This window comes from Rhodococcus sp. GB-02 (assembly GCF_053470465.1).
This window is the reverse complement of record NZ_JBPUKE010000004.1, coordinates 576404-690578: the sequence shown is the minus strand read 5'-3', so window position 1 is coordinate 690578 and position 114175 is coordinate 576404. Positions and strand designations below refer to the sequence as shown.

The following is a 114175-nucleotide window of genomic DNA, read 5'->3' as shown; positions in this document are numbered from 1 at the left end:
GAACTTTGGGCGAGCCGCTCCCGTGGAAGAACTCGACCTTGTTGAAAGGTGATGCTGCCGATGCCGTAGCCGCGCTCAAGGAAAGCGAGGGTCCGGATCTGGTGATTCTGGGCAGCGGCGAGTTGATCACGTCATTGGCCGAACGGCGTCTCGTCGACACCTACACTCTGCTCATTCATCCGCTGGTTCTCGGAACCGGGCGCAGATTGTTCCCCGACGGAGCTGCGCTCGCTCAGTTCACCCTCACCGACAGCGTCCCTACGACAACAGGCGTCATCATCGCGACGTATCAGGTGAGTTGAACCGCAGGTGAGCTGAGTACATCAGGGAACTCGCCGAAATGCCGGATCTGCCAGCGCTGAGTTCTGACTGCTTGCACACTGGTCGGCGTAACCCAGGGCGCATAGACCCGGATAGCGCGCTTACCGCCTGAGAAGTTCGTCGACACGATGTCGTGTTCGACGAGGGTCTCGATGGGAAAGACGAAGTGCCCCACATGCTCTTCGTCGTATACCTTCACCACGAACAGCATCATTCCGTCGCTGGTGTCGAAGGGGCGGATGGGCCCGGCGTCGGAACGGCGCCACAGCGTGACGAACTGGCCCAGTTTGGTAGGCGTCGTCTTGGCGGTTCGATAGACGGTGGGAAGGCCGTTGACGGTCAGCGTGTGAGCATCGTACTCGGCGCCCTCAGCCTCGGGAATCGGTGTGGACCAGGTAAATCCGTCGGCGTTCATCGGCACCGATGATGCCACGGACCACCGACAGCCTTCGTGGCGAACGCTGTCGGTGGTAGTCCCGATTCAGGCCGTAGGTACCTTGTCGAGAAACCCGAGGACAAGCGTCACCCGGCCGTCGTCGTCGCGTTCGAGTACGTCGAACCCGTCGATCAGTGACTCGGCCCCCGCCGGGCCGAGAGCCCAACCGAATCGAGCCTGTCGGTGGTGCGCGTCCACGGGCCCGATGAGGGTGAAGTGCATGCCCGGAAACTGTTGCTGCACAGCGTTGATCATCGCGTCGATCTGACCGTGTCCGGTGACGTCTGCGAGCGGATCGGTGTAGCGGCCGCCGGGTGCGAACAATTGCTCGATCCGTGCTCTACGGGCGGTGGTATCTGTTTCGTTCCACATGTCGATATAGGCGTCGGCGATTGCGTCGAAGTCGCTCATGGTAGCTCCCTTGATCAGTACCCGGCGTTCTCGCCGGCTGATATCACTGTTGTGCCGAATCTGCTCCGGGTCGATTACCTGTGAGGTCATGGCCTCGGCTACCTCAGGTCGCTACCTTGGGGGAATGACCTTCGAGACGATGGACGTGGGCACCGAACTCAAACGGTGGCGGGAGCGGCGAAGGCTCACTCAGTTGGGTCTCTCGGTAGCGGCAGGAGTGTCGACCAGGCACCTGAGCTTCATCGAAACCGGCCGCTCCAAGCCCAGCCGGGACATGATTCTTCACCTGTCCGGATTCCTGGATGTTCCTCTGCGGCAACAGAACACGCTTCTGCTGGCAAGTGGTCACGCGCCGGAGTACTCGCAGAAGTCGTTGGCGGAAGCGCCGATGTCAGCAGTGAGTGAGGCCATCGATCGCATCATCGACGCGCATGACCCGTATCCGGCCGTGGTCGTCGATCAGCAGTGGGAGATGGTCGCCGGGAACCAAGCCGTGGGAAATTTGACCGAGGGCGCCGCTGCGTTCCTTCTGGAACCACCGGTGAACGTCTTGCGGTTGAGTTTGCATCCCGAGGGCATGGCGCCTCGGATCGTCAACCTCGCGCAGTGGCGGGCCCACCTGCTTGCCAGGCTGGCTCGGGAAGTGGAGGTCAGTGCGGATGCGCAGTTGTCGTCGTTGCTCGACGAGCTGCGCGCCTATCCGAGCGGCGGAGACTGGCACGACGACGACCACGCAAATTCCCTGCTGGTTCCGTTGCGTGTACGCGCCGGCGATACCGAACTGGCGATGTTCAGCACCACCACAGTGTTCGGTACGCCGCGCGACGTCACGCTCGCAGAGATCGCGATTGAGTCGTTCTACCCGTCGGACACGCAGACGGCCGACTACTTTCGATCGGCCGCCAAGGTCACAGAGACTTCTTGCCGAACTTGAGCTTCCACGGCACCAGAGCAGACTCCAACTGAACCGAGAGACTCATCTTGGAGACGCCTTCGGTGCGCTCCTCGAAGCGGATGGGTGTTTCGGCGATCTTCATGCCGCGCTGAACAACTCGGTAGTTCATCTCGACCTGGAATGCGTAGCCGTTGCTCTGCACCGATTCGACGTCGATGTCGCGCAAGGTCTTTGCATGCCACGCCTTGAAGCCGGCGGTCGCATCCTTGACGTGCAGTCGCAGAATGGCGTTGACGTAGAAGTTCGCCCAGGCGGACAAAGCCTTGCGGTGCCACGGCCAGTCGCCGGCAACTGCGCCGCCTTCGACGTAGCGGGAGCCGAGAACGACTGCCGCATCGGTAGTGGTGAGGATCTCGATCATGGCGGGGATCGCTTCGGACGGGTGCGAGAGGTCTGCGTCCATCTGAATGACGATGTCTGCGTTCTCCGCCAGTGCCCGGCTCATGCCCGCGACGTAAGCACGGCCGAGACCGTCCTTGACCGTGCGGTGAAGTACTCCGACCGGGATGGGGCCGTCGATACCCAACTTGTCGGCAACCTCGCCCGTACCGTCGGGGGAGTTGTCGTCCACCACGAGGACGTGCAGGTTCGGGATCTTCAACGCGGCGAGGCGATCGACGAGCTTTGGCAGGTTCTCACGCTCGTTGTATGTAGGTACAACGACGGTTATCTGCGGGGCGACGCTTTCCATAACACCTTCGTATGATCTGTGATCCCGACTTGCCGGATGAAGCGTACGACGAGTGCGGTCGTGAACAAAGTACGGATTTTACTACCTCGACGGGATCCGTCAGAACCGGCCGCCGCCGCCTCGACTGGTGCGGCCTCCGCCGCCACCGCCGAAACCACCGCCACCGCCGCCGCGTCCGGAGCGCCCACTGCTGCTCGGTCCGCCGTACGAGCGGGGCCCTCCGCCGCCCCGCAGAATGCTGTTGATCAGGATCCCACCGAGGATCGCTCCTGTCGCATCGCCGCTGCCACCGCGGGGTCGTTGGTTTGCTTCCCAGGTGTTGACGTCGTTCTGCGCGGCGCGAAGTGAGTGCGTCGCCAAGGTGGTCGCGGCCTGGGCGTGTTGGAGTGCTTTCGACGGATCCGAAGCCTGCAATTGTTGGGCGGCCTGCAAGTGCCGCTGAGCCTCCGCGTAGCGAGTGCGGGCCTCGGCCCCGATCGCGCCGCGCCTGGTGCCGAGGAAGTCACCGGCAGCGGTCACCTGAGCCTGTGCAGCCAGAATGTCCTGGGCGAGACGCTGCTGCGCCCGTTCGAGCTGCTGCTTCTGCTCCTGAGCGTCGGCAAGCAGCGCGTCGAGTTGGGCGTCTGCTGCGACGATCTGGTTGAACGCTGTCAGCGGATCGCTGTCCTTGGACGTCTGAGCATTGGCCAACGCCGACTGGGCCGCGGCCTTCGCGTCCGCCAATTTCTGCCCGCCCTGCGCTAGGTAAGCGTCCGCAGCGGTGATGCCCTGCTGAACGTCCTCCATCGCGGACGGAAGTGTCGCGATGGCGTTTCGGATGTCGTCGGCGGCGTGATCGACGCCGTCGAGTAGCTTGCGGGCCTGATCGAGAGCTGCTTCGGCCGTCCGAATTGCGGTGACGGCGGCGCCTTGCTTGCCGGCCGGGAGCGCGGTGGCGTCTCGACCTTCTTCGATGGACTTCTCGGCGAGCGTCAAGCGTTCGCTCGCCATCGTGACGTTGTTCACCACCGACGCCAGCGTCGGCGTGGGGAACTGATCCTTGAGTTTGGTCAGAATCGCCTCGGATTCAGGCAGGCGCACGCTGAGAGCAACAACACTCTGCGTCAGAGCATCGAGGCGTGCCGGGGCGTTGATGAGAAGGTCGCGAAGCCCGTCGAACTCGTCGACGCGAGCTTCGAGTTCTTGGTCGGCTCGACCGCACGAGGAGATGATGTCGATCAGCATCTGACGGCGTTGGTCGGGAGTTTCCGGGATGGCGTCGTCGAGTCGCTGTCTGATCGCGAAGGCTTCGGCGAGGGTGGCCTTGGCCTTGTCGAATGCCGCGGAGAAGGGTGCAACAGCGGAATCTCCGAACTCGCTGCGGGCCAGATCCAGCTCTTCCTGGCTGCCGGCGATCGCGTTGTCCGTCTCGACGAGGATCTCCTTCGCGCGTTCGTCGAGTGTGGGCAGCGGGAGTGCATTGAGGCTGGCGAAGTCGTCGGGGGCGATGTTCTTCGCGGCCTCCACGCTTGCCTTGTTCTTGTCGTTCTTGCGCTTGCGTGAGTACAGGACCACGCCGCCCGTTCCGACCACCACAGCGCCGCCCGCGATCAGGAGCGTTCCGACTCCCATCCCGCCGCCCGTGTTGTTCGCGTCGCCGAGTGCGCCGGCTGCTGCAATTGCCGCGCCGGTCCAATCGTCTTCGGCGAGAGCCGGTTCCACCGCGTCCGAGTTGATCGTCTCGATGTCGGAATCGGTGATGTTGCTGAGTTCAGCCGGAACATCGAGGTAGTACGCGCGCTCTGCTGTGGCAACTGCAAGCAGGACGGACTTGGTGCTGAGCGTCGACTTGGTGGCCGTCTGTTGTGCCCACGCCTGGCCACCGAGGTTGTTGAAGTCGGGGACGAATGCGACCCACAGATCGATCTGGTGGTCCTCGCTGAGTTGATCGATCGCAGCTTGGATGTCGCTGCGTTGGCCGGCGTCCAGAACCCCGGACGTGTCTGTGATGTGATTCGGCAACACCATCGGGGCGTCCGCCGAGGCGAGCGCAGGGCTGAAGACGAGCGCCAACAAAGCGAAAATCGCGGCGACGACGGCGGCGCTTCCAAAGCGCCGAACGGGTCGGGTGGTTGTCCGACTCTGCTCTACAGAGGACAACTGCGCGAAGTGTGGTGCGAGGGCCATGACGCAAATCTATCCGTTGTGGCGCGTCGGCATCGGAGGAGATCGCTGCGAACTGGCAGAATTGCGGGAGTGAAACCTGCTTTCGGTAACCGCCCCCACGATCCATCACCCTCACGGGCGGGCGGCTTCGGTGCAGGATTGGCTCGTTGGACGCGGCGATTGATCGCCGGCGCCGTGTTGATGGCAGTGGTCCTGGTCGGCGGTACCGCATTCCGGGTGTGGCAGGTGGCCCGCATCGACGACACGCGGCCGGCCGACGCCATAGTCGTCCTGGGCGCGGCTCAGTATTCCGGCACTCCGTCGTCGGTCTTCGAAGCCAGACTCGAACAGGCGTACAAGCTGTACAAGCGCGGAGTGGCTCCGCAGATCATCACCGTCGGCGGTAAACAAGAAGGTGACGAGTACACCGAAGCGGCGTCGGGAAAGATGTATCTGACCGATCGAGGGATTCCGTCGAGTGCGATCACCGCTGTGGAGACCGGTTCGGACACTCTGCTCAGCATCGATGCGGTGAGTGCCGAGATGTCCTCGCAGGGCATCAATTCCGCCGTCCTGGTCAGTGACCCGTGGCACTCGTTGCGCACCCGGACGATGGCCCGCGACACGGGACTTCAGGCGTGGACCGCACCGACTCGTCAGGGCCCGGCCGTGTTCACCCGCGAATCCCAGTTGCACGGAATCGCTCGCGAAACCGGCGCGCTGCTCTGGTATCAGCTCACACACTTCTCGGCAGACTTCCCCTACACGGCAGGGCAATAGAAACCATGACAGCTCACACCACTTACGGAGGCGGCACATACTCCGAACACGATCTCGAACGTCGTGTCGTCGAGGCGCCGAAGCGAGCGGGGTTGCCGGGTTCGCAGATCGCAGCGGCGCAGCATCGTTCGGACTTCTCGCGAGACCGAGCCAGGGTCCAGCACTCCGCGGCTTTGCGACGCTTGGCCGACAAGACCCAAGTTGTCGGTCCGCGCGACGGCGACACACCTCGCACGCGGCTGACACACTCGATGGAAGTTGCACAGATCGGGCGAGGGATCGCCGACGGGCTCGGTTGCGACCCGGACCTGGTGGACCTTGCGGGTCTCGCACACGACATCGGGCACCCGCCGTACGGGCACAACGGCGAGAAGGCTCTGGACGAAGTCGCCAAGGACTGCGGCGGTTTCGAAGGTAATGCGCAGAATCTGCGGATCCTGACCAGCCTCGAACCGAAGATCCTGCGCCCCGACGGTTTGAGCGCCGGCCTCAATCTCACCAGGGCATCACTCGACGCGGCCATCAAGTACCCGTGGACCCGGCCTGAGCCCGGGGCAAAGTTCGGGGCATACGACGACGATGCAGAGGTGCTCGTCTGGGTTCGCGAGGGTGCGCCCGAGCGTCGGCAATGCCTGGAAGCTCAGGTCATGGACTGGGCCGACGACATCGCCTACTCCGTGCACGACGTGGAGGACGGGGTGATCGCAGGCCGTATCGACCTTCGCTCGCTTGCTGATCCGTCCGAGCAGCGCGCACTGGCAGAACTGGGGGCCTCCGAGTTCCGCGGACTGGTAGTCGACGATCTGATCGAAGCCGCTCAACGGTTGTCCGAACTCCCCGTCGTGCGAGGAGTCGGAAGTTTCGACGGGACGCTGGGAAGCTCCGTCGCGTTGAAGAACCTCACAAGTGAATTGGTGGGACGCTTCGCCACGGCCGCGATTGCCAGCACACGGCAGATAAATGGCAACCGACCCCTCTCGCGCTATCAAGCCGACCTCGACATACCCGAGGCCGTCGCGTCCGAGGTGGCGTTGCTCAAGACCGTGGCGCTCTACTACGTGATGTCCGACGCCGGGCACAAGGCGCGTCAGGATCGGCAACGTGATCGTGTTCATCGCGTGGCGGAATGGTTGTTGGCCACGGCGCCCGCCGGGCTCGATCCGATCCTGCTGCCCGCGTGGGAGCGTGCCGCGGACGACGGCGCTCGGGTCCGTGTGGTGGTGGATCAGATCGCGTCGTACACGGAAAGTCGGCTGGAGCGGGTGGACAAGGCGAGCTTGGGCGCGCAGGCCAGCTGGGGCTGAGCCGCTTGCACTCTCAGCAGGTCATTCGCGTCGACGGGTCGGTAGTGGTGTCGAGCCACTTGCCGTAAGCGTCGCCGCCTGCTGCGCGGACGTCCTTGCAGATCTTCGACTCGCTGTTTCCGGATTCGCGATACACGGTATAGATCGCAGTCCCGGAATCCGAGACTTGACGCAGTGACGGGCAGGACTGGTCTGTGCGTAGGTATTTCGAGCCGGGGAACGCGTCAAGATAATTCTGAATCTCGCTGGCATACGTGGCCGGATCGGTGGCATTGGCCAACACTACGATTCCGGTCCCCTTGCACGAGGGGACGGTGATCGGCTTGCTCACCCCGAGATCGCCGTTCTTCGTGGACGGGGCGGACGCCCGCGTGGTCGTGGTTGCCTGCTGTCCGGCGGTGGGCAACGGCTCCAGGTTTGGCGTGCTGACCGGCTCCTGGATGGGTGCTGGTTCCGCCGTGGCGGTGGAAGCTGCTACAGCGGTTGGTGATTCGGGGCCCGAGCTTCCCAGTATCACCCAAGCCGCCGTGCCTCCTGCGGCCAGAACGAGTGCAACTCCAGCCGCCCCGATCGCGATCGGGGCTCGGTTTCGCTTGGTCTTTGTCGCGATGTGCGTGTAGTTCCCGTAAGCGGGATTCACCGTGGTGTAGGTGGGCGGCCCGACGACTGTGGATTGCAATCCGCCGGCCGCGCTGGTGGCACTGTCGGCCGAGAGGGCTTGCCGCGCTTCGAGTGCGAGCGCTCCGGTGGTGGGATAGCGGTGTGCGGGGTCCTTTGCCATGCCGCGAGCCACGACAGTGTCAAAACGTTGCGGGAGCGACGGAACCGTCAGCGTGGGGCGCGGCGGCGGAGCGTTCAGGTGCGAATTGACGAGATGTCCGATGCTTGTGGTGTTGAAAGGCGTCGTTCCGGTGAGGGACTGGTAGAGAACACAAGCAAGGGAGTACACATCCGCTGCGGCCGTCGGTGTTTCGATACCGAATCGCTCCGGCGCCATGTACGCATACGAACCGACCGCGCTTCCCTCGGTGGTGATTTTTGTGTCTGTCTGTGAATATGCGATTCCGAAGTCCACGAGGTATGCAAATCCGGTGTTCGTGAGAATGATGTTGTCTGGTTTGACGTCGCGATGGATGAGACCGCGCGCGTGCGCTGCGTCCAGCGCTGACGCTATCTGCGAGACGATGTCGACGGCTCGGGCCGGTGGCAGTCGGCCGAACTCGGCTAACTCGGCTCGCAATGTGTGGCCTTCGACCAATCGCATGTCGATGAAGAGAACTCCGTCGATCTCGCCCCAGTCGTGCACCGGGATCACGTGCGGTTCGTTCAGGGCGGCGGTGGCGCGAGATTCTCGGCGGAAGCGAGCTTGGAATGACGGGTCGGCCGCAAGTTCGCGATGGAGCAACTTGAGAGCGACCAGGCGATCCTTCGAGGTGTCGTACGCCTCGTACACTTCGCCCATTCCGCCCCGGCCGAGCAGACGACGCAGTTCGTACACACCGAATCGAGTTCCCGATCGCCCTTCGGGCGAGCTCGCGGCGTTTTCAGTCATCGTCGGTCCCATCGCTGCGGTGCAGAGTCGGCCATCAACATATCGTTGTCAGGAGGTGTCGGGGGACCGCCTAGACTGATGTACGTGGCGGGCCGAATTTCTGACAGAGACATCGCGGCCATTCGCGAACGCACTCGCATCGAGGACATCGTCGGTGAATACGTTTCACTCAAGCGTGCCGGTGGCGATTCGATCAAGGGTTTGTGCCCCTTCCACGACGAGAAGTCACCGTCGTTTCACGTACGGCCCAACCATGGCCTCTATCACTGCTTCGGCTGCGGTGAAGGTGGTGACGTCTACTCGTTCCTGCAGAAGATGGACCACATCAGCTTCGTCGAGGCCGTCGAGCAGTTGGCGGATCGACTCAGCTACACGATTTCGTACGAGGGCGGCGGACCGTCCGTTCAGCGCGATCGCGGCACCCGTGCACGCTTGATTGCGGCGAATGCGGCGGCTCAGGAGTTCTATGCAGCCCGATTGCGCGAACCCGATGCCCAGGCGGCTCGCGACTACCTCACCGAGAGAAATTTCGACGGGGCAGCAGCCCTGCAATTCGGCTGTGGATACGCGCCCGAAGGTTGGGATACTCTCACAAAACACTTGATGTCCAAGGGATTCGAGTTCAAGGAGCTTGAAGCAGCAGGGCTGTCCAAAGAAGGGCGGCGCGGTCCGATCGACCGGTTCCATCGCCGCCTGCTCTGGCCGATCCGCAGCGTTGCCGGTGACGTCATCGGCTTCGGCGCCCGCAAGCTCTTCGACGACGACACCATGCCGGGCAAGTACGTCAACACGCCGGAAACGATCCTCTACAAGAAGTCTCAGGTCCTGTTCGGCTTGGACCTCGCCAAGCGCGACATCGCCAAGGGACACCAGGCGGTAGTCGTCGAGGGGTACACCGACGTCATGGCGATGCACTTGGCCGGCGTCAAGACCGCCGTCGCTTCGTGCGGAACCGCCTTCGGCGAGGAGCACCTTGCGATGCTCCGCCGACTCCTGATGGACGACAGTTACTTTCGCGGTGAGATCATCTATACATTCGACGGTGATGCCGCAGGGCAAGCTGCCGCGATGAAGGCATTCGAGGGCGATCAGAAGATGGCCGGGCAGACCTTCGTGGCCGTCGCTCCTGACGGAATGGACCCGTGCGATCTTCGCCTCGAGTCCGGTGACGCCGCCGTGCGCGACCTCGTTGCGAGGCGTACGCCGATGTTCGAGTTCGTGGTGAAGTCGATACTCACCGAGCACGATCTCGAGACGGCTGAAGGGCGCGTCGAAGCACTGCGTCGTACCGTCCCCGTCGTTGCGCAGATCAAGGAATCAACTCTGCGCGACAGCTACGCGAATCTCCTCTGCGGATGGGTCGGTTGGGACGATCTTCCGTCCGTCCGACGACGCGTGCGTGACGAAGCTCGCAAACGGGCGTCGACGCGTGGATCTTCACCGGCGCCCAAGCGTCGTCAGGTTGTCGACTCACCCGCCGCCGATGCGCTTGCGCTGCCGATCGGAATCTCCAGGCCACGGCCCAACGACCCGGGGCTTTCGACTCAGCGAGCTGTCCTCAAGGCCGCGTTGCAGCACCCTGGCGTCGCCGGCACTGTCTTCGACTCGTTGCCACCCGAGACGTTCACCCACCCCGCCTACGTTGTGATCAGGCAGGCAATGGCTGACGCCGGCGGAACGAGCAAGGGGCTCGGCGGCGCCGAGTGGATCGAAGTCGTCACCAAGGGCGTCGAAGACATGACAGTGGCCTCGGTTGTATCGGAGCTGGCCGTCGAACCCATGCCCTGTGACGAAGACACGGTTCCGCGCTATATCAACGGAGTGCTCGCTCGTCTGCAGGAAGCGTGGGTGGGAGAACAGGTTGCCGACCTCAAATCCAAGCTTCAGCGCGTCTCACCTGCTGCGGCCCCGGAGGAGTACAACTCGCTGTTCGGTGACCTCGTGGCATTGGAGCAGTATCGCCGACAGCTGCGTGAGCAGGCTGTCGGCGACCAAAGCGTCTGACCTAGCGGTTCTTCTTCAACTGGTCGTGGGGGACCAGAATTGTGGTCTCCTCGTTGAGCGGCCTCATCGGCTCGAGCTTGGGCTGAGTACTCAGAGAGTCGGCCAGCTTCTGCCGTGACGCATCCAACACCTTCTTGGTGGCCGGACTAGTGGCCACCGCCTTTGCGGCCCGGCTGATCTGCTCGTATCGTGCGCGGCCTGCTTTGGTTCCCAGGACGTACCCAGCTGCAACACCGATCAACAAACGCATCATTCCTGCTTCCCTCCAGCACCGATCGTCCTGACTCCATCCTGCCTGATGACTCGCTGGGCAGGCGATTTGGTACTTCGGTGGAGGATTCGCTACAGTTTCTCAGGCAACGCCGGAACGGGCGAAGCGAGCAAGACAATCCCCTGTAGCTCAATTGGCAGAGCTTCCGACTGTTAATCGGACGGTTGCTGGTTCGAGTCCAGCCGGGGGAGCAGCAAAGCCCCTCACCTGAGAAATCGGGTGGGGGGCTTTCTTGTTTTGGTCTGACCTTGTTTTTGTCTGACCTAGCGCGCTCGCAGCAGACCCACCGATCGAAGTGCCGATTCGACGTCTGCCGCCTTGTTTGCTTGTTCGCCGCGAATTCCCAGCCGTCGACCGCTGAGGACGTTCACCGGGTTGTCGTCGACGAGGAAGGTCTGCTGTGGACGCGCATCGAGAAACTCCAGCGCAGCCAGGAAGGCCGCAGGGTCGGGTTTGGTAGCTCCGAGCATGCAGGAGAAAACATGCTCGTCGATTGCCACTGGAGTTACAACACTTTCGATGGCGGCCAACAGGACAGGTCCATTGTCGGAGAGTGTGGCGACCACGACCCCCTCGCTTCGAAGTGCGATTGCGAGATCGATGACTGCGCGGTCCGGGATGAAGGCCTTGGCCCAGGATCGGCGTAGGTCGTCGCGGTTACCAGGAAACCCGAACGCTCGAAAGCGTTCCAGAATCGCGTCTTCGGAGTGAAGGCCGAGATCGCATTCTTGGTCGAACCCGGACTCGAACACGAGGGCATGGATTTCTCCTTCAGTGACGCCGATGGCCGTTGCCAGTTCTTCGGCGCGAAGATCAGGTTCGAACCGACACAGCACACCGCCCAGGTCGAACAAAACGAGTTCAGGTCGTGCGCTGTCATTCGCCATATCAGCAGAGGATAGGCGCCACCAGCACCCGTGAACGCGACTCGAAGAGGTTGGCGAAAAATACGCCGAAAGCCCGACGCAAGACTCTGCGTCGGGCTTTCGGTGGAACTGTCGAACTGTTCGGCCGGTGCGCTTACTTCGCTGCGCGATCCGACGGCTCGAACAGTCGGATGATGTGGCTGGGGTTGATGTAGTAGACACCGTTCGGAGAATTGAGAACGAGAGTGTCTTCGGTGAAATCGGTGACGGTGCCGTTCAGCTTGGCGCCGTCGGACATGATGATCCGGATCGTAGCCTTCGAGTTCTTGAATTCGGTCAGTGCAAGCTTCATGTGGTGATCCTGTTCCGTGGGGTGTGCACTCCCACGGTATCGGCTCAGTGCACCTGTGCCGACCAACCGCGGAAGACTCGACTCGAAAGAGTGCAACGCGTCACCGCCTGCCCGATTGTGATCCGCGTCGGATGTGCCGGTAACATTCGGATTCGCCGCGATGCCACGCATCACGGATGGGGCGGTAGCTCAGTCGGTTAGAGCCGTGGACTCATAATCCATTGGTCGCGGGTTCGAGCCCCGCCCGCCCCACCAAATCAATGCAGCTCAGACGCCCTTTCGGAGCAATCCGGGAGGGCGTCTTTTTGCGTCTGCCCACATTTTGCCCACATTTGAAGTCAGGCACGCTTCCGATTGCCACTGGATGCCTTGCTTTGCGCAAGCACCGCCGCATCGATTTTCGACGCCACATCGTCCAGATGATCGTCAAATAAGTGGCCGTACAAGTCCAAGGTCATGATGGCTGTCTTGTGACCGAGCATGGTTTGCGGCCTTTGAGGTTCGCGCCGGCAGCGATCGCGATGGAGGCTGCGGAGTGGCGAAGATCGTGGGGGTGATGGCCGGCACCTGGGATGCTTGGACGGTGGTATCGAACCAGTCACGGCGGGCATTCTTGTTGCGCATGACGCCTTCACCGCTCGCGGGACACAGGAGGTCGCTTGAGGATCTTCCAGCGATTGCAGCATCTATTTCATCGGCTACGAAACGGGGCACTGACACGGATCGGGCCTGGTGATTCTTCACGGGCCCCCACGTTAGTTTCCCGTCGACGACTGTGCGAGCCAGTGGGTTCCGTCGTCAAGTACAAAGCTCAGGACGTCGCCCCTGCATGTCGTGGGGGGCGTCTGTTGTCACTAATGAGGGGACCCGGCCTGGCCATTTTGAGCCGGGTCCCCGTCGAACGCCACCCGCGTTGAGCACACAACACGCATGACCAACCACATGTCGGATTCAACCCCTCGATTGAAATCGACACTTCGAACGTATTCGGCAAGCATCAGGCAAACATGCTGAACGGTCGGAAATCCGCCCTTCGGACGAAGGTGGCCCCCAACCTCGGGGGGAGATCGGCGGCCACAACTCAATCCTATAGCGATACTGGTTCGCCCTCGGCAATCCGATTGGTTGGTGAAGCAGTCATAGCGTCCTTCGCGTGTTGGGGCCGATCGCGCATCATGGGCGACTAGCTAGGCGTGTCGCGTCTACCAAAGACGGCTGCTGCCAACTAACTTCCAAAGGGCAGTGAGCCGAGCGATCCCGTGCCTCCATTGTCCACATACGGGTTAACGATGACCGTAAACGTAGCGGCCCCAACCGTCTGCACTCCCGTCGACTGGTTGCGCACCTGGCACGAGACAATGGAGCCGCGTTCCCCAAAGAATGATCCAGACGCGGGGTTGCAGTTGCTAACGGTCAATCCGGCAATGCCAGCCGGCATCGTCCACGACACATTTGCACCGGCTATCTGCGCCCCACTGCTAGGGCGGTCAGCTGGAACTACGATGTTGTTCGGGGTGATTTCGGAGCCGTAAAAGTACGCTTTGGTGATTCGAGCGTCAGCGAAATTGGCTCCCGAAATCTTTGTGCTTGTGAGGACAGCATTCTCGAGATTCGCGAAGCTCAGATTTGCGTCACGTAAGTTCACTTTGTCAAGGTTGGTGCCGCTGAGGTCGGCATCGGTCAGTGCCACGCCTGCCATAGACGAGCGGTCCAGCTTTGACCCTCTGATGGTAGCTCGCGTGAGGTCGGCTCCGTCGAAATCTGCATCGTTGATGGTGGCGTACGTCATCGACGCTGAGATCAGTTTCGTATTCTTGAATACCGCGCCATTGAGGTTTGCACTATCAAGCCCTGATTTAGACATGTCGGTGTCGGCGAAATCTGCGCCACTAAGGTTCGCGCCGAATGCATGCAGCCCCCGTCCAACTCCGAAATTTGCACCCGAGAACTTGGCGTCTGGCACGTTCGCGTACATCAAGTTGACTTGCGACAAGTCAGCGCCTGTGAAGTCTGCACCCGGGCAGTTCGTGTATCGCGTTTTCGTTGGAGAGTCCACGATGGTGCACCCGTTGATGACGCTATCCGCAGTTGCCGTGCCACTTCCAACAGTCATAGCTGTGCCGATTGCGACTGCAAGCGCACCAACTGCGCTTGTGATCTTCGAGTTCACTGTTTTGCCCTTTGCTTGCTGAGTTGATTGCTCAATCAAACCAGACGAACTGGACGGTTGGTAGTTTTTCCAGCATGAAGTGGAACTGTATTTCGCAGTTCGCATTGGCGGGCTGTTGTATCTAGCGGGCTTGTGTCGCCGTTTCGTTGGTCGTGCGCGGGTGGACCTAAGCGTGTCGGGTCCGCCATGACATCGCTGCGGTTCCGGCAGCCGCAACGCCGGCGACTGCCCAGTACTGCCACGGCTGGTGGGTGACTGCGAGGGTGGCCGCGATCAGCGCGAAGATCGTCAGGCTGGTCTTGTCTTGGTTCGTCATCGTTCGGTCCGTCCGTGTGTGGGAAATTGCAGGGGCCTGCGCTACACATTCGGAGGCGTAGGCATTTCTCGTCTAGCAATCACCTACAGCCGAGCAAGGAGCTCCGCCTTTTTAGCGTTGAACTCAGCGTCACTGAGGATCCCGAGCTCTCGCATCTCCGCAAGTTTGCGTATTTGATCCAGCACGTCAGCTGACGTGGAATCGGTAGTGAAGGCCTCAGCGCTCCGGCTCGCGCTGGCGCCGGCATGCTGTGCTTTCACGTCCTTGAATGCACGAATGAAGACATCGGAGCGACCGTGTGCGACCTGTTTTATCTCCGCAGTTCTTCCGGAAATGGAGATGTTGATGGTCTCGCCGCCAAGCTTTTTCGACTGTCCGAGCGATCCGATGGCCAGCAAATCGAATTCCTCGAGATTTGATCCCATCAACCTTTTGTCGAAGAAGAACAGTCTGGATGATGTGAGGACAAGCATCCCCTGGTTGCCGTTGTAGACACCTTGTGCAAGTTCGATCACTCGCTCGTCAATGTGAACGACCTGCGTTAGTGCGCCTGATTCGCGGGCGCCGAAAAATCGCCCCATCTTTCCTAGCCGTTCCAATGCATCTCGAACGCCGAGGTCGTCGACATCGACCTTCGCCGCTCCCAGGATGTCGGCAATCACGTCGAAGTGTTTATCGCCGAGCATGTCAACTGACCAGTCAACGACTGTCGTGGATGGACTTTCCTGTCGAATGCCGGCCGACACCTCGGCAGCCCATCTGTTTTGTCGGATTGATCTACGCGCAGATCCGACGATCGGGTTCTGCCGGTTCGTGACGTCCATGCCAAGCGATTGCATAGCGGCTGAGATTGCATTGAAGGAATGGTCGAAAGGCGCAAGAAGTCGGTTGGTGGCGGTCTGGATGATTCCCATGCGCGTATCAAACCAGACGGACTGGTCCTGGCGTATTACTGTTTGAGTTTGCGGAGCCCGACTGGTCTTCCCTTACCCTCCGGACCCCTACCACCCATCGAACAGGTGTGCGAATATCGGGATGCGCCGTCGACTGAACGATCTCCGCAACGCTGCCCGAACGGGCACCTGTTGGTGGCGAACACATGCCTCGTCGGGTGGGAAGTCTGCGGCCGCGGCACTGCACACAATGGCGGGCATCGGACGCATTATTGCCGGCGGTGTAGTGAGTCGATCCGGACGCCTGAATGTGTAGGCGAGGAGCCGCAGAAGTCTCGGTGGAGCTAGCTCAAGTTCATAACATCGCTGACTACAGTCCCGTCATCCATGACAATGCCTTTGCAGTCAAAGGTAGAGCGAATCAAGGCGCCAAACCCGTTCTGGGAATCCACCCATCCGCTGGCGATGTGACTGTAGTGATCGCCCTCGGGTGTCGTCACGAAGTCGAAGTCTCCGAACTCGGCAGACCCCGACGACTTGAGTCGGTTGGTCACCTTCTCGCGGCACTGGTCGGTCATCTGTTGAGTCTTGCAGCTCCTCTTTCGAGGGACCCTCCGCCTCGTTGTAGCAACCGACGAGGGTGAGGGTTACGGACATTGCGAGCGAGAAGACAAAAGCCATCCCGTCGTAGGCGTAATTTATCGTCTACGGAGTGACTACATCTATCGCTATCTGCTTCACCGTATACGACCTGCCTACCAGTGACGCTGAAGTGATTTCTCAGTTGTTCGAGGAGGTGCTGAAGGAGACGCAACTGGACCGCGACACGATCATCGTCAGGCGAGACAGCGAAGACGGGACCCGACGTGATGTGCGCGTGTTCTCCGAGGATTGGGTAGGTTTCAGCGGATTTTACAGGTGGCGCCCGCCCTTCGAGAAGTCGTTACAGCGTCGAGTGACCGAGGCGGTGCCGCATGCGAAGGTGTCCTTCGAATGGGACTACCGCGACGAAGACCTATAACCGCGGGCCTGACGCACTACTTCCTTATGTGCTGCGTCGCCGACCGGGTGAAACTAAACCCGGGCGCCCTTCGCCAGATTGCATGCCCGGCACAACAGCTGAACATTGCCTTCAGTGCTCGCGCCTCCTCTTGAGAACGGAATGATGTGATCGTATTCGAGGTAGGTACTCGCGCCGCATTCCACGCAAGCACCACGATCTCGCTGATAGACCGCAGACTTGACGTGTGCCGGTATGTGCCGCGACGGACGGTCCCCGTTGTCCGATAGAAGGATTCGGCGATCGATCCGCAGGGCGGCGTCCACCAGGATGGATGCGTATTCAGCATCAGGAACCGAGAAACGCCCGCTGAGTGTCCGGGCTGTCGACTCGATAAGAACGGTGGTGCGGTCCAGGTATGGCACCCGCTGCACCTTGCTCAGTGGGATTTCGCCGCCATGCTGCTGAGCGATGAACCGGATCTTGCGGTTGGTAATCGCTGGTTGTCCCTGGGACGGAGTGGGGCCAGCTTGGAGGTCGCGCCAGCGACCATGTAGCAGTATTCGTCAGTGGGCAGATGGAGTCCTGGGATTTGAACAGTTGGTAGGCGACCTTGGCGGATCTCGCCGAGCATCTGCTCTCTGAGTAGTTGAGATTCGATGTGGGTGACCGCGGCGGGTTCCGATTCAAAAGCGCGTGCTGCTTGTCGGAAGGTGGCGAGCTCGTCCTCGGTGACGATGCCGTCACTGAGCGCGTATGTGGCGTACCTGTAGCCAAGTGAGTGCGTCGGCACGAATCGTGTCAAGTGCATGTTTCCGAGGGATACGCGCCCCGTACAGCCATTCGTGCAATGTGATCCATTCAGGTGCGAGTGGACCCGAGTGTGCCAACAGGTTCCTCGCAGCTGCCGAGTACTGCGTGAGGGTCGAATTCACAAACGCCTTGCACTCAGGGCAATAGCTCTGGAGTAATCGGGTCTTGGTGCCGCATCGTGCGCAGCCATCGCCAGCCGATCGAAAAGCTCTAAGCCACTTGTCTGCCATGCGAGATGCATACCAGACAGTCCGAACTGTGGGCAGTTTGCCTGCGAACTTGGGAACCGGCTTTCGGGATTGATCAGCGCGTGACTAACTAGGAAGCCCGCGGCTGTAGAACCAACTGCATACGGCGGCGGGTGCCAGGAGTCACTACTGCCGGCAGTGTGGTGAGACGATCCGGACGCCTGATTGTCTGGGGGCTGATCCACAGACAGGCCGCTGGAACTAGGGAGGCCTAGGCGTAACCGGGTTGAACTAAGCTAGAGCTTCCACTCCCATCCGCCATCCATGAAGTGCGGAGTAAACATCAAGGCAGTCGCATCAGCTGGAATGTCCAGAACGACGAATCCTTCGTATTTGGATGCGGGCGCGAGCGTGTCCGGAAATGAACTATCAGACTCGTCGCAACCGTACGTCGCCGCCGAGGTCACTCTCGGCAATGTGGTTCCTGATGATTTCAGGGCCGAAAATGAGTTCGGGTTCCACATGCCAGAAAAGTAACTCATATCTGCCCCGAGTTTCGTTGTGACTGTCACCGGTAGGGCGATCAGCTTTCCGTTCTCAGGTTTGTATTGGCTGTCGCAATTTGATGGCGTTATGGGCGTTCCCACGATGAATTCGATCTCGCAGGGTTCCGATGCCGGTTCTGTGCATCCGATGCCGGAGTTGGCGTCGAATTGCTTTTCGATGAAGCCTCGGGCGTTTGTGGCGGGCTTTGTTGCGGGTGCCGGGGTGGTTGTTGTGGCTGAGGCAGTTTCAGTGACTGTCTGGACCGCGACTGGGTCGTTTGAGGAGCATCCGCCGGCGAGGAGTGCGAGGCTGATTGCCGCCGTGGCGGCGAATGTCTTGTTCATGTGTGTTTACTACCAGATGGCTCAGACATTGCGAACCGACCGGTCGGCGATAGTTTGGGATTTGTTCGAACATCATTCGAACACTTCGGGGGGTTTTGCCCACATTTTGCCCACAAATAGCGGCCAACTCGAAGATATGTTCGAACATTGTCGAATATCGAAAACGCGCTGATCTGCTCGTTTGACAGAAATGCCCAGCATATGACGGGGGTTGAGAACGAACTCATAATCCATTGGTCGCGGGTTCGAGCCCCGCCCGCCCCACGTTCAGGTGCCGTGAGCCCGCGGCTCAGCCCCAATGACTTTTGTCGAAGATCATGCTGCCGACGATCGCCCAGGCGACAAGTGCGCAGAGCCTCGTGCATCGAGGGGTAATTCGGCGCCCCATCTCGCCTCGCGCGGTACGACTCGCACAACCGATCGATGTAGTCGCGCAGGAACAACAGAGTTTCCGCACGGGCACTCATAGATCAACCCTTGTCGTTTCGCACGGGTCAGTTGACGCAACGGTTCCGTCGGTGCTGTCTATAATTGTTTTGCGCCAGCAGAACTCGATACTGTCCGGGATGGCACCACTTCCGACTTCGACGCTGCGGTTTCGGAGCCATTCGACCAATTCAGGGTCCGCTGTTCGGGCGTTGCGGTCGCCTGCCCTGCTGGGGCGGAACGCATAATCGAGTGATGCTCTCGCGGGTGAGTAGCGAATATCGCCGGCGAGATCTACCGGGTTGGGACTCATCGTGGTTCCGTCGGTGTAATGGAGAGTGATATCCAAGCCACTTCCACTGAACTCGCCGTCTGCATTGGGCACGCCGCCGAAGCTGGGCATGCGAATTGTCGGGTACGGCTCGGGGCGGACCCCGAACGAGTAGGCGCCTTGCGCGAGAAGTACGACCGCGAGTGCTGCGATCGCGATCAGTCGCCGATTGCTGCGCTTTGCTTCTGTTTCTGGAATGTCGGCGTTCTTCCTGGCACCTGGTGCCAGCTTCTTCGAATGAGAAGAATAGAGGGGATTGCCGAGCGGGGGAGACTGGGTCTTGTAGCGCGGCCGTGCAGATGTACCGCAAGTAGTTGAAGTGTCGACGAAATATAGCTGCGCGATTGCCGCTTGCCGGAGTGGTGAATTGGAAATGGACTTTGGTCCGTCGATTGGGGGACAGTGTGCCCTGAATGCTTTGCCGCGCCTTAACTTCCAGCGAGCTTGGCCTGATTCTGCTGTGAGAGCGGGATTTCGCTCCTTCATCGAAGTTCGATTCAAGCGGAACGACAGATGCTTGACACTCGCTCAGAGGCAACATGATTCGACCCCGTATGTTTACGGGGTGACCAAACCCAACAAGCGAACTGTCGCCGTCATCGGTGCCATGGTTTTCACCGTCGTAGCGGTGATCGTAGGATTTGCGTACGAGCAATCCCGAGACAGTCGGGCAACTGCCTCTGTATCGCAGCCCGACAGTTCGGCGCCGGCGCTGAATTCCCCTACCGACGACTTCGACACGGTCGCAATCTTGGGGGACTCTTACTCGATTCCGAACACGACGGGAGATCACTGGCCGGCACTGCTTGCCTTCGATCGTCGCTGGTATCTGGCAGATTTTGCGAGCGGTGGTACCGGCTACGTCCAAGGAAACGCGGAAAAAGGCAAGCTACCGTTCGGTGCGAAAATTGATCAGGTCGTTGCGGTGAATCCCGAGGTCGTCATCATCGCCGGCGGTCGGAACGATGTTTCGTACCCGCTCGAAGTGCGAGATGCGACTCGGGAGTTGTATGCGCAGCTACGAGATCGGCTTCCTGACGCCAAGGTTGTAGTCATCGGCCCCATCATGGACGACCGGCCTCCATCGGAAACTGCTGTCAACGTGAACGATCGAATCCGTTCCGCCGCTGAGCAGTACAAGCTACCTTTCATCGACGCGCTCACCGAGAACTGGTTGTCGGACCCGACGCTACTCAAGGAAGACGGCATGCATCCCACACCGGCTGGTCAGAGGCTCATGTTCGAGAAGATCAGCGAGCACCTTCACTCGCTCGGTCTCTAGCTCCGAAGGAAAGCGAAGAGGATCCCGCACAGACGGGATCCTCTTTTTCGTGAAAAGTGCTGTAGGACTTAGGTCATCAGTAATGAAGACTTTGGACGCAGCCTTCGCTGACCAGTTGTCTGACGCGGTGATGAAAAATTTCGGGTCCGAAAGCCATCGAACGGCTGTGTCGCCGCCCCTTATTCGCGTTGCGTCTTTAGTGCATCGCAGTTGACCGCAAGTGATGGACGCGCGGCGATACCTACGCCGGGAGTTCGTCGGCGGAAGGTCGTTCTTTTGCCTTGCCGGAGGCGCACACACCTAGGGCGAAGATGGCAGGGACGACGCAAATCGTGTGGGCCACCCCTGCTGTTCTGCGTCACCGAGATCAAACCGGGCAATCGGAACAAAGTAGTTGCTGACGAGTTACAGTTGATTTAGAAGTGTAACGATGAGAGCTGTAAACGAACAGCAACTTCGAGGTCGCGCTACCTGAAGTCGGTGGGCGCCGGGGATTGCTTTGCTGTCGATGGACACGACGTCGTTGGGCGGCGGAGACAAGGGCTCGGCGAATTGTGCCGGGTCGCACTTCTGATCAACCTGACAGGTCAACGTAACGGACGGCGTTGTTTGTAATTCCGTTGTACGAGGGACGAACCAGACGTCCAGCGTTGCTCAACCGCAGGACCCTGATTCTGCCTTCTCGAATGCCTCTTGGACGCGTTGGCGCCCCTCGGGGTCGATGCCCCTCCAATCGTTGTTCGGGCCAAGCATGTGATTGCGGACTCGGTTCAATGGTGGAGTGGAATCGTTCGGCGCGTATCCCAAGTCGTCGGCCAGTTCGAGTATCGACTGACAAATATCGTGAATCGAATCGGGCACATCGAGCCTTCGGACCCACGTTCCGCCCGTTTCGGCTGTTGTCGTTACGGTGTCGGGTTGCTGAACCGCCGGCGCCGCGCAACCCCCAATCAACAAACCTGCAGCGAGAGTGGCCGAGGCGAGCGAAGAGCGCATGTTTCGAATCAAACCAGATGCCACAAACGATGACGGAAATACGGATCAACATTGGCCTCGGGTAGCCGAATGAAGTGAGTTGACGACCACCGTCTGCTGTTGCGGTCGCGCGGCTCGGGGGCGCCCACTTCCGCGCCACACGCGGGGAGCGTCAGCACGAAGGTAATCGCAATACCGAGCACGATTCGCTTCATCGGCCAATCGAAGCAGACTGACTCCGCTCCGGCGGACTATTCTCGATCCATGCCGATCACCCCGGATACAAAGAATTGGACCTGGGTCCTCGAACGCCCCTGCGCCGAGTGTGGGTTCGATTCATCCACCGTCGCATTCACGGACGTTCCCGATCTGGTGCGTGCCAACGCCGCCTCCTGGGCTGCAGTGCTCGAACGCGAGAACGTGACGGTGCGGCCAGACAGCGAAACATGGTCAGCGTTGGAGTATTCCGCCCATGTGCGCGACGTGTTCAGGATCTTCAAGGTGCGGTTGGAACAGATGCTCGAATTCGACGATCCGAGATTCGAGAACTGGGATCAGGACGCAACAGCTGAGGCCGAGCGATACAACGACCAAGATCCGGCAACGGTGGCATCGGAATTGTCGGACGCTGCCGCGGAGGTCGCGAACGCTTTCGAAACCGTGCCAGAGGGTAGCCGCCAACGACGGGGTCTCCGCAGTGACGGATCGGCGTTCACCGTCGAATCGTTGGCGGCATACTTCATTCACGATCCGATCCATCACCTCCACGACGTATCGGCGTAGTCAGAGCGCACGTACCTCCTCGAGAGTTTTTCTGGCTCCGACGGAGTGCAATGAGTCGAGAGTCTTTCGGAAGCTTGCGACAAATCGGCGGTCGTCCACGAGATCTCCGAAGACTTGGCGGTTTCCGATGAAGGCCAGTGGATCGCTCGACTGTTTCTGCGCGAGCGGTACCAGAGTGTCCGCCATCTGATCGACGACGTTGATGGGGTCTCCATTCTCGTCTGAACCCTCGGCGTAGCGGGCCCAGCTGGCGACAATGGCGGTGGATAGGTTGATCGACCCGCCGGCGTCGAGTTGGTTCCGGATGACGGGCAACAGCCACTTGGGAATTCGATCGGACGACTCGGCACACAGGCGCGCAATCGTGTCGCGGACGTGAGGATTCGAGAATCGTTCGATGAGGGTCTTCTTGTACTGATCGAGATCGACGCCGGGTACCGGGTCAAGCGTCGGCGTCGCTTCGAGATTCATGTAGTCGAGCAGGAACCCTGACAAGAGTTCGTCCTGGCATGCCTCGTGGACCAGGCGGTATCCGGCAAGGTAGCCGAAGTACGCGATGCCTTGATGGCTGGCGTTGAGAAGGCGCAGTTTCATGAGTTCGTACGGGCGAACGTCCGGCACCAGATTCACGCCGGCATTCTCCAAAGGGGGTCTGCCCATGGTGAACTCGTCCTCGAGGAACCACGCGGTGAAGGGTTCCGCTGCAATCGGCCACTGATCTTCGACGCCAAACGTCTCGGCGATCTCTGCTGTCACCTCGGCTGTCGTGACGGGTGTGATCCGGTCGACCATGGAGTTGGGGAAGGCGCCGTACTTTTCGGTCCACTCCGCAAGTTCGGGATCCTTCAGGGCGGCAAAGGCTCCGAAAGCGTTCCTCGCGACTGATCCGTTGCCTTCGATGTTGTCGCAACTCATGATCGTGAACGGTGCCAGACCCCGGTCTCGACGGAGTGCGAGTGCAGCGCAGATCAGACCGAAGGTGGTGCGGGGGAGTGTTCCGGGTTCGAGGTCGTGCACCACATCGGGATTGGACGAGTCGAATTCGCCCGTGCTGTCCGAGATGTTGTATCCGCCCTCGGTGATGGTGAGGGAGACGATCTTCGTCGATTCGGATGCCATTTTTTCGATCACTGCCTGCGGATCGTCTGGAGCGAACAGGTACTCGACGATCGACCCGATGACCCGGCCCTCGAGCGTTCCGTCTGCATGCTTGAGTGCCAGGGTGTAGAGGCCGTCCTGCGCTCGGAGTGCGTCTCTCATTCGCTTGTCCGACGGCATCACTCCCACACCGCAGATTCCCCAGTCGAAGCCCTCGCCACGTCGCAGGAGAGTGTCGATGTACATGGCCTGGTGTGCACGGTGAAAGCCGCCGACACCGAAATGCACTATGCCGGTAGTGACTTTGCTCCGGTCGTAGTTTGGCACTTGGAGTGAAGTGTCGAAGTCGTGCACGGTCTTCGTATTGAGTTCCATGAAAGTTCTAGTCTCCTTCGGCGACGATGACTACGGCTTTGATGCTGCCGGGAATGCGATCGGCCACCAGGGCCTCTTGCGACTGTTCGAGTGAAAAGCGGGCAGTGACCATCGAATCCAGGTCGACGCGCCCGGCAGCGACCAGTGCGGCGGCGATCGGCCACGTGTTGGCGTATCGGAACACCCCGGTCAGGATCAGTTCCCGGTTCTGGATGATCGGGACCGGCAACGGAATCTCGTCGGCGCCCATTCCGACCAGAACGACTGTCCCAGCCGGCCGAACTGCGTGAATCCCGTCGATCACCGCGGCCGTGGCACCCGACGCGTCGATGAATGCGTCGACGGCCAGCGAGCGTACGTCGCTTTCACGGGGATCAACGACGGTTGTTGCGCCGAATTTCAGTGCCACATCACGCCGGGCCGCATCGATGTCCGAGACGATGACTTCCGTCGCGCCGAATGCCTTGGCCACCTGCGTCGTCACGATTCCTACCGGGCCGGCGCCGGCGATCAACACCCGAGAGCCGGCAGTGATCCCCGCCTTCTGGGCTGAGGCGATCCCTACCGAGAGTGGCTCGAACAGCGCAGCTGCCTCGTAGGACACGGAATCTGCGATGGGATGGGCGAAGTCGGCACCGATCGTGACGTAGTCGGTCAGCGCACCGTCGATCGGCGGCGTCGCGAAGAACTTCATATGAGGGCAGAGGTTGTATCTGCCTGCCTTGGATTCGGGACTTGTCGGATCGGGCTTCTGAGGCTCGATGGAGACACGCTGCCCGATGCGTCTTGGGTCGACGCCGTCACCGACTGCGGCGATGCGTCCCGATGCTTCGTGTCCGAGAACGAGCGGTGAGTTGACTACGTAAGGGCCGATGCGACCTTCGTGAAAGTAGTGCGCGTCCGACCCGCACACGCCCACGGCATGGATCCGAACGAGGACTTCCCCGGCTTTCGGGGACGGTCGTGGTCTCTCGACCATTTGCATCTTTCCGGTCTCGACGAGGACGTTTGCCCGAATTGTCGCAGGTAGATCGACGGGTTCTTCGGAAACTGTTGTGTGGGTCACAATGTAGATGTTAGCTTAATGAGCATAAGAACATCTAGTGAGCATTTGCTCACGATCGAGAAACTTTGAACCTGATGCACAAGGAGACCGCGTGAACCAGTCGGCTCAGCCCACAGGACTCAAGTCGTCGAAGTTGCCCGCTTCCGAGGATGTGCGGCTCGCCTTGCGGGCAGCGACCATGTATCACCTCGAAGGCGCCACTCAGGCGGAGATTGCAGCGAAGTTGGGCGTCTCGCGGCCGACAGCCGGGCGACTGTTGGCCAGGGCGCGGACGCAAGGTTTGGTCAGGGTCGAGATTTTGGTTCCGCCGGAGCTCGAAGGTTCGGTGAACACGGAGTTGGAATCGAAGCTGGAGAAGCACTTCGCGTTGGCCGAAGTGTTGATCGTCCCCGAAGCGATTTCGGATTCGGACGATCCGGACTTCGACGCACTCGGCCGACGAGCAGCGGAAGTTCTGGTTCGTCGTCTGCAGCCCTCGAGCGTTCTCGGGTTTACCTGGGGTCCGGAAACCGTTGCGGTAGCAGGATCTTTGCCAGACAAGGCGGCGAAGTGCTCGGCTGTGGTACAACTTGACGGCTCCATGACGGTGACCGACTACCAAACCGGTGTCGACTTCACCATCGGCCGATGTGCACAACAGTTGCAGGCCAATCCTATTCGTCTCAATGCTCCGCTGTATGCCGACCCGGCGACTGTGGAGTCGATGCGAAACGACTCGGTGATCTCGAAGGCGCTGCAAGCCGGAACTGATTCCGACATCATGGTTTTCGGAGTCGGTGCCGTCTCGACTGCCACGACCTTGTTTGCCGGTAGCTTCGTCGACTCGACCATGCTGGACGAGTTGGAAAGTCGAGGCGCTGTTGGTGAAATCGGCGGCCGTTTCTACACGATCGACGGCAATCCAGTGGAGGGGCCACTGCCTGAGCGAACGGTCTCCGTATCGCTCGACGCAGTGAAATCCTGCGATCAGACGATTCTGATTTCGGGGGGAACACACAAACGCCAGGCCGTTCTGGGCGCATTGCGCGGAGGTTTGGCAAACGTACTCGTCACCGACGTCGAGTGCGCCCAGTGGCTGCTCGAAGGCTAGCGATCTCACGAGTTTCGCTGTCCGAGCGCGCGACTGACACGCAAGTGTGAAGGAAGGTAATCCGTGAAAACAGGAAGACGAGTGTGGGGCGCTGCCGCGGCGGCGCTCTGCCTCCTGGTGTCGGGATGTGCGGGTGCTGGTGCACTCGGTGGTTCCGGCGAACGAACAGTCACCATTGCGATGGTGTCGAACTCGCAGATGCAGGACGCCATCAAATTGGCTCCGGCTTTCGAAGCCGAGAACCCCGGCATCGACCTCAAATTCGTCAGCCTTTCCGAGAACCAGGCCCGCGCCAAGATCACAGCGTCGACGGCAACCGGCGGCGGTGAGTTCGACGTCGTGATGATCAGCAACTACGAGACACCTCAGTGGGCCGCCAACGGTTGGCTCACGAACTTGTCCGAGTACGCGGACAAGACGCCTGGTTATGACGAGGATGACTTCATACCGTCGATCAAGTCTTCTCTGTCGTACGAGGACAGTATGTACGCGGTCCCGTTCTACGGGGAGTCGTCGTTCCTGATGTACCGCAAGGATCTGTTCGATCAGGCGGGGATAACAGTTCCCGAAGACCCGACGTGGCAAGAAGTTGCGGGTTGGGCAGCGCAGTTCGACAACCCAGACGCCAAGATGGCGGGAATCTGCTTGCGTGGAAAGCCTGGCTGGGGTGAGGTACTCGCACCGCTGAACACCGTGATCAATACCTTCGGTGGACGCTGGTACGACGAGAATTGGAATGCGCAGTTGACCAGTCCGCAGGTCGAGGATGCGGTTCAGTTCTACGTGGACACCGTCAAGGAGCACGGCCAGCCGGGTCCCGCCACAAGCGGATTCGGTGAATGTGCAACACAATTCGCGCAAGGCAACACGGCGATGTGGTACGACGCGACGTCGGCTGTTTCGGTTCTCGAAGACCCTGCATCGTCGAAGGTGGTCGGCAACATCGGATATGTGAAGGCCCCGAAGGTCGAGAAGTCCGATCCCGGTTGGCTCTACACCTGGGCGCTCGGAATCCCGGAGTCGGCACAGAACAAAGATGATGCCTGGAAGTTCATTTCCTGGATGACGAACAAGGATTACATCCAGAAGGTCGGCACTGAACTCGGCTGGTCGAGAGTCCCCCCGGGAAGTCGCCTTTCGACCTACGAGATTCCGGAATATCAAGAGGCTGCTCAGGCATTCGGTCCGATCACCCTCGAATCGATCAACAATGCAGATCCGAAAAACCCGACAGTGCAACCGGTTCCGTACACCGGCGTCCAGTTCCTCACCATCCCTGAGTTTCAAGACCTGGGCACTCGCGTCAGCCAGCAAATCAGTGCTGCCGTCGCGGGTCAGAAGAGCGTGAAAGAAGCACTCGAACAATCCCAGCAGTATGCCGAGGTGGTCGGCAAGACCTATCAGGAGAACCGATGACTACGGTTGCCGAGCCCAGAACTACGGTGGACGACGCACCACCGATGCGTATAGACAAGAAGATCTCCCGCGCCGAGGGTTGGCGTCGTAGAGGTCCCCTGTTGCCGGCGTTGATCTTCTCGATCGTCGTCACCCAGATTCCATTTCTGTTCACCCTCTACTACTCGACGCAGTCGTGGAACCTTGTCCGGCCGGGGTCGCGGCACTTCAACGGGTTCGACAACTACATCGATGTATTCAAGGACAGTCAGTTTCGGGAAGTCGCGGTCAACACGGTCATCATGATCGTGGGTACGGTCATCGTTTCCGTGATCCTCGGACTCGCGCTGGCGCTGCTACTCGACCGCGCATTCCTTGGTCGGGGTATCGTCCGAACACTGCTGATCACGCCGTTTCTCATCACCCCCGTAGCCGGCGCATTGCTGTGGAAGACAACAATGTTCGACCCGGTGTTCGGTATCGTGAACTTCGTCCTCCAGCCTTTCGGTGTAGGCCAGGTCGACTGGGTCAGCAAATTTCCGCTCGCCGCCGTCATGATCAATCTGATCTGGCAGTGGACGCCCTTCATGATGCTGCTCATTCTGGCCGGTTTGCAGTCCATGCCCCGAGACATCCTCGAAGCCGCACGAGTGGACGGAGCCAAGCCGTTGGCGATGTTCCGCGAACTGACGTTGCCGCACCTGCGCCGCTTCATCGAACTCGGTGCAGTTCTCGGTGCGATCTACCTCGTGAACACCTTTGACGCGGTGTACATGATGACGTCGGGCGGGCCCGGCGTGGCCAGCTCGAACCTGCCGTTCTACATCTACCAGCGCGCGTTCCTCGGCTTCGATGTGGGTCAAGCTGCGGCGATGGGTGTCGTGACAGTGATCGCGACGATCATCGTGTCGACACTTGCGCTTCGACTGATCTTCAAGAGCTTCACCGGCAACGAGGAGGCGGCGTGATGACTGCCGTAGAGACGACAAGCGCGACGGCCGACAAGCCCGTCGTCAAGAAAAAGAAGAGCAGCAAGTTCAGTCCATGGTCGGTTGTGGCGTGGATCGCCGCTCTCGGGTTCTTCTTCCCGGTCTTCTGGATGGTCCTGACCGCGTTCAAGACCGAGGCAGACGCCTACACGGATCCGCCGAAGCTGTTCTTCACTCCCACCCTCGAACAGTTCCGTGCCGTCCTCGACTCCGGTCTCGGCACGACGCTGGCAAACTCTGCATTTGCAACGGCCATGTCGACGATTCTTGTTCTGCTTCTTGGTATTCCGGCTGCGTTTGCATTGTCGCTTCGCCCGGTCGCCAAGACGCAGGATGTTCTGTTCTTCTTCATCAGTACCAAGATGCTCCCCGTCGTCGCCGCAATCGTGCCGCTGTACGTGATCGTCAACGACATCGGATTGCTCGACAACATCTGGGCGCTGGTCATCTTGTACACATCGATGAATCTGCCGATCGCAGTGTGGATGATGCGTTCGTTCTTTCTCGAAGTCCCCGGAGAACTTCTCGAAGCCGCCAGCATGGACGGCGCGAGTTTGTGGACTTCGGTTCGCGAGGTGATCCTCCCGCTGATCTCGCCCGGAATTGCTGCAACTGCGCTGATCTGCGTGATCTTCTCGTGGAACGAATTCTTCTTCGCCGTCAACCTGACAGCTGTTCAAGCGCAGACGATTCCGGTCTTCCTGGTCGGGTTTATCACCGGCGAGGGCCTGTACTGGGCTCGGCTCTCCGCGGCAGCGACCATGGCGGCATTGCCCGTCATCCTGGCCGGTTGGTTCGCCCAGAACAAACTGGTGCGCGGCCTGTCCTTCGGTGCAATCAAGTAATTCTCCTCACCCTTCTCAGGAGTTCGTCATGGCTGAAATCTCGTACCAGAAAGCGTCTTGCATCTACGAAGGTGCCGGGACTCTCGCTGTCGATTCACTCGATCTCGACATCAACGACGGTGAGTTCATCGTGCTCGTCGGTCCGTCAGGTTCCGGAAAGTCCACAGCACTACGCATGTTGGCGGGGCTCGAGGACATCGATTCGGGCGCGATCACCATCAACGGCAAGGACATGACCGATGTCCCGTCGAAGGACCGTGACATCGCGATGGTCTTCCAGAACTATGCGCTTTACCCCAACAAAACCGTCGGTGAGAACATGGGGTTCGCGCTGAAGATGCGCGGTGTACCCCTCGAGGAGCGAAAGAAGAAAGTTGCCGAAGCGGCCAAACTTCTGGACTTGACGGAGTATCTCGACCGCAAGCCGGCCAAGCTTTCCGGTGGTCAGCGGCAGCGAGTTGCGATGGGCCGCGCCATCGTTCGTGAACCGCAAGTGTTTTGCATGGACGAGCCGCTTTCCAACCTCGACGCCAAGCTGCGCGTCCAGACTCGCACGCAGATCGCGGCATTGCAGCGACGACTCGGAACCACCACCGTCTACGTCACGCACGATCAGGTGGAAGCGATGACGATGGGCGATCGCGTGGCAGTGCTCAAGGGCGGTAAGTTGCAGCAGTTCGCTTCTCCGACCGAACTTTACGATCGGCCGGCCAATGTGTTTGTTGCCGGATTCATCGGATCTCCTGGAATGAACTTGGTAACCGCGCCGGTCAGTTCGGGTGGCGTCCGCTTCGGTGCCGTCGAAGTTCCGCTGGACCGCGAGCAGATGACGGCAATCGCCGCAGCCGGTCTGAGTTCGGTCACCGTGGGAATTCGGCCTGAACAATTCCAGGTGGTTGCGGCCGGAGACGGAATCGCAGCTCAGATCGATCTGGTAGAGGAACTGGGCAACGAGTCGTACATCTACGCGCACGTACCCGGCACGGAAGCCGATCCGATTTCGCTCGTCGCACGCACCGGCGGGCGATCGAAGTTGCAGTACGGCCAGACGCTCGGTTTCGAGCGGGTGGACGGTCCGGTGCACCTCTTCGACCCCACGACAGGCGAGCGCGTGGGTAGCTGAACCCCCTCCACAATCGTGGCCTGCTCGGCACCCTAATTCGTTCGTGCCGAGCAGGTCACATCCATCTTCGATTGGCAGGAAGGTTAGGGTCTACCGATGAGTGATACACGCGAACGATCCGTCGTGGTGTGTGGTGAGGGACTGGTCGATCTGGTACCGGTGGGGGACAACTTCTCTCCTAAATTGGGCGGTGGTCCGTTCAACGTTGCTATCGCATTGGGTCGACTCGGCTCTGACGTGGGATTCGTCTCTCGCTTGTCCACCGACGCGTTCGGAGATCGGATGATCGACTCGCTGGCCGCGTCGAACGTCGACACAACCGGAGTCGAACGCGGGCCCGAGCCGACAACTCTGGCCGTCGTGAATCTTGCTGCGGACGGGGGAGCGCGGTACTCCTTCTACCTCGAGGGAACGGCGGATCGACAGTTTGCGCTGCCGAAACTTCCCTCTGCTCGGGCGTTCTCGTTCGGAACGCTGTCGCTGGTGCTCGAGCCCGGTGCCTCTGCCTACGAAGCTCTGCTGCACGAAGCACACGCCTGCGGTCGACTCACCATGGTGGATCCCAACATTCGTCCGGCGGTGATCGCCGACCCGGAAGCATATCGACGACGGTTTCGTTCGTGGTTACCCGCCATCGATATTCTCAAAGTGAGCGACGACGACGCCACATGGTTGGGTTCGGTCGACTGCGCCGAGTGGCTGGACGAAGGCGTCGGCGCCGTCCTGCTCACCAGTGGCGGTGATGGGTTGCGGTTGATTACCAGCGAATTGGACGTCTCGGTGGCGGCGCCCGCGGTCGACGTCGCGGACACGATTGGTGCAGGCGACACGGTACACGGAGCCCTGTTGGCTTTCCTCGATCGTCACAACGCACTCGACGCCGCCGTTGTGCGTGCGTTTTCCGAGGCAGATTGGACGGCTGCGTTGGCTTTTGCCGCACGCGCGGCAGCCGTTACGGTGTCACGTCCCGGGGCGGATCCTCCGTGGTCAGAGGAGTTAGGCATGCTCGGCTAGCACTGAGGGCCACCGCACGTACTGCGAGCGCAGTACGTCGAACTGCCTACCTGTGCACGATGTGCGGCGGGGCCGTGTATCGGCACAGTGATACGCATGTCGATATTCCTGTACAAACTCTCGCGACTCGCGTTTCGGCGCCGTTGGGCAATGGTGGGCTTCTGGGTCGTCCTGCTGGTGGCGGGCGGCGTAGGCGCAGCAACGCTGTCCGGTCCGACCGTCAATACGTTGTCGATTCCGGGCACCGAATCGCAAGCGGCACAGGACCTTCTGGCCGAACGGTTCCCGGAATCGTCCACCGGTGGAGCCAGTGCTCGCATAGTCTTCGAATCTCCCGCGGGCACGACGCTCGCCGATCCGGCCATTCGACAATCCATCAGTGAATTGGTCTCTGCGCTCGGGAAGGACCCCGAGGTTGCGGCGGTATCGGATCCGTATGCCTCCGGTGGAGTGTCGCCGACTGGGGCGATCGGATACATGCAGGTCTCCTATACCGCCGACTCGATGGATTTGCCGGACAGTTCAAAAGAACTGCTCGAGTCTGCCGTCCACGACGCCTCGGATTCAGGACTTGCAGTCGATGTTGCCGGCAACGTACTGATGGAAAGCCGCGCCGAATCGATGGGAGAAGTGATCGGCGTCGCGATCGCCGCGGTGGTGCTGACGGTCACCTTCGGTTCGTTGGTGGCGGCAGGGCTTCCGTTGATCAGCGCGTTGATCGGCATCGGCATTGCGATCTGCACGATCACTATCGCAACTGGTTTCATCGAATTGGGTTCGAGCACAACCGTCCTGGCAATGATGCTAGGGCTCGCCGTGGCGATCGACTATTCGCTGTTCATCGTCTCGCGCTACCGCTCCGAACTACGTGACGGACATGATCCGGAAATTGCCGCTGGCCGCGCAGCGGGGACGGCAGGTTCGGCCGTAGTGTTCGCGGGGTTGACCGTGCTCATCGCATTGGCAGGACTGTTCGTCGTGAACATCCCGTTCCTGACGAGTATGGGCCTGGCTGCGGCGTTCGCAGTTGCTGTTGCAGTGGTGATTTCACTGACTCTGCTGCCCGCCACGCTGGGATTTGCTGGATCGCGCGTTCTGAGCCGATCCGATCGTCGCCTGCTTGCGTCCGGTGGTCAGTTGACGCATCGCAAGACGAAGGAAGGCGCAGGCTCGCGATGGGCCAAGTTCGTGATCCGGCGTCGAGTTCCGGTTTTGCTCGCGTCTGTCCTCGGGCTGGGATTGCTGGCGATCCCCACCTTCGGAATCAACCTGAGTTTGGCGAGCCCACCAGTGCCCGACACCACTGCCGCCAGGGCTACCGACCGACTCTCCGAGGGGTTCGGTGCCGGGTTCAGCGGTCCGCTCATGGTGGTCGTCGACGTTGCCGACGCCACAGATCCGGCCGCGGCATTGAGCGGCGCCCAGGAAAAGCTCGGTGCTCTGCCTGACATAGCGGCAGTGACGCCGCCAGCACTCAATCAGGCCGGGGACACAGCAGTCATCACGGTGGTTCCCTCGAGCGGCCCGGAAACCGAGGCAACAAAGGCACTCGTTGCAGATATACGTGAGGTCGCCGGATCACTGACGGATGAGGCCGGAGCCACGATGTCGGTCACCGGTCAAACAGCGTTGACGATCGACGTCTCGGACCGCCTGGCCGATGCCCTGGTTCCCTACCTCGCATTGGTCGTCGGCCTCGCCTTCATCCTCCTGATGTTGGTGTTCCGCTCGATCTTGGTACCGCTCAAGGCAACTCTCGGATTTCTGCTCTCGATCGGTGCGACGTTCGGTGTGCTTGTCGCGATCTTCCAGTGGGGTTGGTTCGCAGGCATTCTCGGAATCGAAGGCCAAACCGGATCAATTGTGGCGATGTTGCCCATCTTCATGATCGGCATCGTCTTCGGGTTGGCGATGGACTACCAGGTGTTCCTGGTGACCAGAATGCGTGAAGCGTTCGTCCACGGTGACGGACCGGACGAAGCAGTCGTGAAGGGCTTTGACCAGGGCGCCCGAGTTGTCACGGCCGCGGCGCTGATCATGATCGCCGTTTTCGCGGGCTTCATCTTCGGTGGCGACGCCTTCATCATGCAGATCGGACTCGGACTCTCGTTCGCGGTTCTGTTCGACGCCTTCGTGATTCGTATGACCGTCGTGCCGGCCGTCATGTCCCTGTTGGGTTCGAAGGCATGGTGGTTCCCCTCATGGCTGGACCGGTTGGTTCCGAACGTGGATGTCGAGGGGGAGCAGTTGACAGCGCTACTCGCAGATTCGAAGGAATCCAGTGAACCGACGAGCGACAAGTTGTCGGTGTGACCCGGATACGGTAGATCGATGACTTCGACATCGACGTGGGGTCGATGGTGTGCGGAACACCCGCGCACCATCGACCTGGCACTTACGATCCTCGTGCTCCTTGCCACGTGGACGGCGCACCGCATCGCGCTCGATGGCAATGACACCCGCGAAGTAACAGTGGTGGGAGTCCTTGTAACAGCGATCGCAGCGGCAACCATCGTGTTCCGAAGGCGCTATCCGTTCTCCGCACTGGCGGTGGCAGTACTTCTCGGCGTATTGATGATTGCACTGTCTGCGCCGCCGAATGCCGGCACAGGTTCCGCCGCGATGGTGTGCCTCTATTACGTTGCCAGCACGAGTGACCGCCGGAGGACCTTCTTCGCAGCGGCGAGCACAGTCAGCTCGCTGATGCTTGTCACGATCTTCCTTGGAGTGGGGAACAATCTCCTGCAGGAGGCACTGGGGTTGTTGGCTTGGTTGCTGATGGCAAGTTTCGCCGGCGCCGAGGTCCGTTCTCGCCGCGCCTATCTGGAGTCCGTCGAGGCGCGCGCGGTGCAAGCGGAAAGAATGCGCGAGGACGAGGCCCGACACCGGGTCGTCGAAGAAAGGATGCGGATTGCGCGAGACCTGCACGACGTTGTCGCGCACCACATTGCCTTGGTCAACCTGCAAGTCGGGGTCGCATCGCACTTGATCGGGAAAGACCCGGAGAAGGCGACGACTGCACTACGCGGAGTGGAGGAAACGTCCAAGGCGGCGCTCGATGAAATTCGGGCCACGGTCGGAGTTCTCCGTGATGCTCAGGACGGTGATCGCTCGATGAAGCCGGCTCCGGGGCTTTCGGATCTACCGGCACTTGTGGATCAATTCGTCAGTGCAGGAATGGAAATCGAGGTGCGCGCTGTGGGTTCTGTGCGCCCGCTCGGGCCCGCAGTAGATCTCACGGCGTACCGAATTATCCAGGAAGCACTCGTGAATGCGAGCAAGCATGCACTGCCAGGAGCCGTCACCGTGTCGTTGTCGTACGAAGCTGAGATTCTGGTGCTGACAGTCGAAAACTCCGGAACAGCAGTGCCTTCGACCTCGCCACCCGGGTACGGACTGCTGGGAATGAAGGAGAGGGCTCAGGCAATGGGAGGCGAAGTGTCAGCAGGATTCCGCGCGGACGGGAGATTTCGTGTGGACGCCCAACTACCGCTTGTCTCGGTGTCCAGCGGTTCGGAGCGTGAGGAGTCGTGAGTATTCGGGTGGTAGTGGCAGACGATCAGGCGCTCTTCCGTCAAACGCTTGCGCTGCTGATCGGTTCGGAAGACGACATGGAGGTGGTCGCCGAGGCGGCAGACGGAGAGCAGGCATTCCAGGCGGCGCGCGAGCACCGTCCCGACGTTGTACTGATGGACATTCGCATGCCGGGCACCAGCGGAGTCGAAGCGACCGCCATGATCGCCGATCATCCGGATTTGACCAACGTACACGTCTTGATCTTGACGACCTTCGAAGTGGATGAGCATGTGGCACAGGCGATCCGGGCGGGAGCGAGCGGCTTCATCGGCAAAGGAATCCGAGCTGAGGATCTACTCGATGCTGTTCGGACTGTCGCCGGTGGGAACTCATTGTTGTCGCCGATTGCGACCAGTGCGTTGATTTCTCGATTCCTTTCCACTCCGTCGCGGGCTGACTCGACTTCTGGGATTTTCGGTCAATTGACCCCACGCGAACTCGAAGTGGTAGCCCTCGTTGCCCTCGGGATGTCCAATGACGAAATCGCCGCGGAATTGGTGATCAGCGCGGTCACGGCAAAAACACATGTGAACCGGGCGATGACGAAACTGGATGTCCGTGACCGCGCGCAACTGGTGGTTCTCGCCTATCAATGCGGTGTGGTGGTTCCGGGACGCTCGGTGGATTGACTCGAGAAACTCTTGACTCGAACGCATGTTCGATTATGCTTTGGGGTGGGGATCGGGGGATTCAATGAGTGTCTTGTTGTCGGACGTGGTGTCGGGTTCTGCGGTGGGGTTACGCGGACGTCTGTGGCGGTTGTCTGCTGCTGAGTTGCGAGAGGCTGCGGTGTCGGCGAGTGCGGAGATTCTGCGGCTGGAAGCCGTGCGGGTGGCGGTCGTGGACGAACTCTCGTTGCGTTCCGATGATCAGGTGATTGCCAGTCGCGGTGTCGGTTCGTGGTTGGCGGCCAACACGATGCTGCAGGTACGGGACGGGAAGAAGATCGCCGCCCTGGGCGCAGCGTTGCGGCCGTTCCCGGCTGTGGCTGCTCGGTTCGATGACGGGGATTGCTCGTTCGATCATGCCGCCTTGATCGTGGCGTTCTGTGAGTCCCCACCGAAGGGGATGCCGGAGGAAGCGCTATCGAAGTGCATCGATTTGTTGTTGGCGGCTTCGTCGGGTGTGGAGGCGACGACGACAAAGGTGCGGAATGTTATCGCGACGTTGGAGCGGTTGTTCGAATCCGATGAGATTCCGCCCGCCGAAGATGTCGACCGGAACGAGTTGCGGATCGCCTCGACGTTGAACGGTCGGGTGGTGGTCCGCGGAGATTTCGACGCCCTCACCGGCGAAATGCTGCTGTCGGCGTTGTCGAATTTGACGATGCCCACCCCGGCGCCGGACGGCACCCCCGATGCCCGGTCGGCGGCGAAGCGGACCGCGGACGGGTTCACCGAACTGATCCGCCGCTACCTCGACTGCGCCAAGACCGGTACCGATGGTGGGCAGCGTCCGCATGTGAACGTGCACATCAATGCTCGTGATTTGGCTGAGCACCGGGACTGCGCCGCACAGTCTTCGGATTCGGGTGATGACGGCTCTCTGGACCCCGCCGATCTTGATGTCGGGCACATGCCATGGCTCGGGCCGCTGTCGGTCTCGCAGACGAGGTTGTTGGGGTGTGATTGTTTCCTGTCGACGGTGTTGCTGGACGATCATGGCGCACCGCTCGATGCGAAACCCGGAAAGCGGTTGGTCACCGCCGAACAACGGGTCGCGTTGATCGCCCGAGACAGAGGCTGCGCGTTCCCGGGCTGTTCATGCGTACCGGCCTGGACTGATGCGCACCACATTAGGCACTGGGCCAACGGTGGGCCGACGGTGATGAACAACCTTGTCCTGCTGTGCCGCTCGCATCACCGGCTGATGCACCGGAAATCCGGGTTCGTCGGCAAGTGGGAGATTCGGATCGGCGTCGACAACAAACCCTGGTTCATCCCGCCACCCTCGATCGACCCCGGGCAGCACCCCAGGCCCGCGAACACCACATTCAAAACTTGACGACGGGCCTCAGGCACAACAGAACACGCCCAGGCTCCGTATTCGACTTGACTGTCGGAGGTGGAGTCCAAGGTGCGTGTTCTCGTGATGGCCGTGCTTTCGGCGCGGCCGTGCTTTCGGTGCGACCGTGATTTCGCTGAGACAGGGCGACGTGTCCCACTCAGTGGGTCATCTTTTCGTCGTTGCCACGGCGGTTGTGCCAGGTCATTTGGACGTCTGACCTGCAGCGCAAAATCATTTGTTAGAACACGTTCCAATTTCTCAGATTTGTGGCTATGGTCACAGAGATAGATGCGGGTGTGCGAATGAAAGGGTGAAGTGACGTGAAGACCAAGGGTGCAATCCTGTGGGGCCTGGGCGAGAAGTGGTCCGTCGAGGAGATCGAGATCGGCGAGCCGGTAGCCGGCGAAGTTCAGATTCGCATGGAAGCGGCCGGAATGTGCCACTCCGATCACCACATCGTCACCGGCGCGACCCCGATGCCGTCGTTCCCCGTCATGGGTGGGCACGAGGGTTCGGGCGTCATCACCAAGCTCGGCCCAGAGGTCAAGGGGTTGGAGGTCGGCGACCATGTCGTTCTGTCCTTCATTCCGGCTTGTGGAACCTGTCCGGCGTGTTCGGCTGGCCATCAGAATCTGTGTGACCTCGGGATGGGCCTGCTCAGTGGCCAGGCCATCAGCGACGGCACCTACCGAATCCAGGCTCGCGGCGAAAACGTGATCCCGATGTGCCTGCTAGGGACGTTCTCGCCCTACATGGTCGTGAACCAGTCGTCGGTTGTGAAGATCGAAAAGGACATTCCGTTCGAGGTTGCCGCACTCGTCGGTTGCGGCGTTCCCACCGGTTGGGGATCGGCAACACACATCGCTGATGTGAAGCCGGGCGAAGACATTGTGATCATGGGTGTTGGCGGCGTCGGTATCAGTGCCCTGCAGGGTGCTGTTGCGTCGGGTGCCCGGTACATCTTTGCTATTGATCCTGTGCCGTGGAAGCGTGAGCAGGCTCTGAAGTTCGGCGCAACACATGCGTTCGAAAGCGCCGCCGCTGCCATTCAGCCGATCATCGACGCTACGTATGGACGTATGGCGCAGAAGACGATCATCACCGTCGGCGAAATGAAGGGTGAGTACGTCGAAGAGGCGATGATCCTGACGGCCAAGGCCGGTCGTTGTGTTGTCACCGCAATGGGGCATCTGACGGACATGGACGTAAAGCTGAACCTGTTCCTGATGGCGATGCTTCAGAAGGATCTTCAGGGCAACATCTTCGGCGGTGGCAACGCTCGCCAGGACGTGCCGAACCTCCTTGCGATGTACAAGGCAGGCAGGCTGAATCTCGACGACATGGTCACGCGGACGTACACGCTCGAAGGTGTGAACGACGGCTACCAGGACATGTTGGATGGCAAGAACATCCGCGGCGTCATCCGCTACACCGAAGCTGACTGGTGATCGGAAGCGCAAGTGTTGTGCCAGTAGTCTGATCGGGTGCCCAGTACTCACAGTCTTGACGTAATTCAGCAGTGGCCGGTCGACAATGCGGCAGCGGTCGTCCTCTCCGGGAAGAACTCGGGTGAGGGCGACCGCGTTCGTGGTTTCAGCGGCGATCAGTCGCGCGTTTTCCCTCTGGCTTCGGTGACAAAACTGTTGTGCGCCTACGCGATTCTCGTCGCGGTGGAGGAAGGGGCGGTCGAGTTGGATGGGCCGGCGGGGCCTGAGGGGGCGACGGTTCGTCATCTCCTTGCACATGCGTCGGGGTTGGCATTCGCCGAACGTGTTGTCCAGGCGCCGGTGGCGTCGAAGCGGATCTATTCGAGCGCGGGATTCGAGGTTCTTGCCGAGTTGGTTTCCCGGGAGACCGAGATCGAATTTGCCGACTATCTGGCCGAGGCCGTGTTCGCGCCGTTGGGTATGTCCGGTGCGGCTCTCGTCGGTCCGGCCGGTCACGGCGCGCAGGCATCGGCGGACGACTTGGCCAAGTTCGCGGCTGAACTGCTCTCGCCGACGCTGATCTCGACGCAGACGTTCGTAGAGGCGACAACTGTTCAGTTCCCGGGGCTCAACGGTATTCTTCCGGGTTACGGCTCCCAGCGCCCCAACGACTGGGGACTCGGATTCGAAATTCGCGGCGACAAGCGTCCGCATTGGACTGGTCTCGAGAACTCGGCCACAACCTTCGGTCATTTCGGTCAATCGGGGACTTTCCTGTGGGTTGATCCCGCGATCGATACCGCGTGCGTCGTGCTTACCGATCGCGACTTCGGTGACTGGGCCAAACCTTTGTGGACTGAATTGTCCGATGGCGTGATCGGCGAAGTTTCTCGATAGAGCACAAATTTCTCTCCTTCCACTGGCGCAACACGGGTAACACAAGGCACACTGTTCAATCGAGCGTGCTGCATGAACTCGACAGAGGTCGTTGGGGAAGACGTCCCTCGTCGAAGCAGGAGGCTCGAGTGCGCGAAATGAATCAATTCGCGGACGTGACGACTGGTGTGGTTTACATCCACTCGTCGCCCGCGGCGCTGTGCCCGCACGTGGATTGGGCTTTGTCCGCCACGTTGGACAGCCCTGCCAAGCTCAGATGGACCTCACAGCCTGCCTACGACGGTCTTCTCCGTGCAACGACGGATTGGACGGGTCCCGTCGGAACCTGTGCCCGCCTGGTCGATTCGCTACGCGCGTGGCCGATGTTGCGGTTCGAGGTCACCGAGGACCCGAGTCATGGCGTCGACGGCGAACGGTACAGCCATGTACCCGGTCTGGGCCTGTGGCGCGGATCCACCAGTGCGAACGGTGATGTCGTCGTAGGGGAGATGAAGCTGCGGTCCATCATGAATTCCGGTGGAGACATCGCAGCGGAAATCGATCGGGCGATAGGCGCACCGTGGGACGAGGAACTCGAACCCTTCCGGAGTTCAGGCGAAGGTGCCGAGGTGACATGGCTGCGAAGGCGTGTCAGCTGACCGAGGTCCATCCTGAATCCTGAGTGCTCTCGCGGCTTGAACGACAAAGACTTGAATGACAAAGGTGGGCCCCGCCGTATCGGCGAGGCCCACCTTGCTGTCTAGAGTTGTCAGAGCGGAATGTTCTTGTGCCGCGCGCGGACAGATGGTGCAGACGCGAGCGCAGCGGTCACGATGCTGCGAGTCTTCGCCGGGTCGATTTCCTGGTCGACGACGCCGATTTCGACAGCGCGGTCGACGCCGCCCGCGATCGCCTCGTGTTCGGCAGCAAGACGGTCGTGCAATGCTTCACGCTCGTCGTCCGGTGCAGCAGCGAGAGCCCGCTTGTGCAGGATGCCGACCGCGGCCTTCGCGCCCATCACGGCTACTTCGGAGTTGGGCCAAGCGAATACGGCTGTGGCACCGAGTGCTCGCGAGTTCATCGCGATGTAAGCACCGCCGTAGATCTTTCGAGTGACGACGGTGACACGGGGGACAGTTGCCTCGGCGAAGGCGTGAAGCAACTTCGCTCCGCGCCGGACCACACCTTCCCACTCCATAGAAACGCCCGGCAGATACCCGGGAACATCGACGACGACCACGAGCGGCACGCCGAATGCGTTGCACAGTCGAACGAATCGAGCGGCCTTCTCTGCACTTTCGGAGTTCAAGCACCCCCCGAGTCGAAGTGGATTGTTCGCGATGACGCCAACGGTGCGTCCGGCCATCCGACCGAATCCGGTGACGATGCTCCGCGCGTAATTGCCTTGCAGTTCTTCGAAACTCGACTCGCCTTCGACGTTGTCGAGCATTTCGTGAACGATCGGACGGACGTCGTACGCGCGTTTTGCGGACGCGGGCATCATGGCGCGCAGATCGCTGTCGCCGAGCTCGGCCGCACGCTGATCGAATTCGCCCTGCTCGCACATCATCGAAACCAGGCGGCGTGCGCGGTGCAATGCGTCGGCCTCGTCGTGTGCGGCGATGTGTGCGACACCGGACTTCTTGGTGTGTGTGTCCGGGCCGCCGAGTGAAACCATGTCGACCTGTTCACCGGTGACACTGCGAACTACGTCTGGGCCGGTGACGAACACTCGGCCTTCCGGGGCCATGATCACGACATCGGTGAGGGCTGGACCGTACGCGGCTCCGCCGGCAGCGAAGCCGAGAACGACGGAAATTTGAGGTATGAGACCCGACGCGCGGACCATGGCCTCGAAGACCAGTCCGACTGCGTGGAGTGCTTCGACGCCTTCAGCCAGACGCGCGCCACCGGAGTGCCAGAGGCCCACGATGGGGGACTCTTCCTCGATGGCGGTATCGATGGCTTTGACGAGGTGTTTGCAGCCGTCGACACCCATCGCGCCACCCATGACGGTGGCGTCGGAGCAGTATGCGATGGTGCGGACGCCGTCGATGTTTCCGGACGCAGCAAGCACACCGGACTTGTCACGGGCATGGAGCGGCACTGTGGTGCCGGGGTCGAACAGATTTTCCAGGCGCGCAAGAGGATCGCGCGGGTCTGTCGATGATTCGGACTTTGTCACGGGGGCCAGGATGGTCATCGCGTCCTCCTTCAGTACGAGCCTTGGGTGGAACGAAAGGTCGGTGTTGTCCGCAGGTGACGTTGTGTTGCAACGACACCCGCGGACAGGTGCAAACCGCGGTTCGGGCTAGGCCCGACCGAAGGCGAGCGCGACATTGTGCCCACCGAAACCGAACGAGTTGTTCAGTGCGAAATCGAAAGAGCCGGTTCGGGGTTCACCCTTGACGACATCGAGATCGATCTCTGGATCCTGGCTGTCAACATTGAGCGTGGGCGGGATGATCCCGTCACGCACTGCCAGAACCGTGAGGACTGATTCGAGGGCGCCGACAGCGCCGATCGAGTGTCCCAGCGCGGATTTCGGGCCGTACACCGCAGCGTGATTGCCGACCGCTGCGTTGATTGCCTTTGCCTCTGCGATGTCACCGATCGGCGTCGCAGTGGCGTGGGCGTTGATGTGCTTGATGTCGGACTTCGTCAGTCCGGCCATCTCGATTGCTCGGGTCATGGCTCGCGCCGCGCCCAGGCCTTCCGGATGCGGCGCCACGATGTGGTACCCGTCCGAAGTGATTCCGGACCCAAGCAGGCGGGCGTGAATCGTTGCCCCGCGTGCCTTGGCATGCTCCTCGGTTTCGAGGATCATCAGTGCGCCGGCTTCGCCGAAGACAAATCCGTCACGGTCCTTGTCGAAAGGACGTGAAGCTGCGGCGGGGTTGTCGTTGTTGGTGCTCATCGCACGCATCATTGCGAAGCTCGCGATCGGAACCGCGTCGATGAAGCTCTCGACTCCACCGGCCACAACCATGTCCGCGTCACCCATGACAAGCATGCGATGAGCGTGAGCAATCGCCTCGGAACCTGACGAACATGCCGATACGGGGGTGATGACGCCACCACGGGCCCCGAGTTCGAGACCGACCGTTGCGGCCGGTCCGTTGGGCATGACCATCTGCACCGAGAACGGGGACACCTTGCGGTATCCGCCGCCGCGGAGCTTGTCGACGGCGTCGATGAGCGTGTCGCCGCCGCCGAGTCCGGTGCCGATGACAACGGCCAGGCGATCCTGATCAACTTCAGGGCTGCCGGCGTTGCTCCAGACCGTACGACTCAACGTGAGGGCAAGGCGTTCCACCCAGCTCATCCGTCGAATTTCGACGCGGGACAAGCCCTCGTCCGGTGAAACCTTCAGGTGCCCGCCGATGCGAATGGGAAGGTCGAACTCGTCGATGAACGGGTCATCGAGGATTCCGATGCCGCTTTCGCCGGCGAGCAGCGCCTTCCACGTGCCATCCACATCACCAGCCACCGACGTCGACGTCGCGAGGCTCGTGACGACGATGTCGGGGAATTTCCCTTTGCGGGTAGAAGCGGAAGTCACGGTCGGCTCACTCTGCGTTCTTGGCTTCGGCGCCTTCGGCTTCGAGCTTCTGGATGTACGCGACGATGTCGCCGACGGTGCGCAGGCCTGCAAGATCCTCGTCGGGGACCTTCACGCCGTACTTGTCTTCGGTCTGCACAGCGATCTCGACCATGGACAGGGAGTCGATATCGAGGTCGTCCACGAAGGACTTGTCAACGGTGACCTCGGAAGGCTCGATACCGGTGACCTCCTCCACGATCTGGCCGAGTTCCGCGATGATTTCTTCCTGAGTGTGGGCCACTGGTGTGGCTCCCTTCTTGATCGATTGAGGTGGGGTGAAACGTCCGGCCGCCGTTCGGGCTGATCGGCCGGGTGGGCGTCCGAGCTAGGTCAGCTCGGACAGTGCGGAGATATCCTCCGGGTTCTTGAGGGCCACCGTCGGCGTGCCACGCATTTCGCGCTTGGCAATTCCGACGAGGGTTCCGGCCGGCGGGAGTTCCACGATCGCGCTGACTTCTGCTGTCCGCAACGAAGCGGAGCAGAGGTCCCAGCGAACGGGGCGGGTTACCTGCGCGGCAAGTTTGGTGAGAGCGTCGGCTCCCGAAGAGACCGGTGCGCCATCCGAGTTGGAAAGCAGCGTGCGCGTCGGATCGGACGGGGTGATCTTGGCGGCAGCAGCTGCGACGGCATCCTGTGCAGGTGCCATGAAGCGGGTGTGGAACGCGCCGGCGACTGGCAGCGCGCGCACTCGTGCCTTTTCGGGCGCATTCGCCGCGAGTTCTTCGAGTGCGGTGAGCAGGCCGGCGGCCACGATCTGGCCGGCCGCATTGCGGTTGGCTGCTTCCAGTCCGAGTTCTTCGAGTCGTGCGAGTACTTCGGCTTCGTCTCCACCGAGAACCGCCGACATGCCGGTGGGCTCGAGCGCGCAAGCCTTGGCCATCTCGGCGCCGCGAATTGCGGCAAGCGCAACTGCGTCGTCAGCGGAGATGACACCGGCTACCGCAGCGGCGGCAAGTTCGCCCACCGAATGGCCGGCAGCGATGACGTCGGCGCCGAGCAGTCCACGTGCTTCGATTTCCTCGTATGCCAGCAGAGCAGCGGCAACGACGAGCGGCTGGGTTACCGAGGTGTCGGTGATTTCTTCGGCAGTCGCGGTCGTGCCGAGTCGGACCAAGTCCAGGCCGGCTGCCTTCGACCACACTTCGAGGCGGTCCTGTGCTCCGGGCAATGCCAGCCAGGGGCTGAGCATGCCGGGTGTCTGAGAGCCCTGTCCCGGGGCGAGCAACGAAATCACTTACTAAGAGAACACCGCCGCGAGTGACCTGCGAGATGTCGGTCGCGATGAACTCTGGCGAAGTGTTTTGTAGGGTTCCCACAAAATCCCACGTCGCGCTCGGCCATCGAAATTGGACGCTCGGGGGTTACAGGTTTGGTTGGCCGGATGTTAAAGATGTGACTGAAGTAACCGAATTGTTCGATTTGAGATCGATTTGTGTCAATCGGCCCACGGTAGCGGCGATCCGTAGTACATATGCGTCGCGTGGATTCGTGGGATCCCGGCCGGTAACTTCCGCAATTCGCTTCAAGCGGTACCGAACGGTATTTGGATGAACAAACAGAAGACGTGCACAAGTCTCAACCGCACCTCCACAGTCGAGATAACTGTCTAAAGTATCGGTCAAGACTGTGCCGGATTCAGCTAAAGGCGCGACCAGGAAATCGCGAAGAGCCTTTACGGCAGCAGCGTCTCCCAGTAGTGCCCGTTCCGGGAGCAGTTCAGTCGCGAAAACGGGACGAGGTGCGCCGCGCCACCCGGCAACGGCCTTGATTCCCGCGAGAGCTTCGGACGCACTGAAGTGCGCTGCGCTCAATGAGGGCGTTGTCGGGCCGATCACCACCGGCTCGTCGGCGAAACTCATGAGCAGGTCTTGAAGGAACTGGCTGCCTTCCGTCTTACTGCTCAGCTCACCGCTGACGATCATCACCAGCCGCGGACCCTGGACCACGGCGAGAACAGCGCGCCCGTGCGCGGCGGCAGTCGCGTGGACGGTGCCGGCAACCGAGACCCGCTCGTCCGGCGGGGGAGACCCGACGATGACGGTGGCCGGAGCAGTGGCGTCCCAGTTCAAGGTGGCGGCGCGGGAAAGCATGTCCGACCCGGTGTCTCCCTGCACGACGGCGTCGACGACGAGCGCTTCCAGTCGCGTGTCCAGGGCTCCACGAGATTCGGCAGCGCTTGCGTACACCGTCGCCGCTGCGAAGCCGAGTTCACGTCCGTACCGCAGGACGGCTTCTGTCAGCGCGATCAGCTGCTGATCGTTGCGGGCGAGAGCCGGTAGCCATTTCTCGAAGAACTCCATCGCCACTCGGACCATGTCGACCGTCTGGCGCAGCGTGAGCTGTCGAGCGAGGTCCTGAGGGATGACCGGAAAAGACTCATATCCGAAGCTGATCTCCGAGTCGAGTTGCCGCAGCCATTCCAGGAAGTTCACCACCGACGTCTGCACCAGGAGTTGAACGTCGGCGCGTTGCGAAGCGTCGAGACTGTCGAAGAACGGAAGCTGCTCCTCCATCACGGTCACGGCCTCGGTGGAGAGCCGACCGGAGAACTGTTTGACGCGGCGGAGCAAGGCCTCGGGGAGCGGATCGCGAACCTGACGACGGCGGGCGAGAACAGCCTGCAACCCGGACGACTGTGGTCGGGTGCGGCGTACACCCTCTTCGGGTTTCTCGGGATCAGGTTCGGGCATGAGAAAAACCTACGCCCATCGCCGCACCCGATGTCGAGATGACACCCGCGGCGATGGGCGTAGGTCTGTTTTCGATCGCCCGAACTGTTGCGCTACGACTTACGCGCTACCGGTGTCCCCGGTCTGCTCGGGGGCAGCGTTAACGTCGTCGATACGGTACCGGCTCGCTGCTTCGACGGCCTTGGACCGCTCGATCGATCCTTCCTTCGCCAAACCGATCAGCACGGCAACGACGATGGACTCGGCATCGACGTTGAAGTAACGACGTGCCGCAGTGCGCGTGTCGGAGAAACCGAACCCGTCCGTGCCGAGCGTCGTGTAGTCGCCGGGAACCCACTGACGGATCTGATCCGAGACCGCCCGCATCCAGTCCGAAGCCGCGACAACAGGGCCCTGAGCCGAGGACAACGCCGTGGTGACGAAGGGAACCGGAGCATCCTCGGACGGATTGAGCAGCGCCTGACGTTCGCATTCGACGCCTTCGCGGCGCAGCTCACCCCAGGACGTGACCGACCAGACGTCTGCCGAGACGCCCCACTCGTCGGCGAGCAACTTCTGCGCCCGCAGCCCCTCGGGCATCGCGACACCGGATACCAGTATCTGTGCCTTCGGGCCGGCGGCCTCGGACGTCTTGTAGAGGTAGATGCCCTTGAGCAAGCCCTCGACGTCGAGACCTTCGGGCTCGGCCGGCTGAACGTACGGCTCGTTGTAGATGGTGAGGTAGTAGAAGATGTTCTCGCCGCCGAAACCGTCGACGCCCTCGGTGCCGCCGTACATACGGCGCAAGCCGTCCTTGACGATGTGCGCCAACTCGTACGAGAACGCGGCGTCGTAGGTGACAGCGGCGGGGTTGGTGGATGCCAGGAGCAGGGAGTGTCCGTCGGCGTGCTGGAGACCTTCGCCGGTCAGGGTGGTACGCCCGGCGGTCGCGCCGAGAACGAATCCGCGAGCCATCTGGTCGGCGGCCGCCCACAGACCGTCGCCGGTGCGCTGGAAACCGAACATCGAGTAGAAGATGTACAGCGGAATCATCGGTTCGCCGTGTGTGGCGTACGACGTGCCGACTGCGGTGAACGAAGCCGTCGAACCGGCCTCGTTGATGCCCTCGTGCAGGATCTGGCCGATCGGGCTCTCCTTGTAGGCGAGCATGAGTTCGGCGTCGACGGACGTGTAGAGCTGACCGTTGCGGTTGTAGATCTTCAGCGACGGGAACCACGAGTCCATACCGAACGTGCGAGCCTCGTCCGGGATGATCGGCACGATGCGCTTGCCGATTTCCTTGTCGCGCAACAGTTCCTTGAGGATGCGCACGATCGCCATGGTGGTGGCGACTTCCTGCTTGCCCGAACCCTTGCGGATGACGTCGTACGTCTTGTCCTCGGGGAGCTTGAGCGGCGCCGCGTCGGTGTTGCGCGAAGGCAGGAACCCGCCCAGTGCTTTACGACGGTCGAGCATGTACTTGATCTCGGGTGCGTCGGCGCCCGGGTGGTAGTACGGAGGCAGGTACGGATCCTTCTCGAGCTCGGCATCCGAGATCGGGATGTGCTGCATGTCGCGGAACGCCTTGAGGTCGTCCAGCGTGAGCTTCTTCATCTGGTGCGTGGCGTTGCGGCCCTCGAAGTGCTTACCCAGGGTGTAGCCCTTGATGGTGTGCGCGAGGATGACCGTCGGCTGGCCCTTGTGTGCCATGGCGGCTGCATATGCGGCGTGGACCTTGCGGTAGTCGTGGCCACCGCGCTTGAGATTCCAGATCTCCTGGTCGGTCAGGTCCTTGACCAGTTCCTTGGTGCGGGGGTCGCGGCCGAAGAAGTGATCGCGCACGAACGCGCCGTCGTTGGCCTTGTACGTCTGGTAATCGCCGTCCGGCGTCACGTTCATCAGGTTGACGAGTGCCCCGTCGCGGTCGGCGTGCAGCAGCGCATCCCACTCGCGACCCCAGACGACCTTGATGACGTTCCAGCCGGCACCGCGGAAGAACGATTCCAGTTCCTGGATGATCTTTCCGTTACCGCGGACCGGGCCGTCGAGGCGTTGGAGGTTGCAGTTCACGACGAACGTCAGGTTGTCGAGGCCTTCGGTTGCCGCGACGTGAGCCAAGCCGCGTGATTCCGGCTCGTCCATTTCGCCGTCGCCGAGGAACGCCCACACATGCTGATCGGTGGTGTCCTTGATGCCGCGGTCGTTGAGGTAATGGTTGAAGCGGGCCTGGTAGATGGCGTTCATCGGGCCGAGGCCCATCGAGACCGTCGGGAACTCCCAGAAGTCGGGAAGCAGTCGCGGGTGCGGGTAGGACGGCAGTGCGCCGCCGAAGTCTGCGTGCGACTTCTCCTGGCGGAATCCGTCTAGCTGTTCCGCGGGGATGCGGCCCTCGAGGAAGGCGCGCGCGTAGATGCCTGGGGAGGCGTGACCCTGGATGAAGATATGGTCGCCGCCGCCGGGGTGGTCCTTGCCGCGGAAGAAGTGGTTGAAGCCGACTTCGTACAACGCTGCCGACGATGCGTAGGTCGAGATGTGTCCGCCGACGCCGACGCCCGGTCGCTGAGCGCGGTGGACCATGATCGCGGCGTTCCAACGAATCCAGGCGCGATAGCGGCGCTCGACCTCTTCGTCGCCGGGGAACCATGGCTCGTTTTCGGTCGGAATCGTGTTGACGTAGTCGGTCGAGGTGAGCGCGGGGAGTGCGACGTGCTTCTCACCGGCGCGTTCGAGCATGCGGAGCATGAGGTAGCGGGCACGCGTGGGTCCGGATCGATCCAGAAGTCCGTCGAATGATTCGAGCCATTCGGTGGTCTCGTCCGGATCGATGTCCGGAAGGTACGACGCAACACCTTCGCGAATGACGCGAACGCGACCGTCGGTTCCCCCCGGCGTATTCGATGCGGGCGGACCCGACTCGCCGGCGGCGCCGGAATCGGCGTTCTGCCCGGACGCGGGACCCTGGATCAGGTCAGACAACGTGTGCTCCTCATTGGTTTGGGGACGCGTGGTGGGGCGTCCTTACATAGGTGATCGAGGCCTTGTTAGGTCCGACGCACTTCCATCGTGAATATGGCGCGTACCTCATCTTTCACCATCCCGGTCGGTCCGGCACACCTCGCCTCTGGTTACTCTCGGGTAGCGTTTTTCGGCGTGACGCAGGGGCGTGATGGTTCCCCGTAGTCACAGGCTTGGGGGATGGATCGGAACGTATGAAGGGGTGGGAAAAAATAAACAAAGAAATCAATTACGGCAGGGTCGGGGCGTGGGTCTCGATCGGATCGATCGCAGTGGGGCTGTCGGTGATCGTGGGGTGCTCCGCGGCGGTGACCGGTTCAGCAGTTCCGAACGAATCGCAAGCCGATGCATATCAATCCGAGGTGAGCATTTCGGTGGCCGCGGCGTCTTCGTCGAAAGCAGCAGCAGATGCTGCCGAAGCAGCCTTCGAGATCTGTGAGGAAGCGGTCTCTCGATCGAAAAACGACGTGGTCGCGTTCAACGCTTACGTCGACGCCGGAAATCAAGGCGCGACGGACCTGAGGGTCGAAGCAAGCACTGCTGCCTCGTCTGCGCGGGATACGGCATCGTGGTTCGACTCGGTCTCGAGTGAACTTCCAGCGGCGCTTTCCGGACTGTTCGACGAATTGGCCACGAATCTACGTTCGTCTGCTGCCGTGATCGAGAGCGATCATTCGGCGGATGAAATCAATTCGATCAGCGATGCGAGCAATTCGATTCGCAAGTCGATCTCCGAAGAATGTGCATCCCTGTGACCTGCGGTAATCCGCAGGCGTATGGTTCGGCGTGTGTCAGAAGACGATCTTTGACGAAAGTTTTCGGCGTGGTCGGCTTGCGCTAACGCCTCAGACCATGTTCGCTTTCCCTAATTGATCGTCAAACGGTAGGTGTGCGGGGTCGCCACACACCATCAACAAAAGGAGGACCCCACCGTGGTCGCCGCGGCGGATGCCCAGAACTACGCTCAGAAACTCGGGATTACCACTGACATGGTGGTGCAGGAACTGGGCTGGGATGAGGATACCGACGACGGCATTCGTGCCGCGGTTGAGGAAACCATCGGCGGGGAAATGCTCGACGAGGATTCCGACGAGGTCATCGACGTCGTGCTGCTGTGGTGGCGCGACGGGGACGGTGACCTGGTGGATGCTTTGATGGATGCCATCGGGCCGCTCGCCGACGAAGGTTTTGTGTGGGTCCTCACCCCGAAGACCGGTTTCGACGGTCACGTCGAGCCCAGCGAGATCGCCGAATCGGCGCCGACTGCCGGCCTGACCCAGACATCGGCAGCCAACCTCGGTGAATGGTCGGGAAGTCGGTTGGTTCAGCCGAAGGCCCGTCCGGCCAACAAGCGCTGACCCGGTCCTTTTCCGTACTTTCCCAAGGAATCGCACATGCCTCTCGATGTTGGTGCCCAGGCACCGGATTTCACTTTGAAGGATCAGAACAACCAGGAAGTTTCGCTCGCAGATTTCCGCGGTAACAAGAATGTTCTGCTGGTCTTCTATCCTTTGGCCTTCACTGGGACTTGTCAGGGTGAACTCTGCAAGGTCCGTGACGAGCTTCCGAAGTTCGAGAACGACGAGACTGCCATTCTCGCGATTTCCGTCGGTGCATCGCCGACCCACAAGATCTGGTCGGCTGAGCAGGGGTACACCTTTCCCTTGCTGTCGGACTTCTGGCCGCACGGTGAAGTCGCTCAGAAGTACGGGGTGTTCAACGACAAGTTGGGCTTCGCGAATCGCGGCACTTTTGTCATCGACAAAGACGGAATCATTCGCTTTGCCGAGATGAACGGCCCCGGTGAAGCCCGTGACCACGGACTTTGGGCAAACGCGCTTGCCGCGCTAGAGTCTTAGAGCACTCCCGGTGAGGGTCTCACCGGGAGATCGGGCGTGTAGCTCAGTGGTAGAGCTCTGGTTTTACACACCAGCGGTCGGGGGTTCGAAACCCTCCGCGCCCACCCAGGATCGAGGCTCCGATCAGCATTCCAATGCAGGTCGGGGCCTTCTCTTTGCTCAGGCGGTTCCCTCACTTTCCGTTTCTGCCCACACCTGATTTCGTACGGGCTTCGCTGAGTGCCAAGCCGACGGCGTCCAGGTCGTCGTCGAAGAGATCGGTGTAGACATCGAGCGTCATCGCTGCCGACGCGTGACCGAGCATCTTCTGTAGCGCCTTCACGTTCGCGCCGGCCGACACCGCCAGGGATGCCGCGGTGTCCCGCAGATCGTGCGGAGTGACCCGCGGAACGCCAGCGGCACTGACAGCCTTGTCGAACCAACCCGACTCGGTATGCGAGCGCTGAAGGTATGTGCCGTCCTCGTTGGAGTCATTCGAGCAACCGCCGGCGACCACAACGATGGCGACCGCGACCGCGGCTTTGATCATCTTCACCCGCGCATCAAACCAGACGAACTGGACATGCGGTATAGGTCGAATGAATGGATCGACGAGTACCACCTAGGCCACAGCTCACCCGAAGCTCACCCGAGCTCCGTTCGAGAACATCGAGTCGTGCACTTCCAGCGCGACTGGCACAGCGCCGATCGGAATGTCGAAGACCACCCTTGTCGAGCGCGTGATCCCGGGATTGAGGTCACCGTCGCCTTCATCGTCGCCGTCAAGACTGAACTCAGCCGAGCTGTCGTTGGTGAACTCGCGTCCCTGGTCGTCGACCAATACCTGATTCAGGCTGGAGTAGTACTGGGGCTGCTTCGAGATATTCGTGACGTCCACGTGCACGACCACGAACTGGCCCTCGGCCTTCTCACTGAACATCGACGATTCACGTCCGATGGTGGACAGCCCAGATTCCATGTCGGTCAACACAAATGCGAACTTGCCATCCCGGACTTCGGTTCCGAACCCGTGCGCGGCCGTATCCGTCGACGTCGCTGCCCCCGTGGTCGGCCGGATGGCATCCGTACCAGCTGGCTGGACTTGAGTGGTGGTTGATGTGCGCGCCGAATTGGGCGAGGGTTCATCCCCTCCTGTGAGGGCTGTGCCGATGATGACAACACCGACCAGAGCCCCCGACACACCAAGCACTGCGTTTCTGAATGAATTGGGGTTCTTGGGAGGCGTAGCAGCGAAGGGCTGCGCTTGTATGCGCGGTGGAGCAGGCTGCGTAGCCCCTGTCCAGCGGAATCCATCCCAGTACCGAAGGGTCGCTGGATTCGAGGGATCCGGGTACCAGCCTGGGGGAGTCGGAGTCGTCACCCGCGCATCAAACCAGACGGACTGGACGTGCGGTATAGGTTGAGTGAATGAACCGGCCCTGCCGTCCGGTGCAATGCCGGGTCACCGGGGCTGCCGGCCAGGCCCTTTCACCCAATGGTTAAGCCCCTTCGATTCGAGGACTTCGCGCATGGAGATCATCGTGAAATGGTCTCCGTTCCTGAGGGTGCTCCAGCCGCTATCGATCTCGCCACGGTCGTACGCCGCGACTAAGTCCATCGCGTCGCTAGCAAGGTGTTCGTGATTGCAGCGAGAGCGTCGGTCAACGTAGAGCTTTGGGCGCCGACGTCGACTGCAAACCAGGATTGCGCAGGCGGCATCACGATGATCAACCTCGGGCGGCTTCTTGGCCCATGGCAGAACGGCTCCCTCGAAGTCTGCGAGCGCGAGATTGCGTTCGGGCCGACGCTTCAATCCGCTGTACTCGGTTGATACCCGAACATCGTCGGGTCTGCGATGGACGATCCATCCGAAAGGCTCGCGTTCGGTTATCACACTTGGCGCGGACCACCCGAGTGACGATGTTTCCTGGCTTTCCTTTAGGGCGTCGAACGTGCGTGGATCGAAGCCGGTCTCAAGAACCACGAGGGCCACGTGGCCACCATTCCCTCTGTTTAGCATTGCTGCAACATTCGTTCCGGGCGGAAGCGTGGCATCGGGCCCGGACGTCATCACAATCATGTGGAGGGACCGACCATCGCCCGGGGCGGGAATCCGGATGGCCTTGGGAGGGACGCTGTCTAGATATTCAAGTTCGCTCTCTGGGAATTGCAGAACGTACAGTGCCTTCCATCCGGGGACAATTTCGACATCTGCCATTTCCCATCGCAGAAGTGCTTTCTTGTCGCCTGGCCTCAGTTGGTCACGGACTGCCTTGGATAGTCCGATTTGAGCCATGCCATCCCTGTGCAGACTGATCTTCGAATCGTTGATCATCAACTGAGGGGATAGGTAAACATCGTCCTTCGGGCGCCGTCCCTCGGCCGCGGTCCAGATCCGCCACTCAGCGGATCTCCGTCCGTCCTCCGTTGCCACGAAGAATCGAAAAACAGTTTCATCGGTCGCCTGGGATTCATCGGTCACGGGCGCATCAAACCAGACAAACTGGACGGGCGGTATAGACCGGTCGAATGATGCGTGACTGCGGGGTCTGTGGTGGAACCGAACCCGCGAAGGCGGGGCTTCGAAGACTACTGGGCTACTTGGAGCTTGGAGAAGCCCGCGACATGATCGAAAGTCTCCACGATCGTGCCGTCCTGATCCTTGATGATCAATCGGCTGCTGTAGAGGTCAGCCTCCGCGAACGCGCCGCGAATCTTCCTGGTCGTACCGTCCTCGAATGCAATTGTGATCCACATGCGCTAAGACGCTACCGAGTTCGCGGACTCAGTTGCAGTCATTCGGGGAATCGACAGTATGAGTCGGTGTTCCTGCCATTCCGCAGACGAAGCTGTTCAAAGTCCGCGGAGGGCGATCTCTTCCCGGCACTTCTGTATGTCGCCGTCTACTCCGCGAAAGAATGCTGGATCGAGGCCCTCGTCGGCCGCTGTGCTTCGGGATTCCAACAGCCTGTGCAGATGCGGATGCAACTCGTCATCGTCCATTGATTCGGGTGATCTCATACAGGGAGCCTGCACGATCTAACGTCTCGGCTCAAGCATTACTCTCGCAGCATCTCGCTCGGGTGAAAATGCTTGACAGTTGATGCCCTACTTGTTCGCGTCGACGAGATGTAGACCCCAGTTCGGCTTCCCTCCGCGCCGGGGCGAACGCAACGGTATCAGGACTCGAACGTACGTGCGATTCTTTTGTATGGCATCGACCGAGCCTGCGCCGCGCCGTTGCCCGAACGGGCACGCCACCCGTGCACTCGACCCAACCGGCAGGGGAAGAGCACGATGGATGACGAAGTGGAAACCAGCCCTCAACGCGTTTGCTATCACCTTCGAAGGCCGAATCACCCCAACCGGGACCTAAATCTATGTACCAGATTCAGATCCACCGAATATCTGATAGTCCCGATCGCAACCGACGGCTGGCCTCTTCTCGGCGCACGTCGCGGTAGGAGATCACTCCGCCAGGCACCAGCACATGCAGGACATGGAACATATCCGTTGGATCGGCCCGCCACCGACGTGGTGGCGGGCCGAGCAGGTGGCAGCATCGCGGCTTTAGGGCTTGGCGTCCACGTCCGAGGTGAGGTCGGTCCAGGTTGCGCCTTCGATCTTATTCACCGCGAAGTTGATCGCTGCCGCGGTGTTCTCGGCCTTGCCGTCCGCGACCGTCTTGGTGATCACCTTGCCGTCGCTGTCGGTGCCGACCTTGATCACGCGCGTCTTGGGCTTGCCATCGCTCGCGACCTTTCGGCCGGTCAGGTCGATCCAGTGCTTGCGGTAGCGCAGCCAGTCGATCTTGTCGATCCGCTCCTCGAACTCCGCCGGGGTCAACTTGCGATCTTGGGGGTTGGCGTCCTCGACCGCCTTGAGGAACGCCTGCTCGGCCTCTTCTGCGGTCTGGTGGCTATCCGCGCTGCCGATAGTGTTGATCGCATTCGCGAGAGGGCCGAGTTCGTCGCGGCGACTGTCGTGGAACACGATCGCGAGGGCCTTGAGCGCGAACGCCCAGCCGTGGATGTAGAGCCGACGGTAGGGCTCGGAGTCCTTCGGGGTGTCGTCGAGCCACTTGTCACCGAACTTGTCCTCGAGCAGCTTGACGAACTCCTTACAGTACGGCAGGAAATGTTCGACGTGGTAGATCTTGATCTGCTCGTCCTTCTTTGTGCCACGACTGATCACGTTGAGCAGCATCTGATCCAGGGTGGACAGATCCACGATGTTCTTGGTGGCGGTCTCGGTGGCGCCCACCGTGCGACCGTCGGCGAACCGGTGCTCGAAGATGGTGCCCGCGATCGTTTTGGTGCGGAGTTGCGACAGCGCGGACGAGCTGTCCATACGGGCGACGAGGTTCTTGTTCTTCTTGGAGCCGCGGCCGTTGCGATCGGCGAAGCTTTGCCCCGCGGCCACCGGGTTCACGTTGAGTTCGATCTCTAGGGTCGTGCCGAACTTGTCGAGAGCCTCCGCCTTCTCGGCCAACCCCGTGGCTGCGGCCTGAAACAGCGCCGCGGTTTGAGTCTGACCGTCGGACTGCATGACCGGCTTCTTGGGCAGGTACAGCACCCCGTACAACGCCATCGGGTTGGACTCGTCGACGGCCACGAAGATGGTATCGCCGAATACCTCCGACGACTGCCACCCGCTTACGGTCGGTAGATACGCCGTGCGGTCCCCGCGGATCGACTCGATGAGGTACTGCTTGAAGTGACCGAGGTTCTCCTTCTTGGTGCCCTTGAAGTCGCTCTGTGTCTGCTCATGCGCTTCTTTCATCCCGACAGCCTCCCAATTCTCAAGGGGCGGCGCCGACGGGTCGTAGCGGACGATGTCTGTGAACTGGCGCAGTGTCGGGTGGATGGTTGCAGTGATGCGGTAGCGGCCTGGCGAGCCCTTCAGGCTCAACGTGACACCGTTGATGATGTGGCGCTTGGCTGCTTCGTGTTGGAACTCGTACTCGTTGTTGATGTACGCCTTCTGGGCGTCACCGTCGGTTTGGTAGCGGACGATCTTCAGTCCGCCGAAATCCGGATCCGGCTTGATGTCCGTGTTCTGGATCATCCTTCTCTGGGGGATGGTAGGCAGGCTCATCTTGGTCTCCTAGTTGGTGGTCGGCGGGATGAGGACGGTCGGGATGTCGGGCAGATCGGGGGCGCGCTCGGTGCTCATCGGAATGCCGCCGGCTAGGCGCAGATGCACCGGGATCTCCACAAGTTCGAGGCCGAGGTTGAGCACCTCATTGGCAGTGCGGATCTCGGGCCTGATGATGAATGCCGCGAGCACCCCCTTGACGGGCACCTCGAACTTCTTCTCGAGACGGGTCAGCGCGAGGTAGGTGAGGGCCTGCCCCAGTCCGCTGTAGTCGGCCACGATCTTGAACTCCCAGATGCGGAGGACGTCGGAGCGGTCGATCGTGCGCATGTCGGCTCGCGCTCGGGCGTTGGCGAACGTCCACTCGGTCTTGAGCAGCTTCTCGTGTGGCCGGAAATCGGCCAGGCGCTTGGCGTACTCGTTGCGGATGGCGCATTCATGGGCAAGTGTCTCTTGGGTTAGCCAAGTCGCATCTGTCATATCGTTGCCTTTCTCTTGAAGAGAATTTAGCACATCATGACGATGGTAATAAAGCTCTCTAAGGTTTCAGATGTCACCACGGTATGGAGTGAAGCTTCTCTTGGCTACACCGGATGAACTGGGCACTTGCGTTGTTGTGCTGTCACTACCGTGTGATGAGCGACCTTGCGCGCCCACAGAGTGAACGTGGGAGCCACGTGGCGCCCGCTCACACCGGGCATCTCCGACCGACTGACCGGGCCGAACCCGGTCGATCGGGGCAAGAAGGGATCGAAGATCCACGTTCTGTCCGACTCGAACGGGATCCCGCTGGTCGTCGATGTTTCCGAACCGAACATCCACGACAGCGCCCTGCTGCAACCGATGGTCAGCGCGATTCCGGCGGTGAAATCCAGGCGTGGTCCGCGCCGCTGCAAACCCGGCAAACTCCGGGCCGACAAGGGCTACGACTACGACAAGCACCGCCGGTGGCTGGCGAGCAGGACATCGTTCCGCGCGACCTCGGGCCGAACGCGTGCATCGTCGGCTGGGAGGTCTGTGGCTGCGACTCTGCGGGCTCGGGCGGGCACCGGACGCATTACTGCCGCAGGTGTGGTGTCACGATCCGGACGCCACCGTGTGCTGGTGCGGATCCGCAGACTGACCGTTGGCGTGGGCGGGATTGATGTCTGCGGCGAGGTTGTGACCGGCAACATTGGCGGTTCTCGGGCGCGCGCCTGCTGCTCGCGCGCGGACATGCGCCGCGGGCCCCCGACCGAATGGGTTGGGGGCGAAGTGGCAGCGCGCTGGGTTTGCCGGCCGGGCGAATTCAAGCGGCGGCGAGCAAATCCTCTCCGGCATCCGTGGTTTCCGGGCTCATTTCGAGCGTCGCCCGATCGTGTCGAGATTCGCCGTGTGCGAGCGTGATGGCGAGGTGGATGCTCGCGAGCTGTACGAGCGGCGGGATAACAGAGATGGCGACGGCGATCGGGCCGCCCCTGTTGGTGACGGCGTGTGCCGAGTTTCCGGCAACGGAAACTGCGGTGCCGAGGATCAGCACATCCATGCGTAGGCCCGCGGCCAACCCCTCCTGAGGGTCGCGGCGGCGATGGTCGACACGATCGTCAGGCCGTCGACGATCAACGGAAACGCCGCACTCTGGTCGTCCGAGATCCCGTTGTGCGCGGCGAGGTCGGACAGCGCGGTGAAACTCATCCATGACGCGAGGGCGGTGACCGCCACAGCGCCGACGGCGGTAGCCCGAGCGGGCGTGGGGTCGACATCGGGCAGACGTGAAAGAATTCTCATGGCCGAGGTGATCTCCTGGTCCTCGTTGGTCTGACCACCTACGGGGGGATTTCTGTGTGCGGGAACTGGTCACTCCGCGCCGGGCGGCGTGCCCACGCTTTGCCCACTTTCTGCCCACAATCGCCCGTGAAGTATGGGGGAATTGGGGTGAAGGCGGTTGACGTTATCCCAGTTCAGGACGGGTCGACCTGGGAAAGGGCAGGTACGAAGGATGCGGAAAGAGGGTTCGAAACCCTCCGCGCCCACCGAAATTCAACCCCGATCTGCATGTCGATGCAGGTCGGGGTTTTCGTTTCCGGCAACGAACGGTCCGAAATAGGTCATTCTGGACGCATGTCCAGTTCTCTCATCGAAGTAGCCGTCGACCCGAAGCGTGTGCATCCCACCCGTCCGCACATACATATCGCCGAGATGCCCAGTCTGAGTGTTGCGTTGTTCCCGGGGCAGACGATCCGAGTTCGCTCCCAAGGTGACGCACCGGCGACCGGGGTTGCCCGTGTCTGGGAAATCAATCGAATGCACCGCTTGATCTATCTGACGATCGACTGGGACGGGTAGAGATCGGCTCTGGCAGACACGTGACGGTTGGCCAGGGAACGAGCGTCGCTGCTACAACTACGCTCGTGCACATTTCGGTTCGTTCGTCTCAATCTCGATTCAGTGCGCGAGCCGCCGGCCTTCTCCTCGGCTTCGCTGCTGATCGGGTGTTCGCCGATCCGGGGCGGTTCCATCCGGTCGCCGGCTTCGGTACCGCAGCTATCGCGCTGCAGAAGATTTCCTACCGAGACTCGCGGACGGCCGGAACATTTCATGTCGCCGTGCTCGTCGCAGGCACCGCGGGACTCGGCCTCGCAGGCGAAGCAGCGTCGCGCCGGGCAGGTTGGGTGGCCGTGACGGGTACGACGGCGGTAGCCACCTGGGCCGTGCTCGGCGGGACGTCGCTTGCACGCACCGGCATTGACATGGCCGCGCGGTTGGAGGCCTCACGCGTCGACGGCGACCTGATGGATGCGCGGGAGCTTCTTCCTTCACTGTGTGGACGCGACCCCTCAGTGCTTGGCGAAGAGGGCCTCACGCGAGCTGCACTGGAGTCGGTCGCCGAGAACACATCCGATGCAAGCGTCGGCGCATTGTTCTGGGGCGCAGTTGCGGGCGTGCCAGGTCTGTTCGCCTACCGCGCCGCCAACACACTCGACGCGATGATCGGTTACCGCTCCGAGAAGTACCTCAGATTCGGGTGGGCCGCGGCGAGGTTCGACGACTTGGTCAACATCTTCCCGGCTCGGCTCACGGGCGCGCTGACGGCTGCGTGTGCACCGGTGGTGGGCGGTTCGGTGCTGGAATCACTGACAGCGTGGAAACGCGACGCAGCGGCTCATCCAAGCCCCAATGCGGGCGTCGCGGAAGCGTCGGCGGCGGGGGCATTGGGCATTTCGTTGGGAGGCCGGACCGAGTACGCGCACGGTGTGGAGATGCGGCCCGTCCTCGGCGGTGGGCCTGCGCCGACGCCGAACGATCTGCGCCGCGCGTCGAGGCTTTCGTCGGCGGTGCAGATCAGTGCAGCAGTGGTGGCAGCGGGTATTTCAGCGGGTATTGCCGTATCGATCGGCAAGTTTGGCTTCCTGCGCCGTCAGCGGCACTGACTCCGCTTCCGGCTTCTTACGGCGGCTGAAGGTACGAGCCGGTTCAGCGGGGGGCGCGGCAGGCGCGGACGCCGTTGCCTCTGGGGTCTTCTCGGTAGCGGCGTCGTCGGCCGCAAAGCCCTCGACAGCTGCTTGAGCTGCCTTTTCCTTGCGACGTTCGCGCCACTCCGCGCGAATGAAGTAGGCCAGCCCGAGCGGCGCCATGATGCCGAAAGCCAACCATTGGAACCCGTACGAGAGGTAGGGACCCGCGTCGAGTTGAGGGAGCGGAATCGTGCCGAGACCGCCGGGCTGGTCGGGTTCGAGCTGGATGTACGCGTCGATCAGGTCCGTTCCGATGAACTCGCCGATGGGTTGTGCGTCGATGGAGTAGACCTGCTTCGCGCCGTCCTCGAACATCGGAACTCTGCCGGGTGCAGTGCCTTCCGACAGGCGCACGCGGCCGTTGAGCGTCACCTGATCTGACGGCGGCGCAGCGATGGGCGGTGCCTCGGCGCCGTTGATCGGCCGAACGTATCCGCGATTGACGAGGATCGTGCGACCGTCGTCCAGGCGGAAAGGCGTCAGGATCTCGTACGACGGCGCGCCCTCGATGGACTGCAGTCGGACGAGGATGTCGGCGTCCGGCAGATAGGTACCGGCCGCGGTGATGTTTCGCCATTCGTCGTCCGGTGCGATCGTCGAATCGGAGATGACATCACCGATCGGCACGGTCTCCGCGTTGATCGAGTTCGAGATCAGATCATTGCGATGCTCGGTCTTCGTGTTCTTGCCGAGCTGCCACGGAGCGAGCACGGTGAAGCACAGGTAGGCGAAGAGCCCGACCACAGCTGCCAGTACCAACCAACCGGGCCGCAACAGGAATTTCAGTCTTCGCACACGTCCACGGTATCCGTTGCCCGAATGGGAGTGAATTCTGCTACTGGTTCAGGCCCGCTCACGGATCCAGTCGAGTATGTCGGGAATGGCCGCTTCGATCTGGTCTCGAACCAGTTCGAAGTCCTCCTGATCCCCGTAGTACGGGTCTGGGACAGATTCGCCGTCGGCCTCGGGGTCGAACGATCGCAGTAACCGTCGCCGCTCCGTGGGCACGCCGAGATGAGCAAGCTCACGTTCGTGGCCGGTGTCGAGGGCGACAACCAGATCGGCCGCGAGATGATCTGCATTGACCTGCGCGGCGCTATGGCCCGTCGGATATCCGGCCGCTCGAAGCACGATGTTGGTCCGCTCGTCGGCCTCGCTACCGGTGTGAAACCCCTCGGTACCGGCGCTGCTGACACGGACGCGGTCGGCGAGGCCTTCGCTGTCCAGATGCGCGAGCAAGATCTTTTCGGCCATCGGGGACCGGCAGATATTGCCGGTGCACACAAACGTCACATGGAGTGGTTCAGAGGCGGCCATCGAGAAGTCCTCCCAGTTCGGATGCCGACGATACGGAGCGAAACGCTTGCCGCGCTTCCGCGGCGGAACCGTAGCCCCATTCGACGACGACGGTGGGGATGCCGTACTTCGCGGCGCCGAGGACGTCGTGATCACGATCGCCGATCATGAGCACGTCGGGGGTTCCGCCGTCGGCGGCGAGGACGGGAGTGATTCCGAGTGAGGCCAGCGAATGCGCGATCACATCGGGTTTCGCCCGACGAGTTCCGTCGTCACTCGCGCCGCCGATGAACTCGAAGTGCTCGGCCAGGCCGAAATGCTCGAGGATACGAATGGCGAATCGCTCCGACTTCGAGGTGGCGACGGCCAGCCGGGTCCCGTTCGCGCGAGCCTTGCCCAGGACGACGTCCATGCCCTCGTACACCGAGTTCTCCTGCCACCCGGTCGCGTCGTATCGCTCGATGTACGCGGCGATCGCCCGGTCGACGTCTGTCGGGGTCATGCCGAGTGATCTGAAGGTGTCGACCATCGGTGGGCCGATGACCGATGCCAGCATCTCCTCCGTCGGCTCCGGCTGGCCGACGGCGGCCAATGCATGTCGGAAGCCGCCGTGAATGCCGGGCGCGGAATCGGTGATGGTTCCGTCCAGGTCGAACAGAACTACGGGAAAACGGTCGAGCGGTGGTGTCGTCACGGGTCTCATTGTCCCGGACGGCGGGGGCGATGTCCGCGCACAGTGCCCGACCGTAGGCTGGCCGGGTGAGTACCGGAACGGTTGACCTGGAGAGCTTGCGACATCACGGAGATGTCGAAGCCGAGCCCGGGTTACTCGATTTTGCCGTCAACGTTCAAGGTGCCGGCCCACCGCAGTGGCTGCGGAATCGGCTGGCAGCGCGGTTGTCGACGCTCGGTTCGTATCCGTCGGCTGCTGCGGAACTAAAGGCGCGCGAAACCGTCGCGCAGCGGCATGGGCGTCGACCCGAAGAGGTCTTGCTGCTCTCTGGCGGTGCCGAGGGTTTTGCGATGTTGCCGCGCCTGGATTCTCGCTCGGCAGCACTGATCCATCCGTCCTTCACCGAGCCTGAATTGGCGCTGCGAGAGGCCGGTGTACCGGTGACACAGGTGATTCTGGAGCCGCCGTTCGAGCTTCGGACCGCACAAGTACCCGAATCCGCGGACCTTGTCGTTCTGGGCAATCCGACCAACCCGACGTCCGTGCTTCACCCCAAGGCCGATGTGTTGGCATTGCGTCGGCCGGGCCGGATCCTGGTGGTGGACGAGGCCTTCGGCGACGCGGTCCCCGGCGAAGCGGAGAGCGTCGCCGGTGTCGAGTCGACGGATGTACTGGTGCTTCGGAGCCTGACCAAGACGTGGGCGCTCGCCGGATTGCGGTGTGGGTACGCGATCGGCTCTCCGGATCTTCTGGCTCGACTCACCCACGGCCGAGCCCACTGGCCATTGGGCAGTCTGCAGATCGAAGCCATCACGGCATGCTGCGAACCGTTCGCGGTCGAGCAGTCGAGGATCAAAGCCGAAGTGATTGCCGCGGACCGCCAAGACATGTCCCGGCGACTGACCGAGATCGGGATTGCCGTGCACGAACCCGCAGCGGGGCCGTTCGTGCTCATCGACGTCCGTGACGGCGCCACGATGCGAGAGCACCTGCGTGCCCGCGGTATCGCCGTCCGCCGGTGCGACACCTTTCCCGGACTCGGCCCGGATCAGTTGCGTGTGGCCGTCCGGCCAGCCGAGCAGGTTTCGGTACTGATCGAAGCGATGAAGGAGATCTTGTGAGCTGCCCAACTCTTGCGGACGTCATAGCCGTGCTGGAATCCGCGTATCCGCCGGCCCTGGCGGAATCGTGGGATTCGGTCGGTCTGGTCTGCGGCGATCCGGCCGACGCCGTGACGCGAGTGGTTTTCGCGGTGGATCCGACCGAGGCAGTGGTCGACGACGCCATCGCCACCGGTGCCGACCTTCTGGTCGTTCACCATCCGCTGCTGCTGCGTGGGGTGGACACCGTCGGTGCTCACACGCCCAAGGGTGCGCTGGTCCACAAACTCATCAAGGCTGGGTGTGCGCTGTTCTCGGCGCACACCAATGCGGACTCCGCCGACCCCGGAGTGTCCGACGCGTTGGCGCAGGCTCTGGGCCTGACCGTGTTGCGTCCGATCGAACCCAAGCCGACGCAGCCGCTCGACAAGTGGGTCGTCATGGTTCCGGAGGAGAATGCATCGCCCGTGCGGGATGCACTTTTCGAGGCCGGCGCTGGGCGGATCGGTGACTACAGCCAGTGCAGTTGGACCGTCACCGGTACGGGGCAGTTCCTGCCCGCCGACGGAGCGAATCCGACGATCGGAACTGTCGGCGCTGTGGAGCAGGTTCGCGAGGATCGTGTGGAAGTGATTGCCCCGCGCGGAAAGCGAAGCGCGGTGCTGGGCGCATTGCGTACGGCCCACCCGTACGAGGAACCGGCCTTCGACGTCTTCGAACTCGCAGCGTTCCCCAGTTCACTCGGACTTGGGCGGTTGGGTGAGCTCGACCACCCCGAAACCTTGCGGGAGTTCACTGCGCGAGTGGCGCGCTCACTGCCATCGACCGAGTGGGGCGTTCGCGCCGCTGGAGATCCAGACGCGACCGTTCATACCGCGGCGGTCTGCGGCGGTTCCGGCGACTCGTATCTGGACGTGGTGGCGGCACTCGGCGCCGACGTCTACGTCACTGCGGACCTGCGGCATCATCCCGCGGACGAGCATCTTCGCGCCGGTGGCCCGGCACTGGTCGACGTCGCACACTGGGCGAGCGAGTACCCGTGGTGCGCACAGGCGAAATCTGTGCTCGATGCCGCGTTTGCCGACAATCCGGGGTGGGAAAGCCGGGTTTCGACAATTCGCACCGATCCGTGGTGTTTGAGTGCGCATTAGCGCAGCGCTCTGCAAGGTACGGTTGCACGAACAATTCAAGAGCAGTTCTTCGAGAGCCGTCCTTCGCGAGCACTGCCGACATCGGACTTACAGCAGGAGTTATACAGCGTGAACGTCGAACCACAGGTGCAGTCCAAGCTTCTCGACCTCGCCGGGGTGGATGCTGAGCTCACTCGGATCACCCACCGACGCGGAGCGCTTCCCGAGCAGCAGGAAGTCGAACGTCTCGAGGCCGAGCGAATCAGCCGTAAAGATGCGTCCGTCGCCGTCGAAATCCAGATCGACGACATCGATCGCGACATCCGCAAGCTCGAGGGCGAGGTCGACGCTGTTCGTCAGCGCGAAGATCGTGACCGCACGCTGTTGCAGAGTGGGTCGGTCGGCGCGAAGCAGCTCACCGAACTCGAACACGAACTCGGCAGCCTGGTTCGGCGCCAAGGACTCCTCGAAGACGAGTTGCTCGAAGTGATGGAGCAGCGTGAGGCGTTGCAGGCCGATCACGATCACGCCGGTGCCCAGCTCTCCCAGGCCGAAGAAGAACTGATCGACGCCAAGCGTCGCCGCGACGATGCCGTCGCTGATCTGGACAAGGCGCAGGAGCGTTGCGCCGCCGATCGTGAACGACTCGTCGGCGAATTCCCCGCCGATTTCCTCGCGGTGTACGAGAAGCAGCGCAGCCTGGGCGGACCGGGCGCAGCGCTACTGCAGGCCCGCCGATGTGGCGCTTGCCGGATCGAGATCGACCGCGGTGAGATCTCCCGAATCGCCGCGACACCGGCCGACGTCGTCGTTCGTTGCCCTGAATGCAGTGCAATCATGGTGCGTACCAAGGAGTCCGGTCTGTGAGTCTCTCGCAGGTCATCGTCGAGGCCGACGGTGGATCGCGGGGCAATCCCGGTCCGGCCGGCTACGGAGCTGTGGTGTTCGACGCCTCTCGCTCGGTGTTGGCCGAACGTAAGGAAAGCATCGGAATCGCGACCAACAACGTCGCCGAGTACCGCGGACTGATCGCCGGGTTGACCGCTGCCGGTGAACTCGGCGCGTCGACGGTCGACGTCCGCATGGACTCCAAATTGGTCGTCGAGCAGATGTCCGGGCGCTGGAAGGTCAAGCACCCGGACATGATTCCGCTGCAGCGACGTGCGGCCGAGTTGGCGACGCAGTTCTCACGAGTGACCTACACGTGGATTCCGCGCGCGGAGAATTCTCATGCCGATCGTCTTGCCAACGAGGCGATGGACGCTGCTGCCGGCATCGAAACCGCGGCCCCCGCACCAGGTGTACCCGCAGCGCCGTCCGAAGAGACGTCGGAGCCTCAGATCGCCGGCTCTCCAGGATGGATCGCCACCACCGGTAAGCCGACGCGAATGTTGTTGCTACGTCACGGACAGACAGCGATGTCGGTCGATCGCCGGTACTCCGGACGAGGGAATCCGGAGCTCACGGAACTGGGCCGCGCGCAGGCTTCCGGCGCGGCCGGACGCTTCGGTAACCGAGGCGGTATCGACGCCATCGTCTGCTCACCCCTCGGCAGAACCCGTGAGACGGCAGAGGCATCGGCCCGCGTGCTCGGTCTTCCCGTCGTCGAGCACAAGGGTTTGATCGAAACCGATTTCGGCGACTGGGACGGACTCACGTTCCGCGAGGCAGCCGAGCGCGACCCGGACCTGCATCGCGAATGGCTCTCGGACACTTCGGTGCGGCCACCCGGCGGCGAGAGTTTCGACGAGGTGCGAGAACGAGTCGTCGCCGCGCGCGACGACCTGATCTCGACCTACCGCGGCGCAACTCTGTTGGTCGTCTCTCACGTCACCCCGATCAAGACTTTGGTGCAGTTGGCGCTCGATGCCGGGCCGTCGTTGCTGTACCGCTTGCATCTGGATCTGGCGTCGCTGAGCATCACCGAGTTCTATCCCGACGGGGGAGCCTCGGTCCGGTTGGTCAACGACACGTCACATCTTCGCTGAAGGAGCCCCGACGGCTGATCAGCCTCTGATCAGATCACCAACCACAAGGCACTCACGGCGGCGAGCAGCGTCAGTGGCGTCGTGATGATCCCGAGCAGAGTGAAGGTCGCCAGCGCGGGCGGTGCGCCCGCGCTGGTGGCAACTCGTCGCCAGAGCATTGTCGCGAGAGAGCCCACGTAGGTGAGGTTGGGGCCGAGGTTGACGCCGATCAACATCGCAAGCACCAGAGTTGGAGGTGCCGCCGTTCCGAGCGCTGAGATCATCAGCAAGGTTGCCGGCAAGTTGTTGACGAGATTGGACGCAACCGCCGCTACAGCGGCGACAAAGAGCAGTGAGCCGTAGCTGGTGTCGCCTGGCAGGATCTGCGCAATCCATTCGCCCACCGGCCCGTTCGCGACTCCGGCGACGATGATCCCGAGAACCAGGACGAATGCGCAGAACCAGAGGTCGGCAGCGTAGAGCATCTTGGCGGCGGTCGTACGGTGCCGAGCCAGCGCGATCGCTCCCAGAACACTCGCACCCACCACAGCGATCCAGGCGGGTTCGATCCCGAAGAAACCCGAAACCGCGAAACCGAGCAGCGTCAGTCCGATCACCGTCAGCGGCAGAATCGGCGCAGGCGCAGATCTGGCTGCCTCAGGCGGATCTGCGCTGTCGTCCCGCACGAGTTCGGATCGGAAGAACAGTCGGAAGATCAGATATTCGACAGCGATCGTCACGACCCACGGCAACGCCATCAACGCGGTGAAGTGCAAGAACGTCAAACCTGTTGCGGCAAAAGCGATGAGGTTTGTCAGGTTGGACACCGGCAGCAGGGTCGACGCCGAATTCGACAGGTGTGCGCTGGCATACGAATGCGGCCGGGGACTTGCCCCGATGGATCGTGCGGCCGCGATCACCGCGGGTGTCAGCAGCACGACGGTGGCGTCGAGGCTCAGGACCGCCGTGGTCAGGGCAGCGGCGCCGAACACATAGATCAGCAGCCGGTGCGGATCGGCGAGGGATCTTTGCTGCAGGACCTGGCTGACCCAGCGGAAGACACCGAGAGCGTCAGCGGCGTGAGCGAGAACCAGCACGGCCACCAGGAACACGACGGTAGGCGCCATACTCGTCAGTTCTTCGCGGGCTTCGTCGAGAGTGACGACGCCGGTCAGGAGAACGACGACGGCTGCCGGCCCGGCGATGACGATCTCGGGAAGCCCGCGTGGACGCACTATCGCGAAGACGAGGACGAGGGCGACGAGCAGGATCGGTAGAAGAGTCACGCGTTGGTGCTCCGTGTCGGGGCGACCGTCATTTGAGCAGTTTGTAAAGCGTGTTCAGGTTTCGGGTTGTCGTGAACGCCTTGAACTTCGGTTTGCCGGTGTTCTTGCCGAACGCGCTCTTGACAGTCTGGCCCTTCTCGACCTCCCAATACACGACCCCGTCGCCGGCCGCGACCCGTTCGACCGATGCATCGAGTTGCGCTGCCGCAGCGCTCAATTCCTCGAGCACGGCCGGCTCGGAGGCAACCATCGCGTACGCGTGCCAACCTTCACGTTGGCGGTCGAACGGATAGTTGTCCACGATCGCCTGCAGTGCCGGGACGTCGAGGACGAATACCCAAGCCTCGTAGCCGAACTCGCGGGCCAGGGCGGATTCGATCTTCTTCTTCAGAGAAGGTATGTCGGTGCTCGGACTGTCGAACAGCACGTTTCCGGAGGCCAGGACGGTTTTCACGCCTTCGAACCCGAGGTCGGTGAAGACTCCCACGAGGTCCACCATCTTGATGTTGATGCCGCCCACGTTGATACCGCGTAGCAGGGCCACGTACCGAGTCATAAGGTGACCATAGTGCCGGCCACCGACAGGCGCCCGGTAGCATACGGGGGCGGACGAGTTGGCCGGGCGGCCGCGGCTTCTGGAACCAGCGCGTACCGCGCACAGGCCTGGGGCCGAGGAAAGTCCGGACTCCACAGAGCAGGGCGGTTGTTAACGGCAACCCGAGGCAACTCGCGGGACAGTGCCACAGAAAACAGACCGCCTGCCTTTCGAGGCAGGTAAGGGTGAAACGGTGCGGTAAGAGCGCACCAGCACCTCGGGTGACCGGGGTGGCTAGGTAAACCCCGCCCGGAGCAAGGTTGAAGGTCGCATCGCTCGCGGTGCGGCTGCGCAGGTGTTCGAGGGCTGCTCGCCCGAGCCTGCGGGTGAACCGCTCGAGGCACCCGGCGACGGTGTGCCCAGATGGATGGTCGCCACTCGGCACTTCGGTGCCGCAGGACAGGATCCGGCTTACACGCCGACTCGTCCGCCCGCGATCTGCACAGTGAGAAAAAGAAGACCCCCACCGGATCAGTGGGGGTCTTCTTTTGTTCGAGAAGCTGTCAGACAGGCTTGATGACCAGCAGCGTAGCCCAGTACGTTGCCGCGTCATGGCCCATGAGCGGGAGGAGGTAATCGTAAAGAATTGCGGACATGCGCACTCCATTTTCTGTTCGTAGCTTGTGTTGGGCATTCAAGCAGAACTCACCGTTCGAATGTCCGGTTCTCACCTGCCAGGCCAAGTAGAAAGAATATCAGTCTCACAGCGATCTACAAGCTTCTATCTCACTCTGATGTCACACTGTGGATATGACTGATGAAGATCGACTCTGGTACTTCGACGTGTCCGACGGTTCCGTCACGCAGGGAAAGGGTGCGTCCTCGCTGACGAGGATGGGGCCGTACCCTGATCGGGACTCTGCCGAGCATGCATTGAAGATCGCTGCCGAACGCAACAAAGCCGCCGATCGGGCAGACGAAGACTGGAACAACTGAGACTGGAACAACTGGAACAACTGGAACAACTGGAACAACTGGAACCGGTACAGCTGCTACACCGGCCCGAACCGATCATGGAGGATGCGTGCCCGCAAGTCGAATGATGGTGCAGGGAATCGACTTCGGAGTGGTTCGGGCGGAGTTCGACTTGCCAGGAGCATTCTCGGCCGCGGCGCAGGCCGAGGCCGAGAATGCCGTGGATCGTTTCAGTGCCGGGCGTGTCGACGAAACGGGTATCGCCTTCGCGACCATCGACCCTCCCGGATCGATGGACCTCGACCAGGCAGTGCACATCGAGAAGACCTCGACCGGGTACGTCGTGCACTACGCGATCGCCGACGTCGCGGCGGTGGTGACGCCAGGTGGTGCGCTCGACATCGAAACCCGCAAGCGTGGCCAAACCTTCTATCTCCCGGATGGTTCCGTTCCGCTGCATCCTCGAGCGTTGTCGGAGGGATCGGCGAGTCTGCTGCCGGACGTGGTTCGCCCCGCCGTGCTGTGGCGTATCGAGTTGGATGCCCAAGCCGAGCCCACGTCGTGGCAGGTGAGACGCGCTCTGGTGAAATCGGTGGCGCGTCTGGACTATTCGACCGTGCAGTGCGACGCGGATTCGGGCACCTTGCACCCGTCGATAGCCGCACTACCGGAGTTCGGACGATTGCGCAGTGCCTCGGCGGTTGCCAGGGGCGCCATCGAGCTGAAACTGCCCGAGCAGTCAGTGGTTCGAGAGCAGCCAGAGGACGAGTCCCCGGTTCGCTGGCGGATCGAGTTGGAGCCACGCACCGAAGCTGACGACTGGAACGCAGAAGTCTCGCTGCTCACGGGGATGTGCGCCGGGCGCATGATGATCGACGCAGGTATCGGGTTGCTTCGCACTCTTCCTCCAGCCGAGACGTCTGCCGTGCAGACCCTGCGGAGAACTGCAGTGGCGCTGGGTATCACGTGGCCGGAGGGGCAAAGCGTCGGGCAGATTCTTGCCGGCCTCGACTCCAACGAGCCGTCGACGATGGCACTGATGTCGGTTGCGCCGTCGTTGCTGCGCGGCGCAGACTACGCGGCCTTCGACGGCCGACTACCGGAGTTGACGGTGCATGCGGGGATCGGAGCGCCCTACGCTCACGTGACGGCTCCGCTGCGGCGCTTGTCCGATCGCTTCAGCACCGAGGTGTGTCTGGCGATCACAGCTGGTACGCCGGTACCGGAATGGGCGCGCACCGCCCTTCCCGAGTTGCCCGACATCATGAGTGGATCCGACTCACTGGCGAACAAGGTCGACCGCGCGTGCATCGATCTCACCGAGTCCACCTTGCTCGACGGCCGGGTCGGCGAGGTTTTCGACGCGGTAGTGATGCGCGCCAAAGATGGAAAGCGCTCGGCGGAAGTATTTGTCCCGTCGGTCGCGGTGATCGCGAAATGCGTCGGAACGCCCGACGACGGTGAGCGCGCGAAGGTGCGGCTCACCGCCGTCGACACCGTCAAACGGACGGTGGAATTCACATTCCCGGCGTAGGGAGTTACCGGTAAGAATCGGTGGCTTCCACCAGGTGATGCACGATGCCGGGCTCCATGGCGGAGTGTCCGGCGTCGTCGACGATCACGAGCTTGGATTCGGGCCACGCCTTGTGCAGCGCCCAGGCGCTGGTGGCCGGGCAGACGACGTCGTAGCGGCCCTGGACGATCGTCCCCGGAATGCCCTGCAGTGCGGAGCTTTTGCGTAGGAGTTGGTTCTCGTCGAAGAACCCGCCGTTGACGAAGTAGTGGTTCTCGATGCGGGCGAAGGCCAAGGCGAACCTGGTCTCGGAGTTCTGTTCGATCTTGTCGGCCTGTGGGTACAGGTAGCTTGTCGATCCTTCCCAGGCAGACCAGGCGATGGCTGCGCGGGCCGCGACGTCGGGGTCTTCGGAATGGAGCAGTTGGTGATAGACGGCGACGAGGTCTTCGCCGCGCTGCGCCTCGGGTACCGGTTCGAGGAATTTGTCCCAGCGCTCCGGGAAGATGTTTCCCGCGCCGCCGTTGTAATACCAGTCGATTTCGCTGCGACGCAGGAGGAAGATCCCGCGCAGGACCAGTTCCGTGACACGCGTGGGAAACGCCTCGGCGTAGGCGATGGACAGTGTGGAACCCCAGGACCCGCCGAAGACCATCCACTTGTCGATCGAAAGATGTTCACGCAGGGCTTCGATGTCGCCCAGCAGCTTGTCCGTCGTGTTCACCGACAGATCTGCGCCGTCGGCTACGTGCGGGGTGGATCGACCGCAGCCGCGCTGGTCGAGTAGAACGATGCGGTAGGCAGCCGGATCGAAGAACTGCCGCACCGCCGGTTGCGCGCCGCCGCCGGGACCGCCGTGCAGGAACACCACCGGCTTGCCGTCCGGATTTCCGCTCACTTCCCAGTACATGCTCTGGCCGTCACCGACGTCGAGGAAACCGGTCACAAACGGCTCGATCGGAGGATAGAGATTCCGACGAGCAGACGGCTGTGCTGATGTTTCGGTCATCAGAAGCCCACCAGGCCGGAGGCGAGATCGGGGATTTCGAGTGCGGAAATTGCACCGGTGCGGACGTCGGGGCACGCGGCCGAGGTTGCCGCGTCGATACTTTCGCGGTTCTGGGCGAGATCGAGCAGGTTGATGCCGTTCTGCGTCGCCCACGTGATGACGATCGTGTTCAGTCCGCCCTTGCCGAGCGTCGGGGTGACAGTACGCCAGTTCTGCAGCTGCCCTTCCATATCCGAGCACAACTGCTGGACCTGCGCGTCGGTGAAGGTCGTGCCGGACGCGGACGTTGTTGCCGGCGCCGTCGTGGTGGAACTCGCGGGCGTAGTGCTGCTGGGCGCGGGAGAGTTGGTGGACCCTCCCGCGCATCCGCTCAGCACCGTGACGAGAGCTGCCGCGCCGACTACAGCTGCGGCAGTGAAACTTCGACGGTTACCGATCATTGAACGCACCCCTGGCTGGTTGAGAGACAGGCGGCGTTCGCCGGTCTCGGATCAGAAACTGTGTTCTGCGGCCGGGAAAGCGCCAGTGCGAACTTCTGATGCATAGGCTGCGGCTGCGGAACGCAGTTCGTCACCGACGTTACCGAAACGCTTGACGAACTTGGCCGTCTTACCGCTCGTGTAACCCGCCATGTCCTGCCAGACGAGTACCTGAGCGTCGCATTCGGAACCGGCCCCGATGCCGACGGTGGGGATGGTGAGTTTGCGGCTGACCTGGCCCGCGATCTCGGCCGGGACCATTTCCATGACGACGGAGAAAGCCCCGGCTTCCTGAACTGCAATGGCGTCCGCCACAAGCTGCTCGGCCGCGTCGCCACGACCCTGGACGCGGAAACCGCCGAGCGAGTTCACACTCTGCGGGGTGAATCCGACGTGAGCCATGACGGGGATGCCGGCTGAGGTGATAGCCGCGATCTGCTTGCTCATCCGCTCGCCGCCCTCGAGTTTGACGGCGTGCGCGAGGCCTTCCTTCATGAACCGTGTCGCAGTCGCAAGGGCCTGCTCGGCGGAACCCTCGTAGGTGCCGAATGGGAGGTCGGCGACGACGAGTGCGTGCGGGGCACCGCGAACCACGCCACGCACGAGCGGGAGCAGTTCGTCGACGGTGATCGGCACGGTGGTGTCGTAGCCGTAGACGACGTTGGCGGCAGAGTCGCCGACGAGCAGCACCGGGATGCCTGCGTCTTCGAAAATGCGTGCCGTCGAGTAGTCGTAGGCGGTGAGCATCGACCAGCGTTCGCCGTTCTGCTTCATCTCGGCGAGGTGGTGAATGCGCGTCTTCCGCTTCGGTGCGTCGGTAGAACTTGCAGTGGGTACAGAACCATAGAGAGGTGTTTCGGACATCGTTGTCCCTTTCTGGCCTCGAGGCCCTGAGCGTTGATCGCCTTCGGGTCCCCGGGTGTGGGTGATGACGTGTTCAGTCTGCCACCGGACATCGCCGACACGAATAGTTGACGGGGTGCAATGGGTCACATCACCGCGCGCGTACCAGTTAGGTGCCGAACCGAGGCGAACCGCTGGCTACGGAGGTTTCCTGGCACCATCGATGGCATGTCGAAGTTCGTTCGCCTCTCCGGTGCCCTCGTCGGAAGCGCAGCAGTGCTCGTGTTGGTTGTCGGTTGCACCAGTTCGGAAGGCACTCCCGAATCAGTGGAACCTGCTGGTTCTGCCGCGTCCGCGGTGCCGTCCGGCCTGGAGAAATTCTACGAGCAGACGCTCGACTGGGGTTCGTGCGACCAATTTGTCGAAGAAGGAACTGCGCCGCTGGGGCGAGGGGTCGACTGCGCGAAGGTGAGCGTTCCCGTCGACTATGCGAAGCCGAGCGGCGACACCGCGCAGGTGGTGATCTCGCGTTCGAAGGCCACCGGTGACCGCATCGGTTCGCTGTTGCTGAACCCGGGCGGACCGGGTGGGTCCGGGCTGTCGATGGCGACGTCGGGTTCGGGCACCGAATTGCAGGAACGCTTCGACATGATCGGTTTCGATCCGCGGGGAATCGGTGCGTCGACCCCGCAGGTGCGGTGTCTGACGCCGGAGGAGATCGATGCGGAGCGCGCAGAGGTCAACGTCGACATGACGCCGGAAGGTATCGCCCTCGCCGAGGCTGACAGCAAGGACTACGCCGCCAAGTGTGCCGAGCGGACGGGTACGGAGTTCCTCGCCCACGTCGGTACCTACGAGGTAGTGCGGGACATGGACGTCATTCGGGGAGTTCTCGGCGATCCGAAGATGAACTACCTCGGGTTCTCGTACGGCACCCGGCTCGGATCCACTTACGCCGAGACCTTTCCGCAGAACGTTCGAGCGATGGTCCTCGACGGAGCCCTCGACCCCGAGCAGGATCCCGTCGACGAGGTGGTCTTGCAGGGGCAGGGTTTCCAAGGCGCTTTCGACGCTTTTGTCGCCGACTGTGTCTCGCGAACCGACTGCCCGCTGGGTGATGATCCGGCTCAGGCGCAGACACGCTTCCAGGCTCTCGTCGATCCGTTGATCGAGAAGCCGGCGGAGACCACCGACCCACGCGGGCTGAGCTATTCCGACGCGATCACCGGCGTCCAGCAGGCTCTGTATTCGCCGCAGTTGTGGACTCCGTTGCGCGGGGGCCTGTCGAGTCTGGCCGACGGACGCGGCGACTCGCTGCTCAATCTCGCCGACATGTACGAAGGCCGTGAGGACGACGGCAGCTACTCCAACATCAACGACGCGTTCAACGCCATTCGCTGCGTGGACGATCCGGCAACCACCGACCGCGCCGAGGCCGGCGAATCCGACACTCGGTACCGCGAGGCGGCGCCGTTCCTCGACGACGGACGGGGGACCGGTCAAGCGCCACTCGACCTGTGCGCGTTCTGGCCCGTTCCGGCAACCGGCAGCCCCCACGCGCTCGACCCCCAGGCGCTCGCCGATGCCGGTCTGCCGCAGCTGGTCGTCGTATCCACGACGCAGGATCCGGCGACGCCGTATCAGGCCGGATTGGATCTCGCGAAGCAGTTGGGCGCCGCCCTCATCACGTTCGACGGAACCCAGCACACGGTGGTTCTGGACGGAAACTCCTGCGTCGACGATGCCGTTGTCGACTACTTCGTTTACTTGAAGGCCCCGGAAGAAGGTCTCACATGTTAGCCGGCGCGACGCCGTACGCTGCGCCTATTCGATGGTGACCAATCACTCTGTTGACCGGGACCACTGATGTAACACAGATTTAACGTGGCTTGCTTAGTCTCGCGTGCATGGATCGCCAAAAAGAATTCGTGCTTCGTACCCTGGAAGAGCGCGACATTCGGTTTGTCCGCTTGTGGTTCACCGATGTTCTCGGGTACCTCAAATCGGTGGCGATCGCCCCCGCCGAACTCGAAGGTGCCTTCGAGGAAGGAATCGGATTCGACGGTTCTGCCATCGAGGGATTCTCGCGAGTCTCCGAAGCCGACACCGTCGCCCGGCCCGACGCTTCGACATTCCAGATCCTGCCGTGGGCCCACAAGGACGGTGCGCAGCACTCCGCGCGCATGTTCTGTGACATCACGATGCCCGACGGTTCGCCGTCGTGGGCAGATCCACGCCACGTCCTGCGTCGCCAGTTGAGCAAGGCCAGCGATTTGGGCTTCAGCTGCTACGTTCACCCGGAAATCGAGTTCTTCCTGCTGGAGAACGGTCCGATCGACGGTACTCCGCCGATCCCGGCCGACTCGGGTGGATACTTCGACCAGGCCGTCCACGATTCGGCTCCGAACTTCCGCCGCCATGCCATCGACGCACTCGAGTCGATGGGCATCTCGGTCGAGTTCAGTCACCACGAGGCCGCGCCGGGTCAGCAGGAGATCGATCTGCGCTACGCCGACGCACTCTCGATGGCCGACAACGTCATGACGTTCCGGTACGTCGTGAAGGAGGTCGCGATCGGTGAAGGCGTTCGGGCGAGCTTCATGCCCAAGCCGTTCAGCGATCAGGCCGGCTCCGCGATGCACACCCACATGAGCCTGTTCGAAGGCGATACCAACGCCTTCCACAATCCTGACGATCCGATGCAGCTCTCCGAGACCGGCAAGGCATTCATCGCCGGCATCCTCGAGCACGCCAACGAGATCAGTGCGGTCACGAATCAGTGGGTCAACTCGTACAAGCGGCTCGTTCACGGGGGAGAGGCTCCCACCGCCGCGTCGTGGGGCCCGTCCAACCGATCGGCTCTCATCCGCGTCCCGATGTACACGCCCAACAAGGCGTCATCGCGCCGCGTCGAGATCCGCAGCCCAGACTCGGCCTGCAACCCGTACCTGACCTTCGCGGTCCTGCTTGCTGCCGGTCTGCGTGGCATCGAGAAGGGCTACACCTTGCCACCCGAGGCAGAAGACGACGTGTGGTCGTTGACCTCCGCCGAGCGTCGCGCCATGGGTTACAAGGAACTACCGAGCAACTTGGACAGCGCTCTGCGGGAGATGGAGAAGTCGGAACTGGTGGCCGAAGCACTCGGCGAGCACGTCTTCGATTTCTTCCTGCGCAACAAGCGTCGTGAGTGGGAGGAATACCGCAGCCACGTGACGCCGTTCGAGCTCAAGACCTACCTCGGTCTGTGACGGTGAAACCCCCCGCTGCGAGATCAGCAGTTCCAGGACCGGGTCGTCTCGGGCTGGTCGAGCCCACCGCCGCCGACGAGTTGCGTCAGCTCGGCTGGGTCGACGCCGAGAGCATCGAACTCTTGTGGTCGCTTTCGCGTGCCGCGAACGCCGATCTAGCTCTGCGCACCCTTGTGCGGATCAAGGACGGGCTCGGCGACGGGTGGCGCGAACTCGATCAGGCATTGCGCAAGGACAAGAGTCTGCGCGGCCGTTTGTTCGCGCTGGTGGGTGCGTCGTCGGCATTCGGCGATCACCTGGCCGCAGATCCGATCGGCTGGAAACTGCTCGACGGCACCGCTCTGCCGACCAAGGACGAGGCGACTGCGGCCTTGCTCGAGGCCGTGGGTGCAACCCTCGACGAGGGCGCCACCGAAGGCTCACTGACCTACCGCGCCACCGTGACCGGACCGGAAGCTGTTGTTGCTCTGCGTAAGAGCTACAAGGATCAGCTGATGCTCCTGGCCGCGGCTGATCTCGCGGCGACCGTCGAGAACGAACCGGTGGTGCCGTATCAGACTGTGGGGCATCAGCTTTCCGACCTGGCTGACGCTGCACTGACCGCTGCGCTCGCGGTAGCCATCGCAACGGTGTGCCCTGAGGGCAGTTGTCCGATCCGGCTCGCAGTGATCGCCATGGGCAAATGTGGTGCGCGCGAGCTGAACTACGTCTCCGACGTCGACGTCGTGTTCGTCGCCGAACCGGCCGACGCGACGGCAAGCCGCGTTGCCGGTGAGATGATGCGTATCGGAACCTCCGCATTCTTCGAGGTCGATGCTGCGCTGCGTCCCGAAGGTAAGCGCGGAGAACTGGTTCGCTCGCTCGAATCCCACATCACGTACTACAAGCGTTGGGCCAAGACCTGGGAGTTCCAGGCGCTGCTCAAGGCTCGTCCGATGACGGGCGACATGGAGCTGGGTCGCCAGTACTTCGAGGCGATGAGCCCGATGGTGTGGATCGCCTCCGAGCGCGAGGATTTCGTACCCGAAGTTCAAGCCATGCGTCGACGCGTCGAGGAAATGGTTCCCCCCGAACTACGTGAGCGTGAACTCAAACTCGGCCGCGGAAGCCTGCGCGACGTCGAATTCGCCGTCCAGCTTCTGCAATTGGTGCACGGACGGGCCGACAGGTCGTTGCACGTGCAGAGCACTGTCGATGCACTGACCGCATTGGCCGCGGGAGGGTACGTCGGCCGCGACGACGCCGCGAACCTGACCGCGTCGTACGAATTCCTGCGTCTGCTCGAGCATCGTCTGCAGTTGCAGAAGCTCAAGCGCACGCACACTCTGCCACCGCCGGACGACGAGGAGGCGTTGCGCTGGTTGGCGCGCGCCGCACACATGCGACCCGACGGTCGTCTGGATTCGCTCGGAGTCCTGCGCGCCGAGATCAAGCGGAATTCGCATCGTATTCGCCGCCTGCACGCCAAATTGTTCTACCGCCCGCTTCTCGAATCGGTGGCGCGGATGGACAAGGAAGCGCTGGTCCTGGGGCCCGAAGCCGCGGTGCGGCAGTTGGCCGCTCTCGGTTACACGGCGCCCGAACATGCACTCGGACATTTGACTGCACTGACCAGTGGCGCTTCGCGTAAGGGTCGTATTCAAGCGCTCCTGCTGCCGACTCTGCTCGAATCCCTCGCGGACACACCGGATCCCGACGCCGGTCTGCTCGCATACCGCAGGCTCTCGGATGCGCTCGTCGATCAGACGTGGTTCCTGCGCCTGCTCCGTGACGAGGCTGCGGTCGCCGAGCGTCTGATGACCGTGCTGGGCTCGTCGGCGTACCTGCCCGACCTGCTCATCAAGGCTCCCGACGTGATCCGTTTGTTCGCGGATTCACCGAGCGGACCGCGCCTGGTCGAGCCCAAGCCCGAGGATGTCGCTCGCGGGATCCTCACCGCCTCCGGCCGACACAGTGATCCGAATCGCGCTGTTGCCGCGGCCCGCTCGCTGCGCCGACACGAACTTGCACGCATCGCTTCGGCCGACATCCTCGGCATGCTTGATGTTCCAGAGGTCTGCAAGGCACTGTCGTCGGTCTGGGCTGCGGTGCTCAACGCGTCGCTCTCCGCGGTGATCAAGGCCAGCGTTACCGAACTCGGGACCGAGGCTCCGGCCAGTTTCTCCGTCATCGGCATGGGCCGATTGGGCGGCGGGGAACTCGGCTACGGATCCGATGCGGACGTGCTGTTCGTGTGCGAACCTCGTGAGGGCGCCGACGAGACCGTTGCGGTCAAGTGGGCCAACAGCATTGCCGACAAGGTGCGCAAGCTGCTCGGGGCACCGAGTACGGATCCACCGCTCGAGGTCGACACCGGACTGCGCCCGGAAGGCCGGAACGGACCGATGGTACGCACTCTCGAGTCTTACGACGCGTACTACGCGAAGTGGGCTCAGGCGTGGGAGATTCAAGCACTCCTTCGTGCGCACCCGGTGGCCGGTGATCCTGAATTGGGACTGCGGTTCCTGCACATGATCGACAAGACCCGCTACCCCGAAGGCGGCGTCAGTGACGCGGCGGTGCGCGAGATCCGACGCATCAAGGCGCGCGTTGATTCCGAAAGGCTCCCGCGCGGAGCCGATCCGGCAACGCACACCAAACTGGGTCGCGGTGGTCTGGCCGACATCGAGTGGACTGTGCAATTGCTGCAGCTGCGCCACGCCGACAGGATCGAGTCGCTGCACAACACGTCGACGCTGGAGACTCTCGACGCCATCGGCGCCGCGGAACTGCTCAGCGAAGGTGACGTCGAACTGCTACGTGACGCCTGGATCACAGCAACGAAGGCACGCAACTGCCTCGTTCTGGTCCGCGGTAAGCCAACCGATCAGCTTCCCGGCCCCGGACGCGTCCTCGCGGCCGTGGCGCAGGTCGCCGGATACGGCGACGACGCAGGGGAGTTCCTCGACAACTACCTGCGCATCACTCGACGGGCAAAAGCTGTGGTGGAGAGGGTCTTCGGCGGCGAGTAGGTCTTTCGCTCAGTCCTGCCGAATCGCCGCGTTCGCGGCGAACTTGCGGACTTCGGTGTCCTGCCACACATGGGCGGGAACGCCGCCGCCGAGTAGCTCGCGCGCGAGCGCGGGTTGCCCGCCGATCGGTACGTCGCTGCCCGCGATGATCATGTTGCCGTAGCGGCGACCCTTGAGCATTGCGGGATCAGCAATGATCGCCATGTGTTCGAACTGTGCGCCGATGGTCGCGGCCTCGCTCCGAGCGCCCTGCAGATCCGGGGTGTCGCCGCAGTTGACGATGTAGATACCGCCCGGGGCAAGTACGCCTCGTACGTGGGTGGTGAATTGTGCCGTCGTCAACGGTGCCGGAGTTGTGCTGCCGGCGAAGACATCTCGAATCACGATGTCCCGGGTGGACTCGGTGAGAGTTTCCGTGACGGCGCGGGCCTCGCCGACACGAATGCGCAGAAGTGGTGCGCGCGGAAGGTCGAACCAATCGCGCACGAGTTCTGCCAGAGCTCCGTCGATTTCGACCACCACCTGACGTGCCTCGGGGTAAGTCGCGGCGAAGTATCTGGCCATGGAGCAGGCACCGCCGCCGAGATGCAGGACCCGCAGACGCTCGGCCTTGTCACGTTCGGAATCGACCAGATGCGCGATCCACCGCATGTATTCGAAATCGAGCACCGTGGGATCTGCGACGTTCACGTGGGAACTGGGCACTCCGTTGATCTGGATGATCCAACTGTCGTCGGAGTACTGGTCGCGGACAAGTTCGCACGTCCCGGTATCGATGGGGAAAGTGCCGGCGACGGGACCGGATTCGCCTCGCTCGGGAGTGCTGCTGCGAGTTCTGGTCTTGCGAGTTCCCTTGGCCACTGTGTCTATGTTAGCCGTGCGCCTTTTTGGTAGCGCCCACTACCAAAAAGGCGCACAGACCGGCAGTATTCTCGCGCTACTTCAGGCACACTCGTACCTGGAGTGTGATCGGTGACACAAATGCCGGCGCGTTCTTTCGTCGTCCATGCATCACGAAGAATTTCGAGGAGTGCAGGTGAAGGTCAAGGCAGCGGTAGTCAAGGCGCCAGGTCAGGCATGGGAGATCGAAGAGGTCGAGTTGGGCGACCCGGTCTCGGGTGAGGTACAGGTCCGACTCGCCGCATCGGGACTGTGCCATTCGGACGAACATTTGCGTACGGGCGCCAGCCCGCTGCCCTTCTTCCCGGCCTTGGGCGGGCACGAAGGCGCCGGAGTGGTGACGAAGGTCGGCCCGGGCGTCACGAGCGTCGAAGAAGGCGACCACGTGGTTCTCGCGTTCATCCCGGCGTGTGGACGTTGTCCGTCTTGCGCGAAGGGGCTACAGAACATCTGCGACGAGGGAGCCGGCCTGTTGACCGGGCAGGCGATCTCCGACAAGACATACCGCGTCACCCTCAACGACGAGCCGGTCATCCAGATGTGCCTGCTCGGAACATTCTCGCCGTACGTGACTGTCAACGAGGCGTCGGTGATCAAAATCGAGAAGGACATCCCGCTCGACAAGGCGGCCTTGCTCGGCTGCGGTGTTGCTACCGGCTGGGGATCGGCCACCGCGATCGGTGGAGCCAAGGTCGGCGACACGGTGGTGGTCGTCGGCGTCGGCGGTGTCGGAATCAACTCGGTACAGGGTGCGGCGTCGGCCGGAGCGCGATTTGTGATCGCGATCGATCCTGTCGAGTTCAAACGCGACAAGGCAAAGGAATTCGGCGCCACACATACGTTCGCCTCACTCGAGGAAGCGCTACCGGTGATCGGCGAGATCACCTGGGGCAAGATGGCCGACGTCACCGTGATCACCGTGGGCGAGATCCACGGCGACATCATTCAGCCCGCGCTCAGTGCGACGGGCAAGGGTGGCCAGGTAGTGGTCGTCGGAATGGGGCATTACGCGGATTCGCAGGTGACGCTCAGCCTCTTCGAGCTGACCCTTCTGCAGAAGCGTTTGCAGGGAGCCATCTTCGGCGGGGTCGGGCCACGCTCCCAGATTCCCAAGTTGCTCGATCACTACCGAAGCGGCGCACTCAAACTCGACGAGTTGGTGACCAAGACTTACAAGCTCGAGGAGATCAACGAGGGTTACGCCGACATGCTGGAGGGAAAGAACCTGCGCGGGATGATCGTCTACACGGAGGACGATTACTGATCGTTTCCCTTTGACTGAAGGTCCGGCCCGACATCACACTCCGTGGTGCCGGGCCTGAGTCTTCTGCCCCACGCAGATTTCTGTCGATCGATGACTCGACTGCCCCCGTAGTGGGCACTCGCAGAGTGAGGAAACCGGGCACCGTGTCCGGACCTCAGTCCACGACTCGACAGAGAAGAGCGGAACATGCCCTACATCACCACCTCCGACGGAACCGAGATCTACTACACCGAGCACGGCATCGGCCGACCGATCGTCCTGAGCCACGGGTGGCCGCTGAGTTCCGACGCATGGCAGGTCGAGATGAAGCTGTTCGCCGACGCAGGTTACCGGACAATCGCGCACGATCGACGAGGTCATGGCCGCTCGTCGAAGACGTACACCGGCAACGACATGGATACGTATGCCAAGGACCTGGCCGAGCTGATCGATACCCTCGACCTGAAGGATCTGATCCTGGTCGGCCATTCGACCGGCGGCGGGGAAGTGGTCCGCTACGCGGCGCAGTACGGCAAAGGGCGCGTCGCCAAGGTGATTACTGCCGGCGCCGTTCCGCCGATCATGGTCAAGTCGGACGGCAACCCCGAAGGCACACCGATCGAGGTGTTCGACGGCATTCGTGAGGGAGTTCTGCGAGACCGATCGCAGTTCTACAAGGACCTGAGCGAGAGTTTCTATGGTGCGAACCGCGAAGGCTCCGATGTCTCGCAGGGAGCGAAGGACGACTTCTGGCGACAGGGGATGTTGGTCAACCTTGCCGCGGCCTACGACTGCGTCAAGGCATTTTCGGAGACTGACCAGACTACCGATCTCGAAGCCATCGACGTTCCGATCTTCATCGCTCAGGGGGACGACGATCAGATCGTGCCGATCGGCGCGGCGGCGGAGAAAGCAATCAAGCTGGTGAAGAACGGCACGCTGAAGGTATATCCGGGTGCACCGCATGGTATCCACGGCTCGTATCAGGTGACCCTCGACCAGGACATTCTCGCCTTCATCGAGGACTGACGTCAGAGAGTTGGAAGGATCAAATTGCCATGACCACTCATGTTGCTTCGCTGCGCCATGGTCCCAGCGTCTTCGAGAACGAACTCGGCTCGATCTCGCAGCTCGACACGAGTTCGTTGCCGATCCTGTCCGGTCTGTCGATCAAACGAATTGTTCTCGGCCCCGGTGCGATCCGCGAACCACAATGGAACGTCAACGCGAACCAGATCGCCTACGTCACCAGCGGAACTGTCCTTGTCTCGATGTTGGGCAATGCCGACGAGTTCGCCAGTTTCGTTGTGCGAACGGGGCAGATGTATCACGTCGAATCCGGGGCGATTTATCACATCGAGAATGTCGGCGATGGGGCGGCGGAGATCATCGCTGCCTTGCGAACTTCTCTCCCGCAGCACTTCTCATTGCAGAATAGCGTCAGCGCAATGTCCAACGCGGTGCTCGGCAATACCTACGACCTGGCCGCATCAGCCTTCGATGTCTTCGGTAGAGCCGATGCGTCCCAGATAGTGCGGCGCGGCGGTGCGGCCGTAATTCCCGATACCGCTGGCCTTCCCAACGCGCATCTCTTCGACCTCGACGGCCAGATCGCCCCTCTCGCCTATCCGTACGGACAGGCGAAGGTGGCGCGCAAGCAGTATTGGGCAGCGTTGGAGGATCTTTCGATGTACTCGTTGACTATTCGCGAGAGTGGAATGCGTGAGCCACATTGGCATCCCGTCACTGCCGAGATGGGATACGTGCATCGGGGTCGCGGGCGGATGACAGTTCTCGATCCCGACGGGTCACTCGACACTTACCTGCTCGAGCCGGGTCAGGTGTACTTCGTTCCACGCGCCTATCCCCATCACATCGAGGTGATGGGCGACGAGGACATCAACTTTCTCATCTTCTTCGACCAGCCGACGCCAGGTGACATAGGCTACCGTGCAACGGCTTCCGCGTTCTCGCGCGGCGTTCTCTCGGCCTCGTTCGGTGTTCCGGAGCGGGAGCTGCCACACTTCCCTTTCACCCCGATCGATCCGCTCATCGTCTCGCGGAACAATCCGATCGACCAGGACTGACCGGCAAGGACGCCCATCATGACCAGCTCGCTCACCGTGACCGATCACGGGACGACGCTCGACTTCACGTACGAGGATGCCCTCCGCTATCACGGTCCGCAGGCGCCGGGAGGCGTGGCGCACGCTTACAAGGTCCTCGAGCGCGCACTCGGTGTGTTCGGTGGGGAGGGCTCCGTCGAGCGTCGTGACCTGGTCGTGGCCACCTCACATGCCGGACCTGGAGTGCGCGATGCGTTCGAGTTGGTCACGCGCGCGGTGACAGAAGGGCGGTATACCGTCGACAGTTCCCTGGCCAGGCGTGAGCGTGGAAATACACTCGCACTGTATGTATTTCGGGTCGACTGTCGCGGCGCGACCGTCACGCTGACCATTCGCGAGGGATTTGTCGTCGAGGAGTTCAGCACTCTCGCCCGCAAAGGTGACCGCACGGCCGAAGACGAGTCACGGTTGACAGTGCTCAAGCAGGAGATGGCAGATCGAGTGATGTCGAGCCCGGCCGAGAACGTGTACGACGTCGAGGTCGACACGCTCCCCGACTGACAGACGGCGGCGTAGGCGTCGGCGTGGCAGAACTCTGGGCTGTCTGGAGTCAAGGACTCTGGCTGTCTGGAATCAGCGGCTGGCGAACATCCTTATCCGCTGGTCACGGCTGCGCTCGAGATGGTTGCGCATGTGGCCACGTGCGGACGATTCGTCCCGGGCGCGGATGGCGTTCAGGATCTCTTGATGCTCCGAATTGAGCAGGTCCGGTTCGCCGTAGTTCGACGGCGGGCCGCTGTCGTAGATTCGCAATTGGGTAGTGAGTCGGATCAGCAGTGACGTGATCGTGGAATTGTGGGCGGCCTGCCAGAGGGCCTCGTGAAACTTGAAGTTCCCGGAACGAACCTCGGTGCCTTCTGTTGCAGTGCAGCAGAACTCGTGCAATCCGTCCAGGCGGGCAAGGTCGAGATCGCTGTGGCGGAGTGCGGCGGCGCCGGCGGCTTCAGATTCGAGGGCAACCCGCGCTGCGTAGATTTCGATGACGTCCTCGGGAGTGCCGGAGCGGACACGAAAACCGCGGGCGGCTCGTTCGAGTAGACCGTCGTGCGCGAGCCAGTTGAGTGCTTCCCGGATCGGGGTACGCGATGCGCCGTACGATTCGCACAATTGAGTCTCGTGAAGCGGAGCGCCCTGGGGGAACTTGCCGGCCAGGATGTCGGCTCGCAGGCGCAGGTACTGCCTCGAAGTCTGATCGGACCGGCCCAGCGCAGCTTCCGGCACCAGCAGATCGGTGGTGCTCGTATCGGCGTCGAGTCCCATATGTCCCCATTCCTGTGCGTTCAAGTAGAACGCGTTCGATTATGCCATCGACTACAAGTGAGTACTTGCGTATACGCTAGTACTCATTTAGGTTCGTGGTTGTTCGTTTCCGAGGGAGAGGGTCCGAAGTGGCTGGAGAGACCGCGTCGCCGCTGGTGAGCGCCGCTGAACTCGACGCGATGCTGCGTGAGGGAGGCGTCGCTGTGCTCGACGCGACGGTTCATTTTCCTCCCGCGCGATTCGACGGCGACTACCGCCCGGAATCCGGGTACGACGGCTGGGTCTCCTCGCACATCCCAGGTTCTCGACACGTCGACCTCATGGACGTCTTCTCCGAAAGGGAAGCAGCGCTGCATTTCACACGTCCGTCACCGGAGCAGTTGGCTACCGATCTTCAATCCAGCGGTATCGAGTCGGGTGCGGCAATCGTGATCTACGACCAGGGTTCGACCACCTGGGCATCACGGCTCTGGTGGGTGTTTCGCAACGCCGGCATCGAAGCAAGAGTCCTCGACGGTGGCCTCGCCGAATGGACTCGACGCGGCTTCGATCTCGCGAGCGGCGACGACGTAACCCACACGTCGGCTTCGGAGCGTTGGAGCGTGACGGACCTCGGCCTGTGGGTCGATCTTCCGCGCGTTGCCTCACTGTCCTCAGGAGAAGAAGCCGGAACGCTGGTGTGCGCGCTGGCGCCTGAGCAGTACGAGGGAACGGAGAAGACGCGATATTCGCGACGCGGACATATTCCGTCAAGTGTGAATCTGTCCGCGAAGAGTCTTCTCGACGCCGATGCCCGGATGCTTCCGGCGGACGATGTTCTGTCGAAATCTGCCGACGTTCTACCCGCCGCCGCCGAACCTGTCGTGATCTATTGCGGCGGTGGAGTTTCGGCGTGCTTGACCGCACTTGCGCTGATCCGCGGCGGCTACGAGGACGTCAAGGTCTACGACGGTTCGTTGGAGGAATGGACTGCAGATCCGACTCTGCCGATGGTTGTCGGCAGTGAGCCCGGTGGCGCGATTGCGGATATTCGATGTCCGCGGTCCTGAATCGCCGCAGTCCCCAATTGCCTCCCGTCCTGAAGGAATTCTCATGTCTGACACTGTCTCTGTCGAAACCGTCGCGTCGGCGATCGACGCACTCCGCGATCAGGTACCGCTCGTCCAGTCGCTGACCAACATCGTTTCGGCGAATTTCTTGACCAACGTTCTGCTTGCTGCCGGCGCAAGCAACGCTCACATCGACAACGTTCACGAGGCGGGTGGGTTTGCTGCCATCGCCGGGGGAGTGCTCGTCAACCTCGGAACGCCGGACGACGGGACTGCCGAAGCCTTCCTGATAGCCGCAGAAGCGGCCCGAACTGCCGGTACGCCATGGGTTTTGGATCCGGTCGGTGTCGGTGGACTTCCCTGGCGGAGCGGTATCTCTGTGGACTTGCTGCGCTTTCACCCCAGTGCGATCCGAGGGAACGCGTCGGAGATCATTGCTCTGGCCGGACTCGGCGGTGACACCCGTGGTGTCGACAGCGCGTCCGACTCCGCCGACGCAGTGCCGGCCGCTCTGTCTCTTCTGAAGCATGCGGACGCAGTTTCGGCATCAGGACCGGTCGACTACATCGTCGGCCGCGATGCGGGCGGTGACACCCGGGGCGTCCGAGTCTCCGGCGGCAGCGCTCTGTTGCCACGCGTGACCAGTACTGGTTGCTCTCTGGGCGGCCTTGTCGCCGCCTACCTCGCCGTCACGCCGACCGCGCTGGACGGATTGATTGCCGCGCACACGCATGTTGCCGTGGCATCGGAGATCGCCGAGCAAAATGCCTCAGGCCCCGGTTCTTTCGCAGTCGCATACCTCGATGCGCTCTACAGCGTGAATGCGGATACCATCCGTACGCGTGCCCGAATCGAATCGTTCGACCTGCCGGCTGGAGTGCAGAACTGATGGGCGTCAAGACGTTTTGGTATCTCACCCAGGCAGACGGGGACTACCCGTGGAGCCCTGGCGGGCTGTTCCCCGTGGACGGGGCCAGGCAGATCGAACTCGCGAAGACCATCGACGACGGCGGATTCGAAGGTGTGCTTGTTGCCACCTGGCCGAACGATCCGTTCATCTCGGCGACGTGGGCGGCAGCGCACACCACACGCATGAAGTTTCTCGTCGCCGTCTACGCGAACATGACGCCGGCGCGACTGCTGGCGGAGAAGGCATTGACCTTCGACGCCTTCAGCGGTGGCCGACTGTTGATCAACTCGGTCAACGGTCGCGAGAACATTCTGACCAAGTACGACATGAACGTGCCCCACGACGAGCGTTACGAGTTGGGGGAGCAGTACTGGGCGGACTTCCGCCGCATCTACGCCGAAGGTACGGAGTCGAACTTTCCCAACACACCACTGCGTATCGATGCGCCCGCGGGGCATCAGGTTCCGCTGTGGGGTACCGGTGATTCGCTTGCAGGCCTGGCGAATGCAGGCAAGGTGCTCGACACCTATCTGGCGATGTTGCGCGAGACTTCGTTCATCGAAGACAAATTCTCTGCCGCACGGGCGGCGGCGGAGGCAGCCGGGCGCGAGTTCACCGACTTCGGTGCGCTCACCGGTGTGATCGTTCGCCCCACCAAGGCGCAGGCGCACGACCGGTTCCGTTCTTTGTTCGAGAAGAAGGGCGTCGAGCAGATCGCTCATGTCTTGGACAACGCAGTGCGTCGTCGTACTCAGGGGAAGCAAGACCTCAAGACCTTCACCGCCCGCGACGCACAGCGGCAGGGCTGGGCGGACAAGATCGCCTCCGGCCGACTTCCGGAACCGGAGGAGTTGTACGTCGGTGACGGGCTGTACGCCGGTATCACGGCGTGGTCACCCCTCGACATCTTCGGCACCGGGTCATCGGCGGTGTACTACGTCGGCGATCCGGATTCGATCACGGACTCGGTGCGCACGCTTCGCAGCCGAACCGGTTTGACTGCACTGATCCTGGCGGGCTGGCCGCTGATCGAGGAAGCGAAGTGGGTTGCGGATTACCTTGTTCCACGATTTGACGAACTCAGCTGACATCGCGCCGCAGGATCGTGGAACCGAGAACTATTGTATCGCGGAGAAATGCTGCAGCAGTGTCGATTTCATTCGCAGTGCATTCGAGAAGGATTTTGACTTCCGCGTCCTTCTTGACGATGTCGGTAATAACAGCCACGGCAACAACGCCGGTGCCGACGGCTGAGCCTCGGAACAGATCGATCCCTTCGCCGTCCGCGCTGACCGTGCCGTCGAGATAGCCGTAATCAAGCGGATAGATCGCAGCGTGGTACCGCGGGTGTGCCGACCCGCGGGGCCGATCGATCACGACGATCGAAGTGGCAGCCAGGTGATCGAGGGCAGAGAACAGATCTTCGTTCATCCCTACCGGTGCTCGCGCAGTAGCTGAGTCGGCGTCAGGCCGGCCAGCGCTCGCGTATCGCGCGCGAGGTGGGCTTGGTCGGCGTAGCCGGCGCGGCCGGCCAGCGAGGACAACGTGAGATCTGCGCTGCGGCTGAGAGTCAACACGTCCTGCATACGTTGCACCTTCTGAATCAGCTTGGGGGACAGCCCGACCGACGACGTGATCGAGCGTCGAAAATGACGTTCGGAAACACCGAGGTCGGCGGCGATCTCGCGGACCGGGGTCGTAGGTGAGGCGATGAGCGCGGAGTAGCCTCGCTCGATTCCGTAGTCCGGTTCCAGTCCCCGCCACAGCTGGCCCAGCAGATCAGCGTCAACTGCCTCGTGGCTCAGGGCGTCGGCAAGTACCCGCGCTTGTCTGGAAGTGAGGATGTCGTCGAAGGCGATCTTCGAATCCTGCACCGCGTCGGCCGCTGTGCCGAGCAGGCTCCGCAGAGCCGGTGGATTTATCCGGATACCCCACATGGTTGTACCGGCGGCGACCGAAACCAGATCGGCACCGGTTGCAGGTCCGACGAGCCACGACTTTCCGGTGCTGTCGACGATGAAGTCGGCGCAGAGATCGGGAAGAATTCGCTTTGCTTCCGTGGGCGTATGGGCTTCGCTGGTGCTTTTCCACGTGCAACTGAAGAGGCCGGCCGAATCGGTGATCCGAGTTTCGACGTAGGTGTGGCCGTTTTGTTCAAGACTCGACGCTACCGTCCGACTACCGTCGAGAGCGAGGGTGCCAGTGCCGGTCATCAGATCATCGTCACACACTCGCCGATCACTTCTCGACCCGAAACAGGAGAAATACCGTGTCCGTCTCTCCGAGACTCGATCTCGTCGGAATCGTCACCAACGATCTCGCTCGTTCCCTCGCGTTCTACCGAACCCTCGGGCTCGACATTCCGGAAACACCCGCTGACGCTCCACACGTGGAGTTCACTTTCGACGGTGGGCTTCGGCTGGCGTGGGACGCACTGTCCACCATTGCGAGCTTCGATCCTGACTTCGCTGTCGGGGAAGGTCGACACCCCGTCGCTTTGGCCTTCGATTTCGGGACTCCCGCCGCCGTCGACGAGGCGTATCAGCGCATCACAGCCGACTTCCCCGGGCACAAGGCACCCTTTGACGCCGTGTGGGGCCAGCGTTACGCCGTTCTTCTCGATCCCGACGGCAATACCGTGGATCTCTTTGCCGCGCTCTGATTTCGAACGAGAAAGGCCCCGACCGAAATTCGGTCGGGGCCTGCGATTGTCGGTGATCGAGTCGTTGTCAGTTCACCAAGCGTCGAGGGTGTCGAGGATCTGGCCTCGGGCCTTCCACAGTTCCGCGCCCCAGTACGGCCACGAGTGAGTGCCGTTGGCCGGGAAGCTGTACGTCGCCGGAATTCCCAGGGAGTTCATGCGCAGCTGGAATGCCCGTGAGTTCATCAGGGCCAGGGCTTCGAGGCCGATGGCGCTACCGGTATTTACGAAGTCGACCGGTCGACGCGGTTGATCGAACTGTCCGGGTAGGCCGCTCGCGGCGGAAATGTACAGGGAGAGCCCAGCCAGTTCGGGTGCAAACACAAAGGGGTCGTTGCGGAGCCAAGCCGGGTTCCACGGCGGTCCCCACATGGCATCGACATTGAAGGACCCGGCGCTGACCATCGCCACGCGGATCGCCTCACGCATGCCTGGAGCTGAGATGTTGAGGTATCCCGAGAGCGAACCGGCGAACTTGAACTGATCGCGGTGGTAGGCGGCTAGCGTCAGTGAAGCGCTGCCACCCATGGATAGTCCGAGCACGCCGTTGTTGGTTCGGGAGACGCCACGCGATTCCAGATAAGCGGGAAGTTCCTGGGTGAGGAAGGTTTCCCATTTGTACGTGACCGGCTGGCGATTCAAATTGCTGTTCGCGTACCAGTCCGAGTAAAAGCTGGACTGCCCGCCGACGGGCATAACTAGGGTGACGTTGTCGCCACGATACTGCTCGAGAGCGTTGGTCTCGAAACTCCATGCGTTTCGGTCGTCGCGTGCTCGTAGACCGTCGAGAAGATAGAGCGCCGCGTTGCCGCCGCGCGAAGCCCACTGGATCTGAACCTTGATCGGCCCCATCGAGGAGTCGACGAACACCTCTTCGTATCCACCGGCCGGGGCGGTCCGCGCGGGCGCTGCGGTCGCTACTGATCCGCTGATCAGGCCTGCGGTCAGGGGGAGTGCGAGTGCTGTCGCGGCGAGGCCGAGGATCCGACGCCTGATTCGTTTCGAAATGCGGTTTCTCGAAATATCTGGGTTCTTCGCCAAATCTGTGTGAGCCTCGTGCACGTATCACTCCCGCCCCAAAGGTGCTTGCACACCGAAATCCGACCGAGCCCCCCGAGGCACGGAATTCCGTATGACACTAAGTGGTCTGTATTGACCTCGACGGTACCGTTACCGGTTCGTTATCAAATTGGCCGGTTGACGAAGTGCCGTCAGGCGTCGTCGACCGGAGGTTGCACCTCGATTTTCCAACCTCCACGAATCAAGTGTTCACGTACCCGTGCGACGTCTGATTCGTGCGGAATATCGTCGGTGACCTTGGTGATGAGGACGCCGATGTCGATCGGATCGACCGGAACCGGAAAGCCGATCGGATCGACCGGAACCGGAAACTCGGCGACGAGATCGTCGGCAAGAACGGCGATCTCGTCGTCGGACAGCTGTCGCCGGAGCAGGGCCATCAAAGGGACGTAGTCCTGCTCCGGCACACCGTTCGGATACCCGGCACGCAGCCAGCCGAGTATCGAAGCCAGAAGTGGTGGAAGACTCAACGAATCGAGCTTCAGTCGTTGTCGAGATCGGCGAGGGGCCACCCGGCGGCAGCCAGGACGGAGGCAACGCGCGCGATGTCCTCGTCCGAGGGAGTCTGGCTCGTGAGATCTGCGATCTGAGCGCTGATCTCGTCGCTCGAGATCACCTGATCGCTGTTGACATCGCTCAGTTCTGCGAGCGCAGCGCCGATGGCAATTTCTCGAATTTGCGCGTCCGAGAGCTTGCGTCGAAGCAATGCGACCAGCGGAATGCGGTCCTTGGGCGGTATGCCTTCCGGGTAGCCGGCGCGAAGCCATTCCAGAATGGATTGAGGAAGGGATGGAGTCGGTGCAGTCACGGTGATGTCTTTCCGCTCGTGAGGGCGTACGGGATCAGAAGATCTCGATGCCGAATGTGTGGCTGAGGAAGCCCTGCATGATGAAGAGAATTCCGGTGACGATCGCGATGAGCACTACCGCGAAGCACACCACTGCGCCTGCCACGGCCAACGGACTGCGAGCCGCGACGGCAGTGCTCCCGCCGCCACTGCCACGTTGCCCGGCGTCGAGGGACTTCAGGCCGATTGCGAAGATCGCCGGCAGTCCGGCGCCCAGCAGGAGGCCGACCAGTACGACCTGCCAGAGCGAGTCGACGGTGTTTTTCAAGATATCCATGTCGATTCCCTCTTTCAGGCTTTGACGTCGGTGGTGACGCGGGCGTCCGGACCGGGGACCTCTGCAGGCACCAGGCCGCCGTCCCACTCGGCGTTGACGTTGCTCGGATCGATGGGCTCCTTGCGGGAGCGCAGGTACATCCAACCGGCCAAGGCGATGAGCACAGCGAAGACGACCAGGACACCGGGCAGGCCGCCGACGATGTTGGCCAGGCCCCAGCACAGAGCGCCGACGATTGCAGCGGACGGGAGAGTGATCAACCAGGCGACCGCCATACGTCCGGCGACGCCCCAACGAACCTCGGCGCCCTTGCGTCCCAGACCGGTTCCCATGATGGAACCCGTCGCCACATGGGTGGTCGAGAGGGGAAGGCCGAGGTGGCTGGAGGTGAGAATGATTGCAGCAGAAGATGCTTCGGCCGCCATGCCCTGCGGCGCGGCGATCTCGACCAGGCCCTTGCCGAGTGTGCGGATGACTCGCCACCCGCCGAGGTAGGTTCCGGCAGCGATCGCGAGTGCGCAGGTGAGCTTGACCCAGAACGGCATGTCCGCGTCGGCGGAGATCGTTCCATGGGCGACCAAGGCGAGGAAGATGACGCCCATGGTCTTCTGAGCGTCATTGGTGCCGTGGGCGAGGGAAACGAGTGAAGCCGAACCGATCTGACCGAGTCGGAAACCCTTGTCCTTGGTTTCCTCACCGACGTTGGAGGTGATGCGGTAGATGAGCCAGGTTCCGGCCGCTGCAACCAAGCCGGCTACGACGGGAGCGAGAACCGCGGGGATGACGACCTTGCTGAGCACGCCGCTCCAGGCGACACCGCTCATTCCGAGGGACGCGATGGCGGCGCCGATCAGGCCGCCGAACAGTGCGTGTGAGGAGCTCGAGGGGATGCCGAGCAACCACGTTGCCAGGTTCCAGATGATGCCGCCGACAAGGCCGGCGAAGACGATGGTGAGCAGCGCTTGGCCACCCACATTTCCGAGGTTCACCACGCCCTTGGCCACGGTGGCAGCAACCTCCACCGAGAGGAAAGCTCCGACCAGGTTCAAGGAAGCAGACAGAGCGACTGCCACCTTGGGCTTGAGGGCGCCGGTTGCAATCGACGTGGCCATAGCGTTGCCAGTGTCATGAAAACCGTTGGTGAAGTCGAACCCCAGAGCGGTTACGACGACGACGAGGAGAACGATGAGTTCCGCATTCACGAGAAGTCATGTTCCAATACCGGCGGGCCTCAAATCGACCTCAGACGTGGTCGTTCCGCGACATTTCCACCATTCGGCACCTGTTGTTCATCTTCGTCCGGATAATTGTCCGTTTTGAAACGCCTGGGGCAGAGAAAGTTCATTCGCATGCATGGTCGTGGAGTGTGTGGAGGCATACGCCGATTGCCGGACGGACGTATCGACTTCTGGACTTCCTCGAAATCGGGTAAGGCCAAGCGGCTGCGGAACAACCCACGCGTCACCGTAGTGCCGTGCAACAACCGCGGAAGGGTTGCCGACGGATCGTCGCCGGTCGTCGGGACCGCTCAATTGGTGAGCGGGGGTGCTGAATTCGACGAGATCCGCAGCAAAGTCAAAGCGAAATACGGTGAGATGGTGCCTATTTCGAAATTCTTCAACACTCTCGGCCACATCGGCAAGGGGCCGTTCCCGTACGGCGACACCGGCGTGATCATTTCCGTCGATGCGTAGTCGGTATTGCGCGTCGGAGTAGCCTGAAGGCATGGAACCCACGACCGGGCGCCTCTGCCTGACGGTTCCACGAATCCTCCGTTAAGGAGCGTCGTCATGGCGCACATCAGCACTCTCGACTATGCAAGTGAAGCGCCGCAGCGCCATGTCGGGCAACCTTTCCCGTCGCCGACGCGGACTCCGCGATTCCTGCTTCGCGGGCAAGGTGCCGTCAAGGCGTCGGTAGACGGCGCGTGGTTCCCATGGACCACCAACGTCACGGCGGAGCTTCACGATCTGATATCCGCACTTTCGCTGAGGTTGGGGCCGATCGCGCGGGTTGCGTTCGACTGGAACACGATCAGCAGCGCGCAGCGTCGTATCGACGAGGTCGACGGACTGGAAGTGCGGGGTCCATACCCTGGCCAGCCTCACGATTTGATGTATCTCGACGACGTGTACGGCCGTCAACTCGTTCTGATGATGATTCCGCCGTACACGGATCCGGACCGTGCGTACGAGATCATGCGCCGGTTGGTGGATCCTGGCCGCAGCGAAACCTATCGGGTGCAGTGAGATCTTTCTGACGGGCGGGGTCAAATCTTTCGATTCCTGAACATGCGTCCAGTTTGTCTGGTTTGATGGTTCTCGTAACCACAATCTCAGGCGCATTCCTTCAGGTCAGCGCTTGGGCGCGGCAGCTTGACTCCCTGCTGTGTCGTCGGTCGGGCATGCCCACCACCCTCCCACTGTGCGTGAGCGCCGGATCGAAGGAAGCCCTACCCTCCCCACGGGGGTGGGGCTTCTACCTCGTTCGGGCTGACCGGAGTTCGCATCGCCGAGTCCGCCGGCTTGTCCGGCAGTTCGGGACGCCGTGGTCCGTAGCATCGCCACTGTGAACATCTCGCTACTCGGTGCGGCGGGGCTTCAGGACTGCGTCGACAGTGGAATGGACTGCATGGACGGATTCGGGGCGTTCGTTCTTCTGTACGGCGGCGGATTCATTCTCGCCTTGATATGGATTTCCCTGTGCCTTGTCGGAACGGCCGATGTGGTTTCCGTGTCCCGGCGAATCGGTGTGTGGCGAGCAGTCGCCTTCTTTTTCGGGATTTGGCTTGTGCCCATCGCCGGGTTGAGTGCATGGCTTGTTTTCCGACGCTCTCGTTAATTCTCGAAAGTGGAGCCGGAGAGGTAGACGCGTTTCCGGAACCCGGTAACTTGTTGGATCCGAGGCGATTTGAAATGTGGCGAGAGGCTCTTGTCGATGCAGCAGGCGACAACGTCCATCCAGGCCATGCCGGAACTGGTTGGGCCTGGGCCAACTGGCAGGGGGTGGTCGGGACCGCGCGCTGTCGGCTGCGTAGTCCGCGGCGAGTGAGGTCTTGATCGGTATCTACGCCGACACTCCCGGCAAGTCGAAATCGCAGACGAGAAACAACCCGCCCGCACGATCGCCCGCTACGGCCGAGGGGATCTGCTCGGCATCGACGAACTCGGTTACATGGAACTCGACAAACGAGGCGCCGAGCTGCTTTTCCAGGTGTTGACCGAACGGGAGGAAAAGAACTCCGTCGCCATCGCCTCCAACGAATCGTTCTCCGGCTGGACGAAAATGTTCACCGACCCACGACTTTGTGCCGCCATCGTGGATCGGCTCACCTTCGACGGCAACATCATCGAAACCGGCACCGACTTTTGCCGACTCGCCCACACCCGAGCTCGGCAATTCGCTTGATACACACACAAGGTGGGTCCGGATCAAGCCCCCTACCGGACCTGAATGAGACTGACATTTCACTGAGACCGCGCCTGGCCTTGGAACTATGTGGCATCCTGCCGTTCCAGCCAGTTCAAGATCGCTTGGTTGGTCTCATCAGGTTTTTCTTGCTGGATCCAATGACCGCAGTCGAGATTGACTACTTCCACATTGGGCACGAACTCTGTCAGGTTCTCAGCTCTCGCGATCGCGTCACGGTCGCCGTAGATCATGAGTGCGGGCTGTTGGATGATCGGGTCCACCTCCGCCAGCAAATGCCAGTTGCGGTCAAGGTTCCTGTACCAGTTCACACTGCCCGTGAATCCTGTCGATTCGAAGGCGGAGACGAAAACGGCCAATGCGCTATCGCTCATCAGAGGCTCACCGAGTGGTGTCTCTGCTCTGGCGAGATCGATCAGCGCCATACCCGGCTGAGGCTCCCTGAGGGGTTCGTTCTTCCGGTACAGGTTGCGGAGGAACCGGAAGGTGTTGTCTTCGAACACCGCGTCCGCGACGCCCGGCTGTCGATTGAAATGGACGAAGTAGAAATCACCCCCAAGCACGGCTTCCATGAACTCAATCCACGGCTGCTCTCCGCGAGCCTGGTAGGGCAGGCTCAGGTTGATCACTTTGTTTACCCGGTCCGGGTGTAACAGGGTCAGGCCCCACACGACAAAGGCACCCCAATCGTGACCGACAAAGGTGGCATCTTCGTAGCCGTAGTGATCGAGAAGTGCGATGAGATCACCCGCCAAATGTTCAATGTCATAGTCCGTCACTTCGGACGGACGTGATGAGTTGCCGTAGCCGCGTTGGTTCGGGACGATGACGTGATAGCCCGCCGAGACAAGGGCGGGCACCTGGTATCGCCAGGAATAGGCGTGCTCTGGCCATCCGTGACACAGCACGATGGGTTTCCCGGCATTGTGTCGCCCTGCTTCGAAGACTTCGAGTTCCACGCCGTTGACTGGGATGAGGATGGGCCTGGGGAAGTCGGATGGATTCACGGATGCTCCTTCAAGTTGAGTACCGATCTCGTGTCTGGATCGACCGGTTGCTCCGACGATAGGGAGCATCGTGGACACATAAAGTCCTAGATCGCTGGCAATCTGAAGAAATGCGGAACGATCCCACAGGCCGAGCACTGCAACTGCTCTCGCTCCTTCAGACCCATCGCTTCTGGCGCTGTGCCGAACTTGCCGCACGACTCGATGTCACGCAGCGGACGGTGCGCCGCGACATCGATCGCCTACGCGACCTTGGCTATCCGGTCGATTCCACGTCCGGAAAATACGGGGGCTACCGACTTGCAACGGGGGCGCACGTGCCGCCCCTGATCCTCGACGATGACGAGTCCGTGGCGGTAGCCGTCGGACTGCGCTACGCAGCCGAGGCCGCCATCGGAGGCATCGAAGAAACGTCGCTGCGCGCGCTGACGAAGATCGAAACACTTCTGCCCCATCGACTACGCCGACGTGTGTCGGCACTGCATTCGGCCGTCAGTTCCATGCGGCGGGCCGACGACGACATCGTCGACCCCGAAGCACTCAGTGTGCTCGCTGCGGCATGTCGCGACCACGAGCACGTTCGTTTCGACTACCGCCGAGGTGATGGCGAGAGCAGCAGACGGCTCGTCGAGTCGCACCGCCTTGTCACGGCGGGACTTCGTTGGTATCTCTTAGCATGGGACCACCATCGTGCGGATTGGCGAACATTTCGACTGGACCGGCTCTCGGAGCCCTGGCTGGCAGGCAGTCATTTCACGCCACGTGAGATCCCGGGCGGTGACGCGGCAGGCTTCGTCGCGAGATCAGTCGGCTCGCCACCCCGTCACCACGATGCAAAACTCGCCATCGAAGCCACGTTCGCAGACCTCGAGGGCGTACTCAGATGGATTGACCACACACCGATCGAGGTTGCAGCGGACCGCTGCCTTGTCCAGATCCGCAGCGAAGATCTCGGCAGGCTCGCCATGACGGTTGCGCGCATTGCGCTCACCGCCCCAGTGGTCGTCATCGAACCAACCGAGCTTGCCGACACCGTCAGTCGGCTCGCCCTTCACCTCAGGGTCTCGCCACCATGACAGTCAGAAGAGGATTGTGCGACAAGACCATTCATATCCAGGTTGCCCCGGAACAAGTTCGCAGACGTGTTCCCTGCGCAGGCCCCTCGTCTATCGAGACACGTATCCGTTTCCCTCTGAGCTTGGAGAGTAAGTGACCAATTCGAAATCATCGCTACCGGCTTCCGTCCACCCCCCGACGTGGAAGTTCGACTACCCGATCATCCACGCCGAGACTCGGGAACAGTGGCGAACTTGGTTGACGGACAATCACACGTCGGGCCGAGGTGTGTGGTTGTGCTCCTGGCGCACCACCACCAGCCGACCACGCTGCCCCTACCCTCAGGCCGTTGAGGAAGCCATCTGCTTTGGTTGGATCGATTCCACCAACACCATCTTCGACGAAGAGCGCAATTTGCAACTGTTCACGCCCCGTAGACGCAAGAGTTCCTGGACCCGACTCAACCGCGAACGCGCAGCTGATATGGAGGCGCGTGGCCTCATGACCGCTGCTGGTCGTGGTGCCATTGCTGCCGCGAAATCCACTGGTTGGTGGACGATTCTCGACCAAGTCGAAGACCTCGAGGAACCATCTGACTTGCAGACGGCGCTGGACCGGGACCCGCAAGCTCGAAGCAACTGGGACAGTTTTCCGCCCAGCGCCCGCAAACAGATGCTGTGGTGGATCGTCAGCGCCGCTCGAGACGCAACACGGGCAGGTCGAATCGCCTATATCGTCAACAAAGCGGCTATCGGTCAACGTGCCCGAGGCTGATCCGCGATTCGACCGCGTCCGGTATGGAGGCCGGTCATCATTTGCCCGAGGGGTCTCCCTCGGACCGAAACAAGTCCACCCGCCCCGCAAAAGCGGGACGGGTGGACTCGGTACTCGCAGGTCTGACTTACGTCAGGATGCGGATCACACGTCGTAGTAGAGCTCGGACTACGTTCTGGGCGTTTGCTGGAGTGGGCCACATTGGCAGTGGCCGTTTGAACTGGTCACAAACCGTTGGGTTGAGCCAATGAAGTTGCACAGGATTGGACGTACTGCGGACGCTCTGCGGACGGAAAGGCTCCGAATTTCATTTCGTCACAAACGGCGGGTCGGCGGGTCGGCGAGTTGGCCTGTCGGCACGATGTCCCGAGTGCGTAAACGCGCCCATGGGGCGAGCAGGGCGCGAGTGCAGCGACGGTCATTTCGAGCTATTTCGCCGACGGTCTGGTATCGATTGCTCACGCCGGGGTTCAATTTTGCCGCGGCGAAGCAATGTCTCACTGGAATCGCAAGTCACGGTGTAGATCCGGCGCGACACTAAGAGTTGCTTGCCGACGGGAATCAAGGGCTCGTTTGCGCGCACGGCCCGCCGGCTACTGACACTCACATTCATTTCGGTGGGCCACCTCAAATGTGTGTCGGGTACCGCGAGGTGGCGGCTCCGGGTGCGCATAGGCCTGCCGCTCTGACGCATCCCCAGCGGAGGGCCATCCATAAGCTGGGCGGCATTGTTCCTCCGTTTGGGGGATATTTCCCGGCATCCGGTTCAGTCTGCGGGTGTGTACCAAACGCTCGGACGAGCTAAGGGAACTCGCTGCGATTGAGCGGACTAAGCTCTTCACTGGGTCGGGCCCCAGACGGTGAGAGTTGTTGTAGCTGATGAACGAAGGTGCATACCGCACGCGATGCCGACACTGCAGCAGTGTGGTTTACGACGGCCCATGGGTCTCGCCAACCGAGCGACTGAGACTCCAGCAAGATCACCGCAGTTCCTGCCCTGTCGATGTCATTCCGATCCGAAAGTCCACCACGACGTCACCCCGGCCTGCCGTAGTGGACTTATCCAACACACGCCCTGCCTGACGAACGAAAGGGTGAAGTTTGGAATGAGAAACTCCCAAAGTTACGATGCGGCTACCATTGCAGGTATTGTCGGGATGTAAACGTGCAGCGCCGCCGCTGTTCGCTTACCAGCCCTGACGGTCCCCTATCTTGTGTGGCCGTCAGGGCTGTCCTGTTACGAGATGCAGAAAGCCGACTCTAGTTACTCTCCGTAACGGTCTCCGACAAGAAGGTCGAATTAACTGGCGGACCACGAATGGCGAGGTCATGAAATGGACAACACTGCGTCTCGACGGCTACGTTTCGGCGGAGTCACGGGCCAACTTCTCCATTGCCCACTCGAGGTTGTTCTGTACACGCTCAGATAGTTCCCGGTCGGATATCGCAGTGGTCCGACTCATCACCCTGAGTGTCTCTTTCGTATCGGTGACCTGGGCGGTCAAGTCGACGATGAAAATGAGGTTGAGCAAAAGTTCCTCAAGTTCGATACGCGAGCATTTGCTCGGGTCTTTGGGTGCTTCCAGATCGAACTCTCGGAGTGTTGTCATCATGTTCGCCATCATGCGGGTGAGTTCGTTGCTGAAAAAACGGCATTCGGATTGCACAGCCGCGACAACCTCCGCTGCATCGTAGGCGCGCTCAGCGCCAAGCATCGTCTCGAGTGACGTGCCGAAAACTTGCGCTAATGCATACGCCTCATCCAGTCGAATGGAGCGTGGTTTCTCCGCATCCCTGGCCTCGATCTTGGTGATAGTCGAGGGGTGCATCGAAATTCCTCCGTCTGAAACGCGTTGCGCGAGTTCGGATTGGGACCATCCGCGCTGCTCGCGCTCGAAGCGAACCCGGTTCCCGAACCGTGATTCCGCACTATCTATAGCTTCCATTTTGGCAACATTACTGTTTTGGGTTGACGAGGTCCAGTCCAGCGGTGTACAAATAGGTTGTAGTTCCAAAATAGCAAAACTGCGAAATTAGGAGATTGGGTAGTGGGCTCTCAAACATTGGTTCCGGTCGACCAGCTGTTGGTCGCTGATGCCGAGCAGTATCTGACTACCGAGCAGGTGAGTGCAAGAACGGGTCTTCCAACAGGCACTTTGCGCTACTGGCGACATGTGGGTGATGGGCCCGAATCTTTCAAGCTCGGCAGGAAGCGAGTCGTCTACAAGCTGTCGACGCTCATGGCTTGGCTCGATGCGCAGGAGGCGGCCGGCACGCGGGGGCAGCTTTGATGCGGTCAATTCCTGGATCACGCGGCTGTGCTCGGGCGTTCGATTGGCTGGGTGAACCCGCTTCGGAGCCTACAATTCGCACGCTTTTGCCGGCGTGGTTGGCCTAGCGGAACCGTCGCCCGGCCGGTCCGGCGGACCTGAGTTCGTTTGCATGCCTCGCTCTGGGGTTGTTTCTGGGAGTCATTTTCCGTGGGTTCTCCGCGAGGGGTTGATTTCACCGCTGTGTGAATCTAATTCCGTTGCGCAATAACCGTTTAGGTTGATCGGGTACGGATATTTACTGCGCGACTGTGATTGTGATCCCCTCTGGTGAGGGCTTTAGTCCATCTGGGATCCCGAACCGCGGGCTGCACGTCCAACGTGTGCGCATCACAGGGTGTTTCCAGAATGGAGGCTAGTAGGTGGCCGGCCGAATGAAGATCGACAACGGGGTTGACTATGACTGACGAAACTTTTGGCACTACCGAATCCGAGTTGGCTCTCTGGTCATGTGAGGCTCTTGAGTACTCCGGCACGGTATTCGTCAAACCGGTCGGGCGAGGGATCGAACTCCTTGACCTCGAAGGCAATTCTCAGCTGGCGCCGTACCTTGTCCAGTTCGGGGGACCGCTGCGAATTGAGGATCTCATGCGGGATGGTAGGTATCGAATGAGCCTGGTGTTGAAGAGGATTGAGCCCGACAAGCAGTTTGAAGCGATCACGCCGGAAGTCGATTGATCTGAACGACAAGCCATCCTGCGGCGCGATCCTTGGACTATGTGCCGACCCGGCATGCCGGTAGGGCGTGCGCCCAAGGCGCTATCTGTCCGCCTGTGGATTCGGAAATCACCCGGAACTGTGGTGCATTCAGAGCGGCCATCCTTCCTGATTAGATCTTCGGGGCATGGGAGGTCAAGGCGCCGAAGCGTTAACGGAACGGAGTCGGTGACTTCACCAGGTTCGCCACCACATTAGGGGAGTACCCGAATGCGTACAGCGCCCCCTGGGCTGCAAGATAGTTTTCATGCTGGTTCGGGCCGGGGCCGACGCGGACGCCGACGACCGCGTTGGCGGGTAGGGACCAGGTGGTGTACGGAATGAGTTGTGCACCGCGGTTGCGGTACGAACCACCCTCGCTATACGAGAGGTGGATGACGCGCCATTCGGCCTCTTCCTCGAACTCTTTCTTTCGCCCCGGTCGGGGGTTTGAGTGGTAAGCGATGTGGCTATCACCTGTGCGCGGCAGTTGATCTTTCGGACGCTGATCCGCCGGGCCGGCCTGTCTACCGGGTGTCACTCCCCGGGGGTGGGCCGCCCGAAAACGCGCACCGCAGCTTGCGTTGGTCAGTTGGTGCGCCCGGCTCGGCGGCGTTGTGCGCTCACAACGGCACGCCGACGTGCCGGTGCGAGCAATCTTGTTGCGAGTTGGGGGCTGCCGCCCACGTCGTTGCGGCCCGACTGCGTGCACCTACACCAGACGCAGATGAGATCTCCTGCTGGCTATTTGCTTAACCAGCACAGCTCGATGCTCGGAATACCGCCGAATCGCATCGTCGTCACCTGCAAGCCGGGCTCGGGCCAACAGATACAGACAATCGTTCAACTGATCTCTGAGTGTCATCATCGCAATCACCTCCGATCGCCTCGCGTAGGTACGCCTACACGCTCTCACCGGCGTGCGTCCCGCACATGCGCCAAATGACCTACAGGGGTACCTGTTTTCGCCTGCGTTCGGCAGGCAAGAAACGTCCGCGTAGGGGGCACTCCGTTCCTACTGGTATGTAACTGACAGGCCCCGATGTAGTGCACCAATTTTCGTACTCACTGTCGGCGTTGCCGAACGTGCCGGGCTCCTGGGTGCGACTCCCATCCCAATCGGCGGCATGTTTCGTTGGTTTCCGATACCGCGACAACAAAGTAAGGGAAGTAGCTCCGGTTCCCTTCCGGAGGCGGTCGACCCTGGGCGCGGTTCCGACCCCCGCAGGGGAATGCGCACCAATCCCACGACGTAGTATCGCCGGTGCGCGTTTGCCTTTGCCGGCTCGGCGCGCAAGGCCCGCCTCGGTGTTACTGACGAACATCAGGCGGGCCATCTGGAGTATGGAGAACTCCGTTCACGCGCACAGGAATCGGCGGCCCTCCCACGTCTCCGGTAGTCCGGCGTCGAATCTCGTCGAGAATCTGCTTGTTCGGCATTTGCTGCAACGACATTCGTGTCGGCGACAACGGCACGTTTTCTTCTTCAGTCATGAACCCGGCGGCAATCAACACCTCCTGCACAGGCGCATCGAACAACGCTGCGACGCGCCGCAGCACCTGCGGGGTCGGCGACCGCGAGATTCTTGTCCACTGACGCAATTGCGATGGATACACACCGAGCGCTCGAGCTGCTTCCTCTGGACTTTCATAGCCGAGGGCCACGATCTGGTCTCGAACCCAAGCTGCGAATCCTGAAGCCATGGGTTTTATCTTTCCACGGAGTTTCTGAACATTCGCGCAGCGAAACAGTTCGAGAGTTTCGCGCTCGGATCAGTTATCCCCATGCGCTGTCCATGAATTGGGGATAGTTCAACACTCAAGTATCTGTGACTCTGCGAAGACTGGTATCGGAACCCTCGGATCCGTAGATTTTCCTCGGCGGCATCGCTCGAACCCCCAAACTTCGAGTATGGCGTAGCCCTGCCGACGCGATCCCCCAGACAGCCGGCAGGGCACCACAAACGGTGCGCCGCTTCCGCCTCGGTTCTCGGCGCACCCCAGGGCCACCAGCGTGCTGATCACACACTCGCTGGTGGCCCTTTTAGCAACATCCCTGGATCTCGAACATGCCCGACGAGATTGAGGTCTGGCCTTTTCCTGGCGCGCTAGACAGCTGCTGCGGCAGTTCGACGTCGGTAACACGGTCAGCTACACGGCCCAGTCCCGAGCTGGCAGCGCTCGCTTCGACTGCGCCGACTAAGATCTTCCGGGGGTCGGGCCCCGGACAGTGAGAGTTGTATTAGCTGATGAAGAACGGTGCATTCTGCACGCAATGCCGACGCTGCAGCAGTGTGGTTTACGACGGCCCATGGATTTCGCCGGCCGAACGGCTGAGGCTGCAGCAAGATCACCGAAGTTCCTGTCCTGCGGATGTCATTCCGATCCGAGAGTCGCTCTCGACGTCGCCTCGGGTTGACACTGCGAACTCACGCATCACGCGCCCCGCCTAATTGCGACAGAGGGTGAAGCCTCATGGGGGCAGAGGATGAAGCCGGAGATGAAACAGCCCCAAAGTTACGATGCGGCTACCTTTGCAGGTATCGTTGGGATGTAAACGTCTAACGCTACTGCAAATCGTTTACCAGCCCTGATGGTCCCCTGTCTTGTGTGGCCGTCAGGGCTGCCCTGTTGCATGGATGCAGAAAGCCGAATCTAGTTACTCTCCATAACGGTCTGTAACAAGAATGTTCAGCACAGCTAGTGGATTTCGAAACGGAGATGTCGTGAAACGGACAGCGCTGTGTCTCGCAGCAGGAGCTCTCTTCGTCACCATTGTCACCCGCTCACTCGGTTCGCTGGCCGCGACTCAGCCTTTCGGCGTACCTCTCGGACACCGCCTCGTCCGTTGAAGAACGTGATAGAGCCCATCCTCTGAGGCCGCGCGAGTGGAGGGCAAGGGAGACCAGCTCGACCACGCGTCATACCGTTCGAAAATCATCTGCAGTGCAACTACTTTCATCTCTCCCAGGCTGACCGCAACGAGACGAGAAAGTGAGACACTGAAACCATGAAGCGTTACCTGAACAGGCGGACGGGCGCGCTGGCGCTCTTCACGGTGACTACGGTCGCTCTGCTGTCCGACAACTTCACTCCGACGCGCGCAGCGATTTGGGGTGTCGCATGGGCAGCGGTGGCGACCCTGATCATCACGAGCGAGGTTCGGCACGCGCGGGCTGATCACTGAGATGATCCGGTACCTCAGCAAGGGTGAGATCGCCGAGCGTCTCGGCTTGTCGCTCGAGACCGTCAAGGGGTATGACCGGCGCGGCTACCTCCCGCCAGCGGACGCGCAAGTCGGCCGGAATTTCGGTTGGCTTCCGGAGACGATCGACGCGTGGAATGAGTCCCGTCCGGGCCGTGGCGCTCGGACGGACATCGCGAAGTAGTATCACCCAGTGCGCGTCGCACCCCCCGTGACGCGCACCCGGCCCGCTCGACAAGTCCCCCCGATGAGCTCGAGCGGGCCACCTAAACATTCTGTAAAGTCTGTTTTGCATCGGGCTATCCAGCTTGGGATGCACGCCTCACCCGCGACGCAGTCACGCGCAGAACGGGTGAGGCACCTGATCTGCGCGCCGTCTCATTGGTCTGCGGCGGCGCGCACGGCCCACCGGAGCTGGCACTCATACTCCAACCGGTGGGTCACCTGAAACTTCCCGCAGAAATCGACCAGGTAAGCAGCTGCGCCTGGCTTCGAAGGTCTTTGGTCACTCTTTCATTTGAATTGCTTGTCGCTGTGGACCAAACCTATTGCGCTGTTTTACGGTCGGTAGGTGGAGTGAGACACGAGGGGTTCACTCGACACGGAAAGTGGGTCTCCGCGTCGTGTGCTCGACCGGAGACGATCGACGCCCCCGGCCAATATTTTTCTCGGCCGGGGTTTCGATTTCGCTGCGCCCGGCTACCCCATAGGTTGCGGCAAGGTAGTCATTCGAGTTCGGGGATGCCGCGCACGACCTGCCTGCTGGCTGTCACTCGCCGGGGGTGGGTCGCCCTTCGTTTGTGGCTTCCGATTGTGCGGGCTCGCGAATTCCAGCGCTCTCATACAGGTTGCGCCGTTACGCTGGCGTTCATGACGCGTCGGCTGAAATTCATCGTGCCCGCAACCGTGGTGGCGTCTGCGATCGTCGCGATCGCCTGGGTTGTGAGGTCGGGGCATCCGTCGGGTGCGCCGCTAGGGCACGGAAAAGTTCGCTGAACACCCAAAGCGTTTGACCAGGAACGACAAACAAAAATCCTGCTCTCTGTCGCCGTCCTTCGGTAGCATCTGTCGTGCTTCCGATTGTCCATCGGGAAGCACGTCCCGCCCGTCAGCGGTCACGCGTATGCGGGCGGGGCGCCCCGTACTGCGTGTCGCCTGGTTGCGATGACGGCGACGAGAACCACACATATGGTGACTTGGTAGACCGCGAATATCCATGTGTGTGGGGCCCATCTTGAGATGGTCATGAGTGTGATCGTCGCTCCTGTGCCGACAAGGGTGTAGAAGAAGATGTTCTCCGAGTCGGGATGCCGCCACGCTTTGATGAGAGTCGGCAGTGCGGCGACCGCATCGGCGGCCACAGCGAAGAACACCGCCAGCGGGGCTTCGTCGAGCCCCAGCCAGACCGCTAACGCAGTGACGGCAACCCCGGCACATAAAAGATCGACGATGCTCAGATGTGCGTAGTGACGTCGGGTGACCAGACTTGTCATGATCACGATCAGCGGCCCTGCACCTGCTGCGAGAGTCATTACGGCGGGTAGCCCGACCCCGGAGTCGAGTTGGGCGAAAAACCCGATCAGCGGCGCAGCTGCCCACAGCGACCAGGTGACGAGGTTGGGGCGCACAGTACCTCGTACGATCGTGACGCCGTAGCGGATGCTGCCGATCATGCCGAGCAGCGCGCCGACGAATACCCAGTGCGGATCAAGCATCTTCATTCCCCTTCAGGCACCGACTGCATTCGTTGGTATCGCCGCGTACCGCAGGGGTGGCGTGAAGCCGTAGATGGGAGATGCCCCTGCCCTCAATTCCGGTCCGGAACCGGACTCCTCGTGGGTCAGTAGCTCACGCCGCCGCGACCGCAACGAAGTCAACCACCTGCGGGTCGGCGTAGACACCTTCGTCGCCGATGACGAACTCGAACAATCCAGGATAGGAAGTCTGCAGTTCGTCGGGTACCGCATTGGTTCCGACGTCTGCCCAATGCAATCTCTGATCGTTCGATAGCCCAACCCACCAGCCTTGAAGTTCAATCAGGATCCCGTCGACATAGTCCGCCACGTCGGCCGGGAGATGGAATCGTTCGACGTCATCCGAATCGGCGAACCATGGCCAAGCGAGTTTGGCCCCCTTGGTGAGTATCTCGTCGACGAATTCGCTCGGAATCTCTTCGCGAGGGCCGGCGAAGAGAACGCGGCGGGCGCTCGAACCGAGTGCGGTGAACCAGCTTGTGATTTGGCCGACGGTGGGCGTGGGCGTTTCGTCACGGGTCGTCATGAGGCGATTCTAGGAGTGCAGGCTTCTTGCCTTCCGTGGCTCCGCTGACATTCGCCAAGTAATGGGATAGCAATCTATTTTGGCATCCTTTCCTTGTCAGGTCCGGGAACTCGGCTTCTGGGCAGCATGAGGGTGCTCATCTCGATAGCGAAGGCGGCGAGGGAAGGTACCCCCGATGTTGAGTCCGCCTTGTTGAGTCCGCCTTCCAGAAAATGCAGCTGCGGTTGGCCAAGAAGAATCCTGCATGGGCGACAGAGAATGAACTCAATCGCAGAGGCTGGATTGACTACGCCGTCAGACGCGTCGGGGTTGAGCCCTTGACTGCGACCGTCGGTTCGATTCCCGGCTACCTGGTCGACGACCTAAATTGGTCGGTGCCAAGTAGGTACAGGTCCATCGTGGTCAACACCAAGAGGCAACTCCCCGCCCGCGTCCGAGATCGGTAGCTGCCTCAACGTCGCGAGGGCACTCAAGCCAGCAGACGTTTTCGATCACCCGGAGCTCAGAAGGCTGCTTGAGCAGATGCATATCAATTCGACCACTGTGTGAACTCTGCTCATGCTGCACACTCGTGTGATTCAAGTCGGCATCGCTGCGGCATTCGGTTGCTGATCCTATTCGGCACCCTCCATCTCACGTCGACGACCATAATTTCATTTATGGAAGCCCTTCTTCTCATTTCGAAAAAACTCAGTTTAGGTGCATATATTGTACGGGCAGTTATCTGCGTCAAGTATTCGGTATGCTGAGTAGTCACACCGATCTTTGTCTATTGATGTGATGGATTCTACAGTTGGAGCGCGTATGACATCGATGGCTGAAAGATTCGATAGGGCTACTCGTGCGATGCACTCCACGCGACTATCGGGAGGTCATATTTCCGATGCACTGCTGGATGACTTCGTGGAGATTGTCCTCGGGCGCGCTACTGTAGAGGAAGTCGTGCGGAGGCTCCGCAAAGAATACCGGGTCGAAGAGTGACGGACCCGAGGCTGACTCACCGCACTCGCACGCAGTACCTCAGGGCTACTCTCCGCGATGACGATCGTCGCCGGGCGGCATCTCGAGACGTTCGATCCGGACCAGCGCGCGCGGATGCGTGGGGGACTCGTCATCAAGCCAGCAATCTCCTGTGTAGTTTTCCACTGGCTCAACGGAACAAGTACGGCACTTGCCTGGCCTCCTGCAATGTCGACCTCCGTCCGGGAAGCGTCGACCTCAGCTACAAGCCGACGCAGATCCACGACCTCGCCGGCGCCGATCGTATGCAGGGACCGGCATTCGCGTCGATGACAAGCAGATATGGATGGATCGACGTCACCGGGCCGGACAGAAGAGGTACGAAATAGTTCTCTCTTTTGACCACGAATTGCGCGGGTTGACCGACGGTACATTCGGAAATACCGTCGAGCTCGAACCAGACGGTGATGGGAGCGTTGCCATCCGCCTCGGCGGCGGTCATGGCTAGTCGCCGCTCAGTGGTGTCCACCGAATAGTCGACGAGGCCGGCGCCCGAAGTTGTTTGCAGCACACAGAGTCCCTGCGAGAGGGCGGTCAACTCGGAGATTTCAGTTTTCATCACTCGCCCTGGAGTTCTGAAAGTATGAATGTCGCCGGAATTATTTGAAGGAAAGGCCATTGGAGCGTCTCAGTGCGCTTTTGGACGTCAAGATCTAGTCGAAGCGCTAAGATATCGCGATCGAGCTCAGTTGGGCGTCAAAATCGACTGAGGGGCGCAGTAATGCGTGTGCTGTCGTGGTTCGATTCGATCTTTCGAGATTTACTGGCTGCCTGGTCTTTCAAGCGAGGCCCAGGTCCGAAACGGGTCGACCCACATGCCGTCTAGCGGATCGGTTTTCGTGACCTGGGAAGAACCAAGTAGGTGAGCGCGGAATTGAAACTCCTTGATCTGAGGCTCAAAGGTCTTGCCGATTTCGTACCAGGCGACACTCCAGCAAGACCTATGCGATAGCGCGCTGCGATGATTTGTTTCATCGAGTATCAATCGCGACAGATCGGTCGATGTAGATTAGGGATGTTCGAGGCGTGCGGCGCACATGACCGCTACCGCGTACTCATTGGCCGTGAACGGGCTCACCCTTCAGGTTTGGTATCGTATCGGCCTTTGTCCGATGATTCAATCGGAACTCTCTCAATTTGGTTTTCGATCGATCGATCTCGGGTGGACGGATAGAGCTGTCTGAGGTGCGTTATAGCAAAGATTCCTGAGATTATAAATATACTTGCTGTATACCATCCGTCCGTAATGAAGTCTGTCAAAACATCCGTCTTCGCGACTACAAGCTGGCGTGCCCACTCAGATTGTATGTCAGTGTATTCGAGTCCTTCGATAAGCTGAGTCAACACAGACTTCGGCGACGCCACCGAATTGGTGACCAGGGTCGCGATGCCGAGCAGTGCGGGGACAGCGAGAGTGCCAAGAATCGGAACATTCGTGGACCTGACTATATCGAATAGGACTATAAAAAGGCCGGCGACGTATCCGATCACCGCACCCAAGATCGACAGATTGACGAATGCTGCAACTGTGGCTTGGCTGCTCGGGACAGCCGATGTCGCAATGAAGTGTAGGTAGTAAAATGACAGGCAGCCCGCAAAAAGACCGCCTGCAGTCCCTGCGCCGGCGCACTCTCCAAGGCGTTTCAGGCTGGCGAATACGCGGGGCCGTCCGGTTGCGAGGGCAAGCACCGCCCATGTTGAAGTGGCAGGGACGCTGATCGCGAAAACAATCGATATGCCAAATATGGTTAATACGCTGCCAGCGTTCATGCCATCGAGTTCAGGTGTAATGATGGTCTGGATTCCTGACGCGACCGCCAGAACGGCCGTGCCTACCCCGGCAATCGGGAGAAGGACCCTTCGTTGCCATCGACCGGTCAACCAGTCCCCAATGAGAAATTGAAGAATGTTTGAAATGGAATGACGTATCTCGTCGGTGAGTGCTTCTGTTGCTGGCAATATACTACGCCCAAGCAAGTTCAGTGCCAAGTTTTTCAAGGGGCTGCGTGTTGGTTGGTTTTGTATTACTACGGATTTTGTAAGCAAATGCAAGATGAGACTGGCGCAAAGTATTGCAATTGCAAGAATTGCTGTGAAATTACTTCCCGTACGCGAGAGTTCGATGCCCGCTACCAACGACAAGAAGCTGATGAATAAGACCACGGCGATTCCGAGTCCGGCTAGAGCATCTCGTAGACTAGCGAACCGCTGCCCCCATTTTATGCAGATCGCTGCGTTCCGGAACTTAAAGAAGGAGTAGAGAAGCGCAGACAGCAGTAGAATGGTTGTAAGTATCGTACCCGTCAATGGCGAACTTTGGTTTCGGGAAACACTTTCAGATAGATCAGCCATGAAAGAAAACCTGTCGTGTTATCGGTGATTGGATGACCGGAATTGGTAACCGCGCTGCTTGAGATTTTGCCAAGGTAGGAGAAATTGCTGTTGAGGCTAAGGTGAATATATTTACTGGCAAACGATTTACGATCGAGTCATCTGATTTTCCGAATCATCGGCAGATATAAATTTTCCGGTTGGTTAGTTCCGCATTCTCTTCATTGTGTCGACAATTTATACCCGCAGCGACTAGAGGCGGGTTGCTGTTTGAAGGGCTTCTTCCAGGTCTCGCAAGGATTCACGCGGATACAGATTGATACGTAATGTTTCAAATCCAGAATTGAGGAGTTCTTTGATGGCCCGATTCTTTGCGGGCGGGGTCTCGAAAAAGGTGGAGAATTCCGCGCTTAATCCCGCCGTAGTTCTTTTGTTGTTTGCGATGTCCAAGCCGTGGTCTTTGCCCGTAACTTCCGATGCTTGCTGATCTCGGAGGTCGTCCGCGAGTTGGAACGCGAGGCCGAAGTGTTCAGAGGCGTCCTCTACCTTGCTCAGATCTGCGTCACGGTCAATGACCAAGAGTCCCAGCGCAAGTGGGAGGAAGACGGAATATCGTCCAGACTTAAGGTTCGCGATGGATTGCAGCGTGGCGGGGTCTGTCTCGCCTGTTGCTGTGGCGTAGACATCGCCGAATTGCCCGATGATCATCTCTCGTCGCATCCTCGACCACAATTGGTCGATTTTGCCGGTTTCGCGACGGACGAGGTCATCGGCGGTGGACAGGCATAGGTCGCCGGCAAGTACAGCCAGCGCGTCGCTGTGGCGGCGAAGGTTAACTTTCGAGGCGCCCTGAGCGACAAGCTCGGCCTCGACGAAACGCGATGCGGTCGAAATCCCTCGTCGCAGGTCGGCGTCGTCCATTACGTCGTCCTGCAGCAAACCGAAGAGATGTAACAATTCAACCGCGGCTGCCAATTGAACTCCACGTTGATAGTCCCACTCATCTCGAATTCCGGTTAAGCGCATTCCTTCGAGAACGAGCATTGCGCGGAAACGCTTCCCTCCCGCACGGACGAGGCGTAGCGCGAGGTTAGATGGATCTACGGTTGCCTGAGGGTATACAGAGGACTTGCTTTCCGGTGACAGCGCCAAGCACATCGAGTCTTCGACCTTCGCCAAGAATGATTGGGTATCGACAATCATTGCCTATCTCCTTGCGTTGGTTGCCATTCCGATGAGAATTTGGATTCAAGAAACACCTCGCTAGTGAGGAGGGTGTCCAGCACAGTCGAGAACCAAGCTGACATGTTCCGACCGGCGCATGCCTCCCGCAACTGTTGCGGGGTGACCAGTTCGGTCGCTGCGACTTCATCAGGGTTGGGTGCAACTGTGCTTCCGATGGTGCCGAAGAGCACATGGTTGAGTTCCCACTCAGTGAGGTCGGACGCAGAGTCATCGAATCGGTACTCGACGGTGCCTGCCTCGGTGAGATCGATGGCCTGCACGTTCAGTTCCTGCTGCAATCGAAGTGCGGCATCTCCCAGAACGGAAGACTTCGAAAGTGGATGTCCGCAACATGAATTCGACCAAACGAGCGGCCAATGGTACTTCGTCGCAGCCCGTTGCTGCAGCAGGAGACGGCGGTCAAGACTGAACATGAAGACTGAGAACGCACGATGCCGGACGCCTCCATCCTTGTGGGCATGAAGTTTGTCCACGATTCCCAGGTCCGAGCTGGCGTCGTCGACTAGGCGAACGTGGCGGCGTATGTCCAAATCGAGCTCAAGCGTCATAGCGGAACAACCTCTCCTTTGCCGATACGAGCCACACGACAAGTGCGACGACTACAACAGCCGCCGAGAGTGTCACGACGAGATCCCATGCTTCGACGAACGCCGTGGCGAGGGCGAGACTGTTCGAAGGATCGGCCTCGGCGGTTGCCTGCATTTGATCGATGTCTACGCCCAACGACGAGTTGAGGCGATGCAGGAAAACGGATCCGAGAAATGCGACTCCGCAAGCTACGCCGAGTTCTTGGAGTGTATTTCCTGTTCCTGAAGCCATGCCCGTGGTTTCTTCGGGGACCAACGCTGCGGTGCCTTCGGCCCGCAGGGGGCTGAATATCCCCAACCCGACGCCGGCGACGACAAATCCTGCAATGAGAATCGTCCACGTGCTGTCGGGGGCGAGGAGTCGCAGTAGAGCTAACCCAGCCGCGAGCATCACGAGTGACAGCGTGACTGCATTCTTGCGGCCGAGCGGGGTTTGCAGTGGCATCGCCAGGATCGACCCGACGAGAAGCGCACCAGTGAGCACCATCAGTCTGAGCCCGGTTGCGATCGGATCGAGGCCGTTGACGATTTCGAAGTACAAGACAGAGATCAGGATGAGTGGAAAGACGGCAAGGTACACAAGCAGTGTCACGATGTTGATGCCGACGAATGTCGGGTTGCGAAAGAGGCTCAGGTCGAGCAACCGCATGGTGGACTGTCGTTGCATCACGACGAACGCTGCGAAGACCGAAAGTGTGACGACGATCCCTGTGAGGATCCATGGGTGTGTAAGTCCCATGTCATAGGCATGCGTGAGAACGAATACGAGGGAGAACATCGATATACCCAGTACCGTCGCAGACAGCAGTCTTCGCGCAACCTGCTGTTGAGGGTCTCCGCTCGACTTGCACGGAATCAGGACGGCAGCAACGAGTATCATCGCAGGAACATTGATCCAGAAGATCCATTGCCAACTCCAACTCAGCAACACTCCACCAATGATCGGCCCAGCGGCAAGTGCGATACCAGAAGCGCCGCCGAAGATGCCGAACCCGATCGTTCGTTTGTCCTGGGCAAAGTTTTGAACGATCAGAACTGGAATTGAGGCGAGTAGGGCAGCGGCGCCTATGCCCTGGCATCCGCGGGAAACGATCAAAGGCAGCACGCTGGTCGAGAGTGCTGCGAAGGTTGATGCCACCGCGAATATTGCTGCGCCAGTGATCATCACGGTCCGAGGACCGAATCGGTCGGCGCATACTCCGAAGAAGAGCAGCACGCCGGCCATCGCGGTGGCGTAGGAGTCGAGTATCCATTGCAGATCGGTGAAGGTGGCGCCGAGGTCATTTTGCAGCGGTTCAAACGCCACATTGATGACGGTCAGATCAAGAATGAGAAAGAACGTCGCGACCAGGATTGCAACTCCTGCTGCTACCGGTCGTGGCCCCGGATCAGTCTTTGACAATTCGGGGGTTCTGGAAGCTGGTTGCGTTGTCATGATGCGTTCTCCTTCATGGCAGGAGTAGGTGCGTGAGCGATGAGGGCCGCAGCTTTTGCAGGGTCTGTGATCGGGAGGTAATGGCCACCGCGACTGACGATCTGGTGGCGGTGACACATCGTGACCGGGGCCACGGTTGAAATCGGATCGTCTTCCATGGTGATTTCTAGATGAGTCTGCATGTTGGTCAGAGGCTTTCGCAGTTCGGTCATCAATGAAGACGCGAGTGTCAGGTCGTTCGCAACGCGGCGGCGCGCCCGGTTCAGAGCAGCGGGAGATGCGATGAGTCGGGACATCAGCATGTGCTCGGTATGTTGTATCAATTGTTCTTGATGGACGGAGCTAAGAGTGACTGGGGGCGGCGCACAGGCGATAACGATTCGATCGGCAAAGTGATCGGGATACTTGTCCTGGGCTAGACCGAGCAATGCAACTCCGAGGCTGTGGCCGAGCAAGATATCTCCGGCCTGTGTTTCCGACAGCACGTACTCGGTGATCGTTCGTGCGACTCTGTCCAGGTCGGACAGTTGCTGTAAGTCGTATTCGATCACTGCGACCCTCATGTCCAGATGGTCCGCGAGGCCGACATATGGTTCCGCGCTTGTGCCCGCGCAGGGCAGGACCACCAGAGTCGAGTCAAATCGTGAAGAGAGGTCGCGCCACCGCAGACGAGAACCGACGCGGCGCTCCAACAAGCGATGGCAAGCACCACGATCGATCTTGCCGGTACTGGTGAGAGGAATTCGAGGCACAGAGACACAAATATCTGGAACCAGGTGTGAATCGAGCGCAGTAGACAAGGCACTGCGGGTAGCTTTGCTCAGATTTGTGACCGGTTCGTTGGCGTCGTTGTCTACGACTCCCATTACGAGACGAGGTGCCGATACTCCATCGAGAGTGATCTCTGAGATTACAGTTTCGATGGAAAGCGCTTCTCTTGCAGCGTTTTCGACCTCGACAGGGGAGAAGAGTATCCCGCCACGATTCAGTAAGTCGTCAGCGCGGCCCAGTATGGCGAACCCTCGCTTCGATGGCCGGACTGCGTCGCCACTGATAAACGTATTCTGTTGGAGGCGTGCATGGTCGGATTCTGGGGCGACGAGGTACCGAGAAGAAGCCATCGGCCCCTCGATGGTGAGTAGGGGACGGTCGGATCCACCTGGGTCGGTCGCGGTAGCGAGAGTTGTGGTGGGCAGGGCAGTAAACCCCGCATCGGTCGAGCGTCGCGTCGCAACTATGTGTAGAACTTCGGTCGCGCCGTATCCGTCGATGATTTGACCACCGATGTGGGCTTCGAGTTCTTGCCGCAGATTGTCGGGCAGAGGTTCACCTGCAGAAACTGCGGTTGACAGTCCAGCGAGGTCCTGGGTGGCGGCTGTGTTTCGAGATCGCCGTGCAATGGCTGCCCAAATTCGCGGTGACAGTGCAGCAATGTCAATCTTGTGTGCGACGAGTGCCGATATCAACTCTTCGGTCGCTGTTGGCCGATTCCAGACCACTGCCGTCGTGCCGGTGAGCAATGGAATCAGGACCGAGTTTCCAAATCCGTACCCGAAGCTCAGGTCTGCAGCGGTCAGAATACGGTTATTCGGTGTTGCGCCGTACAGCGCGGGGATGGTCTCGGCAAAAGCACGGAGGCCGCTCTCGTAGTGGCCAACTACTTTCGGCTTCCCTGTGCTCCCGGACGTTAATTGCCCGAACTTCAGACGGCGGTCTCGATCGAGCGGCGAAATCTGACCGTCCCCGATGTAACGGATGTCGGGATTTCCGTCCGTGAGTTGAAGCGTTGCGGCCGCGCCAATCGATTCCGCGAGCGTCGACAGCTTTCCCTCCGCCATAGGCCGGCCGACGATGGGCACCGCACCGCACCTCCAGAGCCCGCATAGTGCTTCGATCCACGCCATGGTGGTGTGCGCGGCGCATAAGACGAGATCACCGTTCTGGATGCCGGTGGAGGAAAGGGTGAGCTGCCACTGATCGACTCTCGCGACGAACTCGCCAGCTGAGATTTCACGTCCACACTCGTCGACGTACAGGATCGCCGAGTTGGATGTTGGGACTGTGGGCAATGACCATAGCCATAGAGCGAGATCAATTGTTTGGGAGCTGGATTCAGTCATTCTTGGCTTCTCTGATTGGAGTTTCCCATCGACGACATATTGCTCATTCAGACACTGCAAGTACTGAGACAGCGGCGACGACCTGGCTTTCTGTTGAATAGCTGTAGCCAGACAGCATGATGTCGGTGGTCGAACTTCGTAAGTACTGGTGTGCGAACCACACATGGTGGTCGTGGAACGGTCCGAAGATCGACAGACAAGGACCCGTCATCGCATGTTCAGTCGCCAAGTAAGCCAGAATGCCATTGGCCCCGCTCACAGGACCGGACGCGGCGATCGATCGTTTGCGCGAGGCGCCAAGTCTGCTAATTACGTTGAGATAGTGATCGGAACCTGATGTCGAGGATGCCCACACAGCTCCTACGCGGAGCCCAGACGTGTCGACAACACTGAGAGCCGTTCTTACTGCAAGTGCTGCGACCGATTGCTCAGTGCGATCAGGTAATTCG

General features: G+C 61.2%; 116 protein-coding genes, 3 tRNA genes, 1 other RNA gene and 4 pseudogenes (2 of these 124 cut by a window edge). 61 read left to right on the top strand and 63 right to left on the bottom strand.

Annotated elements, in window-relative coordinates; translation table 11 throughout:
• On the top strand, window positions 1–302 hold the 3' portion of the coding sequence (locus ACSW29_RS28000) for a dihydrofolate reductase family protein (protein WP_448278858.1). 280 nt of this gene lie to the left of the window's left edge; 302 of the gene's 582 nt are visible here — the last part of the coding sequence; its start codon lies off the left edge, out of view; it ends in the stop codon at window positions 300–302.
• Here ACSW29_RS28000 and ACSW29_RS27995 read toward each other — a convergent pair.
• Complete coding sequence (locus tag ACSW29_RS27995) at window positions 290–736, bottom strand: MepB family protein (protein ID WP_347874066.1); 447 nt, start codon at window positions 734–736, stop codon at window positions 290–292. The two genes, ACSW29_RS28000 and ACSW29_RS27995, sit on opposite strands and share 13 nt — an antisense overlap.
• Before the next feature lie 66 nt (window positions 737–802).
• Complete coding sequence (locus ACSW29_RS27990) at window positions 803–1168, bottom strand: nuclear transport factor 2 family protein (RefSeq protein WP_448278857.1); 366 nt, start codon at window positions 1166–1168, stop codon at window positions 803–805.
• Window positions 1169–1292: 124 nt separating this feature from the next.
• Between ACSW29_RS27990 and ACSW29_RS27985 the strand changes: the two genes are divergently transcribed.
• Entirely contained in the window at window positions 1293–2102 is an 810-nt protein-coding gene (locus ACSW29_RS27985) for a helix-turn-helix domain-containing protein (RefSeq protein WP_448278856.1), read from the top strand.
• On the opposite strand, the gene ACSW29_RS27980 is transcribed toward ACSW29_RS27985, so the two are convergent.
• Entirely contained in the window at window positions 2077–2814 is a 738-nt protein-coding gene (locus ACSW29_RS27980) for a polyprenol monophosphomannose synthase (protein ID WP_003944487.1), read from the bottom strand. The two genes, ACSW29_RS27985 and ACSW29_RS27980, sit on opposite strands and share 26 nt — an antisense overlap.
• A gap of 99 nt (window positions 2815–2913) precedes the next feature.
• Complete coding sequence (locus ACSW29_RS27975; RefSeq protein WP_448278855.1) at window positions 2914–4980, bottom strand: TPM domain-containing protein; 2067 nt, start codon at window positions 4978–4980, stop codon at window positions 2914–2916.
• 69 nt (window positions 4981–5049) lie between these two features.
• Here ACSW29_RS27975 and ACSW29_RS27970 point away from each other — a divergent pair, with 69 nt between their 5' ends.
• Complete coding sequence (locus tag ACSW29_RS27970; RefSeq protein WP_007731109.1) at window positions 5050–5739, top strand: YdcF family protein; 690 nt, start codon at window positions 5050–5052, stop codon at window positions 5737–5739.
• Between the two features lie 5 nt (window positions 5740–5744).
• Window positions 5745–7043 carry a deoxyguanosinetriphosphate triphosphohydrolase gene (locus tag ACSW29_RS27965; protein WP_448278854.1) on the top strand — a complete coding sequence of 433 codons (1299 nt, stop codon included), beginning with the start codon at window positions 5745–5747 and terminating at the stop codon, window positions 7041–7043.
• Window positions 7044–7056: 13 nt separating this feature from the next.
• On the opposite strand, the gene ACSW29_RS27960 is transcribed toward ACSW29_RS27965, so the two are convergent.
• Window positions 7057–8595, bottom strand: a complete 1539-nt coding sequence (locus tag ACSW29_RS27960; protein ID WP_448278853.1) for a serine/threonine-protein kinase — start codon at window positions 8593–8595, stop codon at window positions 7057–7059.
• Between the two features lie 84 nt (window positions 8596–8679).
• Between ACSW29_RS27960 and dnaG the strand changes: the two genes are divergently transcribed.
• Window positions 8680–10599, top strand: a complete 1920-nt coding sequence (dnaG, locus tag ACSW29_RS27955) for a DNA primase (protein ID WP_448278852.1) — start codon at window positions 8680–8682, stop codon at window positions 10597–10599.
• Window position 10600: 1 nt separating this feature from the next.
• Here the strand turns inward: dnaG and ACSW29_RS27950 are convergent, their stop codons facing one another.
• On the bottom strand, window positions 10601–10852 hold the full coding sequence (locus tag ACSW29_RS27950) for a hypothetical protein (protein ID WP_230813845.1): 252 nt from the start codon (window positions 10850–10852) through the stop codon (window positions 10601–10603).
• Between the two features lie 136 nt (window positions 10853–10988).
• Between ACSW29_RS27950 and ACSW29_RS27945 the strand changes: the two genes are divergently transcribed.
• A tRNA-Asn gene (locus ACSW29_RS27945) sits at window positions 10989–11061 on the top strand.
• A gap of 72 nt (window positions 11062–11133) precedes the next feature.
• On the opposite strand, the gene ACSW29_RS27940 is transcribed toward ACSW29_RS27945, so the two are convergent.
• Complete coding sequence (locus ACSW29_RS27940) at window positions 11134–11757, bottom strand: HAD-IA family hydrolase (RefSeq protein WP_448278851.1); 624 nt, start codon at window positions 11755–11757, stop codon at window positions 11134–11136.
• Window positions 11758–11890: 133 nt separating this feature from the next.
• On the bottom strand, window positions 11891–12088 hold the full coding sequence (locus tag ACSW29_RS27935) for a hypothetical protein (RefSeq protein WP_003941659.1): 198 nt from the start codon (window positions 12086–12088) through the stop codon (window positions 11891–11893).
• Between the two features lie 178 nt (window positions 12089–12266).
• Here ACSW29_RS27935 and ACSW29_RS27930 point away from each other — a divergent pair.
• Window positions 12267–12343, top strand: a tRNA-Ile gene (locus tag ACSW29_RS27930).
• Window positions 12344–13313: 970 nt separating this feature from the next.
• Here the strand turns inward: ACSW29_RS27930 and ACSW29_RS27925 are convergent.
• The 4 genes from ACSW29_RS27925 to ACSW29_RS27910 form a co-directional block, all read right to left on the bottom strand.
• A complete protein-coding gene (locus ACSW29_RS27925) occupies window positions 13314–14363 on the bottom strand; it encodes a pentapeptide repeat-containing protein (protein WP_448278850.1) in 1050 nt (349 codons plus the stop codon).
• A gap of 61 nt (window positions 14364–14424) precedes the next feature.
• Window positions 14425–14574 (bottom strand): hypothetical protein, encoded by a 150-nt coding sequence (locus ACSW29_RS27920; RefSeq protein WP_448278849.1) that lies wholly within the window; start codon window positions 14572–14574, stop codon window positions 14425–14427.
• A gap of 83 nt (window positions 14575–14657) precedes the next feature.
• Window positions 14658–15488 carry a PH domain-containing protein gene (locus ACSW29_RS27915; protein ID WP_448278848.1) on the bottom strand — a complete coding sequence of 277 codons (831 nt, stop codon included), beginning with the start codon at window positions 15486–15488 and terminating at the stop codon, window positions 14658–14660.
• Between the two features lie 323 nt (window positions 15489–15811).
• Window positions 15812–16045 carry a hypothetical protein gene (locus ACSW29_RS27910; RefSeq protein WP_448278847.1) on the bottom strand — a complete coding sequence of 78 codons (234 nt, stop codon included), beginning with the start codon at window positions 16043–16045 and terminating at the stop codon, window positions 15812–15814.
• A 134-nt stretch (window positions 16046–16179) separates the two neighbouring features.
• Here ACSW29_RS27910 and ACSW29_RS27905 point away from each other — a divergent pair, with 134 nt between their 5' ends.
• Window positions 16180–16488, top strand: coding sequence for a hypothetical protein (locus tag ACSW29_RS27905; protein ID WP_448278846.1), 309 nt, complete (start codon window positions 16180–16182; stop codon window positions 16486–16488).
• A gap of 53 nt (window positions 16489–16541) precedes the next feature.
• On the opposite strand, the gene ACSW29_RS27900 is transcribed toward ACSW29_RS27905, so the two are convergent.
• The 3 genes from ACSW29_RS27900 to ACSW29_RS27890 form a co-directional block, all read right to left on the bottom strand.
• The gene (locus ACSW29_RS27900; RefSeq protein WP_448278953.1) at window positions 16542–16673 is read right to left on the bottom strand and encodes an HNH endonuclease; all 132 of its coding nucleotides are present in this window, start codon (window positions 16671–16673) and stop codon (window positions 16542–16544) included.
• Window positions 16674–17764: 1091 nt separating this feature from the next.
• Window positions 17765–18358, bottom strand: coding sequence for a hypothetical protein (locus tag ACSW29_RS27895; RefSeq protein WP_448278845.1), 594 nt, complete (start codon window positions 18356–18358; stop codon window positions 17765–17767).
• Window positions 18359–18821: 463 nt separating this feature from the next.
• Window positions 18822–19601: a hypothetical protein gene (locus ACSW29_RS27890; protein ID WP_448278844.1), complete on the bottom strand. Its 780-nt coding sequence runs from the start codon at window positions 19599–19601 to the stop codon at window positions 18822–18824.
• 79 nt (window positions 19602–19680) lie between these two features.
• Here ACSW29_RS27890 and ACSW29_RS27885 point away from each other — a divergent pair, with 79 nt between their 5' ends.
• On the top strand, window positions 19681–20397 hold the full coding sequence (locus ACSW29_RS27885) for an SGNH/GDSL hydrolase family protein (RefSeq protein WP_230813839.1): 717 nt from the start codon (window positions 19681–19683) through the stop codon (window positions 20395–20397).
• Window positions 20398–21401: 1004 nt separating this feature from the next.
• On the opposite strand, the gene ACSW29_RS27880 is transcribed toward ACSW29_RS27885, so the two are convergent.
• Window positions 21402–21587 (bottom strand): hypothetical protein, encoded by a 186-nt coding sequence (locus ACSW29_RS27880; protein WP_448278843.1) that lies wholly within the window; start codon window positions 21585–21587, stop codon window positions 21402–21404.
• A 49-nt stretch (window positions 21588–21636) separates the two neighbouring features.
• On the opposite strand from ACSW29_RS27880, the gene ACSW29_RS27875 reads away from it, so the two are divergent.
• On the top strand, window positions 21637–22155 hold the full coding sequence (locus tag ACSW29_RS27875; protein WP_347873085.1) for a DinB family protein: 519 nt from the start codon (window positions 21637–21639) through the stop codon (window positions 22153–22155).
• Here ACSW29_RS27875 and ACSW29_RS27870 read toward each other — a convergent pair whose 3' ends face one another.
• Both ACSW29_RS27870 and ACSW29_RS27865 read right to left on the bottom strand, forming a co-directional pair.
• Entirely contained in the window at window positions 22156–23628 is a 1473-nt protein-coding gene (locus ACSW29_RS27870; protein WP_448278842.1) for a mannitol dehydrogenase family protein, read from the bottom strand.
• A gap of 7 nt (window positions 23629–23635) precedes the next feature.
• Window positions 23636–24646: an NAD(P)-dependent alcohol dehydrogenase gene (locus ACSW29_RS27865; RefSeq protein WP_448278952.1), complete on the bottom strand. Its 1011-nt coding sequence runs from the start codon at window positions 24644–24646 to the stop codon at window positions 23636–23638.
• Window positions 24647–24785: 139 nt separating this feature from the next.
• Here ACSW29_RS27865 and ACSW29_RS27860 point away from each other — a divergent pair, with 139 nt between their 5' ends.
• The 13 genes from ACSW29_RS27860 to ACSW29_RS27800 all read left to right on the top strand — a co-directional run bounded on the left by ACSW29_RS27860 (window position 24786) and on the right by ACSW29_RS27800 (window position 39695).
• Window positions 24786–25784, top strand: a complete 999-nt coding sequence (locus ACSW29_RS27860) for a sugar-binding transcriptional regulator (RefSeq protein ID WP_448278841.1) — start codon at window positions 24786–24788, stop codon at window positions 25782–25784.
• Window positions 25785–25847: 63 nt separating this feature from the next.
• Window positions 25848–27200, top strand: a complete 1353-nt coding sequence (locus tag ACSW29_RS27855) for an ABC transporter substrate-binding protein (protein WP_448278840.1) — start codon at window positions 25848–25850, stop codon at window positions 27198–27200.
• A complete protein-coding gene (locus tag ACSW29_RS27850) occupies window positions 27197–28147 on the top strand; it encodes a carbohydrate ABC transporter permease (protein ID WP_448278839.1) in 951 nt (316 codons plus the stop codon). The genes ACSW29_RS27855 and ACSW29_RS27850 overlap by 4 nt, the downstream gene beginning before the upstream one ends.
• The gene (locus ACSW29_RS27845; protein ID WP_448278838.1) at window positions 28147–29013 is read left to right on the top strand and encodes a carbohydrate ABC transporter permease; all 867 of its coding nucleotides are present in this window, start codon (window positions 28147–28149) and stop codon (window positions 29011–29013) included. Before ACSW29_RS27850 ends, ACSW29_RS27845 begins: the two co-directional genes overlap by 1 nt.
• A 28-nt stretch (window positions 29014–29041) precedes the next feature.
• Window positions 29042–30136: an ABC transporter ATP-binding protein gene (locus tag ACSW29_RS27840; RefSeq protein WP_230813823.1), complete on the top strand. Its 1095-nt coding sequence runs from the start codon at window positions 29042–29044 to the stop codon at window positions 30134–30136.
• A 96-nt stretch (window positions 30137–30232) separates the two neighbouring features.
• Entirely contained in the window at window positions 30233–31150 is a 918-nt protein-coding gene (locus tag ACSW29_RS27835) for a carbohydrate kinase family protein (RefSeq protein ID WP_448278837.1), read from the top strand.
• 96 nt (window positions 31151–31246) lie between these two features.
• A complete protein-coding gene (locus ACSW29_RS27830) occupies window positions 31247–33463 on the top strand; it encodes an MMPL family transporter (RefSeq protein ID WP_448278836.1) in 2217 nt (738 codons plus the stop codon).
• 18 nt (window positions 33464–33481) lie between these two features.
• Window positions 33482–34684 carry a sensor histidine kinase gene (locus ACSW29_RS27825; protein ID WP_448278835.1) on the top strand — a complete coding sequence of 401 codons (1203 nt, stop codon included), beginning with the start codon at window positions 33482–33484 and terminating at the stop codon, window positions 34682–34684.
• Window positions 34681–35355: a response regulator transcription factor gene (locus ACSW29_RS27820; RefSeq protein WP_230813815.1), complete on the top strand. Its 675-nt coding sequence runs from the start codon at window positions 34681–34683 to the stop codon at window positions 35353–35355. Before ACSW29_RS27825 ends, ACSW29_RS27820 begins: the two co-directional genes overlap by 4 nt.
• 64 nt (window positions 35356–35419) lie before the next feature.
• Complete coding sequence (locus tag ACSW29_RS27815) at window positions 35420–36730, top strand: DUF222 domain-containing protein (protein WP_448278834.1); 1311 nt, start codon at window positions 35420–35422, stop codon at window positions 36728–36730.
• A gap of 323 nt (window positions 36731–37053) precedes the next feature.
• Complete coding sequence (locus ACSW29_RS27810; RefSeq protein WP_448278833.1) at window positions 37054–38181, top strand: NDMA-dependent alcohol dehydrogenase; 1128 nt, start codon at window positions 37054–37056, stop codon at window positions 38179–38181.
• A gap of 36 nt (window positions 38182–38217) precedes the next feature.
• A complete protein-coding gene (locus ACSW29_RS27805; RefSeq protein ID WP_317826239.1) occupies window positions 38218–39057 on the top strand; it encodes a serine hydrolase domain-containing protein in 840 nt (279 codons plus the stop codon).
• Window positions 39058–39185: 128 nt separating this feature from the next.
• Complete coding sequence (locus tag ACSW29_RS27800; RefSeq protein ID WP_003941617.1) at window positions 39186–39695, top strand: DUF3145 domain-containing protein; 510 nt, start codon at window positions 39186–39188, stop codon at window positions 39693–39695.
• A gap of 110 nt (window positions 39696–39805) precedes the next feature.
• Here the strand turns inward: ACSW29_RS27800 and ACSW29_RS27795 are convergent, their stop codons facing one another.
• The 6 genes from ACSW29_RS27795 to aceE all read right to left on the bottom strand — a co-directional run bounded on the left by ACSW29_RS27795 (window position 39806) and on the right by aceE (window position 48285).
• Window positions 39806–41239: an acyl-CoA carboxylase subunit beta gene (locus ACSW29_RS27795; RefSeq protein ID WP_317826240.1), complete on the bottom strand. Its 1434-nt coding sequence runs from the start codon at window positions 41237–41239 to the stop codon at window positions 39806–39808.
• Window positions 41240–41347: 108 nt separating this feature from the next.
• The gene (locus ACSW29_RS27790) at window positions 41348–42598 is read right to left on the bottom strand and encodes a KasA/KasB family beta-ketoacyl-ACP synthase (RefSeq protein WP_003941591.1); all 1251 of its coding nucleotides are present in this window, start codon (window positions 42596–42598) and stop codon (window positions 41348–41350) included.
• Between the two features lie 7 nt (window positions 42599–42605).
• On the bottom strand, window positions 42606–42881 hold the full coding sequence (acpM, locus tag ACSW29_RS27785; protein WP_003941649.1) for a meromycolate extension acyl carrier protein AcpM: 276 nt from the start codon (window positions 42879–42881) through the stop codon (window positions 42606–42608).
• An 84-nt stretch (window positions 42882–42965) separates the two neighbouring features.
• Entirely contained in the window at window positions 42966–43874 is a 909-nt protein-coding gene (locus ACSW29_RS27780) for an ACP S-malonyltransferase (protein ID WP_347873075.1), read from the bottom strand.
• 127 nt (window positions 43875–44001) lie between these two features.
• Complete coding sequence (locus ACSW29_RS27775; protein WP_230813804.1) at window positions 44002–45330, bottom strand: PucR family transcriptional regulator; 1329 nt, start codon at window positions 45328–45330, stop codon at window positions 44002–44004.
• Between the two features lie 99 nt (window positions 45331–45429).
• Entirely contained in the window at window positions 45430–48285 is a 2856-nt protein-coding gene (gene aceE, locus ACSW29_RS27770; RefSeq protein WP_317826242.1) for a pyruvate dehydrogenase (acetyl-transferring), homodimeric type, read from the bottom strand.
• 233 nt (window positions 48286–48518) lie between these two features.
• Between aceE and ACSW29_RS27765 the strand changes: the two genes are divergently transcribed.
• From ACSW29_RS27765 to ACSW29_RS27750, 4 genes are all read left to right on the top strand, one after another.
• Window positions 48519–49079 carry a hypothetical protein gene (locus tag ACSW29_RS27765; protein WP_448278832.1) on the top strand — a complete coding sequence of 187 codons (561 nt, stop codon included), beginning with the start codon at window positions 48519–48521 and terminating at the stop codon, window positions 49077–49079.
• Between the two features lie 177 nt (window positions 49080–49256).
• Window positions 49257–49682 carry a DUF3052 domain-containing protein gene (locus ACSW29_RS27760; RefSeq protein ID WP_230813801.1) on the top strand — a complete coding sequence of 142 codons (426 nt, stop codon included), beginning with the start codon at window positions 49257–49259 and terminating at the stop codon, window positions 49680–49682.
• Window positions 49683–49718: 36 nt separating this feature from the next.
• Complete coding sequence (locus ACSW29_RS27755; RefSeq protein ID WP_230813799.1) at window positions 49719–50183, top strand: peroxiredoxin; 465 nt, start codon at window positions 49719–49721, stop codon at window positions 50181–50183.
• 32 nt (window positions 50184–50215) lie between these two features.
• Window positions 50216–50287, top strand: a tRNA-Val gene (locus ACSW29_RS27750).
• Between the two features lie 68 nt (window positions 50288–50355).
• On the opposite strand, the pseudogene ACSW29_RS27745 reads toward ACSW29_RS27750, so the two are convergent.
• The 7 genes and pseudogenes from ACSW29_RS27745 to ACSW29_RS27715 form a co-directional block, all read right to left on the bottom strand.
• Window positions 50356–50646, bottom strand: a pseudogene (locus tag ACSW29_RS27745) (tyrosine-type recombinase/integrase); the annotation flags it as partial.
• 150 nt (window positions 50647–50796) lie between these two features.
• Window positions 50797–51363: a DUF4352 domain-containing protein gene (locus ACSW29_RS27740; RefSeq protein ID WP_448278951.1), complete on the bottom strand. Its 567-nt coding sequence runs from the start codon at window positions 51361–51363 to the stop codon at window positions 50797–50799.
• An 81-nt stretch (window positions 51364–51444) separates the two neighbouring features.
• Window positions 51445–51543 (bottom strand): annotated as a pseudogene (locus tag ACSW29_RS27735) (DUF2510 domain-containing protein); the annotation flags it as partial.
• An 81-nt stretch (window positions 51544–51624) separates the two neighbouring features.
• Complete coding sequence (locus ACSW29_RS27730; protein ID WP_448278831.1) at window positions 51625–52644, bottom strand: hypothetical protein; 1020 nt, start codon at window positions 52642–52644, stop codon at window positions 51625–51627.
• Window positions 52645–52751: 107 nt separating this feature from the next.
• Complete coding sequence (locus tag ACSW29_RS27725) at window positions 52752–52919, bottom strand: hypothetical protein (RefSeq protein ID WP_448278830.1); 168 nt, start codon at window positions 52917–52919, stop codon at window positions 52752–52754.
• A gap of 813 nt (window positions 52920–53732) precedes the next feature.
• Window positions 53733–55259, bottom strand: a complete 1527-nt coding sequence (locus tag ACSW29_RS27720; RefSeq protein ID WP_448278829.1) for a hypothetical protein — start codon at window positions 55257–55259, stop codon at window positions 53733–53735.
• A gap of 9 nt (window positions 55260–55268) precedes the next feature.
• Entirely contained in the window at window positions 55269–55739 is a 471-nt protein-coding gene (locus ACSW29_RS27715) for a hypothetical protein (protein ID WP_448278828.1), read from the bottom strand.
• Between the two features lie 231 nt (window positions 55740–55970).
• Here ACSW29_RS27715 and ACSW29_RS27710 point away from each other — a divergent pair.
• Window positions 55971–56236 (top strand): annotated as a pseudogene (locus ACSW29_RS27710) (transposase); the annotation flags it as partial.
• A 311-nt stretch (window positions 56237–56547) separates the two neighbouring features.
• On the opposite strand, the gene ACSW29_RS27705 reads toward ACSW29_RS27710, so the two are convergent.
• Both ACSW29_RS27705 and ACSW29_RS27700 read right to left on the bottom strand, forming a co-directional pair.
• A complete protein-coding gene (locus ACSW29_RS27705) occupies window positions 56548–56784 on the bottom strand; it encodes a hypothetical protein (protein ID WP_448278827.1) in 237 nt (78 codons plus the stop codon).
• Window positions 56772–57026 (bottom strand): DUF2637 domain-containing protein, encoded by a 255-nt coding sequence (locus tag ACSW29_RS27700; protein WP_448278826.1) that lies wholly within the window; start codon window positions 57024–57026, stop codon window positions 56772–56774. The genes ACSW29_RS27705 and ACSW29_RS27700 overlap by 13 nt, the downstream gene beginning before the upstream one ends.
• 333 nt (window positions 57027–57359) lie before the next feature.
• On the opposite strand from ACSW29_RS27700, the gene ACSW29_RS27695 reads away from it, so the two are divergent.
• Window positions 57360–57584 (top strand): hypothetical protein, encoded by a 225-nt coding sequence (locus ACSW29_RS27695; protein ID WP_317826297.1) that lies wholly within the window; start codon window positions 57360–57362, stop codon window positions 57582–57584.
• A gap of 65 nt (window positions 57585–57649) precedes the next feature.
• Window positions 57650–58669: a cobalamin biosynthesis protein gene (locus tag ACSW29_RS27690; RefSeq protein WP_448278825.1), complete on the top strand. Its 1020-nt coding sequence runs from the start codon at window positions 57650–57652 to the stop codon at window positions 58667–58669.
• Here the strand turns inward: ACSW29_RS27690 and ACSW29_RS27685 are convergent.
• The 3 genes from ACSW29_RS27685 to ACSW29_RS27675 are packed head-to-tail and all read right to left on the bottom strand — an operon-like array spanning window position 58610 to window position 60752.
• Window positions 58610–59548 carry an SURF1 family cytochrome oxidase biogenesis protein gene (locus ACSW29_RS27685; RefSeq protein WP_347873071.1) on the bottom strand — a complete coding sequence of 313 codons (939 nt, stop codon included), beginning with the start codon at window positions 59546–59548 and terminating at the stop codon, window positions 58610–58612. The genes ACSW29_RS27690 and ACSW29_RS27685 overlap by 60 nt on opposite strands.
• Before the next feature lie 48 nt (window positions 59549–59596).
• Window positions 59597–60070, bottom strand: a complete 474-nt coding sequence (locus ACSW29_RS27680) for a low molecular weight protein-tyrosine-phosphatase (protein ID WP_317826299.1) — start codon at window positions 60068–60070, stop codon at window positions 59597–59599.
• Window positions 60057–60752, bottom strand: coding sequence for an HAD hydrolase-like protein (locus ACSW29_RS27675; protein ID WP_448278824.1), 696 nt, complete (start codon window positions 60750–60752; stop codon window positions 60057–60059). The genes ACSW29_RS27680 and ACSW29_RS27675 overlap by 14 nt, the downstream gene beginning before the upstream one ends.
• Before the next feature lie 56 nt (window positions 60753–60808).
• Here ACSW29_RS27675 and cobC point away from each other — a divergent pair, with 56 nt between their 5' ends.
• From cobC to ACSW29_RS27655, 4 genes are all read left to right on the top strand, one after another.
• Window positions 60809–61843, top strand: a complete 1035-nt coding sequence (gene cobC / locus ACSW29_RS27670) for an Rv2231c family pyridoxal phosphate-dependent protein CobC (RefSeq protein ID WP_448278823.1) — start codon at window positions 60809–60811, stop codon at window positions 61841–61843.
• Window positions 61840–62973: a Nif3-like dinuclear metal center hexameric protein gene (locus tag ACSW29_RS27665; protein ID WP_448278822.1), complete on the top strand. Its 1134-nt coding sequence runs from the start codon at window positions 61840–61842 to the stop codon at window positions 62971–62973. The genes cobC and ACSW29_RS27665 overlap by 4 nt, the downstream gene beginning before the upstream one ends.
• 108 nt (window positions 62974–63081) lie before the next feature.
• Window positions 63082–63819: a zinc ribbon domain-containing protein gene (locus ACSW29_RS27660; protein WP_230813783.1), complete on the top strand. Its 738-nt coding sequence runs from the start codon at window positions 63082–63084 to the stop codon at window positions 63817–63819.
• Entirely contained in the window at window positions 63816–64940 is a 1125-nt protein-coding gene (locus tag ACSW29_RS27655; protein ID WP_448278821.1) for a bifunctional RNase H/acid phosphatase, read from the top strand. The genes ACSW29_RS27660 and ACSW29_RS27655 overlap by 4 nt, the downstream gene beginning before the upstream one ends.
• 29 nt (window positions 64941–64969) lie before the next feature.
• Here ACSW29_RS27655 and ACSW29_RS27650 read toward each other — a convergent pair whose 3' ends face one another.
• Both ACSW29_RS27650 and ACSW29_RS27645 read right to left on the bottom strand, forming a co-directional pair.
• Window positions 64970–66205, bottom strand: coding sequence for an SLC13 family permease (locus ACSW29_RS27650; protein ID WP_448278820.1), 1236 nt, complete (start codon window positions 66203–66205; stop codon window positions 64970–64972).
• 28 nt (window positions 66206–66233) lie between these two features.
• A complete protein-coding gene (locus ACSW29_RS27645; RefSeq protein WP_448278819.1) occupies window positions 66234–66761 on the bottom strand; it encodes a DUF1697 domain-containing protein in 528 nt (175 codons plus the stop codon).
• A gap of 54 nt (window positions 66762–66815) precedes the next feature.
• Here ACSW29_RS27645 and rnpB point away from each other — a divergent pair.
• The 3 genes from rnpB (at window position 66816) to ACSW29_RS27630 (ending at window position 69249) form a co-directional block, all read left to right on the top strand.
• Window positions 66816–67230: RNase P RNA component class A (rnpB, locus tag ACSW29_RS27640), an RNA gene on the top strand.
• A gap of 320 nt (window positions 67231–67550) precedes the next feature.
• Window positions 67551–67736, top strand: coding sequence for a hypothetical protein (locus ACSW29_RS27635; protein WP_007735457.1), 186 nt, complete (start codon window positions 67551–67553; stop codon window positions 67734–67736).
• Between the two features lie 103 nt (window positions 67737–67839).
• A complete protein-coding gene (locus ACSW29_RS27630; protein WP_448278950.1) occupies window positions 67840–69249 on the top strand; it encodes an RNB domain-containing ribonuclease in 1410 nt (469 codons plus the stop codon).
• Between the two features lie 4 nt (window positions 69250–69253).
• Here the strand turns inward: ACSW29_RS27630 and pip are convergent, their stop codons facing one another.
• From pip to panB, 3 genes are read right to left on the bottom strand one after another with little or no spacing between them, the layout of a single operon-like run.
• The gene (gene pip, locus ACSW29_RS27625; RefSeq protein ID WP_317826307.1) at window positions 69254–70237 is read right to left on the bottom strand and encodes a prolyl aminopeptidase; all 984 of its coding nucleotides are present in this window, start codon (window positions 70235–70237) and stop codon (window positions 69254–69256) included.
• Window positions 70237–70677, bottom strand: a complete 441-nt coding sequence (locus ACSW29_RS27620) for a hypothetical protein (protein ID WP_448278818.1) — start codon at window positions 70675–70677, stop codon at window positions 70237–70239. Before ACSW29_RS27620 ends, pip begins: the two co-directional genes overlap by 1 nt.
• 51 nt (window positions 70678–70728) lie before the next feature.
• The gene (gene panB / locus ACSW29_RS27615; RefSeq protein ID WP_003941624.1) at window positions 70729–71580 is read right to left on the bottom strand and encodes a 3-methyl-2-oxobutanoate hydroxymethyltransferase; all 852 of its coding nucleotides are present in this window, start codon (window positions 71578–71580) and stop codon (window positions 70729–70731) included.
• Window positions 71581–71787: 207 nt separating this feature from the next.
• On the opposite strand from panB, the gene ACSW29_RS27610 reads away from it, so the two are divergent.
• The 3 genes from ACSW29_RS27610 (at window position 71788) to ACSW29_RS27600 (ending at window position 77818) form a co-directional block, all read left to right on the top strand.
• Entirely contained in the window at window positions 71788–73359 is a 1572-nt protein-coding gene (locus ACSW29_RS27610) for an alpha/beta hydrolase (protein WP_448278817.1), read from the top strand.
• A gap of 107 nt (window positions 73360–73466) precedes the next feature.
• Window positions 73467–74807 (top strand): glutamine synthetase family protein, encoded by a 1341-nt coding sequence (locus ACSW29_RS27605; RefSeq protein WP_003941637.1) that lies wholly within the window; start codon window positions 73467–73469, stop codon window positions 74805–74807.
• Window positions 74804–77818, top strand: coding sequence for a bifunctional [glutamine synthetase] adenylyltransferase/[glutamine synthetase]-adenylyl-L-tyrosine phosphorylase (locus tag ACSW29_RS27600; RefSeq protein WP_317826310.1), 3015 nt, complete (start codon window positions 74804–74806; stop codon window positions 77816–77818). The genes ACSW29_RS27605 and ACSW29_RS27600 overlap by 4 nt, the downstream gene beginning before the upstream one ends.
• A gap of 9 nt (window positions 77819–77827) precedes the next feature.
• On the opposite strand, the gene ACSW29_RS27595 is transcribed toward ACSW29_RS27600, so the two are convergent.
• Window positions 77828–78679, bottom strand: coding sequence for a spermidine synthase (locus tag ACSW29_RS27595; RefSeq protein ID WP_448278816.1), 852 nt, complete (start codon window positions 78677–78679; stop codon window positions 77828–77830).
• Window positions 78680–78854: 175 nt separating this feature from the next.
• Here ACSW29_RS27595 and ACSW29_RS27590 point away from each other — a divergent pair, with 175 nt between their 5' ends.
• From ACSW29_RS27590 to ACSW29_RS27575, 4 genes are all read left to right on the top strand, one after another.
• The gene (locus tag ACSW29_RS27590; RefSeq protein ID WP_095969992.1) at window positions 78855–79982 is read left to right on the top strand and encodes an NDMA-dependent alcohol dehydrogenase; all 1128 of its coding nucleotides are present in this window, start codon (window positions 78855–78857) and stop codon (window positions 79980–79982) included.
• Between the two features lie 186 nt (window positions 79983–80168).
• Entirely contained in the window at window positions 80169–80990 is an 822-nt protein-coding gene (locus ACSW29_RS27585) for an alpha/beta fold hydrolase (protein WP_448278815.1), read from the top strand.
• 29 nt (window positions 80991–81019) lie between these two features.
• A complete protein-coding gene (locus tag ACSW29_RS27580) occupies window positions 81020–82048 on the top strand; it encodes a cupin domain-containing protein (RefSeq protein ID WP_347873061.1) in 1029 nt (342 codons plus the stop codon).
• Between the two features lie 18 nt (window positions 82049–82066).
• Complete coding sequence (locus ACSW29_RS27575; protein WP_448278814.1) at window positions 82067–82588, top strand: hypothetical protein; 522 nt, start codon at window positions 82067–82069, stop codon at window positions 82586–82588.
• 72 nt (window positions 82589–82660) lie between these two features.
• Here ACSW29_RS27575 and ACSW29_RS27570 read toward each other — a convergent pair whose 3' ends face one another.
• Window positions 82661–83347, bottom strand: a complete 687-nt coding sequence (locus tag ACSW29_RS27570) for a GntR family transcriptional regulator (protein WP_308251475.1) — start codon at window positions 83345–83347, stop codon at window positions 82661–82663.
• Between the two features lie 128 nt (window positions 83348–83475).
• Between ACSW29_RS27570 and ACSW29_RS27565 the strand changes: the two genes are divergently transcribed.
• Genes ACSW29_RS27565 through ACSW29_RS27555 form a run of 3 tightly spaced genes read left to right on the top strand, consistent with a single transcriptional unit; the run spans window position 83476 to window position 86394 of the window.
• Window positions 83476–84396, top strand: coding sequence for a sulfurtransferase (locus ACSW29_RS27565; protein WP_448278813.1), 921 nt, complete (start codon window positions 83476–83478; stop codon window positions 84394–84396).
• A 43-nt stretch (window positions 84397–84439) separates the two neighbouring features.
• Window positions 84440–85285, top strand: coding sequence for a hydroxyethylthiazole kinase (gene thiM / locus ACSW29_RS27560; RefSeq protein ID WP_448278812.1), 846 nt, complete (start codon window positions 84440–84442; stop codon window positions 85283–85285).
• Window positions 85285–86394 carry an LLM class flavin-dependent oxidoreductase gene (locus ACSW29_RS27555; RefSeq protein ID WP_448278811.1) on the top strand — a complete coding sequence of 370 codons (1110 nt, stop codon included), beginning with the start codon at window positions 85285–85287 and terminating at the stop codon, window positions 86392–86394. The genes thiM and ACSW29_RS27555 overlap by 1 nt, the downstream gene beginning before the upstream one ends.
• Here ACSW29_RS27555 and ACSW29_RS27550 read toward each other — a convergent pair.
• Window positions 86387–86737 (bottom strand): inorganic pyrophosphatase, encoded by a 351-nt coding sequence (locus ACSW29_RS27550; RefSeq protein ID WP_448278810.1) that lies wholly within the window; start codon window positions 86735–86737, stop codon window positions 86387–86389. The genes ACSW29_RS27555 and ACSW29_RS27550 overlap by 8 nt on opposite strands.
• A 2-nt stretch (window positions 86738–86739) precedes the next feature.
• Window positions 86740–87519, bottom strand: coding sequence for a helix-turn-helix domain-containing protein (locus ACSW29_RS27545; protein WP_230813748.1), 780 nt, complete (start codon window positions 87517–87519; stop codon window positions 86740–86742).
• A gap of 56 nt (window positions 87520–87575) precedes the next feature.
• Between ACSW29_RS27545 and ACSW29_RS27540 the strand changes: the two genes are divergently transcribed.
• The gene (locus ACSW29_RS27540) at window positions 87576–87968 is read left to right on the top strand and encodes a VOC family protein (RefSeq protein WP_230813746.1); all 393 of its coding nucleotides are present in this window, start codon (window positions 87576–87578) and stop codon (window positions 87966–87968) included.
• A 72-nt stretch (window positions 87969–88040) separates the two neighbouring features.
• Here the strand turns inward: ACSW29_RS27540 and ACSW29_RS27535 are convergent, their stop codons facing one another.
• From ACSW29_RS27535 to ACSW29_RS27515, 5 genes are all read right to left on the bottom strand, one after another.
• Window positions 88041–89015: an alpha/beta hydrolase gene (locus ACSW29_RS27535; RefSeq protein WP_448278949.1), complete on the bottom strand. Its 975-nt coding sequence runs from the start codon at window positions 89013–89015 to the stop codon at window positions 88041–88043.
• Window positions 89016–89218: 203 nt separating this feature from the next.
• Window positions 89219–89557 (bottom strand): DUF3349 domain-containing protein, encoded by a 339-nt coding sequence (locus tag ACSW29_RS27530; protein ID WP_448278809.1) that lies wholly within the window; start codon window positions 89555–89557, stop codon window positions 89219–89221.
• Between the two features lie 11 nt (window positions 89558–89568).
• Window positions 89569–89895, bottom strand: a complete 327-nt coding sequence (locus tag ACSW29_RS27525; protein WP_230813742.1) for a DUF3349 domain-containing protein — start codon at window positions 89893–89895, stop codon at window positions 89569–89571.
• Between the two features lie 34 nt (window positions 89896–89929).
• Window positions 89930–90211 carry a hypothetical protein gene (locus tag ACSW29_RS27520; protein ID WP_003941641.1) on the bottom strand — a complete coding sequence of 94 codons (282 nt, stop codon included), beginning with the start codon at window positions 90209–90211 and terminating at the stop codon, window positions 89930–89932.
• Window positions 90212–90225: 14 nt separating this feature from the next.
• Entirely contained in the window at window positions 90226–91413 is a 1188-nt protein-coding gene (locus ACSW29_RS27515) for an inorganic phosphate transporter (RefSeq protein ID WP_003941590.1), read from the bottom strand.
• A gap of 147 nt (window positions 91414–91560) precedes the next feature.
• On the opposite strand from ACSW29_RS27515, the gene ACSW29_RS27510 reads away from it, so the two are divergent.
• The 4 genes and pseudogenes from ACSW29_RS27510 to ACSW29_RS27495 all read left to right on the top strand — a co-directional run.
• Window positions 91561–91905, top strand: coding sequence for a F420-dependent protein (locus ACSW29_RS27510; protein ID WP_448278808.1), 345 nt, complete (start codon window positions 91561–91563; stop codon window positions 91903–91905).
• A 96-nt stretch (window positions 91906–92001) separates the two neighbouring features.
• A complete protein-coding gene (locus tag ACSW29_RS27505; RefSeq protein WP_448278807.1) occupies window positions 92002–92460 on the top strand; it encodes a DUF5994 family protein in 459 nt (152 codons plus the stop codon).
• A gap of 319 nt (window positions 92461–92779) precedes the next feature.
• A complete protein-coding gene (locus ACSW29_RS27500) occupies window positions 92780–93052 on the top strand; it encodes a hypothetical protein (protein WP_317826321.1) in 273 nt (90 codons plus the stop codon).
• Window positions 93053–93298: 246 nt separating this feature from the next.
• Window positions 93299–93619: pseudogene (locus ACSW29_RS27495) on the top strand (ATP-binding protein); the annotation flags it as partial.
• Window positions 93620–93705: 86 nt separating this feature from the next.
• Here ACSW29_RS27495 and ACSW29_RS27490 read toward each other — a convergent pair.
• Window positions 93706–94647: an alpha/beta fold hydrolase gene (locus tag ACSW29_RS27490; protein ID WP_448278806.1), complete on the bottom strand. Its 942-nt coding sequence runs from the start codon at window positions 94645–94647 to the stop codon at window positions 93706–93708.
• Window positions 94648–94757: 110 nt separating this feature from the next.
• Here ACSW29_RS27490 and ACSW29_RS27485 point away from each other — a divergent pair, with 110 nt between their 5' ends.
• The gene (locus ACSW29_RS27485; RefSeq protein WP_448278805.1) at window positions 94758–95723 is read left to right on the top strand and encodes a helix-turn-helix transcriptional regulator; all 966 of its coding nucleotides are present in this window, start codon (window positions 94758–94760) and stop codon (window positions 95721–95723) included.
• 133 nt (window positions 95724–95856) lie between these two features.
• Complete coding sequence (locus ACSW29_RS27480; RefSeq protein WP_347873052.1) at window positions 95857–96477, top strand: YdeI/OmpD-associated family protein; 621 nt, start codon at window positions 95857–95859, stop codon at window positions 96475–96477.
• A 1358-nt stretch (window positions 96478–97835) separates the two neighbouring features.
• Here ACSW29_RS27480 and ACSW29_RS27475 read toward each other — a convergent pair.
• Window positions 97836–98492, bottom strand: a complete 657-nt coding sequence (locus ACSW29_RS27475; protein WP_448278804.1) for a helix-turn-helix transcriptional regulator — start codon at window positions 98490–98492, stop codon at window positions 97836–97838.
• A gap of 33 nt (window positions 98493–98525) precedes the next feature.
• Between ACSW29_RS27475 and ACSW29_RS27470 the strand changes: the two genes are divergently transcribed.
• Complete coding sequence (locus ACSW29_RS27470) at window positions 98526–98768, top strand: helix-turn-helix transcriptional regulator (protein WP_448278803.1); 243 nt, start codon at window positions 98526–98528, stop codon at window positions 98766–98768.
• A 438-nt stretch (window positions 98769–99206) separates the two neighbouring features.
• Entirely contained in the window at window positions 99207–99485 is a 279-nt protein-coding gene (locus ACSW29_RS27465) for a hypothetical protein (protein ID WP_448278802.1), read from the top strand.
• A 190-nt stretch (window positions 99486–99675) separates the two neighbouring features.
• Here the strand turns inward: ACSW29_RS27465 and ACSW29_RS27460 are convergent, their stop codons facing one another.
• Both ACSW29_RS27460 and ACSW29_RS27455 read right to left on the bottom strand, forming a co-directional pair.
• Window positions 99676–100044, bottom strand: a complete 369-nt coding sequence (locus ACSW29_RS27460; RefSeq protein ID WP_448278801.1) for a hypothetical protein — start codon at window positions 100042–100044, stop codon at window positions 99676–99678.
• Window positions 100045–100814: 770 nt separating this feature from the next.
• On the bottom strand, window positions 100815–101207 hold the full coding sequence (locus ACSW29_RS27455) for a helix-turn-helix domain-containing protein (protein ID WP_448278800.1): 393 nt from the start codon (window positions 101205–101207) through the stop codon (window positions 100815–100817).
• A gap of 1022 nt (window positions 101208–102229) precedes the next feature.
• On the opposite strand from ACSW29_RS27455, the gene ACSW29_RS27450 reads away from it, so the two are divergent.
• The 4 genes from ACSW29_RS27450 (at window position 102230) to ACSW29_RS27435 (ending at window position 103704) form a co-directional block, all read left to right on the top strand.
• Window positions 102230–102355, top strand: coding sequence for a hypothetical protein (locus ACSW29_RS27450; protein WP_448278799.1), 126 nt, complete (start codon window positions 102230–102232; stop codon window positions 102353–102355).
• A gap of 158 nt (window positions 102356–102513) precedes the next feature.
• Entirely contained in the window at window positions 102514–102690 is a 177-nt protein-coding gene (locus tag ACSW29_RS27445; RefSeq protein ID WP_214887882.1) for a hypothetical protein, read from the top strand.
• Between the two features lies 1 nt (window position 102691).
• Window positions 102692–102892, top strand: a complete 201-nt coding sequence (locus tag ACSW29_RS27440; protein ID WP_448278798.1) for a helix-turn-helix transcriptional regulator — start codon at window positions 102692–102694, stop codon at window positions 102890–102892.
• Between the two features lie 686 nt (window positions 102893–103578).
• Complete coding sequence (locus ACSW29_RS27435) at window positions 103579–103704, top strand: hypothetical protein (protein WP_448278797.1); 126 nt, start codon at window positions 103579–103581, stop codon at window positions 103702–103704.
• A gap of 119 nt (window positions 103705–103823) precedes the next feature.
• On the opposite strand, the gene ACSW29_RS27430 is transcribed toward ACSW29_RS27435, so the two are convergent.
• A complete protein-coding gene (locus ACSW29_RS27430; RefSeq protein ID WP_448278796.1) occupies window positions 103824–104423 on the bottom strand; it encodes a hypothetical protein in 600 nt (199 codons plus the stop codon).
• A 133-nt stretch (window positions 104424–104556) separates the two neighbouring features.
• Window positions 104557–104988: a hypothetical protein gene (locus ACSW29_RS27425; protein ID WP_448278795.1), complete on the bottom strand. Its 432-nt coding sequence runs from the start codon at window positions 104986–104988 to the stop codon at window positions 104557–104559.
• Between the two features lie 780 nt (window positions 104989–105768).
• Here ACSW29_RS27425 and ACSW29_RS27420 point away from each other — a divergent pair.
• Entirely contained in the window at window positions 105769–105969 is a 201-nt protein-coding gene (locus tag ACSW29_RS27420; RefSeq protein WP_448278794.1) for an antitoxin VbhA family protein, read from the top strand.
• 241 nt (window positions 105970–106210) lie between these two features.
• On the opposite strand, the gene ACSW29_RS27415 is transcribed toward ACSW29_RS27420, so the two are convergent.
• The 7 genes from ACSW29_RS27415 to ACSW29_RS27385 all read right to left on the bottom strand — a co-directional run.
• On the bottom strand, window positions 106211–106567 hold the full coding sequence (locus ACSW29_RS27415) for a hypothetical protein (RefSeq protein ID WP_042445158.1): 357 nt from the start codon (window positions 106565–106567) through the stop codon (window positions 106211–106213).
• Between the two features lie 515 nt (window positions 106568–107082).
• Window positions 107083–108360 (bottom strand): hypothetical protein, encoded by a 1278-nt coding sequence (locus ACSW29_RS27410; RefSeq protein ID WP_448278793.1) that lies wholly within the window; start codon window positions 108358–108360, stop codon window positions 107083–107085.
• Between the two features lie 231 nt (window positions 108361–108591).
• Window positions 108592–109542 carry a polyprenyl synthetase family protein gene (locus ACSW29_RS27405; protein ID WP_448278792.1) on the bottom strand — a complete coding sequence of 317 codons (951 nt, stop codon included), beginning with the start codon at window positions 109540–109542 and terminating at the stop codon, window positions 108592–108594.
• The gene (gene idi, locus ACSW29_RS27400; protein WP_448278791.1) at window positions 109539–110132 is read right to left on the bottom strand and encodes an isopentenyl-diphosphate Delta-isomerase; all 594 of its coding nucleotides are present in this window, start codon (window positions 110130–110132) and stop codon (window positions 109539–109541) included. Before idi ends, ACSW29_RS27405 begins: the two co-directional genes overlap by 4 nt.
• Complete coding sequence (locus tag ACSW29_RS27395; RefSeq protein ID WP_448278790.1) at window positions 110122–111606, bottom strand: MFS transporter; 1485 nt, start codon at window positions 111604–111606, stop codon at window positions 110122–110124. Before ACSW29_RS27395 ends, idi begins: the two co-directional genes overlap by 11 nt.
• Window positions 111603–113675, bottom strand: a complete 2073-nt coding sequence (locus tag ACSW29_RS27390) for an AMP-binding protein (RefSeq protein WP_448278789.1) — start codon at window positions 113673–113675, stop codon at window positions 111603–111605. The genes ACSW29_RS27395 and ACSW29_RS27390 overlap by 4 nt, the downstream gene beginning before the upstream one ends.
• Before the next feature lie 94 nt (window positions 113676–113769).
• Window positions 113770–114175 carry the 3' portion of a hypothetical protein gene (locus tag ACSW29_RS27385; protein WP_448278788.1) on the bottom strand. 125 nt of this gene lie beyond the right edge of the window, so only the last 406 of its 531 coding nucleotides appear in the window; the start codon falls outside the window, past its right edge; the stop codon is at window positions 113770–113772.

Excerpts from the sequence above, each read along its gene's own strand:
- ACSW29_RS27995 (WP_347874066.1), bottom strand. The coding sequence starts at position 736 with ATGAACGCCGACGGATTTACCTGGTCCACACCGATTCCCGAGGCTGAG.
- ACSW29_RS27990 (WP_448278857.1), bottom strand. The coding sequence starts at position 1,168 with ATGAGCGACTTCGACGCAATCGCCGACGCCTATATCGACATGTGGAAC.
- ACSW29_RS27985 (WP_448278856.1), top strand. The coding sequence starts at position 1,293 with ATGACCTTCGAGACGATGGACGTGGGCACCGAACTCAAACGGTGGCGG.
- ACSW29_RS27980 (WP_003944487.1), bottom strand. The coding sequence starts at position 2,814 with ATGGAAAGCGTCGCCCCGCAGATAACCGTCGTTGTACCTACATACAAC.
- ACSW29_RS27975 (WP_448278855.1), bottom strand. The coding sequence starts at position 4,980 with ATGGCCCTCGCACCACACTTCGCGCAGTTGTCCTCTGTAGAGCAGAGT.
- ACSW29_RS27965 (WP_448278854.1), top strand. The coding sequence starts at position 5,745 with ATGACAGCTCACACCACTTACGGAGGCGGCACATACTCCGAACACGAT.
- ACSW29_RS27960 (WP_448278853.1), bottom strand. The coding sequence starts at position 8,595 with ATGACTGAAAACGCCGCGAGCTCGCCCGAAGGGCGATCGGGAACTCGA.
- ACSW29_RS27950 (WP_230813845.1), bottom strand. The coding sequence starts at position 10,852 with ATGATGCGTTTGTTGATCGGTGTTGCAGCTGGGTACGTCCTGGGAACC.
- ACSW29_RS27940 (WP_448278851.1), bottom strand. The coding sequence starts at position 11,757 with ATGGCGAATGACAGCGCACGACCTGAACTCGTTTTGTTCGACCTGGGC.
- ACSW29_RS27935 (WP_003941659.1), bottom strand. The coding sequence starts at position 12,088 with ATGAAGCTTGCACTGACCGAATTCAAGAACTCGAAGGCTACGATCCGG.
- ACSW29_RS27925 (WP_448278850.1), bottom strand. The coding sequence starts at position 14,363 with ATGCGAACTGCGAAATACAGTTCCACTTCATGCTGGAAAAACTACCAA.
- ACSW29_RS27920 (WP_448278849.1), bottom strand. The coding sequence starts at position 14,574 with ATGACGAACCAAGACAAGACCAGCCTGACGATCTTCGCGCTGATCGCG.
- ACSW29_RS27915 (WP_448278848.1), bottom strand. The coding sequence starts at position 15,488 with ATGGGAATCATCCAGACCGCCACCAACCGACTTCTTGCGCCTTTCGAC.
- ACSW29_RS27910 (WP_448278847.1), bottom strand. The coding sequence starts at position 16,045 with ATGACCGACCAGTGCCGCGAGAAGGTGACCAACCGACTCAAGTCGTCG.
- ACSW29_RS27895 (WP_448278845.1), bottom strand. The coding sequence starts at position 18,358 with ATGAACAAGACATTCGCCGCCACGGCGGCAATCAGCCTCGCACTCCTC.
- ACSW29_RS27890 (WP_448278844.1), bottom strand. The coding sequence starts at position 19,601 with ATGAAGGAGCGAAATCCCGCTCTCACAGCAGAATCAGGCCAAGCTCGC.
- ACSW29_RS27880 (WP_448278843.1), bottom strand. The coding sequence starts at position 21,587 with ATGAAGCGAATCGTGCTCGGTATTGCGATTACCTTCGTGCTGACGCTC.
- ACSW29_RS27875 (WP_347873085.1), top strand. The coding sequence starts at position 21,637 with ATGCCGATCACCCCGGATACAAAGAATTGGACCTGGGTCCTCGAACGC.
- ACSW29_RS27870 (WP_448278842.1), bottom strand. The coding sequence starts at position 23,628 with ATGGAACTCAATACGAAGACCGTGCACGACTTCGACACTTCACTCCAA.
- ACSW29_RS27850 (WP_448278839.1), top strand. The coding sequence starts at position 27,197 with ATGACTACGGTTGCCGAGCCCAGAACTACGGTGGACGACGCACCACCG.
- ACSW29_RS27845 (WP_448278838.1), top strand. The coding sequence starts at position 28,147 with ATGACTGCCGTAGAGACGACAAGCGCGACGGCCGACAAGCCCGTCGTC.
- ACSW29_RS27840 (WP_230813823.1), top strand. The coding sequence starts at position 29,042 with ATGGCTGAAATCTCGTACCAGAAAGCGTCTTGCATCTACGAAGGTGCC.
- ACSW29_RS27835 (WP_448278837.1), top strand. The coding sequence starts at position 30,233 with ATGAGTGATACACGCGAACGATCCGTCGTGGTGTGTGGTGAGGGACTG.
- ACSW29_RS27830 (WP_448278836.1), top strand. The coding sequence starts at position 31,247 with ATGTCGATATTCCTGTACAAACTCTCGCGACTCGCGTTTCGGCGCCGT.
- ACSW29_RS27825 (WP_448278835.1), top strand. The coding sequence starts at position 33,482 with ATGACTTCGACATCGACGTGGGGTCGATGGTGTGCGGAACACCCGCGC.
- ACSW29_RS27815 (WP_448278834.1), top strand. The coding sequence starts at position 35,420 with ATGAGTGTCTTGTTGTCGGACGTGGTGTCGGGTTCTGCGGTGGGGTTA.
- ACSW29_RS27795 (WP_317826240.1), bottom strand. The coding sequence starts at position 41,239 with ATGACCATCCTGGCCCCCGTGACAAAGTCCGAATCATCGACAGACCCG.
- ACSW29_RS27775 (WP_230813804.1), bottom strand. The coding sequence starts at position 45,330 with ATGCCCGAACCTGATCCCGAGAAACCCGAAGAGGGTGTACGCCGCACC.
- ACSW29_RS27765 (WP_448278832.1), top strand. The coding sequence starts at position 48,519 with ATGAAGGGGTGGGAAAAAATAAACAAAGAAATCAATTACGGCAGGGTC.
- ACSW29_RS27755 (WP_230813799.1), top strand. The coding sequence starts at position 49,719 with ATGCCTCTCGATGTTGGTGCCCAGGCACCGGATTTCACTTTGAAGGAT.
- ACSW29_RS27725 (WP_448278830.1), bottom strand. The coding sequence starts at position 52,919 with ATGTGGATCACAATTGCATTCGAGGACGGTACGACCAGGAAGATTCGC.
- ACSW29_RS27720 (WP_448278829.1), bottom strand. The coding sequence starts at position 55,259 with ATGAGCCTGCCTACCATCCCCCAGAGAAGGATGATCCAGAACACGGAC.
- ACSW29_RS27715 (WP_448278828.1), bottom strand. The coding sequence starts at position 55,739 with ATGACAGATGCGACTTGGCTAACCCAAGAGACACTTGCCCATGAATGC.
- ACSW29_RS27705 (WP_448278827.1), bottom strand. The coding sequence starts at position 56,784 with ATGGATGTGCTGATCCTCGGCACCGCAGTTTCCGTTGCCGGAAACTCG.
- ACSW29_RS27700 (WP_448278826.1), bottom strand. The coding sequence starts at position 57,026 with ATGAGAATTCTTTCACGTCTGCCCGATGTCGACCCCACGCCCGCTCGG.
- ACSW29_RS27695 (WP_317826297.1), top strand. The coding sequence starts at position 57,360 with ATGTCCAGTTCTCTCATCGAAGTAGCCGTCGACCCGAAGCGTGTGCAT.
- ACSW29_RS27680 (WP_317826299.1), bottom strand. The coding sequence starts at position 60,070 with ATGGCCGCCTCTGAACCACTCCATGTGACGTTTGTGTGCACCGGCAAT.
- ACSW29_RS27675 (WP_448278824.1), bottom strand. The coding sequence starts at position 60,752 with ATGAGACCCGTGACGACACCACCGCTCGACCGTTTTCCCGTAGTTCTG.
- ACSW29_RS27645 (WP_448278819.1), bottom strand. The coding sequence starts at position 66,761 with ATGACTCGGTACGTGGCCCTGCTACGCGGTATCAACGTGGGCGGCATC.
- ACSW29_RS27635 (WP_007735457.1), top strand. The coding sequence starts at position 67,551 with ATGACTGATGAAGATCGACTCTGGTACTTCGACGTGTCCGACGGTTCC.
- ACSW29_RS27630 (WP_448278950.1), top strand. The coding sequence starts at position 67,840 with ATGATGGTGCAGGGAATCGACTTCGGAGTGGTTCGGGCGGAGTTCGAC.
- pip (WP_317826307.1), bottom strand. The coding sequence starts at position 70,237 with ATGACCGAAACATCAGCACAGCCGTCTGCTCGTCGGAATCTCTATCCT.
- ACSW29_RS27620 (WP_448278818.1), bottom strand. The coding sequence starts at position 70,677 with ATGATCGGTAACCGTCGAAGTTTCACTGCCGCAGCTGTAGTCGGCGCG.
- panB (WP_003941624.1), bottom strand. The coding sequence starts at position 71,580 with ATGTCCGAAACACCTCTCTATGGTTCTGTACCCACTGCAAGTTCTACC.
- ACSW29_RS27610 (WP_448278817.1), top strand. The coding sequence starts at position 71,788 with ATGTCGAAGTTCGTTCGCCTCTCCGGTGCCCTCGTCGGAAGCGCAGCA.
- ACSW29_RS27605 (WP_003941637.1), top strand. The coding sequence starts at position 73,467 with ATGGATCGCCAAAAAGAATTCGTGCTTCGTACCCTGGAAGAGCGCGAC.
- ACSW29_RS27585 (WP_448278815.1), top strand. The coding sequence starts at position 80,169 with ATGCCCTACATCACCACCTCCGACGGAACCGAGATCTACTACACCGAG.
- ACSW29_RS27580 (WP_347873061.1), top strand. The coding sequence starts at position 81,020 with ATGACCACTCATGTTGCTTCGCTGCGCCATGGTCCCAGCGTCTTCGAG.
- ACSW29_RS27575 (WP_448278814.1), top strand. The coding sequence starts at position 82,067 with ATGACCAGCTCGCTCACCGTGACCGATCACGGGACGACGCTCGACTTC.
- ACSW29_RS27570 (WP_308251475.1), bottom strand. The coding sequence starts at position 83,347 with ATGGGACTCGACGCCGATACGAGCACCACCGATCTGCTGGTGCCGGAA.
- thiM (WP_448278812.1), top strand. The coding sequence starts at position 84,440 with ATGTCTGACACTGTCTCTGTCGAAACCGTCGCGTCGGCGATCGACGCA.
- ACSW29_RS27555 (WP_448278811.1), top strand. The coding sequence starts at position 85,285 with ATGGGCGTCAAGACGTTTTGGTATCTCACCCAGGCAGACGGGGACTAC.
- ACSW29_RS27550 (WP_448278810.1), bottom strand. The coding sequence starts at position 86,737 with ATGAACGAAGATCTGTTCTCTGCCCTCGATCACCTGGCTGCCACTTCG.
- ACSW29_RS27545 (WP_230813748.1), bottom strand. The coding sequence starts at position 87,519 with ATGACCGGCACTGGCACCCTCGCTCTCGACGGTAGTCGGACGGTAGCG.
- ACSW29_RS27520 (WP_003941641.1), bottom strand. The coding sequence starts at position 90,211 with ATGGATATCTTGAAAAACACCGTCGACTCGCTCTGGCAGGTCGTACTG.
- ACSW29_RS27510 (WP_448278808.1), top strand. The coding sequence starts at position 91,561 with ATGCATGGTCGTGGAGTGTGTGGAGGCATACGCCGATTGCCGGACGGA.
- ACSW29_RS27505 (WP_448278807.1), top strand. The coding sequence starts at position 92,002 with ATGGCGCACATCAGCACTCTCGACTATGCAAGTGAAGCGCCGCAGCGC.
- ACSW29_RS27485 (WP_448278805.1), top strand. The coding sequence starts at position 94,758 with ATGCGGAACGATCCCACAGGCCGAGCACTGCAACTGCTCTCGCTCCTT.
- ACSW29_RS27465 (WP_448278802.1), top strand. The coding sequence starts at position 99,207 with ATGACTGACGAAACTTTTGGCACTACCGAATCCGAGTTGGCTCTCTGG.
- ACSW29_RS27455 (WP_448278800.1), bottom strand. The coding sequence starts at position 101,207 with ATGGCTTCAGGATTCGCAGCTTGGGTTCGAGACCAGATCGTGGCCCTC.
- ACSW29_RS27445 (WP_214887882.1), top strand. The coding sequence starts at position 102,514 with ATGAAGCGTTACCTGAACAGGCGGACGGGCGCGCTGGCGCTCTTCACG.
- ACSW29_RS27440 (WP_448278798.1), top strand. The coding sequence starts at position 102,692 with ATGATCCGGTACCTCAGCAAGGGTGAGATCGCCGAGCGTCTCGGCTTG.
- ACSW29_RS27435 (WP_448278797.1), top strand. The coding sequence starts at position 103,579 with ATGACGCGTCGGCTGAAATTCATCGTGCCCGCAACCGTGGTGGCGTCT.
- ACSW29_RS27430 (WP_448278796.1), bottom strand. The coding sequence starts at position 104,423 with ATGCTTGATCCGCACTGGGTATTCGTCGGCGCGCTGCTCGGCATGATC.
- ACSW29_RS27425 (WP_448278795.1), bottom strand. The coding sequence starts at position 104,988 with ATGACGACCCGTGACGAAACGCCCACGCCCACCGTCGGCCAAATCACA.
- ACSW29_RS27420 (WP_448278794.1), top strand. The coding sequence starts at position 105,769 with ATGGATTCTACAGTTGGAGCGCGTATGACATCGATGGCTGAAAGATTC.
- ACSW29_RS27415 (WP_042445158.1), bottom strand. The coding sequence starts at position 106,567 with ATGAAAACTGAAATCTCCGAGTTGACCGCCCTCTCGCAGGGACTCTGT.
- ACSW29_RS27410 (WP_448278793.1), bottom strand. The coding sequence starts at position 108,360 with ATGGCTGATCTATCTGAAAGTGTTTCCCGAAACCAAAGTTCGCCATTG.
- ACSW29_RS27405 (WP_448278792.1), bottom strand. The coding sequence starts at position 109,542 with ATGATTGTCGATACCCAATCATTCTTGGCGAAGGTCGAAGACTCGATG.
- idi (WP_448278791.1), bottom strand. The coding sequence starts at position 110,132 with ATGACGCTTGAGCTCGATTTGGACATACGCCGCCACGTTCGCCTAGTC.
- ACSW29_RS27395 (WP_448278790.1), bottom strand. The coding sequence starts at position 111,606 with ATGACAACGCAACCAGCTTCCAGAACCCCCGAATTGTCAAAGACTGAT.